Raw genomic sequence first — 115,343 nt, forward strand, 5'->3', positions numbered from 1 at the left:
GTGCCGCGTACTGTGGGGTCAAACCACATTTGGAGGCAACGTTGACCACCAGCACGACACGCCCCTTGAAAGGCGCCAGAGGTAGCTCCTGACCATCCAGGGCTGTCAATTTAAGGTCGTGAAAAGCACTCATGACGAACTCCAAATTCCCGTGTTCTACTCGAAACAGCCACTTGGCGAAGTCACCAAGGACAGCCGCGGACTAAAAAGGCGCCCTCGGGCGCCTCTCCAGTTCTCTGAGCTTAGCGCAGAAAATCAGTGGTGATGGCCACCTTCGCCATGGACGTGACCATGAGCGATTTCTTCCTGGCTGGCATCACGGATGTCGATGATCTTGACCTGGAAATTCAGGCGCTGACCGGCCAACGGGTGGTTGCCGTCGACAGTGACTTCGTCGCCGTCCAGATCACGGATGGTAACAATCTGCATTTGACCATCTGGAGCGGAGGCGTGGAACTGCATGCCCACTTCCAGTTCGTCGACACCTTCGAACATGCTGCGGCTCAGGGTGCTGACCAGTTCGGCAGCGTATTCGCCGTAGGCATCTTCAGGTTCAACGGCCACTTTCAGCTCGTCGCCGACTGCTTTGCCTTCCAGAGCCTTTTCCAGGCCCGGAATGATGTTACCTGCGCCTTGCAGGTAAACCAGCGGCGCGCCGCCGGCGGAGCTGTCGATGACCTCACCAGCGTCGTTGGTCAGGGTATAGTCGATGGAGACAGCCTTATTGGCGGCGATCAGCATGGGGCGAGACCTTTTGCATAAGAATGAAGAAAGACCAAGTTTAGCGAAGCAATCGCCCGAAAGCGAACACAACCCGGACAGACGGATGGCGGCGAAAGGTTCGACGGTCACAGGTTTTCATCAGGATGACGACGGACATTGGGTTGCCGAGCTTTCCTGCGGCCACACTCAACACTTGCGTCACCAGCCGCCGTGGCAATCACGTGCCTGGGTCCTGGACCCCGCGCAACGTATTGAAAAAATAGGCCAGCCCTTTGATTGTGGTTGGTGCGCACAAGGCTCGGTTAGCGATAACCTTGGCGACTGAATTTCGGTAGATCGTCAGCCATAGATGATCGCCTTTGCCATGCTCCCTCAGAGAATTCGCATGCAAACTTTTTTTATCGCACCCACCGATTTTGGTGTGGGTCTGACCTCCATCAGCCTCGGGCTGGTGCGCACCCTTGAGCGCGCCGGCCTCAAGGTCGGCTTTTTCAAACCGATTGCCCAGCCCCACCCCGGCGACACCGGGCCTGAACGGTCCACCGAACTGGTGGCGCGCACTCACGGCTTGAAGCCGCCTCAACCGCTGGGCCTGGCCCACGTCGAGCGTATGCTGGGCGACGGTCAACTGGATGAGTTGCTCGAAGAAATCATCACCCTTTATCAGCAAGCGGCCATTGGCAAGGATGTGCTGGTCGTCGAAGGCATGGTGCCGACCCGCAGCGCCAGTTATGCCGCGCGGGTCAATCTGCACCTGGCCAAGAGCCTCGATGCCGACGTGATTCTGGTTTCCGCGCCGGAAAGCGAAGCCCTGACCGAACTCTCCGGCCGCGTGGAGTTGCAGGCGCAATTGTTTGGCGGCCCGAAAGACCCGAAAGTCCTCGGCGTGATCCTCAACAAGGTCAAGACCGACGAGAGCATGGAGGCCTTTGCCTCGCGCCTCAAAGAACACTCGCCGTTGCTGCGCAGCGGCGATTTTCGCCTGCTCGGCTGCATCCCGTTCCAGCCGGAACTGAACGCGCCGCGCACCCGCGACGTCGCCGACCTGATGGGTGCGCAAATCCTCAATGCCGGCGATTACGAAACCCGGCGCATGACCAAAATCATTATCTGCGCGCGCACCATGCGCAACACCGTGGAGCTGCTCAAGCCCGGCGTGCTGGTGGTGACGCCTGGCGATCGTGACGACATTATCCTCGCGGTCAGTCTCGCAGCGATGAATGGCGTGCCCTTGGCCGGCCTGTTGTTGACCAGCGACACCCTGCCCGACCCACGCATCATGGACCTGTGCCGTGGCGCGTTGCAGGCTGGTCTGCCGGTGCTGTCGGTGAGCACGGGCTCTTACGAAACCGCCAACCAGTTAAACGGCTTGAACAAGGAAATCCCGATCGACGACCGCGAGCGCGCGGAAATCATTACCGATTTCGTCGCCAGCCACCTCGACGCCAACTGGCTGCACCAGCGTTGCGGCACGCCACGGGAAATGCGCCTGTCGCCCGCGGTGTTCCGTTATCAATTGATCCAGCGCGCCCAGGCCGCCAACAAACGTATCGTCTTGCCCGAAGGCAGCGAGCCGCTGACCGTGCAAGCGGCGGCGATCTGTCAGGCGCGCGGCATTGCCCGTTGTGTGTTGCTGGCCAAACCGGAAGACGTCGAGGCTGTGGCTCGCGCACAAGGCATCGAGCTGCCGCCGGGACTTGAGATTCTCGACCCGGACCTGATCCGCGAACGCTACGTCGAGCCGATGGTTGCGCTGCGCAAAAGCAAAAGCCTCAACGCGCCGATGGCCGAGCAGCAACTGGAAGACACCGTAGTGATCGGCACCATGATGCTAGCGCTGGATGAGGTCGATGGCCTGGTGTCCGGGGTTATTCACTCCACCGCCAACACCATCCGCCCGGCCCTGCAGCTGATTAAAACGGCGCCTGGCTGCACATTGGTGTCGTCAGTGTTCTTCATGCTGTTTCCCGAAGAAGTGCTGGTCTACGGCGACTGCGTGATGAACCCGCACCCGAGCGCCAGCGAGCTGGCCGAGATTGCCTTGCAAAGCGCCGACTCGGCGGCAGCGTTCGGCATCACTCCGCGCGTGGCGATGATCAGCTACTCCAGCGGTGAATCGGCCAGCGGTGAAGAAGTCGAGAAAGTTCGCGAAGCCACGTTGCTCGCCCACGAGCAACAAAACTCGCTGCTGATCGACGGTCCATTGCAATACGACGCCGCCGCCAACGAAACCGTGGCACGGCAGCTGGCACCAAACAGCCAGGTTGCCGGTCGCGCCACGGTGTTCGTGTTCCCGGACCTGAACACCGGCAACACCACCCACAAAGCCGTGCAACGCAGCGCCGACTGCGTCAGCCTGGGGCCGATGCTACAAGGCCTGCGCAAACCGGTGAACGATCTGCCGCGCGGCGCGCAAGTCGACGACATCGTCTACACCATCGCGTTGACCGCGATTCAAGCTGCCAACCGACCTTTGGATCTTTAAATGCTGGATTTTCTACCTGCACCCGTGCGCGGCGTGATTGCCTCGCTGCTGTTGGCTCTGAACACGATTCTGCTTTGCTCGTTCCTGTTCCTCGTGGCGATTTTCAAAGTGCTGCCGTTTGCCCTCACCCAGCGGTTCACCCGCTGGCTGATGAGCCATACCCATGAAGCCTGGATCAGCAACAACAAAGCCTGGATGAACCTGGTCTGCCGCACCCGCTGGCACCTCAGCGGCCTGCAAGGCCTGGACTATCAGCACTCGTACCTGATCACCAGCAACCACCAGAGCTGGGTCGACATCATGGTCCTGCAATACGTGCTCAACCGGCGCATCCAGCCGCTGAAGTTCTTTCTCAAACAAGAGCTGATCTGGGTGCCGGTGATTGGCCTGGCCTGGTGGACCCTGGGCTTTCCGTTCATGAAGCGCTACTCCAAGGCCTACCTGGAAAAGCACCCGGAGAAGAAAGGCAAAGACCTGGAAACCACCCGCAAGACCTGCGACAAGTTCCGCAGCAACCCGGTGGGGATTTTCAATTTCGTCGAAGGCACGCGCTTCACCGAGGGCAAGCATGCGCAGCAGAAATCGCCGTTCAAATACCTGCTAAAACCCAAGGCCGGCGGCATTGCGTTTGTGCTGGATGCGATGGGTGAGCAACTGGAATCGATCGTCAACGTGACGATTCACTATCCGGGCGGGCGTCCGGGGTATTGGGATTTGCTCTGCGGGAATGTGAAGGATGTGGTGGTGCGCTTTCAGGAATTGAAGATCCCGCCGCAATTCATCGGCAAGAACTACGACCAGGACGGGGAGTATCGGTTGCAGTTTCAGGGCTGGATCAACCAGCTGTGGGATGACAAAGATGCGTTGCTCAAGCAGATGCACCGCGAGTATCCCGCCAAACACTGATCCCCTGTGGGAGCCAGCCTGCTGGCGATAGCGGGCTCCCATTCAGCAAATTTATTGCCTGAATCACCGCAATCGCTAGCAGGCTAGCTCCCACAGTTGACCGAGTTGACCCACAAAAAAACCCGCCGATGATCACTCATCGGCGGGTTTTTTATGAACGGCTAACGCTTAGATCGCGCCGCGTTTACGCAGCAGATCCAGCACTTGCTTGACGCTTTCTTCTACCGACAGCGACTGGGTGTCGACCACGAGGTCGGCGTCCAGCGGCACGTCGTACGGGAAGGAATCGCCCGGGATGTTGTCCCCGGCTGCCGCGTACAGGCCTTGCGGGTCACGCTCGGCACAGGCCGTTGGTGAGGCCTGGACGTAGACCGTCAGCAGACGCTCCTTGCCGATCAGTTCCCTGGCTTGCTCACGACCTTCGGCACTTGGTGCAACGAACGCGGCCAGCGTCAACAGACCGGCTTCGTTGAACTGACGCGCAACGTGCGCCGCACGACGCCAGTTCTCGGTACGACCGGCGCGATCCTGTGGCAGACCTTTATTCAGGTCGTGACGCAGGTTCTGGCCATCGAGTACGAACACTGCACGGCCCATGTCGAACAGCTTGCGTTCAACCGCGTAGGCCAGGGTGCTTTTGCCCGCGCCCGACAAGCCGCTGAACAACACGGTGGCCGGTTGCTGGCCGAAGCGCTGGGCGCGTTCTTCGGTGGCGACGTGGGCCAGTTTGCCGTGGTGCGTGCTGCTGCCATGCGTCAACGGCTGGGCGATGATCATGCCGGCCGCGACAGTGCCATTGGTCAAGCGATCGATAACGATGAACGAACCGGTGGTGCGGTTGCTTGCGTAACCGTCCAGGGCGATGGCGGCGTCGAGGCTGACCTTGACCCGGCCGATCTCGTTCAGGTTCAGCGAACTGGCCGGACCTTCTTCCAACGTGTTCACGTCAACGCGATTGACGATGCTGGTGATCGAACCCGGCACGTAGGACGTGGCGCGCTTGATGTCGTATTTCTTGCCCGGCAGCATCGGCTCTTCAGCCATCCACACCAGCATGGCATCGAACGCGTCAGTCACTTGCGGCAGGTTGTCGGCGTGCACCAGCAAGTCGCCGCGAGAGATGTCGATCTCGTCTTCCATGGTCAGCGTTACCGCCTGACCCGGGCCTGCGTGCTCCAGTTCACCTTCGAAGGTGACGATGGATTTCACGCGGCTGCTCTTGCCCGACGGCAGCACAACGACTTCGTCGCCCTTGTGCACGATGCCGCTGGCCAGGGTGCCGGCGAAACCACGGAAGTTCAGGTTCGGACGGTTGACGTACTGCACCGGGAAACGCAGGTCGGTGTAGTTGCGGTCGTTGGCGATCTCGACGGTCTCGAGAATTTCCATCAGCGACTGGCCGGTGTACCACGGCGAGCGCTCGGACTTGTTCACCACGTTGTCGCCCTTGAGCGCCGACATCGGCACGAAGGCCATGGTGGTCGGCTTGAAGGCAATGCCATCGGCGAACTTCAGGTAATCGGCCTTGATCGACTCGAAGACGGTTTCGTCGAAGCCATTGAGGTCCATCTTGTTGATGGCGACCACGATGTGCTTGATGCCCAGCAACGAGGCAATGAAGCTGTGGCGACGGGTCTGGGTCTGCACGCCGTAACGGGCGTCGACCAGGATGATCGCCAGGTCACAGGTGGACGCACCAGTGGCCATGTTGCGGGTGTACTGCTCATGGCCAGGGGTGTCGGCGATGATGAATTTGCGCTTGGCGGTGGAAAAGTAGCGGTAAGCAACATCGATGGTGATGCCCTGCTCACGCTCGGCCTGCAGGCCGTCGACCAGCAACGCCAGGTCGATGTCTTCGCCGGTGGTGCCGACTTTTTTCGAGTCGCGGGTGATGGCTTCCAGGTGATCTTCGTAGATCATCTTGGAGTCGTGCAGCAGGCGCCCGATCAGGGTGCTCTTGCCGTCGTCGACGTTGCCACAGGTCAGAAAGCGCAGCATTTCCTTGCGTTCGTGCTGGCCCAGGTAGGCGAGGATGTCCTCGCTGATCAAATCAGATACGTGCGACATGACAACCCCTTAGAAATAACCCTGACGTTTCTTTTCTTCCATCGAGCCTGCGCCATCGTGATCGATGACCCGGCCCTGGCGTTCGGAAGTTCGCGTCAGGAGCATTTCCTGAATGATGTCGGTCAGGCTGGTGGCCTCGGACTCGACCGCACCGGTCAGCGGGTAGTCGCCGAGCGTACGGAAGCGGACCTTCTTCTTGACGATGCGCGCCTTGTCTTCATCGCTCAGGTGATTGAGCAGGCGTTCGTCGTCGATCATGATCCAGGTGCCATTCATCTCGATGACGTCGCGCTCGGCGGCGAAATACAGCGGCACGATCGGGATGCCTTCGAGATAGATGTACTGCCAGATGTCCAGTTCGGTCCAGTTCGACAACGGGAACACACGAATGGATTCGCCCTTGTTGACGTTGCCGTTGTAGACGTTCCAAAGCTCCGGGCGCTGGTTTTTCGGGTCCCAGCGGTGCTTGGTGTCGCGGAAGGAATACACGCGCTCTTTGGCACGGGATTTCTCTTCGTCGCGGCGCGCGCCACCGAAGGCGGCGTCGAAGCCGTACTTGTCGAGAGCCTGCTTGAGGCCTTCGGTTTTCATGATATCGGTGTGCTTGGCGCTGCCGTGGGTCAGCGGGTTGATGCCCTGCGCGACGCCATCGGGGTTGACGTGCACCAGCAGGTCAAGGCCGAGCTCTTCGACCATGCGGTCGCGGAACGCGTACATCTCCTTGAACTTCCACCGGGTATCGACATGCATCACCGGGAACGGCAGTTTGCCCGGGAAGAATGCCTTGCGCGCAAGGTGCAGCATCACGGCGGAATCTTTACCGACGGAGTACAGCATCACCGGGTTATCGAACTCGGCGGCGACCTCGCGGATGATGTGGATGCTTTCGGCCTCCAGCTGTTTCAGATGCGTCAGTTTGTCGACCATGGCTACTCACGAAAACGATCTTATGGACGGCCAGCGGGCCGTGTTCGAGCGGGGAATCCTAGCACAGCGACCTCTTCTAATCAGGCCGCCGACTAGATCGAAAGGGTATATGAATATACCTGCCTGTTCGGGCGCGACCGGGATCTCGTAGGAGCGAGGCTCGCCCGCGAAGACGTGTTGAAATCAGATCGGATTCGGGCAATCGATGAAGATGTGCTCCAGCGCAAAGCGTCGCGCCAGGTATTCACCCAAGGCCTGAACGCCGTAGCGCTCGGTCGCATGGTGGCCGGCGGCGATGAAGCTGATGTCGTTCTCCCGGGCGCTGTGGAAAGTTTGCTCGGACGCTTCACCACTGAGGTACAGATCAACGCCGGCCAACACCGCCTGATCGATGTAACCCTGACCACCACCTGTGCACCAGCCAACCCGACGGATCATCTCGCTGCCTTCAATCAACAGCGGCTCGCGACCCATGACTTCCTGCACACGGCGGGCGAAATCCCGGGGCGTCACCGGTTCGCTCAACGAGCCGACCAGGCCGACGACTTTGAGGTTGTCCGGATCCAGCGGACCTTCGACCGTGATGTCGAGCTGACGCGCCAGTTGCACGTTGTTGCCGACGTCCGGGTGCAGGTCCAGTGGCAAGTGATAGGACAACAGGCTGATGTCGTGCTTGAGCAGGGTTTTCAACCGACGCTGCTTCATCCCGGTGATGCACGGGTTCTCGCCTTTCCAGAAATAGCCGTGATGCACCAGCACCAGATCGGCGTGTGCTTCGACGGCCGCATCCAGCAATGCCTGGCTGGCGGTGACGCCACTGACAATGCGCATCACTTGCGGCCGGCCTTCGACCTGCAACCCGTTGGGGCAGTAATCGGCGATCCTGGCACTGTTAAGGTAACGGTCGGCTTCTTCGACCAGGGTGCTCAGAGCGACGGCCATAAAAGACTCCTAAATATCCCGTTCAGAGGCGCGCTACGCCTCGTATAATGCGCGACATTATGGGCGGTCTCATACCGCCTGCAACCTTTCAGGACGTGCTTAATGCTCAAGGCGCTGCGTTTTTTCGGCTGGCCGCTGTTGGCCGGCGTGCTTATCGCTCTGTTGATAATTCAGCGTTACCCGCAGTGGGTCGGGCTTCCAAGCCTCGACGTCAACTTGCAGCAAGCCCCGCAAACCACCATGACACAACAGGGGCCGGTGTCCTATGCCGATGCCGTGACCATCGCCGCGCCATCGGTGGTCAACCTGTACACCACCAAAGTCATCAACAAACCCAACCATCCGCTGTTCGAGGATCCGCAGTTCCGTCGTTTCTTCGGTGACAATTCGCCCAAGCAGAAGCGCATGGAGTCGAGCCTCGGTTCAGGCGTGATCATGAGCCCGGAAGGTTACCTGCTGACCAACAACCACGTGACCAGCGGCGCCGACCAGATCGTGGTCGCGCTCAAGGATGGCCGTGAAACCCTGGCCCGAGTGATCGGCAGCGACCCGGAAACCGACCTCGCGGTCCTGAAAATCGATCTGAAGAATCTGCCGTCGATCACCGTCGGCCGCTCCGACAACATCCGCATCGGCGATGTGGCCCTGGCCATCGGCAACCCGTTTGGCGTCGGCCAGACCGTGACCATGGGCATCATCAGCGCCACCGGGCGTAATCAGCTGGGCCTGAACAACTACGAAGACTTCATCCAGACCGACGCGGCGATCAACCCCGGCAACTCCGGGGGTGCGCTGGTCGACGCCAACGGCAACCTGACGGGTATCAACACGGCGATTTTTTCCAAGTCCGGTGGCTCCCAAGGCATTGGTTTTGCGATCCCGATCAAACTGGCCATGGAAGTGATGAAGTCGATCATCGAGCACGGGCAGGTGATTCGCGGCTGGCTGGGTATCGAAGTGCAGCCTTTGAGTCAGGAACTGGCGGAGTCGTTTGGTCTGTCGGGACGCCCGGGCATCGTGGTGGCGGGGGTTTTCCGTGACGGTCCGGCGCAGAAAGCCGGCCTGCAATTGGGCGACGTGATCCTCAGCATCGACGGCGAACCGGCCGGCGATGGCCGCCGCTCGATGAACCAGGTCGCGCGGATCAAGCCGACTGACAAAGTCACGATCCAGGTGATGCGCAATGGCAAAGAGCTGAATCTCACCGCTGAAATCGGTTTGCGCCCGCCACCGGCGCCGGTCAAAGAGAAAGAAGAAGAGTAACCAGCCAACACAAAACCACTGTGGGAGTGAGCTTGCTCGCGATGAGGCCATAACATTCAGTATCTATGTTGAATGTAAGATCGCCATCGCGAGCAAGCTCGCTCCCACAGGGTCGAGTTGTTTAGAGGTCGCCGAGACCGTCGATCAGTGCCTGGTTCTGCTCAGGCGTGCCAATCGAAATCCGCAGGAACTGGGCAATCCGCTCCTGCTTGAAGTGCCGAACGATGACTCCCTGCTCACGCAGCTTCGCTGCCACGCCAGCTGCGTCGTGCTTGGGATGACGCGCGAAAATGAAGTTCGCCGCCGACGGCAGCACCTCAAAGCCCTTCCCTTCCAATTGCGTAACAACCCACTGACGATTCTCGATGACCAACCGGCAGGTCTTGTCGAAGTACTCGCGATCATCAAAAGCGGCGGCCGCTCCGACATTCGCCAGGCGATCCAGCGGATAAGAGTTGAAGCTGTTCTTGATCCGCTCCAGCGCCTCGATCAGGTCCGGATGCCCCACCGCCAGGCCAACCCGCAGTCCGGCCAGCGAACGGGACTTGGACAAGGTCTGAGTCACCAACAGGTTCGGATAACGGTCCACCAGGCTGATCGCCGTCTCGCCGCCAAAATCGATGTAAGCCTCATCCACCACCACGACTGAATCCGGGCTGGCCTTAAGGATTTGCTCGACTGCGTCCAGCGCCAGCAGGCAACCGGTTGGTGCATTCGGGTTGGGGAAAATGATCCCGCCGTTCGGCTTGGCATAGTCCGCCGGGTTGATCCGGAACTGCTCGTCCAATGGCACCGCGTCGAACTTGATGCCGTACAAGCCGCAGTAAACCGGATAGAAGCTGTAGCTGATGTCCGGGAACAACAGCGGTTTATCGTGCTGCAGCAAGCCGTGGAAAACGTGCGCCAGGACTTCATCGGAACCGTTGCCGAGGAACACCTGATTGCTTTGCACGCCGTAATACCGGGCAACAGCTTGCTTGAGCACATCGCTGTTCGGGTCCGGGTACAAACGCAGGTTGTCATTGAGTTCGGTCTGCATCGCCGCCAAGGCTTTGGGCGATGGACCGTACGGGTTTTCGTTGGTGTTGAGCTTGACCAGCTTCGTCAGCTTCGGCTGCTCGCCCGGTACGTAAGGCACCAGATCCTTGACGAACGGGCTCCAGAATTTACTCATCTCAGTTGTCCTTTTGTTCGTCAACGATGCGGTATTCGGCGCTGCGCGCGTGAGCGGTCAGCGATTCGCCACGGGCCAGCACCGAAGCGGTCTTGCCCAGTTCGGATGCGCCCTGCTCGGAGCAGAAGATGATCGACGAGCGCTTCTGGAAGTCGTAAACGCCCAGCGGCGAGGAGAACCGCGCGGTGCCGGAGGTCGGCAGCACGTGGTTGGGACCTGCGCAGTAATCGCCCAAGGCTTCAGACGTGTGACGCCCCATGAAAATCGCGCCCGCGTGACGGATCTGCGGCAACCAGGCCTGCGGATCGGCGACCGACAATTCCAGGTGCTCCGGCGCAATACGGTTGGCCACTTCGATGGCTTGCTCCATGTCGCGAACCTTGATCAACGCCCCACGGCCATTGATCGAGGTTTCGATGATCTCGGCACGCTCCATGGTTGGCAGCAGTTTGGCGATGCTGTCGGCGACTTTGTCGAGGAACTCGGCGTCCGGGCTGACCAGAATCGCCTGGGCGTCTTCGTCGTGCTCGGCCTGGGAGAACAGGTCCATGGCGATCCAGTCCGGATCAGTGTGACCGTCGCACACTACAAGGATTTCCGAAGGGCCGGCGATCATGTCGATACCGACCTGGCCGAACACGTGGCGTTTGGCGGTGGCGACATAGATGTTGCCCGGACCGACGACTTTGTCGACTTTCGGCACGCTTTCGGTGCCGTAGGCCAGCGCGGCAACCGCTTGCGCGCCGCCGATGGTGAACACACGGTCGACGCCGGCGATGCAGGCCGCCGCCAGTACCAGTTCGTTGATTTCACCGCGCGGGGTCGGCACCACCATGACCACTTCGGTCACGCCGGCCACTTTGGCCGGAATCGCGTTCATCAGCACGGAAGACGGGTACGACGCCTTGCCGCCCGGCACGTACAGGCCGGCACGGTCCAGTGGCGTAACCTTCTGGCCCAGCACCGTGCCGTCGGCTTCGGTGTAGGTCCAGGATTCCTGCTTTTGTTTTTCGTGGTAGCTGCGTACGCGGGCAGCGGCTTTTTCCAGGGCTTCGCGCTGGGGCACGGTAATCCGTGTCAGCGCCAGTTCCAGACGCTCGCGCGGCAAGATCAGGTCAGCCATGGAGGCAACGTCAAGGCCGTCGAACTGCCGGGTAAAGTCCACCAGCGCCGCATCGCCACGCTCGCGCACCGCTTTGATGATATCCAGCACGCGCTGATTGACCGAGTCGTCAGACACACTTTCCCAGCTCAGCAGATGATCCAGATGATGTGCGAAATCCGGGTCAGCAGCGTTGAGTCGGCGAATTGCAGTCGGTGCGGTCATAGCGAGAGCCTCATAGGATTGGCAAAAACTCAGGCGCCCGAAGCTACCATCGATCCGCTTGGGCACCTGAGAATTCTGGCTATGAGGCGGATAGACGGGCGCGACTTAACGTCGCGCAGGTGAATCAGCCGCGGTGTCGAGACTCCACTGCCTTGCGCAGGGTGTCGATCAACGCCTGGATACGGGCGTGTTGCATCTTCATCGAAGCTTTGTTGACGATCAGCCGGGAGCTGATGTCCGCAATGAAATCCTGCGGCTCAAGGCCGTTGGCCCGAAGCGTGTTGCCGGTGTCGACCACGTCGATGATCTTGTCGGCCAGACCGATCAGCGGCGCCAGTTCCATCGAGCCGTAGAGCTTGATGATATCGACCTGACGGCCCTGTTCGGCGTAGTAACGCTTGGCAACGTTGACGAACTTGGTCGCCACCCGCAGACGGCCCTTGGGCTCGACATCACCGACACGGCCGGCAGTCATAAGCTTGCAGAGGGCAATTCGCAGGTCCAGAGGCTCGTACAAACCCTGGCCGCCATATTCCATCAGCACATCTTTACCGGCGACGCCCAGGTCCGCGGCACCGTGCTCGACATACGTCGGCACATCGGTGGCACGCACGATCAGCAGGCGCACATCGGCCTGAGTCGTGGGAATGATCAGCTTGCGGCTCTTGTCCGGATTCTCGGTCGGCACGATGCCCGCTTCAGCCAGAAGCGGCAGGGTGTCGTCAAGGATGCGGCCCTTGGACAGTGCGATGGTCAACATGGGAAACGTCAGTCCTTATCAGGCTACTGATGCCCGGTCGCAAATGGCGCCGGACACACTTCGAGGGCTTTCTCAATAATGAAAAGACACCCTCGACTTGAAACGAAACCAACGGGCGCGTCCTTGCGCCCTGCAGCAGAAACTAGCCCGGTACGCGGCGAATCTTGGCGCCGAGCATTTGCAGTTTCTCTTCGATGCACTCGTAACCACGGTCGATGTGGTAGATGCGGTCGATCAGGGTGTCACCTTCGGCGATCAGGGCCGAGATCACCAGGCTGGCCGATGCACGCAGGTCGGTGGCCATTACTGGCGCGCCTTTCAGCTTCTCGGTACCGGTAACGATGGCAGTGTTGCCTTCGACCTGGATCTTGGCGCCCATACGATGCAGTTCGTACACGTGCATGAAGCGGTTTTCGAAGATCGTCTCGATCACGGCACCAGTGCCTTCGGCAATGGCGTTGAGGGAGATGAACTGCGCCTGCATGTCGGTCGGGAACGCCGGGTATGGAGCGGTACGCACGTTGACAGCCTTTGGCCGCTTGCCGTGCATGTTCAGCTCGATCCAGTCTTCGCCGCAGGTGATTTCAGCACCCGATTCGCGGAGTTTTTCCAGAACAGCTTCAAGGATCGTCGGATCGGTATCCTTGACCTTCACACGACCGCCGGTCACAGCGGCCGCCACCAGGTAGGTGCCGGTTTCGATACGGTCAGGCATCACTTTGTAAGTGGTCGGGTGCAGACGCTCGACGCCATCGATGGTGATGGTGTCGGTGCCGGCGCCAGTGATCTTGGCACCCATGGCGATCAGGAAGTTCGCCAGATCGATGACTTCAGGTTCGCGAGCGGCGTTCTGCAACACGCTGCGGCCCTTGGCCAGAGCGGCCGCCATCATGATGTTTTCGGTGCCGGTCACGCTCACGGTATCGAAGAAGAAGTGCGCGCCGCGCAAGCCGCCTTCAGGTGCCTTGGCCTTGATGTAGCCGCCTTCGACGTCGATCACCGCGCCCATCGCTTCAAGACCGCGGATGTGCAGGTCAACCGGACGCGAACCGATGGCGCAACCGCCAGGCAGCGCGACTTCAGCTTCACCGAAACGCGCAACCATCGGGCCCAGCACCAGGATCGACGCGCGCATGGTTTTCACCAGCTCGTACGGAGCGATCAGGGTCTTGATGGTGCGCGGGTCGATTTCGACGCTGAGCTTCTCGTCGATCACCGGCTCGATGCCCATACGACCGAACAGCTCGATCATGGTGGTGATGTCGTGCAGGTGCGGCAGGTTGGCCACAGTCACCGGGCCATCGCACAGCAGCGTGGCAGCCAGGATCGGCAGGGCAGAGTTCTTTGCCCCGGAGATGCGGATTTCGCCATCAAGACGAACGCCACCGGTAATAATCAATTTATCCATAAGAATCTCGACGCCCTTGGGCTCAGGTGCGCTCGGCCCAGGCCGCGCTGCTGAAAAATTTCATAGTAACCGCATGGATGCTGCCATCGGTGATCCATGGGTTCAAATGGGCATAGATCTGCTGCTGACGCTTCACCGGGCTCAACGCCGCCAGTTCATCGCTAATCACGTTCAGCTGAAAGTTGCAGCCTTCGCCTTCAACTTCTACCTGCACTGATAAAAAAGTCTCGGACAGCTTTCCTTCAAGAAAGCTCTTCACTTCGGTGGCCTGCATGCTCAACCTCAATCGGCGCCCTGTGCGCGCGGGTCGGACATCATACAAAAAAGCCCCGCGCCTGCGAACCCCGCGAAGCAGGACTCTGACGGGGGGCTTCTTTATAGATGTGGATTAGGGATGCGCCAACAGCTCGGTCAATTCGCTGACCTGAGCAATTTCGCGCATGTCTTCAGGCATCCCGCGGATGCTCAGCGTCTTGCCCGCCGCCTCTGCATCGCGCATGAAGCACAGCAGCAGGGACAAGCCCACGCTGCTGGACTTCAATACCGCCGAACAATCGACCACCAGGGTGCCGGCCTTGCTGGCCTTGATCAGCGCCTCCCCCTGCTTGCGCAGGCCGGGGCCGGTCCGGTAATCCAGCATCCCGCTAAGCCGCAGCTCGCCGGTGTCGCTCATGCGAATGGCCGACACACTCATTGGGCAGGCTTCTCGGTGGCGTCGGCGGTTTTTTCCTTGGCCTTGGCGACTTCCCCGGCCCAACCATTGATGGTCTTGTCCAGGTCGTTGCCATTGCGCTGCATCGCATCCGCGAATTGATCGCGGAACAGCTTGCCGATGTTGATGCCGTTGATGATCACGTTACGCAGCTTCCACTCGCCATTGATCTTCTCGAGTGTGTACGACACGGGATAGATCGCCCCGTTGTTGCCTTTTACGGTCATGCCAACGCTGGTGCGATCGCCCGACTCATCCTTGGCAGGATCGACGGTGATGCCCTGGTTGTTGTATTCGAGCAGGGCATTGCCATAGAACTGGAACAGGCCCCGCTTGAAGTTTTCTTCAAAGGTCTTCATCTGCGCAGGCGTGGCTTTGCGCGAGTACTTGACCGTCATGATGCTTTTGGAGATGCCCTCGGCATCCACCACAGGTCCGACGATGGTGTTCAACGCCGTGTAGAAATCCTGCGGATCCTTTTTGTATTTCTCTTTGTTGGCCGACAGGTCGGCCAGCATCCGGTTCGTGGTGTCCTGAACCAGTTCGTGCGCGGAAGGCGCTGCCACGGCGTTAGCCATCAACGGCAGGGCCGCCAGTATTACCAACAGGCCACGTCGCAAGGTAGAGATCATTCAAAAGCTCCTCATTTGGCGTCTTTGCTAACGGTATTGAGCAAGAATTTACCGATCAGGTCCTCGAGTACCAGCGACGACTGGGTGTCGTGAATGATCCCACCGTCCTTGAGCAAGGCGGATTCGCCGCCCACGCTGATACCGATGTATTTTTCGCCCAGCAGACCAGCAGTCAGGATAGATGCAGTGGAGTCAGTCGGCAGATTATCTACACGCTTTTCCACTTGCATGGTCACCCGACCGGTGAAACTGTCGCGATCCAGATCGATAGCCGTGACCTTACCGATGGTCACACCGGCCATGGTCACTTTAGCTCTGACCGTCAAACCGGCGATATTGTCGAAGTATGCATAAAGTTTATAGGTGTCTGTAGTCGCGCTCGGGGACAGGCCACTCACCCGCAACGCCAGCAACAGCAAAGCCAGGATGCCAGCCAGCAAGAAAAGGCCGACACCGATTTCCAGGGTGCGGTTTTGCATCAGAAATCTCCAAACATCAAGGCGGTCAGAATAAAGTCCAGGCCGAGTACAGCCAAAGAGGCATACACCACGGTCTTGGTAGTGGCACGACTGATCCCCTCGGAAGTGGGCTCGCAGTCATAGCCTTGGAATACGGCAATCCAGGTCACGACAAAGGCAAAGACGATGCTTTTGATGATGCCGTTGAGCACATCGTCAGTGAACGTCACGCTGTTTTGCATGTTGGACCAGTAGGAACCCTCATAGACACCCAGCCAGTCGACTGCCACCCAGGAACCGCCCCAGATACCCACCACGCTGAAAATCATCGCCAGCACAGGCAGGGAAATGAAGCCGGCCCACAGGCGCGGGGCAACGATGTATTTGAGCGGGTCGACACCAATCATTTCCAGACTGGACAACTGTTCGGTGGATTTCATGTTGCCGATTTCGGCAGTCAACGCGGAACCGGCGCGACCGGCGAACAACAATGCCGTGACCACGGGGCCCAGCTCACGCAACAGCGTCAGCGCAACCATCTGGCCGACCGCCTGCTCGGAACCATAACTGGACAAGATGTTGAAGCCTTGCAGCGCCAGCACCATGCCGATGAATACCCCGGAGACCACGATGATCACCAGGGACATCACGCCCACCGAATGCAATTGCTTGATCAGCAGGCTAAAACCGCCGCCGATGCCACCGCGGCCGAGCAAGGCATGAAACAGGAAAATCGCCGAACGGCCGAACACCGCCAGTGCATCTATGGCGGAATGGCCGAAACGGCGCACGCGTTCTATCAGTGAAATCTTGCGCATCAACGCTTCCCCAGAAGATCTGCGCGGTAATCCGTCGCTGGAAAGTGGTATGCGACCGGACCGTCGGGATCACCTGTCATGAATTGACGAATTCGCGGCTCCTGCGAGTTCATCAACTCCTCGGGAGTGCCCTGCCCCAATACTTGCCCGTCACCCACGACATAAATGTAATCGGCGATGCTCGCGGTCTCGGCCAGATCGTGAGACACCACGATACTGGTGATGCCCAACGCATCGTTGAGCAAGCGGATCAGGCGCACCAGCACGCCCATGGCGATAGGGTCCTGGCCGACAAAAGGCTCGTCATACATGAGGATCTGCGGATCGAGGGCAATCGCCCGCGCCAGCGCGACACGACGCTTCATGCCGCCGGACAACTCGTCAGGCATCAGGTCGATTGCGCCACGCAAGCCTACGGCCTGCAATTTGAGCAGGACGATGTCGCGAATCATTTCTTCCGGCAGCTCGGTGTGGACGCGCAGCGGAAAGGCGACGTTCTCGAATACATCGAGGTCAGTGAACAGCGCGCCGCTCTGAAACAGCACGCCCATGTGTTTACGCGCATCGAACAAATCGCTGCGCGACAGCTTTGGCAGGTTCTGGCCGTTGACCCAGACTTCGCCCTTGGTGGGCCGCAACTGTGCGCCCATCAAGCGCAACAGCGTGGTCTTGCCACACCCGGAAGGCCCCATGATGCCGGTGACCTTGCCGCGCGGGATACGGATATCGACGTTATTGAAAATGCTGCGCGCACCGCGCTTGAAGGTCAGTCCCTTCAGCTCGACCGCGTAGGCGTTATCGGCACTCATCTAAACTCCTTGCGATGCAGCCTCTCACTCGGACGCCTGGCTCTCTGACGAAAGCACATACCTCCCCGGGCAGGCCGAACTGGCGGCGAACTATATCACTGCAATGGGCAAGCGCCCAAGGCCCAAGCCGGGGCATGTTCAGCAAGATGACAGGCAAAAAACCTTCTTCGTCGGGTATTTGGTAACCGGGAACGACAAAGCATGACGAACTAGCGTGAGGGTTTCGATCATTACCGCTATAATCGCCGCCTTTTCATCAGGCTATACGATTTCTGACATGAGCCAATCCAGCGACCTGATTCAATCCGCCCAACGCACCATCCGCCTCGAACTGGAAGCCGTAGAAGGCTTGCTGCCCCATATCGACGCAGATTTCGTACGCGCTTGCGAGATGATTCTGGCCAGCAAAGGCCGCGTGGTCGTGGTCGGCATGGGCAAATCGGGACATATCGGCAACAAGATTGCCGCCACACTGGCCAGCACCGGCACCACGGCCTTTTTCGTGCACCCGGCCGAAGCCAGCCATGGCGACATGGGCATGATTACCCGCGACGACATCATCCTGGCCCTGTCGAACTCCGGCTCCACCAATGAAATCGTGACCCTGTTGCCGTTGATCAAACGCCTGGGCATCAAATTGATCAGCCTCACCGGCAATCCAGATTCGCCGCTGGCCAAGGCTGCCGAGGTCAACCTCAACGTTCACGTCGAGCACGAAGCCTGCCCGCTGAATCTGGCACCGACCTCTTCAACCACCGCTGCACTGGTCATGGGCGATGCCCTGGCCGTCGCACTGCTGGAAGCCCGCGGCTTTACCGCTGAAGATTTCGCCTTTTCCCACCCGGGCGGCGCACTGGGCAGACGCCTGCTGCTGAAAGTCGAAAACGTCATGCACGCCGGACAAGAGCTGCCGCAGGTTCAGCGCGGCACCCTGCTCAAGGACGCGCTGATGGAAATGACCCGCAAGGGCCTGGGCATGACCGTGATCCTGGAAGCCGATGGCAAACTCGCCGGTATCTTCACCGACGGTGATTTGCGTCGCACCCTGGACCGCAGTATCGACATCCACAGCGCCACCATCGATCAGGTCATGACCGCACACGGCAAAACCGCCCGCGCCGAAATGCTTGCGGCCGAAGCCCTGAAAATCATGGAAGACCACAAGATCAACGCGCTGGTCGTGGTCGACAGCGACGACCGCCCGGTCGGAGCCTTGAACATGCACGACTTGTTGCGTGCAGGAGTAATGTAATGAGCACCGACCTGCTGCAACGCGGCAAACAGATCAAACTCGCGGTGTTCGACGTCGACGGCGTGCTGACCGACGGACGGTTGTACTTCCTTGAAGACGGTAGCGAATTCAAGACGTTCAACACCCTCGACGGCCAAGGCATCAAGATGTTGATGGCAGCCGGCGTGCAGACCGCTATCATCAGCGGTCGCAAGACCCCGGTGGTCGAACGTCGGGCGAAGAACCTCGGCATTCCACACCTTTATCAGGGGCGCGAAGACAAACTGGTGGTGCTGGACGAGCTTCTGGCCGAACTCAACCTAAGCTATGAACAAGTCGCCTATTTGGGTGACGACTTGCCAGACCTGCCGGTGATTCGCCGCGTTGGCCTGGGCATGGCGGTGGCCAATGCCGCCAGCTTCGTACGTGAAAACGCCCATGGCATTACCCTGGCCCGTGGTGGCGAGGGTGCCGCTCGTGAATTCTGCGAATTGATCCTGCTCGCCCAGGGCCGCCTTGATGCGGCCAACGCCGCGTACCTGTGAGCCCATTATGTTGAGCAAAAAGATTCGTAACATCCTGTTGTTCAGTTGCATCGCGGCGCTGTTCGCCGCGGTCGGCTACTGGAACATCAGCCCGGAACGCTTCCTCGATAAACCCGTAGCCAAGGTCGACGAAAGCGCCATTGACTATTACGCCACCAACGCCCACAGCGTGCAGTACCTGCCGGACGGCAAATTGCAGTACGAAATGACGTCCGACAAGGTTGAACACCTGAAAGCGACCGAGGTGACGTTGCTGACCAATCCCGACCTGAACATGTTTCGCGGCACCCAGTTCCCGTGGCACGTCCAGAGCGAGCGCGGAGAAGTCAATCCCGACGGCACTCAGGTCGAACTGATTGATTCGGTGCGCATCACGCGTTTCGACGAGAAAAACCGCAAAACCCTGATTACCACCACCCGTATGACTGTGTTCCCCAAGGAGCAATATGCGCAGACCGATCAACCCGTTAGAATCGACGGCGCTGGCGGTGTATCGACAGGCAACGGAATGAAAGCGTACTTGAAAGAAAGCAGGATACACCTGCTATCGAACGTAAGAGGACAGTATGAGGCTCGTTAAAACTCTCCCTATTTTGCTCAGTCTGGGCGCAGCACTGGGAAGCGTGAGCGCCTGGGCTCTGCCGAACGATCAAGAGCAGCCTATCCGCATTCAGGCCGACGATGCCCAACTGGACGACAAGAATGGCGTTGCCACCTATAAAGGTGACGTGATCATCACTCAGGGCTCGATGATCGTTAAAGGCAACACCGTGACCATCACCCGCACGCCGACCGGCGACATTGACGTGGTGACCTCGGTGGGCAACCTTGCCTACTTCGAACAATTGCAGACTGCTGGCGATACCAAGCCTGTTCAGGGCTGGGGCATCACCATCCAGTACCACGCTGCGCAAAACCGCATCGTCCTGATCGACAAGGCAAAAGTCATCGACAAGGACAACAACATCACTCAAGGCGAGAAAATCGTCTACGACACCGTCAAAAAGCTTGCGAGCGCCGGTCGCGCCACAGGCAACAAGGTCACCGAAGCGCGCCCACGCATCGACATGGTGATCCAGCCCAAGCCGAAAAACGACGCGAAAAAGGCTCCATAATGGCAACTCTGAAAGCTCAGCATCTGGCCAAGAGCTACAAGAGCCGCCAGGTCGTGCGTGACGTCAGCCTGTCGATCGACAGCGGTCAGATCGTCGGCCTGCTGGGTCCTAACGGCGCTGGCAAGACCACCTGCTTCTATATGATTGTCGGCCTGGTGCAGGCCGATCAGGGTCGCGTACTGATTGATGATCTGGATGTCAGCCACCAGCCAATGCACGGTCGTGCAAAGGCCGGCATTGGCTATCTTCCGCAAGAAGCGTCGATTTTTCGCAAACTCTCGGTGGCCGACAACATCATGGCCATCCTCGAGACCCGCAAGGAGCTCGACAAAGACGGTCGTCGCAAGGAACTGGAAAGCCTGCTGCAGGAATTCCATATCAGCCACATCCGTGACAACCTCGGCATGAGCCTGTCGGGTGGTGAGCGCCGCCGCGTGGAAATCGCACGCGCCCTGGCCACCAACCCGAAATTCATCCTGCTCGACGAACCGTTCGCCGGCGTGGACCCGATTTCGGTAGGCGACATCAAACAGATCATCTACCACCTCAAGGCCAAAGGCATTGGCGTGCTGATCACTGACCACAACGTCCGTGAGACCCTGGATATCTGCGAAACCGCCTACATCGTCAACGATGGACAGCTCATTGCCGAAGGCGACGCCGCCACCATCCTGGCCAATGACCTGGTGAAAGAAGTTTATCTGGGCCATGAGTTCCGCCTGTAAGCACTCAGGTGTCTGGCTGGTCGCCCAAGCGCCTGTCTCGATAAAAAATCAACATTTTTTTATTGTTACGGCGCTCTAGGCAAACGCTGCAGTTTCGGGCATATAATTTGCTTATGTTTGGCGCTCCGGCGCCCTGTAGTGGATGGCGCATGTGCGCCGGCGAATAAGGTGTTTAGCCCCTGCCATGAAACCATCGCTAGTCTTGAGAATGGGCCAGCAGCTGACGATGACACCGCAGCTGCAACAGGCCATCCGCCTGCTCCAATTGTCGACCCTGGACCTGCAACAGGAAATCCAGGAGGCCCTGGAGTCCAATCCGATGCTCGAACGCCAGGAAGAAGGCGACGACTTCGATAACGCCGACCCCTTGGCCGACAAAGCCGAACAACAACCCAACGCCGATGTTTCAGAGCCCTCCTACCAGGAAACCGCCCCGACGGTGGACAACCTCGAGGAAGGTGACTGGAATGAGCGCATCCCCAACGAGCTGCCCGTCGATACGGCATGGGAAGACGTTTACCAGACCAGCGCCAGCAGCCTGCCAAGCAGCGATGACGACGAGTGGGATTTCACTACGCGTACATCGGCCGGTGAAAGCCTGCAAAGCCATTTGCTGTGGCAGCTGAACCTGGCACCGATGTCCGACACCGATCGCTTGATTGCCGTGACTCTGATCGATTGCATCAACAATCAGGGCTACCTGGACGAAACCCTCGAGGAAATTCTCGAAGCCTTCGATCCGGAACTGGACATCGAACTGGACGAGATCGAAGCCGTCCTGCATCGCATCCAGCAGTTCGAACCGGCCGGTATCGGCGCCCGCAACCTGGGTGAATGCCTGCTGCTGCAACTGCGCCAGCTGCCAACCAAGACACCTTGGCTGGCGGAAGCCAAGCGCCTGGTCACCGACTACATCGATCTGCTCGGTAGCCGCGACTACAGCCAGCTGATGCGCCGCATGAAGCTAAAGGAAGATGAACTGCGCCAAGTGATCGAACTGGTGCAGAGCCTCAATCCGCGCCCTGGTTCACAAATCGAGTCCAGCGAAGCCGAATATGTCGTCCCTGACGTGATCGTACGCAAGGACAACGAACGCTGGCTGGTCGAGCTGAATCAGGAATCGGTGCCACGGCTGCGGGTCAACGCCCAATATGCCGGTTTCGTGCGTCGCGCCGACACCAGCGCCGACAACACTTTCATGCGCAATCAGTTGCAGGAAGCACGCTGGTTCATCAAGAGCCTGCAAAGCCGCAACGAAACACTGATGAAAGTGGCTACCCAGATCGTCGAGCATCAACGCGGCTTCCTGGAGTACGGCGACGAAGCGATGAAACCGCTGGTCCTGCACGACATCGCCGAAGCAGTGGGCATGCATGAGTCAACCATTTCACGGGTGACCACACAGAAATTCATGCATACCCCTCGGGGCATATATGAACTGAAATACTTTTTTTCCAGCCACGTCAGCACCTCCGAAGGCGGCGAATGCTCGTCCACGGCGATACGCGCGATCATCAAAAAACTGGTTGCGGCGGAAAATCAGAAAAAGCCGTTGAGTGACAGCAAGATCGCTGGTTTACTGGAGGCACAAGGCATTCAGGTGGCTCGCCGCACCGTCGCCAAGTACCGCGAATCCCTGGGAATCGCGCCTTCGAGCGAACGCAAGCGGTTGATGTAGAGCCACGCCACAGCGTTCCAGTGGTAGATCATCTGGTCTACCGCTTTATGCACTGGCAACGAAGGAGAAGCTGTATGCAAGTCAACATCAGTGGACACCAACTGGAAGTGACCGAACCTCTTCGCACCTACATCGGCGAAAAACTCGAACGATTAGAGAGGCATTTCGACAAGATCACCAACGTGCAGGTCACGATGACTGTCGAAAAGCTTAAGCAGAAAATCGAAGCCACGCTGCATATTCCCGGGAATGAAGTGGTCGCCAACGCGGAACATACCGATATGTACGCGGCGATCGACGCACTCACCGACAAGCTCGATAAACAACTCAAAAAGCATAAGGAAAAGACCCAAAGCCTGCTCCAGGGCGCTACCGGTCGTTAACACTCCCAACCCATGATCCGACTTGAAAACATCCTGACCCCCGGCCGTTCTCTCGTGAACGTGCCGGGCGGCAGTAAAAAGAAAGCCCTTGAGCAAATTGCCACCCTGATTGCCCGGGAAGTGCCGGATCTGGAGATGCAAGATGTCTTCGAGGCTTTGATTGCCCGTGAAAAACTCGGTTCGACCGGTTTTGGCAACGGCATCGCCATCCCCCACTGTCGCATCAAGGGCTGCAATTCACCCATCAGCGCCCTGATACACCTTGAAGCCCCCATCGATTTCGACGCCATCGACGGCGCCCCGGTTGACCTGCTGTTTGTACTGCTGGTCCCGCAGGCCGCTACCGATGCGCACCTGGAGCTACTGCGCCAGATCGCCAGCATGCTCGATCGCAAGGAAGTGCGTGAAAAACTGCGCAGCGCCCCGAGTAATGAAGCCTTGTATCAGGTCGTCCTGAGCGAGCAAAACGGTCATTAATCATGCGTTTGATCATTGTCAGTGGCCGCTCCGGCTCAGGTAAAAGTACCGCACTCGATGTTCTCGAGGACAACGGCTACTACTGCATCGACAACCTGCCCGCGGGCTTGCTGCCAGAACTCGCCGAGCGCGCGCTGATTCATACCGAGCTCGCACAACCGCTGGTCGCGGTATCCATAGATGCCCGCAACCTGCCCAGTCATCTGTCGCGATTTCCGGAACTACTGGAAGAAGTGCGCAGCCGGCACATCAAATGCGATGTGCTGTACCTGGACGCCGACGAAGAAACGCTGCTCAAACGGTTCTCGGAAACCCGTCGTCGCCACCCGCTCAGCAACCCCCACCGCTCCTTGGCAGAGGCGATTCAGGACGAAACCAGTTTGCTGGGGCCGATTGCCGACCTGGCCGACCTCAAAGTCAACACCACCAACCTGAACCTGTATCAGCTGCGCGACACCATCAAATTGCGCTTGCTGAACCAGCCGGACAGCGGCACTGCGTTCCTGGTGGAGTCGTTCGGGTTCAAGCGAGGCATGCCGGTCGACGCAGACCTGGTGTTCGACGTGCGCTGCCTGCCCAACCCTTACTGGAAGCCTGAGTTGCGCGAACTGTCCGGGCTTGATCAACCGGTGGCCGAGTACCTGGCGGCGCAACCGGACGTCGAAGAGATGTTTCAGGACATTTCCTCCTACCTGCTAAAATGGCTGCCGCGCTTCGCTGCGAGCAACCGTGCTTATGTCACCATTGCCATTGGCTGCACCGGCGGGCATCACCGCTCCGTCTACCTGACCGAACGTCTGGGCCAGGCTCTGCAACAATCCCTGAAGAACGTCCAGGTCCGCCACCGCGACCTCAGCTAAAGGATTCACATCGCGATGCCTGCTCTGGAAATCGAAATCATCAACAAGCTGGGCCTGCATGCCCGCGCTTCGGCAAAATTCGTTGGCGTTGCTGGTCAGTTCCCATGCCAAATCAAAGCCGGACGTACGCCTGAATCGATGGTTGACGGCAAAAGCATCATGGCCATGATGATGCTAGCTGCCGGCAAGGGCACGAAGATCCACCTGAAAACTGAAGGCGAGCAAGAACAGGAAGCGCTGGATGCCCTAGTGAAGTTGATCAACAACTACTTCGACGAAGGCGAATAACCGCCCCCTTTATGTCGCAGTTCGCTCCCACGGGGGGGGGGCGGTGCAAGACGCAAAAAAAAGGCGCGCCACCCAATCGGGTGGCGCGCCTTTTTATTGCCCAGCGATAAGCGTTAGCTACCGGCCACGGTCATCCGCTCAATCAACACCGAGCCTGTACGAATGTTGCTGCGCAGCTCAAGGTCATTACCGACCGCGACGATCTGCTTGAACATGTCGCGCATGTTGCCGGCAATGGTCACTTCCTGGACCGCGAACTGGATTTCGCCGTTCTCAACCCAATAACCGGCCGCGCCACGGGAATAATCGCCCGTGACCATGTTCAGGCCCTGACCCATCAACTCGGTTACCAGCAAGCCGCGCCCCATGCGGCGCAGCAACGCTGCCTGATCTTCATCGCCATGCGTCACGAACAGGTTGTGTACGCCGCCTGCGTTGGCGGTACTTGGCATACCCAGCTTACGGCCGGAATAGGTGCCAAGGATGTACGACACCAACTCGCCCTTTTCGACGAACGGCTTGGCGTAGGTCGCCAGGCCATCACCGTCGAATGCCGAACTGCCCATGGCGCGCATCAAATGCGGACGTTCATCAATGGTCAGCCATTCCGGGAACAGCTTCTGCCCCAAAGTGCCTTCAAGGAACGACGATTTGCGATACAGGCTGCCACCGGAAATCGCCGACAGGAAGCTGCCGAACAAGCCACCGGCCAGCTCAGCCGAAAACAACACCGGCACCCCGCAAGTCGGCACCGGACGCGCGCCCAGGCGGCTCGCGGCGCGTTGTGCGGCGCGCTGGCCAATGCTCTCCGGACTGGCCAGCAAATTGCCCTGACGGTTCACGTCATACCAGTAATCGCGCTGCATCTGTCCGTCGGCCTCGGCGATCATGACGCAACTCAGGCTGTGACGAGTCGACGCGTAGCCGCCGATAAATCCGTGGCTGTTGCCGTAAACACGGCAGCCTTGATGGGTGCTGAGGGTCGTGCCATCGGCATTCTTGATCCGGCTGTCGGCCGCAAACGCCGCCGCTTCACAGGTCAGCGCCTGCTCGATGGCCTGCTCTGGGGTAATGTCCCATTGGTGGAACAGGTCGAAATCCGGCAGATCCCTGGCCATCAGCGCGGCATCAGCCAGGCCAGACGCTTCGTCTTCCGAGGTGTGCTTGGCGATGGCCAACGCCGCAGCGACGGTTTCGCGAATGGCTTCCGGGCCACTGGCCGATGTACTGGCCGAACCTTTGCGCTGGCCGACGTACAAGGTGATGCCGAAGCCCTGATCGCGGTTGAATTCGACGGTTTCGACTTCGCGCTGACGCACCGAAGTGGACAGGCCCTGCTCCAGCGACACCGCCACTTCACAGGCACTGGCACCTTGGCGCTTGGCTTCAGCGATGATCTGCTCGACTTGTTCTTGCAGTGCCGGCAACGCTTGTGGGCCGACGCTTTCAACTGCACTCATGCTGTTCTCCACTCAAATTCTGCTTTCGGCTAGGGCCTTCGAGCGACCGGGCCGGACAAGCGGCCCCCGACTGGTTATCATGGCGGCGTTTCTTTGCGGACGGCCACCATGGTTGATTCTTACGACGACTCCCTCGATACGGGAGAAAAAAGCAAATCCCAGGTCAAACGCGAGCTTCATGCTCTGGTTGACCTCGGCGAGCGCCTTACAACGCTCAAGCCTGACTTGCTGGCAAAACTGCCGCTGACCGACGCTATGCGCCGGGCACTGGCCGATGCGCCCAAGCACACCGCGAATATCGCGCGTAAACGGCACCTTATGTTCATCGGCAAACTGATGCGCGATCAGGACACTGACGCCATTCTGAGCTTGCTCGATCAACTCGATGCCTCCACCCGGCAGTACAACGAACGTTTCCATGGCCTGGAACGCTGGCGCGATCGCTTGATCGCGGGCGACGATGCAGTCCTGGAGAAGTTCGTGCTCGACTACCCGGAGGCTGATCGTCAGCAGTTGCGCTCCCTGATCCGTCAGGCCCAGCACGAACTGGCGACCAACAAGCCACCGGCATCGAGCCGTAAAATCTTCAAGTACATCCGTGAGCTGGACGAGACTCAACGCGGCCTGCGTTGATGCTCGAATCGGGTGAGTCGCCAAGCGGCTCACCCGAAGCTCCATCCTGTTTACGATCCTGTGCCACCCACAGTGATCGCATCGATTTTCAGCGTTGGCTGGCCGACACCCACCGGCACCGACTGCCCATCCTTGCCGCACGTCCCCACACCACTGTCCAGCGCCAGATCATTGCCGACCATCGACACCTTGCTCATCGCTTCCGGGCCGTTGCCGATCAACGTCGCGCCTTTGACCGGGGCGGTAATCTTGCCGTCTTCGATCAGGTACGCCTCGCTGGTGGAGAACACGAACTTGCCGCTGGTGATGTCTACCTGACCGCCGCCGAGGTTGGCGCAGTAGATGCCGCGCTTTACCGAGGCAATGATTTCCGCCGGGTCGCTTTCGCCCGCCAGCATGTAGGTGTTGGTCATGCGTGGCATCGGCAAGTGCGCGTAGGATTCACGGCGACCGTTACCGGTGCGGGCAACGCCCATCAGGCGCGCGTTGAGCTTGTCCTGCATGTAGCCCTTGAGTACGCCGTTCTCGATCAGCGTGGTGCACTCGGTCGGGGTACCCTCATCGTCGACACTCAGGGAGCCGCGACGGCCCGCCAACGTACCGTCATCGACGATGGTGCAGAGCTTGGACGCGACCATCTCGCCCATGCGCCCGCTGTAGGCGGAACTGCCCTTGCGGTTGAAGTCGCCTTCCAGGCCGTGACCGACCGCTTCGTGCAGCAGCACGCCGGACCAGCCCGAACCCAGCACCACCGGCAACGTACCGGCCGGTGCCGGAATCGCTTCTAGGTTGACCAGGGCCTGACGCAAGGCTTCACGGGCGTAACCCATGGCGCGGTCATCACTCAGGAAATAACGGTAATCGGTTCGACCGCCACCGCCATGGCCACCGCGCTCGCGGCGACCGTTCTGCTCGACGATCACGCTGACGTTAAAGCGCACCAACGGCCGTACATCCGCCGCCAGACTGCCATCCGTCGAGGCCACGAGGATTCGCTCCCAGACCCCGGCCATGCTCACGGTCACTTGCTGAATACGTGGGTCGAGGGCGCGCGTCGCGACGTCGATGCGTTTAAGCAACTCGACTTTCTCGGCGCGCGTCATCACTTCCAAAGGATTGTCCGGCCCGTATAACTGGGCGACATCTGCCGTGGTGAACGCTTGCACCGTGCCATTTTGCCCTGCGCGCGAGATCGAGCGCGCAGCACGTGCCGCCGCGCCCAGGGCTTCCAGCGTGATCGCATTGCTGTAGGCAAAACCGGTTTTTTCACCCGATTGCGCACGAACGCCAACGCCCTGATCGAGGTTGAAGCTGCCTTCCTTGACGATTCCGTCTTCCAGCGCCCAGGACTCGGAAATCTGTCCCTGGAAATACAGGTCGGCGGCATCGATGCCCGGGCCGGCCAGATCGCCGAGTACACCCTGCAGACTTTCGATGGTTACGCCACCAGGCGCCAGGAGGTGTTCACTGACTGAGGACAACAACTCGCTCATATGCTTTACGCCTTAAATTCATCGTTCTGAGGCAGGTCGCTGGGCGCCCTGCGAGAAAAAGCGCCGGTGACTGGACACCGGCATCCGCGCCCTGATGGACGCCTGTTCGCTGCTATCGCGTTCGGCCAGCAGCACGGCCTCGCCTTGATCCTGTTGCGCCAGCACGCGGCCCCACGGGTCAATGATCGCGGCATGGCCAAAGGTTTCTCGCGGCCCCGGATGCGTCCCACCCTGAGCGGCTGCGAGTAGGTAACATTGAGTCTCGATGGCCCGCGCGCGAATCAGCACATCCCAATGCGCCGCACCGGTCACCGCCGTAAAAGCCGATGGCGCGGTAATCAGCTGAGCACCGCCAGCCCGTAATTCGCTATACAACTCCGGGAAACGCAGGTCATAACACACCGTCAGGCCAACCCGGCCGACCGGCGTATCGGCTAACACAACGCCACTGCCATGAGCATAGTCATCGGACTCGCGATAGCGCCCGCGATTGTCCGCAACGTCCACATCGAACAGGTGCAGCTTGTCGTAACGCGCCACTGTCTCGCCCTGGTCGTTCACCAACAGCGAGCAGGCATGCACCTTGGCCGTCGGTTGATCCATCGGCGGCAACGGCAATGTGCCGGCCACTATCCATAATTTGAGGTCGCGGGCGGTCTGTTTCAACCACGGCAGGATCGGGCCTTCACCCAAGGCCTCGGCGCGACCGATATCGGCAATGTCGCGACGGCCCATGGCGGCGAAGTTTTCTGGCAGCACCGCAAGCTGCGCACCACCGGCTGCCGCCTGCTCGAGCAGATGACGGGCCCGGGCAAGATTGGCCAGCACATCGCTCTGGCTGACCATTTGAATCACCGCAAAAGACATGGCGCGCTCCTGGGTCGCTTTTTATAAAGACTGCTTGCCATGCTACTCCATAGCCTTTGGCAGTGCCTTTTCAAAAAAGAACTCAAAAAGGTTTGTCGTAGGTGATTTTCGGCTCTTTCCACGGACCTTTGACCGTGTATTTCACGCTGGCGAAACGTGCCACGCGGTCTCCGATCAACTTGTCGATCAAGAACAGCGCGCCGCCAACCGCCGGTGCGCCGACGATCAACGCGGCAATCGGCAAGTTGTTGGTCACCGGCAACGTCACCAGCAACTTGGCATCGATCTGGTCACCGACCAGATTCAGCGTGCCGTTGAGCTCAACATTGCTCGAAGGTCCGGTCATCTGGATGGGCTCCTTGGTCACGTAGACGCCGTTGGTCGCGACCAGCAGGCCTTTGACGCGGTCATAACTCAGGCCTTTTCCAAACAAGTCGGAGAAGTCCAGGCGCAGACGGCGACCGATGGAGTTGAAGTTGAGCAGGCCGAAAACCCGCAGGGCCTGGGCACCGCCCTCGACTTCAACGAACTGGCCTTTGCTCAGCGATGCATCCAGGGTGCCGGAGAAACGCTTGCTCGCCAGCCAGGCCGGGGAGCCCGGCCAGCGACCGTCGACGTCCATATGAAACTCTTCGCTGGTGACGCTCGGCGCAAAGCCCCAGCCTTTGAGTACATCGGCGAGATTCTTGCCGCCGATTCGTCCCTTGAACCAACTGCTGGAACTCCCCGGTATGCCTTCCCAGCCGCCATTGCCCTGCAACAGAATGCCCTTGAGCCCCAGGTCCAGGGTATTGAGCGCGATGCCCCTGGCAGTCGGACGGACTTTTAAATACCAGGCACCGACCAGGTCTTGCCCCTGGAACAGCTGATTGATGGTGATATCCAGTGCAGGAATTTTCGTCGGGTCTACGGAGGCCAGCGGATCCGGCGAATTTTCGTCGGCCAGCACTTTAGGATCCGGTGCCGGCAAGCGCACGGTCAGCAGATTGATCGCAATCGGCGCGCCTTGCGCATCCGGGATACTCGCGCTGCCCTTGACCTGCTGACTGTCGAGCTGCAGGGCCCACGCGGCGGATTTGCGGTTCAACTGCACCGACGCCTGATCGAGCGTGGTGCCGACGCCGCTCAGCTTGCCGACCTTGAAGTCCGCGCTGCTGAGCAGCTGCTTGGCACTGCCGCCCGGATCCTGGCCGGCGTACTTGTCCGCCAGATCTTTCCAGGGACCGACATCCAGTTCCGACAGCACGCCACGCACCCGAAGGCCTTTCGCGCCGGGCAGCACGGCAGCGCCGCCGCCGAGGAACAACTCACCGCGACCATCGGCAAAATTGCCGGGCGGCGCGGCGAATGTGAAGTTTGCCAACTCGCCATAGTTGACCCAATAGCGCCGCTCCTGTCCCTGCAGGGTCATGCGGAACGTGGTGTCGCGTCCGACATCGGCAGTCATGCCGAACGGGGCCGGCAAATCGATTGCCACGCCTTTGAGACTGGAATTGACCATCAATTGGCTGTCAGGCCCATCGAGGTTCAGTTGCAACTGATACGGGATCAAACCGGACACCGGCAGCGGTTGGGTCACGTTCAACCAATCCGTGAGCTTCTTGACCTCTACCTGACCAGACGCGCTGACACGGGTCTTGATATTACCCGGGCTGCCATCGGCAAAAATCTGCGCGGTGACCGGCCTGTCGAAGGCCCGAGCAGTAATGTTTTGTCCGCTCACCCCCTTGGCGCTGTCAAAACGGAAATCGCCTTTGAGTTGAGTCAACTCAAGCACAGGCTCGGCCAGTTTCAGACGGGACTTGGCTGTCTTGAAGTCGACGAGAATTTTCGGCTGTTCGCCTTTTACCAAGGGAATGTCCAGTTTCAACTTGCCTTGCAGATCGCCCTCGCCTTCCCATCCAGCAAAGGTGTCCGCCGTGCCGATCGGCGCTTCCTGAAGAATCTTCAAGCCATCGCCCAATCCGCCGGCGAACCCGCCGTCGAGGAACAGGTGAACGCTTTGACCGGCCGGCACATGGGGAATATTGACGTAGATGTCGCTGACCTGGGTGTTGAGCAACTGGCCCTTGCTGGCCAGGATCCGCACACCGCTGTCTTCGACAAACACATCACCGCTCACCTTGCTGACATGTGGCCAACCTGGCTGAAACGCCAGTTCGGCGTCATGCACCTTGAAGAACAGGCTGATGCTGCGGGCAGCGTCCTCGGCGCCATGGTTCAGCGAGCCTTGATACTGGAAGAAACCCTGGTCTACCGCACCTTTGAGAATCGCAGTGCGCAGCCATTCGTCGAGTGCCGGGCTGAGCATGCTTGGCAGGTATTTGGCGGTGTAACGACCGTCGCCATCCACCAGGCCAACCCGCAGGTCCATGTAGTCTTCCTGGGTATGGTCGAAATGCAGGCGGATCAGGAAGTCACCGGCAATCTTGCCCTCTTCGCCCAGCACCTTGAGGTACGGCGCGATCAGGGTGAAGCCTTCTTTGTCGAGCTTCCAGGTCAGCCGGGCATTGGCCTGGATGTATTGCCATGGCTTGGCAAAGATCGGGTCCAGGTGCAGGACAAAGTCCTTGCTGTCCATCCGCAGTTCACCCTGACCAAGGTCACCACTGATGCTACCGCTGACATTTCGCGCCGCCGGTGCACCGTGATAGGCGTCGAAGCCGACCTGCTCGAGGTTGGCGGCAAAGCTGAACTTGCTGTCGTCGGTGGCATTGGGCCGCAGATCGATCAGCACGTTGCGTAGACTGCCGGTGACCTTGAGTCGCTCGATGGCGGTGGCAACACCTTCCGGCAGCGGCCCCAAGGCATTCATCAGCGGTGTGAGCGGTGTGAGATCGAGGCGGTCGGCTTGCAAGTGCCAGACTTCGTCAGCCGTATCGGTCGCGATGCTCTGGCGCAGTTGCAGATGCGATTCCCAGCGGCTCGCGCCAAGGTTCATGGCCAGGGAGTCCAAAGTCACCAGCATGCCTTCGGAACTGCGCTGGAAATAGCCGTTGAGCGCCAGGTTGTTGATCTGGATCGGTTTACGTTCGGCGTAAGCGCCCTTGAGCTGTGGCGCGTTCAAGCGAATGGCAGCGCTTTGCAGCTCGCCCTTGCCCCAGGTCACCCAGAGTTCGCCACCGGCCTTGATCTCGGAGAAATTCCATTGCCGGGTCAGGCTCGCGGGCAGCCATTTCGACCAGTCGCTTTGCGGCAGGCTCAGGTACGCCTCGGCTTCGCCATCCTTCCATTCGCTGGCGCGAATACGGGTGCGCACACTCATGGCCAACGGTTGGCCATCGGGCAGGGTCAAACGGGCATCGAGTCGCTGGCGGGACACGCCGGTTTTCAGGTTCAGGCCCACGTAGGTCAATGTCAGTGGCGGCTGATCCAGTGGCTGCAAGGTCACCTGGCTGTCGATCACCGACAACTGCGCAACCATTTGCATGCGATTGAGCAACTGCTCCGGGTCGAGCGGCTGGTCCTGTTGCACCGGCAAACCTTCCAGCGCCCACTGCCCGTCCTGGCCTTCCTTGAGGCTGATCTTCAGGCCATTGAGTTCCAGATGAGCGATGCGCACTTCGCGCGCTAGCAAGCTTTCCCAAACGTCAGGCACCGCCCGCACCTGGTCCAGACGCAGGGCATTGGAGCCCTCGCCAACCGTGACGTCGTGCGCCAGGAGGATCGGCGCGAAACCGCTCCAGTTGCCCTCCAGCTTACCGATCTGCAACGGCATGCCCAGGGCGGCGCTGGCTTTGGTTTCGACGTCGGCACGATATTCGGCCACCAGAGGCGTCAACTCGCGGCCGAGGCTGACGTATAACGCCATCAACACCAATACCAACGCGCACAGGCCAAGACCCCAGCGGGTCAGTGCGGCCAAAATGCGTGTCAGACGTTCCATGTCAGTTGGCTCCCATGGCAAAAATACTGCAAAAAGCTGAGGCCAGCCGATTTAGTGAGGTTGAAACAAAACGATTCAGAGCAGCACCACGTCGTATTGTTCCTGGGAATACATGGTTTCCACCTGAAACCGGATGGTCCGCCCGATAAAGCCTTCCAGTTCGGCGACATTGCCCGACTCCTCGTCGAGCAAACGATCGACGACTTTCTGGTTCGCCAATACACGATAGCCTTCCGCTTGATAGGCGCGTGCCTCGCGGAGGATTTCGCGAAAAATTTCATAGCAGACCGTTTCCGGCGTCTTCAATTTGCCGCGTCCCTGACAGCTGCTGCAGGGTTCACAGAGCACTTGTTCGAGACTTTCGCGGGTGCGCTTGCGGGTCATCTGCACCAGGCCCAACTCGGTGATGCCGATGATGTTGGTCTTGGCGTGATCGCGCTCAAGTTGCTTCTCGAGGGTACGCAAGACCTGGCGCTGGTGCTCTTCGTCTTCCATGTCGATGAAGTCGATGATGATGATTCCGCCCAGATTGCGCAGGCGCAGCTGGCGAGCGATGGCGGTCGCGGCTTCGAGGTTGGTCTTGAAAATGGTTTCTTCGAGGTTGCGATGCCCGACGAATGCGCCCGTGTTGACGTCGATGGTGCTCATGGCTTCGGCCGGATCGACCACCAGATAACCGCCGGACTTGAGCGGCACTTTGCGCTCGAGGGCTTTCTGGATTTCGTCTTCGACGCCGTACAGGTCGAAGATCGGCCGCTCGCCCGGGTAATGCTCCAGACGATCAGCGATTTCCGGCATCAGTTCGGCGACGAACTGCGTGGTTTTCTGGAAGGTTTCCCGGGAATCGATACGGATCTTCTCGATCTTCGGGCTCACCAGGTCACGCAAGGTGCGCAGCGCCAGGCCGAGGTCTTCGTAGATCACACTCGGTGCGCTGATGGTCTTGATCTGTTCGTTGATCTGATCCCAGAGACGGCGCAGGTAACGAATGTCCATCAGGATTTCATCGGCACCCGCCCCTTCGGCGGCAGTGCGCAGAATGAAACCGCCCGCCTCCTTGATGCCCTCTTTGTCCACGCAATCGGTGACCACTTGCTTGAGGCGTTCGCGTTCCGCTTCGTCCTCGATCTTCAGGGAAATGCCGACGTGGGCCGTGCGCGGCATGTACACCAGATAGCGCGATGGAATCGATAACTGAGTGGTCAGGCGCGCGCCTTTGGAACCGATCGGGTCCTTGGTGACTTGCACCACCAGGCTCTGACCTTCATGGACCAACGCGCTGATGCTTTCTACCGCCGGCCCTTCACGCAAGGAAATTTCCGAGGCATGAATGAACGCGGCCCGGTCCAGACCGATATCGACGAACGCGGCCTGCATGCCCGGCAACACCCGCACGACCTTGCCTTTATAGATATTGCCGACGATTCCACGCTTTTGCGTGCGCTCGACGTGGACCTCTTGCAGAACACCGTTTTCGACCACCGCCACGCGCGATTCCATCGGCGTGATGTTGATCAGGATCTCTTCACTCATGGCAGGGTCTCGTTCAGGCATGTTCACGATAATGGCCGCATCTTGTCAGAACGACGCTCAGCGCGCGTTAAGGGTTTGCCAACAGGGTATGCCGAAATGGCCCAGCAGCTCGCAGGTTTCGCACAGCGGCAACCCGACCACAGCCGAGTAGCTGCCATTGAGCCCGGCGACAAACACCGCGCCCAGTCCTTGAATCCCATAGCCGCCAGCCTTGTCACGGGGTTCGCCGCTGGCCCAGTAGGCCGCGGCTTCTTCACGACTGATGTCGCGAAAGCGCACCAGGCTGCGCACAACCCGAGACTCACAGCGTTCGCCGTCGAGCACCGCAATGGCGGTCAATACTTGGTGTTCCTGACCGGCCAACAACATAAGCATGGCGCACGCATCGGCTTCGTCCACCGGTTTGCCAAGAATTTTCCCGTTGAGCACCACGGCGGTATCGGCACCCAACACGCAAGAATCTTCACCTGACGCGAGCGTGCCGCGCCCGGCTTCGGCCTTGCCACGCGCGAGGCGTTCGACATAAGCCGACGGGGATTCATGCTTCAAAGGGGTTTCATCGATGTCCGCACTGATGGCGGAAAACGGCACGCCGATCTGCGTGAGCAGCTCACGCCGACGTGGCGAGCCTGAGGCGAGGTATAACTTCATCAAGACATCTCCCTTGTCTACCGCCAATACGGGCCAATGCCTGACCGAATCAAGTGATTTTGTAGCGTCGACGCAACCCGCGCAAACCGTAGCTGACCCAAGGCCAGAGCAAGGCACTGACCAGTGCCGGCAAGACAAGCGCCAGTGTCGGCTGGCGGTTGCCGGTCAAGGCGCTCAACCACAGCTGAACAAGCTGGGCGAGGCCGAAGATCACCAGGATCACCAGGCTCTGTTGCCACATCGGGAACATGCGCAGGCGCTGTTGCAGCGACAGCACCAGAAAGGTGATCAGTGTCAGGATCAATGCGTTCTGGCCCAGCAGTGTGCCGTAGAGCACGTCTTCAGCCAGACCCAGGCACCACGCGGTGACCATGCCGACTTTTTGCGGCATGGTCAGCGCCCAGAATGCCAGCAGCAAGGCCAGCCACAAGGGACGCAGGATTTCCATGAACTGTGGCAGCGGCGAAACGCTGAGCAACATGCCGATGGCAAAGGTCAGCCAAACGATCCAGCCGTTTCGCGATGCAGTCGTACCGACCATTATTCTCGTCCCCCAGTGGAGGCTGGCGCGGAGACAGGCGGCTTGGCAGCAGGCTTCACGGCAGCGGGTTGAGTCGCAGGCGGCTTGGTGGCCGCCGGCTGCGTGGCGGGAGGCTTGGCGGCCGAATGCCGTGTGGTCGTGGGCTTGGCCGGGGTTGCCGCAACCGGTGCTGGTGCCGCTGCCGGAACAGCCGGAGCAGCCACGGGCGCAGCTGCCGGCGTCGGGACCAGGGCAGGCTTCGAAACGGTCGCCGGGAAGATCGGGCCGCCGCCGTGCTGATCAAGGGCTTCCTGAGCCTGGGCGGCTTCATTGGCGCGCTCTTCAGCGGTACGACCGTCGCTGAACACCAGCAGCAGGTAACGGCTGCGGTTCAGGGCGGCGGTCGGCACGGCACGCACGATGGCAAAGGGCTGGCCGGAATCGTGGATCACTTCCTTGACCGTTGCCACCGGGTAACCGGCCGGGAAACGCTGGCCCAAACCTGAGCTGACCAGCAGATCGCCTTCCTTGATGTCCGCCGTATCGGCCACGTGGCGAAGTTCGAGGCGTTCCGGGTTACCGGTGCCGCTGGCAATTGCGCGCAGCCCGTTGCGGTTTACCTGCACCGGAATACTGTGGGTCGTGTCGGTCAGCAGCAGCACGCGAGAGGTGTACGGCATCAGTTCAACCACCTGCCCCATCAGGCCGCGGGCATCGAGCACCGGCTGACCGAGGATCACACCGTCGCGCTCACCTTTATTGATGATGATGCGATGGGTGAAGGGATTGGGGTCCATGCCGATCAACTCGGCCACTTCGACCTTCTCGTTGACCAGCGCGGAGGAATTGAGCAACTCGCGCAGCCGAACGTTCTGCTCGGTGAGGGCCGCCAGCTTTTGCATGCGCCCCTGCAACAACAGGTTTTCGGTCTTGAGTTTTTCGTTTTCGGCGACGAGTTCGGTACGGCTGCCAAATTGGCTGGCCACACCCTGCCATAGCCGCTGCGGCAGGTCGGTGATCCAGTAAGACTGCATCAGCACCAGCGACATTTGGCTACGCACTGGCTTGAGCAGTGTGAATCGGGCATCGACCACCATCAGGGCGACCGAAAGCACGACCAGCACTAATACGCGCACGCCCAGTGAGGGGCCCTTGGTGAAAAGCGGTTTAATAAGCCGCTCCTCCCAGGCAAATTTTTTCTTTATTCATACGGCATCAAACCGGCCTGGATGCAGAGTGACAGAAGATAAACGCCAACAGGCAGCACTGCAAAGTGCCGCCTGCGCGCTCAACAGCATAGATGCGATCCGGCGACTTACTCGCTGGAAAGCAGGTCCATGGTGTGCTTGTCCATCATCTCCAACGCACGACCACCGCCGCGAGCCACACAGGTCAGCGGGTCTTCGGCGACGATCACCGGCAGACCTGTTTCCTGGGCCAGCAACTTGTCGAGGTCACGCAGCAAGGCGCCACCACCGGTCAGTACCAGGCCACGCTCGGCGATATCGGAAGCCAGCTCCGGAGGCGATTGCTCCAGGGCACTTTTGACCGCCTGAACGATGGTCGCCAGAGACTCTTGCAGAGCTTCCAGCACTTCATTGGAGTTCAGGGTGAAGGCGCGTGGAACGCCTTCGGCCAGGTTACGGCCGCGAACGTCGACTTCACGCACTTCGCCGCCCGGGTAGGCTGTACCGATTTCCTGCTTGATACGCTCGGCAGTGGATTCACCGATCAGGCTGCCGTAGTTACGGCGCACGTAGGTGATGATCGCTTCGTCGAAGCGGTCGCCGCCAACCCGTACGGATTCGGCGTAAACCACACCGTTCAGGGAGATCAGTGCGATTTCAGTGGTACCACCACCGATATCGACGACCATCGAACCGCGCGCTTCTTCAACCGGCAGGCCGGCACCGATCGCAGCGGCCATCGGCTCTTCGATCAGGAACACTTCACGCGCACCGGCACCAAGGGCCGATTCACGGATGGCACGACGCTCAACCTGGGTGGATTTGCACGGAACGCAGATCAGCACACGAGGGCTTGGCTGCAGAAAGCTGTTTTCGTGAACCTTGTTGATAAAATATTGCAGCATCTTTTCGCAGACGCTGAAGTCGGCAATCACGCCATCCTTCATCGGACGAATGGCAGCAATGTTGCCCGGCGTTCGGCCGAGCATGCGCTTGGCTTCGGTGCCGACAGCGACGACACTTTTCTGGTTACCGTGTGTCCGAATAGCCACAACCGATGGCTCATTCAGGACGATACCGCGCTCGCGCACGTAAATAAGGGTGTTGGCAGTGCCCAGGTCAATGGAAAGATCGCTGGAAAACATGCCACGCAGTTTCTTGAACATGGGAAAGGGACCCTAGGCAACGCGTGGGTAAAAAAGTGCGGCAAACTCTAACAACGACAGGGATTTTGGGCAAGGCGCCAATATGTTAAATTGGCCGCTTTTCTGTGCACCAACCCCCACAATCGCGGCCTTATGACCGTAGAAATGCGGTAGTGTTCCGACAATCTAACACACGGACGACGTCCGTTCTGTTTTCCACTGGAGATTCCCATGGCGCTTGAACGCTCCGACGTGGAAAAAATCGCTCATCTGGCCTGCCTTGGCCTTAATGATGCCGATCTTCCACATATTACTTCGGCCCTGAATAGCATTCTCGGGCTGGTCGACGAAATGCAGGCGGTCAATACCGACGGTATCGAGCCGCTCGCCCACCCACTGGAAGCCAGCCAGCGCCTGCGTGCAGACGTCGTGACCGAGACCAATCATCGCGAGGCCTACCAGTCCATCGCACCAGCGGTCGAAAACGGCCTGTACCTGGTTCCGAAAGTCATCGACTAAAGGGAAAGAGCCTGCAATGCATCAAATGACTCTGGCCGAGATCGCCCGCGGTCTCGCCGATAAAAAGTTTTCTTCCGAAGAGCTGACCAAAAACCTGCTGGCGCGTATCGCCCAGCTCGATCCTCAGCTCAACAGCTTCATCACGCTCACCGAAGACCTGGCGCTCCAGCAGGCGAAAGCCGCTGACGCACGCCGTGCCAACGGTGAGACCGGCGCCCTGCTCGGTGCGCCGATCGCGCACAAAGACCTGTTCTGCACCCAGGGCATCCGCACCAGCTGCGGCTCGAAGATGCTCGACAACTTCAAGGCGCCGTACGACGCCACTGTCGTCGCCAAGCTGGCCGCTGCCGGGGCCGTGACCCTGGGCAAGACCAACATGGACGAATTCGCCATGGGTTCGGCCAACGAGTCGAGCTACTACGGCCCGGTGAAAAACCCGTGGAACCTGGAACACGTTCCGGGCGGTTCGTCCGGCGGTTCGGCGGCGGCGGTTGCCGCGCGCCTGCTGCCAGCGGCCACCGGCACCGATACCGGCGGCTCGATCCGCCAGCCCGCAGCACTGACCAACCTAACCGGCCTGAAACCGACGTACGGTCGCGTTTCGCGCTGGGGCATGATCGCTTACGCCTCCAGCCTCGATCAGGGCGGCCCTCTGGCCCGTACCGCCGAAGACTGCGCGATCCTGTTGCAAGGCATGGCCGGTTTCGACCCGCAGGATTCCACCAGCATCGACGAGCCCGTGCCTGATTACAGCGCCAGCCTCAACGGTTCGCTGCAAGGCCTGCGCATCGGCGTGCCGAAGGAGTATTTCGGCGCCGGTCTCGATCCACGCATCGCCGACCTGGTCATGGCCAGTGTCGAAGCACTGAAAAAACTCGGTGCCGTGATCAAGGAAATCAGCCTGCCGAACATGCAGCACGCGATTCCCGCGTACTACGTGATCGCTCCGGCAGAAGCGTCTTCCAACCTGTCGCGTTTCGACGGTGTGCGCTTCGGCCATCGCTGCGAAAACCCGAAAGACCTGATCGACCTGTACAAACGCTCTCGCGGCGAAGGGTTCGGCCCGGAAGTGCAGCGCCGGATCATGGTCGGCGCCTACGCGCTGTCGGCCGGTTACTACGACGCCTACTACCTCAAGGCACAGAAAATTCGTCGCCTGATCAAGAACGACTTCATGGCCGCCTTCAATGAGGTCGACATCATCCTCGGCCCAACCACACCGAACCCGGCCTGGAAGCTTGGCGCCAAGAACAGCGACCCGGTCGCTGCGTACCTGGAAGACGTCTACACCATTACCGCCAACCTCGCCGGCCTGCCGGGCTTGTCCATGCCCGCCGGTTTTGTCGATGGCCTGCCGGTCGGCGTGCAATTGCTCGCCCCGTATTTCCAGGAAGGTCGCCTGTTGAACGTTGCCCATCAGTATCAGTTGAACACTGACTGGCACACCCGCACCCCAACCGGCTTCTGAGGAGAAACACATGCAATGGGAAGTCGTGATCGGGCTGGAGATTCATACCCAGCTCACCACCCGGTCGAAAATCTTTTCCGGTAGCTCCACCACTTTCGGTTCCGAGCCGAATACCCAGGCCAGCCTGGTAGACCTTGGCATGCCCGGCGTTCTGCCGGTGCTGAACCAGGAAGCGGTGCGCATGGCGGTGATGTTCGGCCTGGCTATCGATGCCGAAATCGGCCAGCACAACGTGTTCGCCCGTAAAAACTATTTCTACCCGGACCTGCCCAAGGGCTACCAGATCAGCCAGATGGAGCTGCCGATCGTCGGCAAGGGCCACCTGGACATCGCCATGGAAGACGGCACGATCAAACGTGTCGGCGTTACCCGTGCACACTTGGAAGAAGACGCTGGTAAAAGCCTGCACGAAGAATTCAACGGTGCCACCGGCATCGACCTGAACCGTGCCGGCACGCCGCTGCTGGAAATCGTTTCCGAGCCGGACATGCGCAGCGCCAAGGAAGCCGTGGCTTACGTCAAGACGATCCACGCGCTGGTGCGTTATCTGGGCATCTGCGACGGCAACATGGCCGAAGGCTCGCTGCGTTGCGACTGCAACGTGTCGATCCGTCCAAAAGGCCACGTTGAGTTCGGCACCCGCTGCGAGATCAAGAACGTCAACTCGTTCCGCTTCATCGAGAAGGCGATCAACAGTGAAGTTCGCCGTCAGATCGAGCTGATCGAAGATGGCGGCAAAGTGATCCAGCAGACCCGCCTGTACGATCCGAACAAGGACGAGACCCGTCCGATGCGCAGCAAGGAGGAAGCCAACGACTACCGTTACTTCCCCGATCCGGACCTGCTGCCCGTGGTCATCGAAGACTCGTTCCTCAATGAGGTTCGCGCCACCCTGCCGGAATTGCCACCGCAGAAACGCGAGCGCTTCCAGGCGCAGTTCGGCCTGTCGGTCTATGACGCCAGCGTCCTGGCCACCAGCCGCGAGCAAGCCGATTACTTCGAAAAAGTCGTGGGCATCAGCGGCGACGCCAAGCTGGCGGCGAACTGGGTCATGGTTGAGCTGGGCAGCCTGCTGAACAAGCAAGGCGTGGAAATCGACCAGTCACCGGTCTCGGCCGAGCAACTGGGCGGCATGCTGCTGCGCATCAAGGACAACACCATCTCCGGCAAAATCGCCAAAGTAGTGTTTGAAGCGATGGCCAACGGCGAAGGCAGCGCGGACGAGATCATCGACAAGCGTGGCTTGAAGCAAGTGACCGACAGCGGCGCGATCTCGGCGGTGCTGGACGAAATGCTCGCGGCCAACGCCGAGCAGGTCGAGCAATACCGTGCGGCAGACGAAGCCAAGCGCGGCAAGATGTTCGGCTTCTTCGTCGGCCAGGCCATGAAAGCCTCCAAAGGCAAGGCCAACCCGCAACAGGTCAACGAACTGCTCAAAAGCAAGCTCGAAGGCTGATGAAAATGGAGCCAGCCCTCAAATCTGGCTCCACTCCTTGTGGGAGCCAGCCTGCTGGCGATAGCGGTCTGACATTCAACATATCCGTGTCTGACACTCCGCAATCGCCAGCAGGCTGGCTCCCACATTTGTTTTCGGGAAACCTTCAATGAAGCGTCTGCTCAGCCTTTGCGCCCTGCTCTCCCTGCTGGCCGGTTGCGCCAGCAACGACATCATCGATCCGCACGGCTATGACAAGACCGGCGTGGCTTCGTATTACGGCGCCAAACATCAAGGTAAACGCACCGCCAGTGGTGAGCGTTTCAACAAGAACTCCCTGACCGCCGCCCATCGCCAGTTGCCGTTCGGCACGCGGGTGAAGGTCACCAATCTGAATAACGACAAATCCTGCGTCGTCCGCATCAACGATCGCGGGCCGCATGCCCGTGGGCGTCTGATCGACGTGTCACATGCTGCGGCCGAGCGGTTGGGCATGCTCGGCAGTGGTACCGCGCGCGTTCGCGTGCAAGCCCTCGACGATTAACAGCCGGAGCCCAAAACCATTTTCGGACTTGACGACGTACCCCTGATCAGCGTGATTGAATTGTTCGTTGGCCTGCTGCTGCTGATCGCGGGTGCCGAACTGATGGTGCGCGGCGCTGTGCGCCTGGCGGCGCGCCTGCAGGTGCGGTCGCTGATTATCGGGCTGACCATCGTCGCCCTCGGCAGCAGCGCCCCGCAGATGGCGGTTAGCCTGCAAGCCACCCTGGCGCAAAACGCCGACATCGCCGTCGGCAGCGTGATTGGCAGCTGCATCTTCAACATCCTGGTCACCCTGGGCCTTTCGGCGCTGATCATTCCGCTACGGGTTTCGCGGCAGCTGGTGCGCCTGGATATCCCGCTGATGATCGGCGCCAGCCTGCTGGTGTTCGCACTGGCCTGGAACAAAGAGCTGGATCGTGTGGACGGCTTGATTCTATTGGCTGCGCTGGTGTTGTACCTGGGCTTGTTGCTGCGCCAGTCGCGGCATTCGACTCGCCCGCCCTCCCACGACGAAACACTGAAGGCACCGTGGGTCAGCAGCGTGCTGATGATCGTCGCAGGACTGGCCATGCTGGTGTATGCCGCTCACTTGTTGCTGGGTGCCGCCGTGGCGGTCGCCACCGACCTGGGGCTGTCGGAACGAATCATCGGCCTGACCATTGTCGCCGTCAGCACTTCACTGCCGGAGCTGGCCACCTCATTGATCGCCGCGTTGCGCGGTCAGCGCGATATCGCCGTGGGCAACGTCATCGGCAGCAATCTGTTCAACCTTCTGGGCGTGCTTGGCCTGACGGCGCTTGTCGCGCCTTCGCCGCTGTCTGTTTCGCCCAACGCCCTGGATTTTGACTTGCCGGTGATGCTCGGCGTCGCGGTGCTGTGCCTGCCGCTGTTTTACACCGGCTACCGGGTGACCCGCGCCGAAGGCTTGCTGTTTCTGGGGCTGTACCTCGCTTACGGCTTGCACGTGGTGTCATTCACCACCGGCATGCCGCTGGCCGGCAAACTTGAACACCTGATGCTGTTTTTCGTCCTGCCGGCGCTGGTGGCGTATCTGCTGTTTACGTCGCTGCGCGCCTGGCGTCGCCAACACCACAAGAGGGAAATGCCGTGACCGACAATAAAAAACCTGGCGTTGAAGTCCGCCGCCAAGTGATGGGTGACGCCTTCGTCGACCGCGCTCTGGGCAATGCCACCGAGTTCTCCCAGCCGCTGCAGGATTTCGTCAATGAACACGCCTGGGGCAGCGTGTGGAATCGCGAAGGCCTGCCGCTGAAAACCCGCAGCCTGATCACCCTCGCCGCACTGACCGCGTTGAAGTGCCCGCAGGAATTGAAAGGTCACGTGCGCGGCGCGTTGAACAACGGTTGCACCGTGGAAGAAATTCGCGAGGCGCTGCTGCATTGCGCGGTGTATGCCGGTGTGCCGGCGGCGATCGATGCGTTTCGCGCGGCGCAGGAAGTGATCGACACTTACCAAAAGCCGGAGTGAGTCATCGGCATTTGTGGTGAATGATCTGCCGCCATCGCGAGCAAGCTCGCTCCCACACTAGGCCGAGTCGTACACAAATTTTGTGTCCACTGGAGATCCCCTGTGGGAGCGGGCTTGCCCGCGAAGAGGCCCCCAAAAAAAACCAAAGATTCCGAAGCTAGATCCAACCTCCCCACTGCAATAAAAAGATCCCGACGTTGGTGGTAATCGCCGCCATCAACGTCGTAATGACGATGATCGCCGCCGCCAGTTCATGATTGCCATTGGCCTGACGGGCCATGACAAAACTGGCCGCTGCAGTCGGGCTGCCGAAATACAGAAACAGAATCCCCAACTCCGCTCCGCGAAAACCCCATAACCACGCTCCCAGCGTCGCCAGCACCGGCAGGCCGATCATCTTCACCAGGCTTGAGCTGAGCGCCATCGTGCCGCTCTTGCGCATCGCTGCCAGCGACAACGTGCCGCCGATGCAGATCAGCGCCAACGGCAAGGTGGTTTGCGCCAGGTACTGACCGGAGGTTTCCAGCCACCCCGGCAAGCCGATCTTGAAATAAGCAAATGGCGCCGCCGCAAACACGCTGATGATCAGCGGATTGACCATCACGCTTTTGAAGATGCTCCACGGATCGGACTTGATCACCGGGCTGTAGACCGCGAGCACGATGGTTGAGAGCGTGTTGTAAAACAGGATCACCAGCGCTGCGAGAATCGCCCCGAGGGAAATGCCGTAATCGCCGTACATGCTGGCCGCCAGTGCGAGGCCGATGACACCGTTATTGCCGCGAAACGCGCCCTGGGTGTAGATCCCCCGGTCTTCACGCGGGCACTTCCAGATTGCCCAGCCCCAGGCAATGGCGAAACACACCAGGGTGGCGAGCGCGAAGTAGATCAGCAGCGCCGGTTGCAGCGCGGCGTGCAGGTCGGCATGCAGGATGCCCAGAAACAGCAACGCCGGCATGGTGACGTTGAACACCAAGGCCGACGCAGTGTGGATGAAGTTGTCGTTGATCCAGTTGATGCGCTTGAGCAGCACACCCAGAAACAGCATGGCAAACACCGGCGCGGTGATGTTCAGGGTTTCGAGGAAGATAGCCAGCATGCCGGGAGAACCTTGGGTGGGCGTCGTTAGGGGGCTAATGATAAGCCACCAAGTCCTCTGGCGTCTGTTAGACCGCTATCGCGAGCAGGCTCGCTCCCACATTTGTTCAGTGCCGAACACAAAATCTGTGTACGGCGAAAATCCAGTGTGGGAGCGGGCTTGCCCGCGATGCAGGCGACTCGGTCTTACGTGATCGGCGCAGGGTTAAACAAGGTGATGTCGTTATGCAGCTTGTGCTGCTCGGCCCACGTCTGTTTTTTCCCGCTCGCCACGTCCAGGTAGTAGTGGAACAACTCCCAGCCGAGGTCTTCAATCGAAGCCCGTCCGGTGGCAATCCTCCCGGCATCGATGTCGATCAGGTCCGGCCAGCGCTGCGCCAGTTCCGTGCGCGTCGAGACCTTCACCACCGGCGCCATCGCCAGGCCATACGGCGTGCCGCGCCCGGTGGTGAATACATGCAGGTTCATCCCGGCCGCCAGTTGCAACGTCCCGCAGACAAAATCACTGGCCGGGGTCGCGCAGAAAATCAGCCCTTTGCGCTTGAAGCGTTCGCCAGGGCCCAGCACGCCGTTGATCGCGCTGCTGCCGGATTTGACGATCGAGCCCAAGGACTTTTCGACAATGTTCGACAACCCGCCCTTCTTGTTCCCCGGCGTGGTGTTGGCGCTGCGATCCGCTTCGCCCTTGGCCAGGTACCGGTCGTACCAGTCCATTTCCCGCACCAGCTCCTCGGCGACTTCCTTGGTTTCGGCGCGGGACGTCAGCAGGTAAATCGCGTCACGCACTTCGGTGACTTCGGAAAACATCACCGTCGCACCGGCCCGCAATAGCAAATCCGAGGCATAGCCCAACGCCGGGTTGGCAGTGATGCCGGAAAAGGCATCGCTGCCGCCGCACTGCATGCCCAGAATCAGCTCGGACGCCGGCACGGTTTCCCGGCGACGCTGATCGAGTTTCTTCAAACGGACCTCGGCCAACGCCATGATCTGCTCAATCATCTCGGTGAAACCGTGACTGGAATCCTGCAAGCGATACAACCACGGATCGCTCAGGTCCACCGAGCTGTCGTTCTCGTGCATCACCTGCCCGGCCTGCAATTTCTCGCAACCAAGGCTGATGACCAAGGCTTCGCCACCCAGGTTCGGGTTGCGCGCCAGGTTGCGCACGGTACGGATCGGGATGTAGGCGTCGGTGGCGGTGATGGCCACGCCGCAACCGTAACTGTGGGTCAGCGCCACCACGTCATCGACGTTCGGGTAGTGGGGCAGCAACTCTTCCTTGATGCGCTTGACCGCATGGTCGAGCACGCCGGTCACACACTGAACCGTGGTGGTGATCCCCAGAATGTTGCGCGTGCCGACGGTGCCGTCGGCATTGCGATAACCCTCGAACGTAAAACCTTCCAGCGGTGCCTGCGCGGCCGGCACATCGGTGGACAGCGGCAGGCTGTCCAGCGGCGGCGCGGTGGGCATGCGCAGTTGATCTTCCTTGACCCAGCTGCCGCGTGGAATCGGCTGCAACGCGTAGCCGATGGTCTGGCCGTAACGAATGACCTGGCCACCCTCGGGAATATCTTCCAGGGTGACTTTGTGGCTCTGCGGCACGAAGTCCACCGTCACCAGGCCATCGGGAAATTCAGTGCCGGCCGGCACGCCCTGGTCATTGACCACGATCACGACATTGTCCCGCTCGTGCAGGCGGATGTAGCGCGGCGAGTCGGAATGTTCAATCAACTGCATGACGCCGCTCCTCAGGAATGCGCTTGAGATAATTTGTTGTTGGTTTCAGGGCCGTTGACTGGCGGCTCCTTGAGCACCACACGTTTGATCGGACCGACGATCACCAGGTAGCTGAACACTGCGACCAGTGCGTTGCAACCGACAAACACCAAGGCCCATTTGAACGAACCGGTGGAGCTGATGATGTAGCCAATCACGATTGGCGTGGTGATGGACGCGATGTTGCCGAACATGTTGAACAGGCCGCCACTCAAACCGGCGATCTGTTTTGGCGAGGTGTCGGACACCACCGCCCAGCCCAATGCGCCAACGCCTTTACCGAAGAACGCCAGGGCCATGAAGCCGACCACCATCCATTCGATGTCCACATAGTTGCAGGCCACGATGCTGCTGGAAACCAGCAAACCGGCAATGATCGGCGCCTTGCGGGCGAAAGTCAGGGAATGGCCCTTGCGCAGGAGGTAGTCGGAAATCACCCCGCCGAGCACGCCACCGATGAAGCCGCAGATCGCTGGCAACGAAGCGATGAAACCCGCCTTGAGAATGGTCATGCCGCGTTCCTGAACCAGGTATACCGGGAACCAGGTCAGGAAGAAGTAGGTGATGCCGTTGATGCAGTATTGGCCCAGGTAAACGCCGAGCATCATGCGGTTGGTCAGCAACTGGCGGATGTAGTCCCACTTCGGCCCGTCGGTTTTCTTGCCTTTGCCTTTGTCCTGGTCCATGTCGACCATACCGCCGTTGTCGGCGATGTGCTTGAACTCGGCTTCGTTGATCATCGGGTGCTGACGCGGGCTGTGGATCACTTTCAGCCAGATCAGCGAGAACACGATGCCGATGCCGCCCATCACCACAAACACGTGCTGCCAGCCGAAGCTGTAGACGATCCAGCCCATCAGCGGTGCGAACAGCACGGTGGCAAAGTATTGCGCCGAGTTGAAGATCGCCGACGCCGTGCCGCGTTCAGCGGTCGGAAACCAGGCCGCCACGATGCGCGCGTTACCGGGGAAGGATGGCGCTTCGGCCAGGCCCACCAGGAAGCGCAGCATGAACAGCGCAACGATTGCCGTGGACATGCCGAACTCACCGACATAACCCTGCAGCACGGTGAACAGCGACCAGGTGAAGATGCTCAGTGCGTAGACTTTTTTCGAACCGAATCGGTCCAGCAGCCAGCCACCGGGAATTTGCCCGGCCACGTAGGCCCAACCGAATGCAGAGAAAATATAACCGAGAGTGACCGCGTCGATGCCGAGGTCTTTTTGCAGGCTGGAGCCCGCGATGGCGATAGTGGCCCGGTCGGCGTAGTTGATCGTGGTCACCAGGAAAAGCATGAGCAGAATCAAATAGCGGACGTGGGTCGGCTTGGTCGCTTGCATGTAGATGTACTCCCACTGATTATTTTTATGCGGGTAATAACGATTTCTTTTTGTGGGAGCTGGCCTGCCAGCGATGCGGACACCTCGGCGTGTCAGTCACACCGCGGTGATGCCATCGCTGGCAGGCCAGCTCCCACAGGTATTGCGGTGGATCAGGAACCGATGTAGGCAGTTTTTACGACCGTGTAGAACTCTTGCGCGTAGCGACCTTGCTCGCGGGAACCATAGGATGAACCTTTACGCCCACCGAATGGAACGTGGTAATCCACGCCCGCCGTCGGCAGGTTGACCATCACCATCCCGGCCTGGGAGTGACGTTTGAAGTGGTTGGCGTACTTCAGCGATGTCGTGGCGATACCCGCCGACAGACCGAATTCGGTGTCGTTGGCCATGGCCAGTGCCGCGTCGTAATCCGCCACGCGAACCACGTTGGCCACCGGGCCGAAGATTTCTTCGCGGCTGATGCGCATCGCGGCTTCGCTGTCGGCAAACAGCGTTGGCGCGAGGTAATAGCCTTCGGTGTCACAGGTCACCAGACCGCCGCCGCTGACCAGACGTGCACCTTCGGACTGGCCAATGTCGATGTACTTCATGTCCTGTTCAAGCTGAGCCTGGGAAACCACCGGACCGATGTCGGTGCCGGTTTTCAGGGCGTGGCCGACCTTGATCGACTTCATGCGTTCGGCCATGGCTTCGACGAATTTGTCGTGGATGCCGGCGGTGACGATGAAACGACTCGAAGCCGTGCAGCGCTGACCGGTGGAGTAGAACGCACTCTGCACCGACAGCTCGACCGCTTGCTTGAGATCGGCGTCGTCGAGAATGATCTGCGGGTTCTTGCCACCCATTTCCAGCTGAACCTTGGCCTGGCGCGAGACGCAACTGACCGCGATCTGACGACCCACACCGACCGAACCGGTGAAGCTGATGCCGTCGACTTTCGGGCTCTGCACCAGCGCATCGCCAACCACTCGACCGCTGCCCATCACCAGGTTGAACACGCCGGCCGGGAAGCCTGCGCGGGAAATGATTTCGGCCAGCGCCCAGGCGCAACCTGGCACCAGATCGGCCGGTTTGAGCACGACGCAGTTGCCGTAGGCCAGGGCCGGGGCGATTTTCCACGCAGGGATCGCAATCGGGAAGTTCCACGGCGTGATCAGACCGACCACACCCAGCGCTTCGCGGGTGACTTCAACGTTGACGCCCGGGCGCACCGACGGCAGGTAATCACCGGACAGACGCAGGCACTCACCGGCGAAGAACTTGAAGATGTTACCGGCGCGGGTCACTTCACCAATGGCTTCGGGCAGGGTCTTGCCCTCTTCCCGGGCCAGCAAGGTGCCGAGCTCTTCGCGACGGGCGAGGATTTCAGTGCCGACTTTATCCAGCGAGTCATGGCGAGCCTGAATCCCCGAAGTCGACCAGGCCGGGAACGCGGCGCGAGCGGCGTCGATGGCCGCGTGGACCTGGGCCAGATCGGCCTTGGCGTAGTTGCCGATGGTGTCGGTCAGTTCGGACGGGTTGATGTTGGCGCAGTAATCGCTGCCTGCCACCCATTCACCGTTGATGTAGTTATCAAAACGCTTTGAATCTGCCACGAGATGTTCTCCTCACGCAAAAGGCCGCTGATCACTCAGCGGCCTTGTTTAATCGGGTGTGTTATTGCGCACCTTGCTTGTCGATCAACGCGGCGAGCATTTCGTACTCTTCGCCGGTCAGGTCGGTCAGCGGCGCACGCACTGGGCCTGCGTCATAGCCGGCAATTTTTGCCCCGGCCTTGACGATGCTTACCGCGTAGCCGGCTTTGCGGTTACGGATGTCCAGGTAAGGCAGGAAGAAGTCGTCGATGATCTTGCCGACAGTGGCGTGATCTTCGCGGGCAATGGCGTGGTAGAAATCCATCGCGGTTTTCGGGATGAAGTTGAACACCGCCGACGAGTAAACCGGCACGCCCAGGGCCTTGTAGGCCGCTGCGTACACTTCGGCGGTCGGCAAACCACCCAGGTAGCTGAAGCGATCACCGAGGCGGCGACGGATCGACACCATCAACTCGATATCGCCCAGGCCATCTTTGTATCCGATCAGGTTCGGGCAGCGCTCAGCCAGACGCTCCAGCAACGGTGCGGTCAGGCGGCAGACGTTGCGGTTGTAAACCACCACACCGATTTTTACCGATTTGCACACGGCTTCAACGTGGGCGGCGACGCCGTCCTGGCTGGCTTCGGTCAGGTAGTGCGGCAGCAGCAACAGGCCTTTGGCGCCCAGACGCTCGGCTTCCTGTGCGTATTCGATGGCTTGACGGGTCGAACCACCTACACCGGCCAGAATCGGCACGCTGGTTTCGCAGGTGTCGACGGCAGTCTTGATGATTTCCGAATATTCGCTGGCCGCCAGAGAGAAGAACTCACCGGTGCCGCCCGCGGCGAACAACGCCGTGGCGCCGTATGGGGCCAGCCATTCGAGACGCTTGATGTAGCCAGCGCGATGGAAATCACCCTGGGCATTGAAATCGGTGACCGGGAAAGACAGCAGACCGGAAGAGAGGATGGACTTCAGTTCTTGTGGATTCATTATTCGAACACCCTGGGTAGCGACGTATGTTTGTGTGAGAAACCGTTCAGCTTTCGCCGAGTTGTAGGTCATCGTACAACTTAAATAATAACCGTCAACTGCATTTCATCGCGAACCTCACATTTTGAGTCGGAAAGGTATTTTCTTGACGTAGGAAATTTCTCTTCTATGATTCGGATGACTGTATATGCATACAGTTAATTCGATTTGTACCGACGACATATCAAGGAGCTAGAAATGTCAGGTCTGCACACACAACCGCAGGAAAACCCCAAGCAGGTCATCGTGAACCTGGATGACCTTTTTACCGAACAGGGCGTCGCCATCGTCGATGGCGATTCGCTGGTATTGCATCTCGGTGAACACAACGACGTACCTTTGCCGGGCGGCAAAGCGCCAAAAAACAAGCCGCAGCTGAGGTTCGAAGGCGGCGAACACACGGCCATCGGCGACAGCACCCTGCTGCGTTTCATCAAAGACGCGCCTGCTGTCCCCGCGTCTCAGGTTGAACTGCACTTACCGAACGGATTGGCGCTGACCTATGGCCAGATCGTTGCGCTGAGCGCTGATTTTTACGGCATCCCCGATCAACCCGTCAGCGAAGGCGCCAGTGCTGCCGAGCGTATCCAGCGATTCAACAACGCGTTCAACTCGCTGGCCGTGTTGCCGGCGTCCAATGCCGAGGCCAAGTTGATTCTCGGCGTCATGCAAAAGGAAATCGCTGCCGTTAAACAGGCCATCAAGGACGGTAAACAACCTCATGAGGCGTATGACGCCCTCGGTGATACGTTGTCCGAAGAGTGGAACAGAATCACTGGCGGCGGCAGTGTTGTCTCGGCGCTGTTTCCGCTGGGGCGCTACCTGAAACTGGCCGCCAACAACGCCGACCACTTTGGCGAATGGGCGCTACTGGCCTACGTCGCCGGGCATGCGGCAGCCCTGCAACACGCGGTAAAAGCGCACAACAGCGGCGATGAAAAGCAGCTGGAACTGGCCTACGCGATGAACGCGTTCGCCGATCACTACCTGACCGACCTGTTTTCCGCCGGTCACTTGCGCGTGCCCCGCAAGCAGCTGGCAGCGGTGGTCACACCGAGTGACCTGGGCTCATTGATTACCCGCTTCATGCACGACGAAGACAGCAAGTTCGGCCTCAATGTGCGTAACGCCAACGGTGCGCAATGGCGCGCCTATGGCGACAAACGCTACTTCGACGACCTCTCCAGCGCCAATCGCGCCCAGGTGAACCAGGCGGTTCAGGTGTCGGCGGATGAAGTGTTTGCGGCGTATCTGAGCGGCATTGCGCCGTCGCCCGGCAGTTTCGGCGCGTTGAAGAATCTGCCGGATTTGCAGGCAGTGTTGAACCTGGCGGGCAATTTTTCACCGCTGTTCAGGATGGACGGCAACAAGGTGTTGCGACGCAAGGACGTCAACAACTTGAACGACACCGCCACCGTCGATGACTGGTGGGGCTGGAGCACTTACTTGCTGCTCAAGGACTACAAACCAACGGGCAACGTGGCCTGATAAGGAGATCAATGATGACGATTAAATTGAAACTGGAGTTGGCTTCGGGGCAATCGATGAAGGGCGCCCCTCTGGAATTGCTGGCCAAGGGAGTGGCGATTGCACGGGGTGTGGTTGATGAGTGTGGGAGTGTGGCGTTTGATGCCAGGCCTGGGACGGCGCAATTGGCAGTGCGGGTGGATCGGTCGACTTTGAACGCGGGCTGAGGTTACTGCTTTTAGGCTGACGCCCTCATCGCGAGCAAGCTCGCTCCCACAATAGATTTTCGATGAACACAGAACTTGTGGGCATCCAGGATCAATGTGGGAGCGAGCTTGCTCGCGATGGCGTCCTGTCAGGCAGGCAATTACCCGCGCTGTGCCTCTGCCTCTTCATGCGCATGGCGCAGTCGTTCGCGGCTGTTGGTCAGGTGCAAACGCATCGCCGCCCGCGCGGCATCCGAATCCTGGCGCGCAATGGCGTCGTAAATCTCTTCGTGCTCACGGCTCAGGCGATTCATGTAGTGCTGCTGGTCATCATGGGCCAGCCGCGCGGAGTTGAGCCGGGTGCGCGGAATAATGCTGGTGCCCAGGTGGGTCATGATGTCGGTGAAGTAGCGATTGCCGGTCGACAGGGCGATTTGCAGGTGAAACTGGAAATCCGACGCCACGGCATCGCTGGCATGGGAGACGCTTTCGTTCAATGCATCCAGAGCCGCTCGCATCAATGCCAACTGCTCGGGCGTGCGACGTTGTGCGGCAAGGCCGGCGGATTCCACTTCCAGGCTGATCCGCAGCTCCAGAATAGCCAGTACGTCACGCAGCGTGACGACCGTGGCCGGGTCGATACGGAAACCGCTCGGGCTCGGCGTGTCGAGCACGAAGGTGCCGATGCCGTGGCGGGTTTCCACCTGGCCTGCGGCCTGCAAGCGGGAAATCGCCTCGCGAACCACGGTGCGGCTGACGCCATGGGCATCCATGATTGCCGACTCGGTGGGCAATTTGTCGCCACGTTTGAGGTGGCCGTCGCGGATCTGCTCGGACAGCACCGTCACCAATTCCTGTGCGAGGCTGCGGCGCTTGCGAGGGAGGCGGGGTGCGTCGATCGGGTTTTCCATGGTGAACGTCTTTCTCGAAAAATTCGGCTGAAACCGCATCATAGCTCAACACGGTTGTACGATCACCGTCAGCATCCACTATCCCCTGTGGGAGCGAGCTTGCTCGCGATGGCGGAGTGTCAGACACCTTTAATGTTGGATGTCATGCCGTCATCGCGAGCAAGCTCGCTCCCACAGGGATTTGTGGTGCTTATGCGGTCACGGTCTGGTCTACCAGATGCCCGCTTTCAATGTGCACATGCCGTGGGTGGAAACGCTTCAGACTGCTGCGATGGCCGACGCTGACGATGCTCAGCCCCGGAATCTCATCGATCAAGGCTTGATACAACGACCCTTCATCCTCTTCGTCCATCGCCGAGGTCGCTTCGTCCATGTACAGCCACTTCGGTGCAAACAACAGTGCGCGGGCAAAAGCCAACCGCTGCTGCTCGCCCGGCGACAACATGCGCTGCCAGTGATTGGCTTCGTCCAGACGCGCAACGAGGTGCGGCAGACGGCAGGTTTCCAGCACATGCACGTAACGTTCATGCGGGTACGTATCGCCGGCCTGTGGATAACTCAGCGCTTCGCGGAGCGTACCAATGGGCAGATAAGGTTTTTGCGGCAAGAACAGATAACGCGAGGTCGGCAGACGAATACTGCCGTGACCGGCAGGCCACAGATGCCCCATCGCTCGCAGCAAGGTCGATTTGCCGCTGCCGGAACGCCCGCTGAGCATCACGCGCTCGCCCTCCTCCACTGTCATCTCGGCGTTGGTCAGCAGGTGACGTCCGTCGGCAAGATCAAGACCGAGGTTGTGCACGCGCAGTGCCGTACCCGCATTCTGCACGTCGATGGCTGGCGCCCGCTCTTCATTGTCAGTCATGGCCTGGCGGAAACTCAGCAGACGATCACAGGTGGCGCGCCACTCGGCGAGGTCCTGGTACGCACTGATGAACCAGCTGAAGTTCTCCTGCACATTGCCGAACGCGGAGTTGATTTGCATCAGCTCACCGAGCTCGATCTTGCCGGCAAAGTAACGCGGCGCCGCGACCATGAACGGGAAGATGATTGCGATCTGAGCATAACCGGACGTGAAGAACGTCAGGCGCTTGGACACTTTCATGATGTCCCAGAAATTGTGCCAGACCAGACCGAAGCGACTGCTCAGGCGACGGTTCTCGTTGGGCTCGCCGTTGTACAACGCGATGCTTTCGGCATTCTCGCGGACCCGCACCATGGAGAAACGCAAGTCGGCTTCGAAACGTTGTTGGTTGTTGTTGAGGCCGATCAAACGACGACCGATCACATGCGTCAGCCAGCTGCCGACGGCGGCGTACACCAGTGCGCACCAAAACATGTAGCCGGGGATCGTGAAGCCAAATACTTCGATGCTGCCCGACACGCCCCACAAAATGATCGAAAACGACACCAGGCTGACGATGTTCCGTATCAGCCCAAGGCCCAGGCCCAAGGTGTTGGTGGTGAATTTATTGAGGTCTTCGGAAATCCGCTGGTCCGGGTTATCGGTGTAGCCACCCTGCTCCAGCTGGTAGTAATTCTTGCTGCCCAGCCAACGGGCGAAGTGTTTTTCGGTGAGCCAGGCTCGCCAGCGAATGGTCAGCATCTGGGTCAGATAAAGCCGGTACACCGCGCCGAGGATCGCCACCGCCGCAATGCCGCAGAAATACAGAATCAGCTGCCAGAAGGCCGCTTCGTCCTTCTTTTGCAGGGCGTTATAGAAGTCTTTGTACCAACTGTTGATCCACACCGAAATCGCCACGCTGAACAGCGACAGCGCAATCACGGCGATCAGCAGCGTCCAGGCCTTGCCCTTCTCTTCGCTGCGCCAGTAAGGCGTGGTCATCGCCCAGACTTTGCGAAAAAACTGCCCGCGCACAGCATCGTTGACCGCGGAATATTCAGCGTTCTCATTCATGGATAAGGCTCAATAAAGAAAAGAACACACACGAACCGATCATAGATGATCGGTTCGGGTTACTGCGAGGGCTGGCGATAACCGTTCAGCGCTCGTTCAGCGACGGACCGGGCGCTTCTGCAGTTTGCGCTGCAGCGTGCGGCGGTGCATGCCCAGGGCGCGGGCAGTGGCGGAGATGTTGCCTTCGTGCTCGGTCAACACGCGCTGGATGTGTTCCCACTGCAGGCGGTCCACCGACATCGGGTTTTCCGGCACCAGGGTGTCGAGGTCGGCATGCTCGGAGAGCAGCGCAGCCAGCACGTCATCGGCGTCTGCCGGTTTGCACAGGTAATTGCAGGCGCCACGCTTGATCGCCTCGACGGCGGTGGCGATGCTGGAGTATCCGGTGAGGATCACCACGCGCATTTCCGGGTCGAGTTCGAGCAGTTTGGGCAGCAGCACCAGACCCGAGTCGCCGTCCATTTTCAGGTCCAGCGCGGCGTAATCAGGGATGTCGGCCTGGGCAATGGTCAGGCCTTCTTCGGCGGAACCGGCGGTGCTGACGCGAAAACCACGGCGGGCCATGGCGCGGGCCATTACGCGGGTGAAGGTTGCATCGTCGTCCACCAGCAGCAAATGCGGCAGTTCTTCGCCTTCAACTTGGATCTCGTCACTCATGTTCGTCTCCTCGGGCGACACGGGGCAGGCGCAGCTCGGTGAGCGTGCCGCCTTCCTCATGACTGTAGAGTTTCACTGAGCCGCCTGCGCGTGTCACGCTGGCCTTGCTCAAAAACAGGCCCAGGCCGAAACCTTTGCCCTTGGTGGTAAAAAACGGTTTGCCGATCTGTTCGGCGATGGCCAGCGGCACACCGGCGCCGTGGTCGCGAATGCTGATGGTCAAGTCTTCGGCATTCCAGTCCAGCGTCACTTGCAGCCCTTCGGGGCACGCATCGGCGGCGTTGTTGAGCAAATTCAGCAGGGCTTGCGTCAGGTCTGGCGGCGGCGCCATGCGCGGCACGGTCCCTTGGCCCAGGCGCTGGAAACGGTAGCTGGCTTCCGGGCGCATCAGGTGCCAGCGGTTCAGCGCCTCATCGAGCCAGTCAGTGACGTCCTGCATTTCCACCGCCAGGCGGCGATTGGCTTCCGCCGCTCGAACCAACTGCTGCAAGGTCTCCTTGCACAACTTGACCTGGTCCTGCAGCACGCTCAAATCGTCCTGCAGCAGCGGGTCTGGATGGTCCTGACGCATTTCCTTAAGCAGCACGCTCATGGTCGCCAGCGGCGTGCCCAATTCATGCGCGGCGCCCGCAGCCTGGGTCGCAACGGCCAGCAGCTGTTGGTCGCGCAGGCCTTCTTCACGACGAATGGCGCGCAGCTCTTCCTGACGTCGCAACTCCTCGGCCATCCGCGCAGCAAAGAAGGTGATCACGGCGGCGGCGAGGGCAAAACTCAGCCACATGCCGTAGATCTGCAGGTTTTCCCGGGCGATAGGGAAGGTTTCCAGCGGATAGAACCGCGCCAGCAGCAAGGTATAAAGCGCCAGGGCGATACCGGACAGCACCACCGAATAGCGCCACGGCAACGTCACGGCGGCGATGGTCAGCGGCACCAGGTAATAAGAGACGAACGGGTTGGTGGAGCCACCGGAGAAATACAGCAAGGCGCTGTGGATAAACAGATCGCAGGCCAGTTGCAGGGCATATTCGAGCTCGGTCACCGGCCACGAAGTACGCAGGCGAACCGCCGTGAATGTGCACAACAGCATCGAGCAGCCGAGGGTCATCGCCAGTTGCACCCATGGCAACGGCAGCAGATCGAACCAGTAGGCCAAACCCACGGAGCCGGCTTGAGCGGCGAGCACCAAAGTGCGGATGATCGTCAGCCGCCAGAGGTTCTGGCGAGTCGCGGAAGTGATTTGTACGGGGGCGAGCATGAGCTCTCCTGATGAGCGCTCCAGGCGGATCGCACGGAGTATAACCAAGCACGGGGGCTGGCAGGCAAAAGTGCGGCAAACAGCCACATGGCACAAAGGGGTGTGGCGTCTATAAGGCAGCCATCGCGGGCAAGCCCGCTCCCACAGGTTCACTGTTGTATTTGTGGGAGCGGCCTTACCCGCGATGGGTCGTAAAGCGGCCACCTGCCTTTCATCTGTATAGAAGTTGTAACTGTGCGAACCGGACCATTACCGCTAGAGTCTGATGGTTTCACGCAGGCTCGGACTTTAACCCCTGCGCATCGCCCAAGGAGTTTTCATGCACAGTTTCCGCCGCAGCGCCGCCCTTCTTGCCCTCAGTGCCGGCACCGTTGCCAGCCTCCCGGCCCTGGCCGCCGACGAGCTTCATTACAACCAGATTTCCCTGCGCGCCGAAGTCAGTCAGGAAGTGCCCCGCGACCTGATGATCGTGACGCTCTACACGGAAGAACAAAACACCGACCCGGCCAAACTCGCCGCCGACGTCAGCACCACCATGAACAAGGCGCTGGCCCAGGCCAAAGAGGTCAAGGAAATCACCCTGCGCCAGGGCAGCCGCAACAGCTACCCGATCTACGACACCAAGGGCCAGAAAATCACCGGCTGGCGTGAACGCGCCGAACTGCGGCTGGAAAGCTCAGACTTTGCCGCCCTGTCCAAGCTGACCGGCGAACTGCTGACCGACCTGAAAATGGGCGGCATGGACTTCGCCATCGCCACACCAACACGCAAAGCCAGCGAAGACGCGCTGCTCAAAGACGCCGTCACCGCCTTCAAGGCCCGCGCCCAACTGGCGACTGACGCACTGGGCGGCAAGAGCTACAAAATCGTCAATCTGAACCTCAACAGCAACGGCTATCCACAGCCCTACATGCGCGGCCCGATGATGATGAAAGCGGCGAGCATGGACAGCGCACCGGTGACGCCAGAAGTTGAGGCAGGCACCAGTCAGGTCAGCATGACCGCGGATGGCGCGATTGAAGTGTTGATGCCTTGATTGGCTGATCCGTCTAGAAAAACGGCGATCATTGAAGTGATCGCCGTTTTTTTTTGCCTGCCAAAAGCCCGGAGAAACCAGCAAGTGCTGTTGAGTCCTACGCCATCGATGAACGATAACGTGGTCTCTGATCAGCCCTGCGGATCGACGTTATCCAGCGCCCTATTCACCGCCAACTCCGCGAGCATGATGATCTGCTGAATCGCCAACACCGTATTGCGCTGCGGACCGATCAGGTTTGTGGCGAAATCGCTGGCCATGACACTCGCGGAAGCCAGGGACTCGCAGGCTTGAGCTAATAGGCTTTCGGTATCCATGTTCGGAGCGACCAGGAACATGGTGCTGGGGCGCCGGGGGGTTGCCATGTATTGATTCGGGGGATCGAGGTAGTAGTCGAGGGCGCGTTTTATGGCTTCGCGGTCTTTGAGTAACGTCTCGGAGCGCAAATCTTCAGCTTCGGGTGTGGTGGGTGGATCGGGGATTAGCTTATCCATGGAAAAACTCCTACTTGAAATGGGAGCCATCCAATGTCGTTTCCACACGACAAATAGGTGGCGGCTGCACGCAGGGTGGAAATACCGGTTAGTAGGACCCGGCCAGACCGAAGCCTGCCCACGCACAGCCGCCATGACGCAGTTTGCAGACGAACGAAGACGTCGGCAACGAATACGATGGTTCAGCTATGCGGCTACTAAGAGATCCAGGTTTCCACGCCTGGTCGCTGAAACTGCAGCGACAGCCAGAGATTAGACATACCGCTTCCTACCCGGCAACCTGAAAAATGCGTGGGAAAGCTCTGTGTTTCTTACACATCGTTCAACACAAAAATGGAACGCGGAGCGTCCCTGGCTGCATTCCCACGCGGAGCGTAGGGAACGATCAATGGGCAGCAGGAAGAGATTGGTCGGCTGGCAGGCCAGCTCCCACAGTGGACCGGGTACACCTGAAAGAGACTGGTCGGCTGTCAGGCCGCCATCGCGGGCAAGCCCGCTCCCACAGGGTTCGATGCACACCTGCAAGAGAATGGTCGGCTGTCAGGCCGCCATCGCTGGCAAGCCAGCTCCCACAGGGTTCGGTGTACATCAGCAAGAGATTGGTCGGCTGTCAGGCCGCCATCGCGGGCAAGCCCGCTCCCACAGGGTTCGGTGTACATCTGCAGGAGATTGGTCGGCTGGCGGACCACCATCGCCGGCAGGCCAGCTCCCACAATGGACCGGTGTCCACCGCCCGCTCCTCACCACTCAACAGGCCGAGCGGTAGCTCGCCTGCAGCTTTTGATCTTGATCTGGCTTTTGATCTGCCCGCCCCGTCGGCAGGCTGAGTGGAGGCGTTCATCTGGGGGGTAGGCGCGCAGCGCCGTGCGGCGGAGCCGCACACATCGAGAGGAGGTCGTCGCGAAGCAGACCGGAGGCGATGCCCCCAGATGAATGCCGGAACGAAGGAACACCGAGCCCCAGCGAGGGGCCGAACGTCGGGGCAAAGCCTTTTGGTTCCTTTTTGGCGTTTGAAAAAGGGACTCGCCGTAAGGGCGAAACCGCCAGCCGCCGTTACCGCAGCAACGGATATGTACACAAAACCACCACAATCAACAAAGGTTGCACCCGCCGGTACTACCTGAACACCCAAGCCCCAGGCCCGAAACCCAACACCCGATGTCCACTGACCAACAGTAACAAAACAATCTGCCCGCACAGACACAACAACCCCTTAAACAACAATCACCTACCCACCAAACAAGAACTCAATCTCATTCCCCCCCACGATCCCCATATCCCCCCCTCAATGACGGGTATAAATAAGTAACACCGCGCCCCAATCGAGTGCGCAAAACGTCCAGATCGCCCCGCACAAGTGCATCGGACGCACCGAAAAAACCCTGCGCAAACGGTCAAATGAACATGAATTTATACATATGCGACATTAAGGTACGTTCGTGCCACTGTTTAATGCCTGTGGTCGCTCAGGATCTTGCAATGGGTATGGCCCCTGCATAAGTATCCGCAGGCACGACTCACGAGGTCGTCCTCTAATTCCAAAAATGACAACAAATCATGAGGCCAACATGCTTAAACACGCGGTCATTCCGTTTTTAGTCGGCGCAAGCTTGTTAGCTAGCGCACCATTCGCCCAAGCAGCGACTAACCTGGTGTTCTGCTCCGAAGGGAGCCCGGCCGGTTTCGATCCAGGTCAGTACACCACCGGAACCGACTTCGACGCCTCTGCAGAAACCATGTTCAACCGTTTGACCCAGTTCGAACGTGGCGGTACCGCTGTCATTCCTGGTCTGGCGACCAGCTGGGACATTTCCCCGGACGGCCTGACGTACACCTTCCACCTGCGTCAAGGCGTCAAGTTCCACACCACCCCGTACTTCAAGCCCACTCGTGAGTTCAACGCCGACGACGTGCTGTTCACCTTTAATCGCATGATTAACAAGGATGACCCGTTCCGTAAGGCGTACCCGACCGAATTCCCGTACTTCACCGACATGGGGATGGATACCAACATCACCAAGATCGATAAAGTCGACGACAAAACTGTCAAGTTCACCCTGAAAGAAGTTGATGCTGCGTTCATCCAGAACATGGCCATGAGCTTCGCTTCCGTGCAATCCGCCGAGTACGCTGCCCAGCTGCTCAAGGAAGGCAAAGCCGCCGATATCAACCAGAAGCCGGTCGGCACCGGTCCGTTCGTGTTCAAGAGCTACCAGAAAGACTCCAACATCCGCTACACCGGGAACAAGGACTACTGGAAGCCTGACGACGTCAAGATCGACAACCTGATCTTCGCCATCACCACCGACCCGTCGGTGCGTATCCAGAAGCTGAAGAAGAACGAGTGCCAGATCACTCTGTTCCCCCGCCCAGCCGACCTGAAGGCGCTGCAAGAAGACAAGACTCTGAAAGTGCCTAACCAGGCTGGTTTCAACCTGGGTTACATCGCCTACAACGTGATGGACAAGATCAAGGGCAGCGATCAGCCAAACCCGATGGCCCAACTGAAAGTGCGTCAGGCACTGGACATGGCCGTCAACAAGCAGCAGATCATCGACTCCGTTTACCAGGGTGCTGGTCAACTGGCCGTCAACGCCATGCCGCCAACCCAATGGTCCTACGACACCACCATCAAGGACGCGCCGTACAACCCTGAGAAAGCCAAAGAGCTGCTCAAGGAAGCCGGCATCAAGGAAGGCACCGAGATCAACCTGTGGGCGATGCCAGTACAGCGTCCGTACAACCCGAACGCCAAGCTGATGGCTGAAATGCTGCAATCCGACTGGGCCAAGATCGGTATCAAGGCCAAGATCGTGACCTACGAGTGGGGCGAGTACATCAAGCGCTCCAAAGGCGGCGAAAACGGCGCGATGCTGATTGGCTGGAGCGGCGACAACGGTGACCCGGACAACTGGCTGAACGTGCTGTTCGGCTGTGATTCACTGCAAGGCAACAACTTCTCCAAGTGGTGCGACAAGAAGTTCGACGGCATCGTTAAAGAAGCCAAGCGTACAACCGACCAGGCCAAGCGCACCGAACTGTACAAACAGGCGCAACACGTCCTCAAAGATGCTGTGCCAATGACACCTATCGCTCACTCGACGGTGTTCCAACCCATGCGCGACAACGTGCAGGACTTCAAGATCAGCCCGTTCGGCTTGAACTCCTTCTACGGCGTCAGCGTCAGCAAGTAAGGTTTTGCAGCGGCGACGTTTTTAACGTCGCCGCTGCTTTATCTGCCGAGAAAGCAGGAATCCGCCTACGTCCAAATCCGCTGCGTCGTACAGCAGAGGTTCAGGACGCGTCGCCTTTTCCCACGAGTCTTTCGGACTCTACGCATTTACTGCCGGACCCACGGTACATACCGTCGGGATCCGACCAGTTCATGTGTGGACTCTCGGTTCTTGCTGCACATGATGGTTTGAGATCAATGATGCCTCCACGTCCCAGGACGGGACGGCGGCTCATTGTCAAAACACTAAACAAGAGGGAGCGTCATGCGCCATACCTTGGTTTTATCCGCATTGCTGGGCACCGGCCTGTTGGCCGCCACTTCCATCAGCCAGGCCGCCAACAACAGCCTGGTGTTCTGCTCCGAAGGCAGCCCTGCTGGCTTCGATACCGCGCAGTACACGCCCTCGACGGATAACGATGCCGCCGAGCCGCTGTACAACCGATTGGCAGAGTTTGAAAAAGGCGCCACCAACGTCGTGCCAGGCCTGGCAACGAGCTGGGATATTTCCGAGGACGGCCTCAAGTACACCTTTCACCTGCGCGAAGGGGTGAAGTTCCACACCACCCAATACTTCACGCCAACCCGTGATTTCAACGCCGATGACGTGCTGTTCACGTTCAATCGCATGCTGGATCCACAGCAACCTTTCCGTAAGGCTTATCCGACAGAGTTCCCGTACTTCAACGGGATGAGCCTGAACAAGAACATCGCCAAGGTCGAGAAGACCGGGCCGCTGACCGTGGTCATGACGCTCAACAGCGTCGACGCCGCGTTCATCCAGAACATCGCCATGAGCTTCGCCGCCATTCTTTCCGCCGAATACGCCGACAAGCTGCTGGCCGAAGGCAAGCCTAGCGACATCAATCAGAAGCCCATCGGCACCGGCCCGTTCGCCTTCAAGAGCTACCAGAAAGACTCCAACATTCGCTACACCGGTAACAAGCAGTACTGGGACCCGAGCAGGGTCAAGCTCGACAACCTGATTTTCGCGATCAACACCGACGCCTCGGTGCGCGTGCAGAAGCTCAAGGCCAACGAGTGCCAGATCACCCTGAGCCCGCGCCCCGCCGACGTGGCCGCACTGAAGAACGACCCGAAACTCAAGCTCATCGAGAAGCCCGGCTTCAACCTTGGCTACATCGCCTACAACGTCCGCCACAAACCCTTCGACCAGCTCGAAGTGCGCCAGGCACTGGACATGGCCGTGAACAAACAAAGCATTCTCAACGCCGTGTACCAGGGCGCCGGCCAACTGGCGGTCAACGCCATGCCGCCGACCCAATGGTCTTACGACGACACGATCAAAGACGTTGCCTACAACCCGGAGAAAGCCAAGGAACTGCTCAGGGCTGCCGGCGTGAAGGAAGGCACCGAAATCACCCTGTGGGCGATGCCGGTTCAGCGCCCTTACAACCCCAACGCCAAGTTAATGGCCGAGATGCTCCAGGCTGACTGGGCGAAAATCGGCCTCAAGGTCAAGATCGTCAGCTATGAATGGGGCGAGTACATCAAGCGCACCAAGAATGGCGAGCACGACATCAGCCTGATCGGCTGGACCGGCGACAATGGGGACCCGGACAACTGGTTGGGCACGCTTTACAGCTGCGACGCCATTGGCGGCAACAACTACTCGATGTGGTGTGACCCCACTTACGACAAGTTCATCAAGCAGGCCAAGGTCGTCACCGACCGTGACCAGCGCACAGAGCTCTACAAACAGGCGCAGCACTATCTCAAGCAACAAGTGCCGATCACGCCTATTGCCCATTCGACGGTCAACCAACCGTTGAGCGCCAAAATCGAAGGATTCAAGGTGAGTCCTTTCGGTCGCAACGTGTTCTCGGGTGTCAGTATCGACCAATAACCGATTAGCCAGAAACGCTGGGGGCGCTTTGCGCCCTCAAGCAAGCGTATTGCCGTAATTCGCCAATCCGGCCTACAGCAAACGTTTGCCATGCCTTGAATGAGTTCTAAACCAAATAGCCGGATCACCCAAAAAGACCGGCATTAAAAAAAGAAAGTAAGGAGCTTCACCCATGAAACTGAGCAGCACCGCGTTATTGGCCCTGGCCATCAGCAGCGTAACCGCCACGGCTTACGCAGAAACCCAAAGCCAGGAATTCACCCCGGTTACGGTCAACACCAAAAGTGCTCAAGCCGATGCAACCGGTTTTGTCGAAGGCAGCACGGTGACTGGCAGCACGCGTAACTGGTACGCCAACGAACAACTGAAACGTGGTGGCAAGTTCACTTACCGCAAAGACGGTGTAGCGACCCCGACTGATCGTCGTATCAACTGGGTCCAGGGCACCATCGTCAAATACAACTCCGGCTTCACCGAAGGCACCGTGGGTTTCAGCACTGAAGTGGCGGCCTACAACGCTGTCGCGCTGGAACGTGACCGCGAGAACCTGGCGTCCAACAATGGCGGCGCACCGGGCTCTCGTCCAGGCGCGGGCAACAACCGTACCCTGACCAAAGAAGGCGGCGACGCCCAAGGTCAATGGAGCAAAATCGGCCTGGCCAACATCAAGGCCCGTGTCTCCAATACCACCCTGACCGCCGGCCGCATGAACTTCAGCAGCCCGCAGGTCGACGTCATCGGCAACCGTCCGCTGCCTTCGAGCTTCGAAGGTGTGGCGATCCACAGCGAAGAGCTGAACAACCTGGCTTTCGACCTCGGGACCTTTGACCGCGTTTCGCCGCGTACCGAAGAAAGCCTGAGCAAGTTCCGCTCCGAATACCAAAACATTACTGCTGAAACCGATCACGTTAATACGGCAGGCCTCACCTATACCCCTTTCGCCAGCCTGACCACCAGCCTGTGGGCGACCCAGGCAGAAGATTACTGGAACCAGTACTACTTCGGCGCCAGCCACGTGTTGGGTGACAGTTCGGTACTGAGCCTGACCACCGGCCTGAACTACTACAAAACCGTCGACCAAGGTAAAAAGCTGCTGGGCGAAATCGACAACCAAGCCGGCTCCCTGTCGTTCGGCCTGACTCACCAGGCTCACAGCCTGACTTTCTCGTACCAGGAAATTAACGGTAACGAGTACTTCGACTACCTGCACGAAACCAACGGCATCTACCTGGCCAACTCCCTGCTGTCGGACTTCAACGGCCCGAACGAGAAATCCTTCCAGATCGCCTACGGCCTGAACATGGCTGAATACGGCGTTCCAGGCCTGAAGTTCAACATTTACCAGGCTCGCGGCTGGGGCATCGACGGTACTCACTACACCGGTACTGCGTACGACGTTAAGAACATGGACGGCGAAACCCACTACGAATACGGCATCGGTTCTACGTACGCCATTCAGAGCGGCCCACTCAAAGCCACCACTGTTCGCGCGACCTATACCGCACACCGTGCCAGCCAAAACCAGGGTGATGGCAGCATCAACGAGTTCCGTCTCGTGACCACCATCCCGTTCAACATTCTGTAATGCACCTGCCGAACGGCTGATTCAGTGATGAATTGGCCGTTCGGCTTTTGTCCTTTAACCGATTGCAGAGGGTTCTTGATGAAAATGCTTCCCCTACGTGCGGCCATCGCCGCCGCGTTGCTGAGTGTCGCTGTTGGCGTCTCGGCCAAACCCCTGGTGGTCTGCACCGAAGCCAGTCCGGAAGGCTTCGATATGGTCCAGTACACGACTGCAGTCACCGCCGATGCGGTGGCCGAGACCATCTTCAATCGTCTGGCGGACTTCAAGCCCGGCACCACTGAAGTGATTCCGGCACTGGCCGACTCCTGGGACATCAGCGAGGACGGTCTGAGCTACACGTTCCACCTGCGCAAAGGCGTCAAGTTCCACACCACCGATTACTTCAAGCCGACCCGCGACATGAATGCCGACGATGTGGTCTGGAGTTTCCAGCGTCAGCTGGACCCGAATCACCCATGGCACAAACTGTCGAGCGTGGGCTTCCCGTACTTTGAAAGCATGGGCTTCAAGGAACTGCTCAAAAGCGTCGAGAAAGTGGACGACAACACCGTCAAGTTCACGCTGACCCGTCGTGAAGCGCCATTCCTGGCCGACATCGCCATGGCCTTCTCCTCGATCTACTCCGCCGAGTACGCCGACCAGTTGTTCAAGGCCAACAAGACCGGCGACCTGAACAACAAGCCCGTCGGCACCGGCCCGTTCGTGTTCCAGCGCTACAACAAAGACGCCCAGGTTCGCTTCAAGGCCAACCCGGACTACTTCCGTGGCAAGCCGCCAGCCGAAGCGTTGATCCTGGCGATCGCCACCGACAACAACGTGCGCCTGCAAAAGCTCAAGGCCAACGAGTGCCAGGTCGCGCTGTATCCGAAACCGGATGACATCCCGAGCATCAAGAAAGACGAAAAACTGAAAGTCGATGAAATGAACGCGATGACCGTTTCCTACATCGCCATGAACACCACGCACAAGTACATGAGTGACGTGCGCGTGCGTAAAGCCATCGACATCGCCTTCGACAAGGCCGCTTATGTCAATGCGCTGTTCGGCAAAGGCAACGCCACGGTCGCGGTCAACCCGTACCCGGACACGTTGTTGGGCTACAACCACGACCTGAAGAACCCGCCTCGTGACCTGGACAAGGCTCGCGCCTTGCTCAAGGAAGCCGGCGTACCGGAAGGCACCACGTTCACCCTGTTCACCCGTAACGGTGGTGGCCCGACCAACCCTAACCCGATGCTCGGCGCACAAATGATGCAGGCCGACCTGGCCAAGGTCGGGATCAAGATCGATATTCGCGTCATGGAATGGGGCGAAATGCTCAAGCGCGCCAAAAACGGCGAGCACGACATGGTTTCCGCCGGATGGGCGGGCGATAACGGCGACCCGGATAACTTCCTGACGCCTATGCTCAGTTGCGAAGCCGCCAAGAACGGCGAAAACTACGCACGCTGGTGCAATGACAAATTCCAGACGCTGATTGATCAGGCAAGGGCTAAAGTGAACCCGACGGAACGTGCAGCGCTCTACGAACAGGCCCAGGTGGTTTTCAACCAGGACCAGCCATGGATCAGCATGGCGCATACCCGTATGTTCACCGCAATGCGCAACAACGTAGAGGGCTATCACATTAGCCCCCTCACCACTAATAACTTCGCCACCACCCAGGTGAAGTAGATAAGAAACTACCGGCATTCCTGACCCAGGAATGCCGGGCACGCCTAACCGGCTGATGAGGTAGCACACAAGATGTTTAGTTTTATTGCCCGCCGATTGGGGTTATTGATCCCCACGTTCTTCGGCATCACCTTGCTGACTTTCGCGTTGATTCGCATGATTCCTGGCGACCCCGTGGAAGTAATGATGGGCGAACGTCGAGTCGACCCCGAAATGCATGCTCAGGCAATGGAACGCCTAGGTCTGAACAAACCGCTGTATGCCCAGTACATGGATTACATCGGAAAACTGGCCCACGGCGATCTCGGCGAGTCCCTGCGGACCCGTGAAAGCGTCTGGACCGAGTTCACCTCTCTCTTCCCCGCGACCCTGGAACTGTCCATGGCCGCCCTGTTATTCGCCGGCGTCCTGGGCCTGTTGGCCGGGGTGATCGCGGCACTCAAGCGAGGATCCCTGTTCGACCATGGGGTGATGGGCATCTCCCTCGCGGGATATTCGATGCCGATCTTCTGGTGGGGCCTGATCCTGATCATGTTCTTCTCGGTGTCCCTGGGCTGGACCCCGGTGTCCGGGCGGATCGACCTGCTCTACGACATCGAGCCGCGTACCGGCTTCATGCTCATCGACACGTTGCTGGCCGATGACGTCGGTGCCTTCTTCGATGCCCTGCACCACCTGATCTTGCCGGCCATCGTGCTCGGCACCATCCCGCTGGCCGTTATCGCGCGGATGACCCGCTCTTCGATGCTCGAAGTGCTGCGCGAAGACTACATCCGTACTGCCCGTGCCAAAGGCCTGTCGCCAGCGCGCGTGGTGTTCGTGCATGGCCTGCGCAACGCGCTGATCCCGGTACTCACCGTGGTCGGCCTGCAAGTCGGCACATTGCTGGCCGGTGCGGTCCTGACCGAAACCATTTTCTCGTGGCCCGGCATCGGCAAATGGCTGATCGAAGCCATTGGCGCACGGGACTACCCAGTCGTGCAGAACGGCATCCTGTTAATCGCCTGCCTGGTGATTCTGGTCAACTTCGTGGTGGACATCCTCTACGGCTTTGCCAACCCACGCATCCGTCATCAGCGCTGAGATCATCATGACCATGACCACTCCAATTCCAACGGTAGCAGTCGATCAAAGCCTGCTTTATCCGTCCCCGTACAAAGAATTCTGGCAAGCGTTTTCCAAGAACAAAGGCGCCGTAGCCGGCCTGCTGTTCATGCTGCTGGTGATTTTCTGCGCGATCTTCGCGCCTTGGGTTTCCCCGCATAACCCGAGCGAGCAGTACCGCGACTTCCTGCTGACCCCGCCGGCCTGGCTGGAAGGTGGGCAGATCCAGTTCCTGCTCGGCACCGATGAACTGGGTCGCGACCTGCTGTCGCGGCTGATCAACGGTTCGCGCCTGTCCCTGCTGATCGGCTTGTCGTCGGTGGTGATGTCGCTGATTCCGGGCATCCTGCTGGGTCTGTTCGCCGGGTTCTTCCCGCGCGTGCTCGGCCCGACCATCATGCGCCTGATGGACATCATGCTGGCCCTGCCGTCCCTGCTGCTGGCGGTAGCCATTGTCGCCATCCTCGGCCCTGGCCTGATCAACACCATCATCGCCATCGCCGTGGTTTCGTTGCCGTCCTACGTTCGTCTGACCCGCGCCGCGGTGATGGGCGAACTGAACCGCGACTACGTGACCGCCGCGCGCCTGGCCGGTGCCGGTCTGCCACGCCTGATGTTCGTCACCGTGCTGCCTAACTGCATGGCGCCGCTGATCGTTCAGGCCACCTTGAGCTTTTCCTCGGCGATTCTCGACGCCGCCGCACTGGGCTTCCTCGGCCTTGGCGTACAACCGCCAACCCCTGAGTGGGGCACCATGCTGGCTTCGGCTCGCGACTACATCGAACGCGCCTGGTGGGTGGTAAGCCTGCCGGGTCTGACCATTTTGCTCAGCGTGCTGGCAATCAACTTGATGGGCGACGGTCTGCGCGATGCGCTGGACCCGAAACTCAAGAACGCCGCCTGAGGAGATTCAAATGTCACTGTTAGAAATCAAGAATCTCAACGTTCGCTTTGGCGACAAGAACGCCGTTCCGGTTGTCGACGGGCTCGACATTACCGTGGACAAGGGCGAAGTCCTGGCCATCGTGGGCGAGTCGGGTTCGGGTAAATCCGTGACCATGATGGCGCTGATGGGTCTAATCGAGCATCCGGGGATCGTCACTGCCGATGCGCTGAATTTCGACGGCAAGGACATGCTCAAGCTCAGCAACCGTCAGCGTCGGCAAATCGTCGGCAAAGACCTGGCCATGGTCTTCCAGGACCCGATGACCGCGCTGAACCCGAGCTACACCGTCGGTTTCCAGATCGAAGAAGTGCTGCGCCTGCACCTGAAAATGTCCGGCAAGCAAGCCCGCGCACGGGCCATCGAACTGCTGGAAAAAGTTGAAATCCCGGGCGCCGCCAGCCGTATGGATGCTTACCCGCATCAACTGTCCGGCGGCATGAGCCAGCGCGTTGCGATCGCCATGGCGATTGCCGGCGAGCCGAAACTGCTGATCGCCGATGAACCGACCACGGCACTCGACGTGACCATCCAGGCCCAAATCATGGACCTGCTGCTGGCGTTGCAGAAAGAGCAGAACATGGGCCTGGTGCTGATCACTCACGACCTCGCGGTCGTGGCCGAAACCGCTCAGCGCGTGTGCGTGATGTACGCCGGCCAAGCAGTGGAAGTCGGTCAGGTGCCTCAGTTGTTCGACATTCCGGCGCACCCGTACAGCGAAGCGCTGCTCAAGGCGATTCCGGAACACAGCCTGGGCGCCACACGCCTGGCCACGCTGCCGGGTATCGTTCCCGGTCGTTATGACCGTCCGCAGGGTTGCCTGCTGTCACCGCGTTGCCCGTACGTGCAGGAATCCTGCCGTCAGCAACGCCCAACCCTTGACCCGAAAAGCAACAGCCTTGCCCGCTGCTTCTACCCGCTGAATCAGGAGGTGGCGTAATGGCCGTCGTACTTACCGCCCGCGACCTGACCCGTCACTACGAAGTGTCCCGAGGCCTGTTCAAGGGCCATGCGACCGTGCGCGCCCTGAACGGTGTGTCGTTTGAACTCGAAGCCGGCAAGACCCTCGCGGTCGTTGGCGAATCGGGCTGCGGCAAATCCACCCTGGCCCGTGCCCTGACGCTGATCGAGGAGCCGTCCTCCGGTTCCCTGAAAATCGCCGGGCAAGAAGTTACGGGGGCCGACAAGGCTCAACGCAAGCAGCTGCGCAAAGACGTGCAGATGGTGTTCCAGAGCCCATACGCTTCGTTGAACCCACGGCAGAAAGTCGGTGACCAGCTCGGCGAGCCGCTGCTGATCAACACCAACCTCTCCGCCGCCGAGCGTCGCGAGAAAGTGCAGGCGATGATGAAGCAGGTGGGCTTGCGTCCTGAGCACTACCAGCGTTATCCGCACATGTTCTCCGGCGGTCAGCGTCAGCGGATCGCGCTGGCCCGGGCGATGATGTTGCAGCCAAAAGTGTTGGTGGCGGATGAGCCGACATCGGCGCTGGACGTGTCGATCCAGGCCCAGGTGCTGAACCTGTTCATGGATTTGCAGCAAGAGTTCAACACCGCCTACGTGTTCATCTCGCACAACCTGGCGGTGGTGCAACACGTCGCCGATGACGTGATGGTGATGTACCTCGGTCGCCCGGTGGAAATGGGTCCGAAGAACGACATCTATGAGCGCCCTCTGCACCCGTACACCCAGGCGTTGCTGTCGGCCACCCCGACCATTCACCCGGACCCGAACAAGCCGAAAATCAAGATTGTCGGCGAGTTGCCCAACCCGTTGAACCCGCCGTCGGGTTGCGCTTTCCACAAGCGCTGCCCGTACGCGACCGAGCGCTGCAGCACTGAAGAGCCGGCCCTGCGCCTGCTCGACAGCCGCCAGGTTGCGTGCCACTACGCCGAGCAATTCCTCGACGGCGCGGCATAACAAACTGTGGGAGCGAGCCTGCTCGCTCCCACAGGGAAAGATGACCTGTTCAGTAACCCCTTCTGCTTCGATTGCGCATCAATCGGAGCAGAAGGGGTTTTCTTTTGCCCGCGATTTAGCGGCTAGGTCTGACCGTCGTCCGCTTCGTCACTGTCGGGCTCGTCCGTGGTCGAATCGTCATCGCCTTTGCTTCCGCCCTGATCCTGATCACCCGGTTCAGAATCGGATTTGGCAATCATCTGGCCCGTGTGCATCGCCTGCCCGCTGGACGCATGTTCTCCCTGATCCGTGCACTGCGCCCAAGCTGCAGACATGCTTACGGACAGCATCACCAAAACCTTTAGCAACAACACAACGCGTTGAAAAATGCTCATAGCCGAATCCATCCTTTCTTGAGGTAAAGCATGGTTGCCTGTCGGAGCGCTGATTGAAATCTAGTTCTGATCGGCGCAGTTCTCCAGATAGGACGCTAATGAATAGACGGAATGCCGCTGATGGGGAGATTGGTTTTGAATAATCGCTATGGCGAACAGTTATTTCGAATCCTGAAACGATCCCGTGTGGGAGCGAGCTTGCTCGCGATTGCGGTCATCTATTCAACACTACAGGCGACTGAACGGACGCCATCGCGAGCAAGCTCGCTCCCACAAGGGGATTGCTTCAGGCAATAAAAAGCCCCGGTGCTTTCGCAACGGGGCTTTCGGCGTTTCAGCTCAGCGCTTAGTGATGCTCACGCGTCGCACGGAATTTCACATCCGGCCAGCGCTCTTCCATCAGCGCCAGGTTGACCCGTGTCGGCGCCAGGTAGGTCAGGTGACCGCCGCCGTCGATAGCGAGGTTTTCCACCGCCTTGTTGGAGAATTCCTCAAGCTTCTTCTTGTCGCTGCAGTCGATACAGCACCCAACAGCACTACATGAATGGCTCGTTGAAAAACCCTCACGGAACTCTCCTTTTCAATCGGTGGGTTTCATCCTGCATCCCAAAAGCTAGACCCAATACGCGACTCTCGCCAAAAAATGGTCAGTCAGGTTAGTCCAACGCTTACTAAAGCCTTGGACCAAACCGAGTTGACGACTTGGATAGTGCCGCGGCCTTTGATGCTGACTCCGTGATAATCGACTAAAAACCAACACCGTAATGTAATAGTAAAACATTGATTCGACAACGAACTATTTCAATAGGAAATCACTCCAGCATTTATTATTACTAAATTGTTGACTCATCCGCTGGATTGATGAGGCGAAACTATGGAATTTTAATATAAAGCAACAACACTCAAATCCCTAGCGCGCCTAAATTTTTGTTTTTATTGCACTATCCCTACCACACCATCAACAAGCCTATAAATGCAAATTGTCAACTGTCACAAATGACAGTATACCGTTTTAAGAGTGCTTGCTAGATTCGACAACGTATTAACGCCATTTAATAAAAGGAACACCTCATGAGCACCGATATTGAGTACACCCCTCCGAACGCCAAAGTAACCAGCAACGATGTCGATAAAGTAAGAAAGTATGTAAATACTGGATTATCACTTCCCACGACACTAGACAGCATCAACATTGCGTATCACGGTGCCGTTAACGACGATGGCATTAGCGCTGCAGATCTTTTGACCACGTTTGTCAATATCAATAGACATGCCAGTCAGTGGTCAACTCTAGAAACTGACATCATAAAGGTTGCTGTTTCTCTTAAAAGATTTGCAGGCGACCTTAAGGACTATACAGAACCTGCAATTGACGAAATCAAAGAAATGGAGGGCTACAATGATTATGCACTTAAAACCAGTAGCCTGACGGAAGATCAGATCAGTATGTTTCGATCCCCTCTAGACGAGGGAGATACCAATACAAAAAACACGTATGCGACTATCGACGAGTACGTAACCTCAATCATTCAATCCATTCAGAGCAAACAAACTGAAGCAACTAAAATAAAAGACCAATTAGTGGAATTTGACAAAAACCTGAATTCGATTGAAGTAGATGTGGGTCAGAAGACTGCGAAAGCACTCGCATCAAAGACATTGCAAGAACTAAGAGACATCACGGCAAAACTTGTCACCATTAACAATTCGATCAGTGATCTAAGAAAAGAATCAAAATATAGCGTTGGCGAGTGGTTTATGTTTGCCACTATTGCATTTCCAGTGATAGGTGTACCGCTGTGCGCCTCATACTTTGGCAATAGAGACAGTGAATATAGTTCTAAAATCAACGACCTGCACAATGAAGAAAACACGTTATTATCCAGGCAAGCCGAGCTACAAAAAGTAGCCGCAGTACTTAATAACATTCAATCCGCGATGCGTAGCCTTGGCATTTTTACACGCGGCGCCATCGAAGGCTTGATGCAAATTGAGACACTGTGGGGTACAACGCTTAAGGAAGTGATCGCATCGAAAAACATACTGAGCAAAACTAAAGATTTCAGTGAACTTACCATCTTTATTATAAAAATGACCACTGTGCTCAATCGATGGAAAAAGATCAATGATTACATGGCAGATATGACAACCGCCTTTAGCCAAAGAAACTAATTTTGGAGGACGAAAAAATGACCATCGAATTGCCCCCCTGCTGTAAACCTAACATTCTAAAAGCGCGCATCCTGATACGCGAGTACGCGAACATCAAACTGAGCAACGCCTATATTCCAGCGCTAAGTCAAGAGTTCCAAAGCATTAAAATCTCACTCGACGATGCCGATCGAGTTTTTAATGAATCCCTAAGCAACGTATCAAGCATTTTGGATGACAGCGAAATCAGAGACTACTTAAAAGTCCTCAAGAGCAACGTTCAAGAGTCTACTATCATCCCTTTTAAAAAGGAGCTGAAAAAGGCTCTTGAAACACTCAAGTCAGAACTTGAAGCGCTTACCCGCCGAATGAAGGCTGCTTTGGGTAATTTTGAAACAGCTACTATCTCCGACTATTCTGGGGAGCTTTCCACTCTGGAATCTGAGCGCATCAAATTATTAAGCAACCTTCCCAGCGACCAAAAAAAACTAAGCACCCTTCGGGAGCAATATGACGTGCTTGAAAAGGCAATCATCGAGTTCCAGTCAAAAACGTTCATCGATAGAGGTCAGCCAATTTTTGACGAGCTACAAAAAGCAGTCACAGAAGTTGTTGACCAACCCTCTGAAAAGACGAAAACGGCGGTCAAGGCAGGTATGAATATTGCGCAAAGTCTGCTTAACATTGCGAATGAGAACCTTAAGTATAATAACTTGATTGAGGCGCGCGACAAACTGTCCGGTGAAATTAACATCTGGCAGTCACAAATGAACTACGAGCAAAAACAGGTCAATATTATAGATGACAAAAAATCACAACTGATGGCACTTTTTGACATTATCGACCCCCGTAAGCTTTATGTAGTAGAAAGCCAAAAAATTATTGGCACACTTATAAAACTTATAAACCATGTTTTTTTTATAAATAGCGATTTAACTACTACGGAAGGACTGGTTGCCGTGGCAGATAAGCTTCTGGAAAATTACCCTGCGTTCCCGGACCATATTGACTCACTCGCGTATTATTGGTTACGCGACGCGTAATCATGTAAGCAGCCAATACTCTTAACCGCGACAAAAAGTGCATTTCCTGGTGTTTTCAGGGAGTCAGTTGTAAACATGACATAGCTCAACCTACCTATTTGACAAGTCGAATTTTATAACGAGGAACACAACATGGATAGTTCAACAATCAATCTTTTCTTAGAAGAAGAGGCGTCTACCTGCTTAGATACGAAGTGGAGCTATTGGGCGTTAATTGAAAATTCCGAAGGATGGCTGTGCGCACTTCTCGGCTCTGTCAGTTGGTTTGAGGAGTGCTGGCCTCATCTGCCGCACTACTGGTCAGGCGACAGCAAGAAGCTTAAACAATTCGCTCAAGACACCATTACCTATTCAAACACACGCAAATATCTTGGTGCAGAGACTTTAGCCGTACGAAGTAAACTATTAAATATAGCGGAAAATATTCAACTTTTTGGCGACTCAGTCATTAAGGCAATCGATGGCACCTCCGCAGGCACCAACACTCAAAACCTCAGCCAGGCACAGATAGATGACTTTAACTCTTCGTTATTGAGCATTGAAGATTCTGGTTGTGTGCAGAGCTTTTCAAGTCATATGGACGCACTTCGAGAGTCCATTTCCGGCGCTCTGGATGACGTCTCTACATTTCAAAGCAAGGTGTCAAAACTAAAGTTTCTTTTAGCTAACAACGTGCGCCCCAATGTTGAGGGAGCGCTAGCCTTTAGTTACCCGCGCGAAACATCCTCAATAAATGACGCTCGCACAAGAATAGAAGAAGGGAAAAAAAATGGAACATCTATCGAAAAAGCACTCTTTGCAGAACAAATGTTTTTAGACCTGCGAAATGCTCAAGCCAAAGCAAAGCATGAGGAGGTTAGTTCACCTCTGATGTTTGACTACCTACTAATGGCTTTCTTAGAACTTTCTGAATCCATATCTCGCGTGCAGCCAGCCCTGTCAAAATTTGAATTGCTCTGGATAGAAACGAGCAGCTTTATTCTTAATTCAAAAGACAATGTCAACACTATCAAAGACATAAAGATGCTTAAAGTCTTTAGGGTAAGAATGAAAAAAATCATGGAAGACTGGAACAATGTAAAAACAACCCTAGGTGCTCAACCCGTGATTAGGCAGTAAAAAAATACACCTACATTCGCTCGAGCATCTCCCCGCACTTTATGGACCTGAATAATTAAACAACGAGAGTTAAAATGAAAATAAAAGTCAGCACGCTCCCAGGCTACGTAGCAAAACTATCGCATGGCAAATTGGTTGTGTACCAAAACTGGGTGACATTCGATAAAGGCACGACCAAGGTATTCCGAAGTTCACAACCCTACTACAACGACAAGGATGACACGCTTCAAAAATTTGACGCCTCGGCTATTACACTTCTAAAAAACTACGGAATCAAAGGCATTATCAGCCTGAATCAAAAGCTATTAGAGGGCACTAGTGCATCTGAATTAAGCAAGGAAAGTATCACCTATCACCATCTTGAAGTTAAAGACTTTAATACCCCTACAGCCCAAGAGCTCATGCAGGGTTGCAAGGCAATCGATAGTGCCCTGAGCAAAGGGAATGTTTTGGTCTATTGTGGCTTTGGCCAGGGAAGAACAGGGACGATGATGACGGCTTATGAAATATACAAACTTCCCAAAGGAAGTGCGGCCTCCAAGCTAGAAGCCGTTATCGCCGCGTCTACTGCAGAAATCGATGACCAGGAAAAAAGCCTGCGCGCACTCTACAAGCTACAAAACCCGTAGTAAGACAGCCCCGCTTTGAAAATGAGAGTGGCCATCATGACCACTCTCTATTCGCTCCTGCGGCGCTTAGTGATGCTCGCGCGTCGCACGGAATTTCACATCCGGCCAGCGCTCTTCCATCAGCGCCAGGTTGACCCGTGTCGGCGCCAGGTAGGTCAGGTGGCCACCGCCGTCGACCGCCAGGTTTTCCACGGCCTTGACCCGGAATTCCTCAAGCTTCTTTTTATCGTCGCAATCAATCCAGCGCGCGGAATACACGGTGATCGGCTCGTAGGAGCACTCGACCTTGTATTCCTCTTTCAAGCGGCTGGCGACCACATCGAACTGCAGCACACCAACGGCGCCGAGGATGATGTCGTTGCTGCGCTCGGGGAAGAACACCTGGGTCGCGCCCTCTTCCGCCAATTGCTGCAAGCCCTGGCGCAGTTGCTTGGATTTGAGCGGGTCACGCAGACGCACACGACGGAACAGTTCCGGGGCGAAGTGCGGGATGCCGGTGAAACCCAGGACTTCGCCTTCGGTGAAGGTGTCGCCGATCTGGATGGTGCCGTGGTTGTGCAAACCGATGATGTCGCCGGCAAACGCCTCTTCCAGCTGCTCACGCTCGGAGGAGAAGAAGGTCAGCGCATCGCCGATCCGCACGTCCTTGCCGGTGCGCACGTGGCGCATCTTCATGCCCTTTTCGTACTTGCCGGAGCAGATACGCATGAAGGCGATACGGTCGCGGTGTTTGGGGTCCATGTTCGCCTGGATCTTGAACACGAAGCCGGCGAATTTCTCTTCGACTGGCTCAACGGTGCGCTCGTTGGCGACACGGGCCAACGGTTTCGGCGCCCAGTCGACCACGGCGTCGAGCACGTGATCGACACCGAAGTTGCCCAAGGCCGTACCGAAGAACACCGGGGTCAGTTGGCCGTCGAGGAACTCCTGCTGGTTGAACTCGTGGCAGGCGCCCTGTACCAGTTCCAGCTGATCGACGAAACGATCGTACTCGTCGCCCAAATGCGCGCGAGCTTCATCGGAATCCAGCTTCTCGATGATTTTCACATCGGTGCGCTCGTGGCCGTGACCGGCGGTGTACACGATGATGTAGTCGTCGGCGAGGTGATACACGCCCTTGAAGTCGCGGTAGCAACCGATCGGCCAGGTGATCGGCGCAGCCTTGATCTTCAGGACCGCTTCGATCTCGTCGAGCAGCTCGATCGGGTCGCGGATATCGCGGTCGAGTTTGTTGATGAAGCTGACGATCGGCGTGTCACGCAGACGGCAAACGTCCATCAGCGCGATGGTCCGTGGCTCTACACCCTTACCGCCGTCGAGAACCATCAAGGCCGAGTCCACCGCCGTCAGTGTGCGGTAGGTATCTTCGGAGAAGTCTTCGTGGCCCGGGGTGTCGAGCAGGTTGATCATGTGGTCGCGATACGGGAACTGCATGACCGACGTGGTAATGGAAATACCCCGTTGTTTTTCCATTTCCATCCAGTCGGAGGTGGCATGGCGGTCGGACTTGCGAGACTTCACCGTGCCCGCAATCGCAATCGCCTTGCCCATCAGCAAGAGCTTCTCGGTGATGGTGGTTTTACCGGCATCGGGGTGGGAAATAATGGCGAAAGTGCGGCGTTTCGCGACTTCGGCGGCCTGTTTGGTCATGGGAAATCGCCTGGCAGGTGATTCAAAAAAGGGCGGCGAGTATAGCGCAAACCGGCATCGACGGACCACCGTTCGCCCTGTCGCCAATGGCGATTGACGGCTCCCTGAAGGATCAACGGTGGCTAAATGCTGCTAAATATGGAACCTTTTAAAAGGTGGAGGCGTCCACTCCCCTGTTACAGCACTCGTAGCAGGGTTTGAAAAATCTGCAAGTTAGCCTGACGAGGCTGCGCTTATGGCTCGATTCATGTCCCTTTGCGGACATAGAACGCGCTGCTTCTCGCGAACGCTTATGACCGGCAGCCAGCAATGGCATTGCCATAAAGGACTGCGTTCGCCGACCAAGAAAAAAAGGAGTCCGCCTGTGGCTATTCGCTATGGCAAGGGGCTTATTGGAGGTGCGGTTGTCGTCGCTCTCCTGGCCCTGCTGGTCCACTGGATTGGCATCAATACGATCGAACATTACCGCGACGATTTGTTGTTTTACCTGCAAGCTCATCTGATTCTCGTCCTTGTCTCCATGCTGGCCGCCCTTGTCGTGGGCATACCCGCCGGTATCTTCCTAAGCCGCCCGACCATGGTCGACCGTGCTGAACGCTTCATGCAGATCTTCAACATCGGCAACACTGTGCCGCCTCTCGCCGTACTCGCCATCGCCCTGGGGATTCTGGGCATCGGCAGCGGTCCCGCGATCTTCGCCCTGTTCCTCGCCTCGCTGTTGCCGATCGTGCGCAACACCTATGAAGGCCTGAAAAACGTCCAGGGTTCACTCAAAGAAGCGGCGGTCGGTATCGGCATGACACCGACTCAGGTGCTGTGGCGGGTCGAATTACCCAACGCCGTACCGATCATCATTGGTGGCGTGCGCGTGGCCCTGGCGATCAACGTCGGGACGGCACCGCTGGCGTTCCTGATTGGCGCCAACAGCCTGGGCAGCCTGATTTTCCCTGGCATCGCCCTGAACAATCAGCCGCAACTGCTGCTCGGCGCGGCCTGCACCGCCTTGCTGGCCTTGCTGCTCGACGGCCTGGTGACACTCGCCAGCCGCCTCTGGCTCGAACGCGGCCTACGCCCGTCTTAAGCCTCGGCAAAGGAATAATCATGAAACGACTGACCTTTATATTGGGCTGCGCCCTGCTGTTCGCAGGAATCGCCCAAGCCGCTGAAAAACCGGTAATCCGCATCGGCGCCCGGGTGTTCACCGAACAGACCTTGCTGGCTGAAATCACCTCTCAATACCTGCGTACCAAGGGTTATGACACTCAAGTCACCGGCGGTCTGGGCAGCAACCTGGCCCGCAGCGCCCACGAAAGTGGTCAGCTGGATCTGATGTGGGAATACACCGGCGTCTCGCTGGTGGCGTACAACCACATCACGGACAAGCTCGACAGCGCCCAGTCCTACGCCAAGGTGAAAGAACTCGACGCGAAAAAAGGCCTGGTCTGGCTCACTCCGTCGAAGTTCAGCAACACCTACGCCCTGGCGCTGCCGGAAAAAACCGCGAAGGCTTATCCGCAGATCAACACCATCAGCGAGCTGAACACGGTGTTGCAGGCTGAGGCGAAGTCAGATCACCTGGTGGCGCTCGACACCGAGTTTGCCAACCGTTCCGACGGACTGGACGGCATGGTCGAGCTCTACGGCATGAACCTGACCCGCAAGAACATCCGCCAGATGGACGCCGGGCTGGTTTACACCGCGTTGCGCAATAGCCAGGTGTTTGCCGGTCTGGTCTACACCACCGATGGTCGTTTGAACGCCTTCAAGCTCAAGCTGCTCGAAGACGACAAGCACTATTTCCCGGATTACACCGCCGCGCCCGTGGTGCGTCAGGACTACCTCGACGCCCATCCGCAACTGGCGCAAGAGATCAAGCCGCTGGCTGAACTGTTCGACGACGCCACCATGCGCCAGCTCAACGCGCGGGTCGATGTCGATCACGAAAGCCCTTCATCCGTTGCCGCAGATTTCCTGCGCCAGCACCCTATCAACTGAGGAGGAAAAGCCATGGAATTTTTGAACGCCTTTTCCCATCTCGACTGGCCGCTGGTGCTGCACCTGACCTGGCAGCACATCACTCTGGTCGGCATTGCGGTGACGCTGGCGATCCTCGTTGGCGTGCCGCTCGGCGTCCTGATGACGCGCTTCCCTACCCTCGCCGGTCCGCTGCAAGCCAGCGCCACGGTGTTGCTGACGGTGCCGTCGATTGCCTTGTTCGGCCTGCTGCTGCCGTTCTACTCAAAGTTCGGCCAGGGCCTGGGCCCGATGCCGGCGATCACCGCGGTGTTTCTGTATTCGCTGCTGCCGATCATGCGTAACACCTACCTGGCGCTGACCGGCGTCGACCCTGGTATTCGCGAAGCCGCCCGCGGCATCGGCATGACCTTCGGCCAGCGCCTGCGCATGGTCGAACTGCCCATCGCGGTGCCGGTGATCCTCGCTGGCGTGCGCACCGCCGTGGTCATGAACATTGGTGTCATGACCATCGCTGCGACCATCGGCGCCGGTGGCCTCGGTGTACTCATTCTCGCTTCAATCAGCCGCAGCGACATGTCGATGCTGATCGTCGGCGCCGTGCTGGTCAGTCTCCTGGCCATCTTCGCCGACCTGCTTCTGCAATGGCTGCAACGCACGCTGACTCCAAAAGGACTGCTCAAATGATCGAACTTCAAAACCTCAGCAAGACCTTCCAAAGCAACGGCAAAGACGTAAAAGCCGTGGACTCGGTAAGCCTGACCGTCAATGAAGGCGAAATCTGTGTGTTCCTCGGGCCATCGGGCTGCGGCAAAAGCACCACGCTGAAGATGATCAACCGCCTGATCAAGCCGACCTCCGGCAAGATCCTGATCAACGGCGAAGACACCACCGATCTCGACGCGGTGACCCTGCGCCGCAACATCGGTTATGTGATCCAGCAGATCGGTCTGTTCCCGAACATGACCATCGAGGAAAACATCACCATCGTTCCTCGCCTTCTCGGCTGGGACAAACAGAAATGCCACGACCGCGCCCGCGAGTTGATGAGCATGATCAAGCTGGAACCCAAGCAGTACCTGAATCGCTATCCGCGTGAGTTGTCGGGTGGCCAGCAGCAGCGAATCGGCGTGATTCGTGCGCTGGCGGCCGACGCCCCGTTGTTGTTGATGGACGAACCGTTTGGCGCGGTCGACCCAATCAACCGCGAGATGATCCAGAACGAGTTCTTCGAGATGCAACGGGCGCTGAACAAGACGGTGATCATGGTCAGCCACGACATCGATGAAGCGATCAAGCTGGGCGACAAGATTGCGATCTTCCGCGCCGGCAAGCTGTTGCAGATCGATCACCCGGACACCCTGCTCGCGCACCCGGCGGATGACTTTGTCAGCAACTTCGTCGGCCAGGACAGCACCCTCAAGCGCCTGTTGCTGGTGAAAGCCGAAGACGCGGCGGACAATGCTCCGTCGGTCAGCCCGCAAACACCTGTGGCCGAGGCCCTGGAGTTGATGGACGAACTGGACCGTCGCTACGTGGTGGTCACCGACGGTGAGAACAAGGCGCTCGGTTATGTACGACGTCGCGACCTGCACCGTCAGACCGGGACGTGTGCGCAATACTTGCGCGAGTTCAATGCCACGGCGGCGTTCGACGAACATTTGCGCATCCTGCTGTCGCGCATGTACGAGTTCAACCGCTCGTGGTTGCCGGTGATGGATGCCGAGCGGGTGTTCCTTGGTGAAGTGACGCAAGAATCGATTGCCGAGTATCTGAGCTCCGGTAAGTCCCGTGGCGGCAAGACCAGCATTGTTTCGCCGGCCGAAGTTGCCGAACAGGCTGCAATGGTCTGACCTCCCGCACTGATCGTCCCCCTCTTTGAGACGCAGAGCGTCTCTTGATGCATTCCCACGCAGAGCGTGGGAACGATCATTTGGGGGAACATCACACTGTCATGCAGGTCGGTTACATCAGTAACTGTCGAGGACCGCACGACGGAAGCGTGCAAAAACGCGACATTTTTAGTTGATCTCAAGCCCCTCACGCCCTAAAGTTCGCGCCGAACGTCCATGCTGGAAACGATCCATCCGGCTCAAGTACTGACGACGAGACAGCAAGGCCAAGGGAAGCACCGCTCCCCATGGCCTTTTTGCTTTCGGCGACATGCCTTGGGAAGTAGGCGAACCAAAGTGGGGATACGGAGGACGTTCATTTGCACCCATTGTTAATTTCAGTTTGCCAGTAGGAGTTCCCAGCATGTCGATCAACGTCGAAGACTATTTCGCGCGCGATACCTTCAACAAAATGAAGGCGTTCGCCGACAAACAAGAAACCCCGTTCGTGGTAATCGACACCGCGATGATCAGCCAGGCCTATGACGACCTGCGCGCCGGTTTCGATTTCGCCAAGGTCTACTACGCGGTCAAGGCCAACCCGGCCGTCGAAATCATCGACCTGCTCAAAGAGAAAGGCTCGAACTTCGACATCGCTTCGATCTATGAGCTCGACAAAGTGATGAACCAGGGCGTTGGCCCGGATCGCATCAGCTACGGCAACACCATCAAGAAATCCAAGGACATCCGCTACTTCTACGACAAGGGCGTGCGTCTGTATGCCACCGACTCCGAAGCCGACCTGCGCAACATCGCCAAGGCTGCTCCGGGTTCGAAAGTCTACGTGCGTATCCTCACCGAAGGCTCGACCACCGCTGACTGGCCTCTGTCGCGCAAATTCGGCTGCCAGACCGACATGGCCATGGACCTGCTGATCCTCGCTCGCGACCTGGGCCTGGTGCCTTACGGCATCTCGTTCCACGTCGGCTCGCAACAGCGCGACATCAGCGTCTGGGACGCGGCAATCGCCAAGGTCAAAGTGATCTTCGAGCGCCTGAAAGAAGAAGACGGCATCCACCTGAAGCTGATCAACATGGGTGGCGGCTTCCCGGCCAACTACATCACCCGCACCAACAGCCTGGAAACCTACGCAGAAGAAATCATCCGTTTCCTCAAGGAAGACTTCGGTGACGACTTGCCGGAAATCATTCTGGAACCAGGCCGTTCGTTGATCGCCAACGCTGGCATCCTGGTCAGTGAAGTGGTGCTGGTCGCTCGTAAATCCCGTACCGCGGTAGAGCGATGGGTATACACGGACGTGGGCAAGTTCTCCGGCCTGATCGAAACCATGGACGAAGCCATCAAGTTCCCGATCTGGACCGAGAAGAAAGGCGAGATGGAAGAAGTGGTCATCGCCGGCCCGACCTGCGACAGCGCCGACATCATGTACGAAAACTACAAGTACGGTTTGCCGCTGAACCTGGCGATTGGTGATCGTTTGTACTGGTTGTCGACCGGTGCCTATACCACCAGCTACAGCGCGGTTGAATTCAATGGCTTTCCGCCGTTGAAGTCGTTTTACGTGTAAGCGCAAAACACAGAAATCAAAAAGCCCATGACGTGTCATGGGCTTTTTTATGCCTGAATGATCGTTCCCACGCTTTGCGTGGGAATGCAGCCCAGGACGCTCCGCGTCCAGTCAAAGCCGAACGCAGAGCGTCCGTTGAGGCATTCCCACGCAGAGCGTGGGAACGATCTTTGACGTGTCATGGGCTTTTTTGTGTCTGCGTTACAGCGGTGTCAGTTGCCGCTCAAGTTCGATAACACGTTGGGCATATTCGGGTGCCAGCGTGCGAAATTGTGGATTCTCTGCGTTTGCCAGGCTCTTGCTCGCAACTCGCAGGAAATTCAGATTTCCACCAGCCAATGCGTTACGCAACCAGATCAACGCCTCTTCGACACTCCCCGCCTCGGCCAGCACTGCGGCATAACTGAATTGCCCGCGGAAATCTCCGCCAACCGCCGAACGTCGATACCAGTCGCGAGCGCCCGTTAGATCCCTCGGACAAACCCGTCCTTCTTCCAGATACCGCCCCAACAGGTTCATCGACTTCGCATGGCCCAGTTCGGCGGCGAGGCGATAAAGATGCAGCGCTTGCGCCTGATCCTCCATCACCCCGCGCCCGGTCGCCAGCAGGTTGGCATAGTTGTACATCGCCCAATCAAGACCGGCTTCGGCGGCGATTCGATAATGCCCCGCCGCAACCGATGCATCAGCAGCACAACCCCAGCCATGTTCATGACAACGACCGAGCATGTTGCGCGCCATCAAGTGCCCGCGTTGAGCGGCAATCTCGAACCAGCGCAGTGCCAGCGGTTGATCCTGCGCAATGCCCTGCCCGTCCAGCAGGATCTGTCCGAGCAGCGCCTGAGCTTCGAGCACGTTTTCACCGGCGGCAATCAGAATCGCCTGGGCTGCGCGAGCGGGGCTTTCGTCGAGCATGGCCTTGAGTGAATCACCGTCGAGGACTTCTTCGCGGCGCAATTGGAAACTCATACGTCGACCCAGCGGCGCAACAAGTTGTGGTAAGTGCCGGTGAGGCGAATCAGTGAAGGATGATCAGGCATGTCCTGCGTCAATTGCTGGATCGCGCCATCCATCTCGAACAGCAAGGCGCGCTGGCTGTCTTCTCGCACCAGGCTTTGGGTCCAGAAGAAAGAGGCGTAGCGGGTGCCGCGTGTCACGGCATTGACCTTGTGCAGGCTGGTGCCCGGATACAGGACCATGTCACCGGCCGGCAACTTCACGCGCTGGGTGCCGAAGGTGTCCTGGATTTCCAGTTCACCACCGTCGTAATCCTCAGGTTCACTGAAGAACAACGTCGCCGAAAGGTCAGTGCGCACGCGCTCGATGCTGTTTTTCGGCTGGCGCACGGCGTTGTCGATATGGAAGTCGAAACTGCCACCGGCCGTGTAACAGTTCAGCAATGGAGGGAAGACTTTGTGCGGTAACGCGGCGGACATGAATAGCGGATTCTTCCACAGCCGCTCAAGCAGCGCCGCGCCCACCTCCTTGGCCAGTGGATGGCCTTCGGGCAGCTGCAGATTGTGCTTGGCTTTGGCCGACTGGTAACCGGCGGTGATTTTACCGTCGGCCCAGTCCGCCTGCTCCAGCGCCTCGCGGATGCGCTGCACTTCTTCTTTCGCGAACACGCCGGGAATGTGCAGCAGCATGGGGTGGCACCTGAGAACAAAGAGGCGTCAATGGTATTGATTCTTATTGCCCGTGTAAAACCCCATCACGAACGAGCTCGTAAAAACCGTAGGGTCAAAGTGTAAAGAATGTAAATTCGGCGCGAATAATAACGTTTCGCAATTGATACAAATACTTGTTTACCCTATATTCCGCGGCCTCAAATCCTTGGGAGGGGAATTCACATGTCACGCCAACAATCAAAATTACCGGTCAGTTCACCACGTTTGCTCGCGTCTGCAATTGGCGTGGCGATCACTGCCAGCTCTGCCGGCCATATGGTCTTCGCGGCTGAAAAAACCAACGAAAAAGCACCGGGCAATTCGATTTCCCTTGGCGCCACCGCTATCACTGGCGAAGCCCAGGATGCGACTTCCTACAACGTCGAAAAAGCTTCCTCGCCCAAGTACACCGCACCGTTGGTAGACACGCCACGTTCGGTCACCGTTATCCCGCAACAAGTCCTCAAGGACACCGGCGCGCTCAATATGCAGGACGCGCTGCGCACCGTTCCTGGCATCACCTTTGGTGCCGGTGAAGGCGGCAACCCACAAGGCGACCGTCCGTTCATTCGTGGTTTCGACGCCCAGGGCGATACTTATCTGGATGGCGTGCGCGACACCGGCTCGCAAAGCCGCGAGATTTTCGCGGTCGAGTCGATCGAAGTCAGCAAAGGCCCGAACTCGGCCATTGGCGGCCGTGGCGCGGCGGGTGGCAGCATCAACCTGGTGAGCAAGAAGGCGCACCTGGGCGACTCGCTGGACGGTGGATTTACCTGGGGTTCGGACCAGACCCAGCGTTACACCCTGGACGGTAACTACCAGTTCACCGATACCGCCGCTGGCCGTCTGAACCTGATGAGCCACGAAAGCAACGTCGCCGGCCGTGACAGCGTCGATTACGACCGCTGGGGCGTCGCGCCGTCGTTGGCGTTCGGTCTGGGCACCGACACCCGGGTTAACCTCGATTACTACCATCTGGAAAGCAACGACACGCCAGACTCGGGCATTCCGTACACCATTCCTGTCGCAGGCTCGACCGCCCGTACCAAGTCGAACCCGGATAAACCCAACGACGGCGGCAACAGCAGCAACTTCTACGGCTTGAACGATCGCGATTTCCGCAAGGGCCGCACCGACACGGCGACCTTCGCCATCGAGCACGACCTGAACGACGCGCTGACCGTCAAAAACACCTTGCGCCACGGCACCAGCATGCAGGACTACATCCTGACCCAGCCGGACGACAGCAAGGGCAACGTCAACAACGGCAGCGTCTGGCGTCGGGCCAACACCCGCGTCAGCAACACCGAGACCACCACTAACCAGACAGATCTGTTCGGTGACGTCTACATCGCCGGGTTCAAGAACAGCTTCGCCACCGGTATCGAGTTGAGCCACGAGGAAAGCCGCAAGTCCTCGTACAACGTCAACACCGACACCACGCCGGCAACGGCGGCTGTGACCACCAACTGCAATCCAGCAATCATCGGCGCACGGAGCGGCTACAACTGCACCTCGCTGTCCAATCCGGCCCCGAACGATCCATGGAACGGTGCCATCTCGCGCAACTACGCCGGGACCGACACCAAGGCCAACACCTACGCGCTGTATGCGTTCGACACCCTGGAGCTGTCCAAGCAATGGCTGGTGAACATGGGGCTGCGTTACGACCATTTCGACACCGACTACAAAACCTTCAACGCCTCCAGCGTGACCACGTCCAAGGGCGATGACACCAGCGAGTTCGTGACTGGCCAGTTCGGCGTGGTCTACAAGCCCGCCGAAAACGGCAGCATCTATGCGTCCTACGCCACCTCCGCCACGCCACCGGGCAACACCCTTGGCGAAGGTCAGGAAGGCAACCCGCTGGGTGGCACGCCAGACCGCAACGGCAACTTGCTGAAAAGCGACATGGAGCCGGAAACCACCAAGAACTACGAAATCGGCACCAAGTGGGATCTGTTGAACGATCGTCTGTCGCTGACCGCCGATATCTTCCGCACCGAGAAAGACAACGCCCGCGTTCAAGTCGACACCACGTCCTTTGAAAACGCCGGCAAAACCCGCGTCCAGGGGGTCGAACTCTCGGCCAGCGGCAAGATCACCGACAAATGGCAAGTGTTCGCCGGTTACGCCTACATGGACAGCGAGCAAGTCGATGGCGGCCCACTGGGCGCGGCCAACGATGGCAACGAACTGCCAAACACGCCGAAAAACAGCGCCAGCCTGTGGACCACCTATCAGGTCACGCCGAAGCTGACCGTCGGCGGCGGCGCGTTCTACGTCGACGATGTATTCGGCAGCGTGGCCAACACCACCATGGTTGATTCCTACGTTCGTTACGACGCGATGGTGGCCTACAAGCTGAGCAAAAACGTCGACCTGCAACTGAACGTGCAGAACCTGACCGACGAAACCTACTACGACAAAGCCTTCTCGACCCACTTCGCCAATCAGGCGGCGGGCCGTACCGCGTTGCTGAGCACCAACTTCCACTTCTAAAAAATGTGGGAGCGAGCCTGCTCGCGATGAGGGCGCCACATTCAACATTTGTGTTGGCTGACCCACCGCATTCGCGAGCAGGCTCGCTCCCACAAGGAGTGGCTGGCAATTAAAGGTCAGGCCCCGTTCATCTATATGACCGGGGCTTTTGTACGTAAAAAAGAATGCTTCTCGACCACCCACGGCATAATGCGCGCCGTGATGACAATTTTCGAACGAACAAGGCGAGCGATGTGTTGAAGAAAACCCTGTTCCAGTTGCACTGGTTTTTCGGCATCAGCGCCGGGCTGGTCCTGGCCCTGATGGGCATCACCGGGGCGACGGTATCGTTTCAGGATGAAATCCTGAGCGTGCTGAACCCTTCTGTGTTGCAGGTCGAGAAGCAGGTGGCAGGCGTGCTGCCCCCTGTCGAACTGGTCGAGCGCATCGAAGCCGCTTCCGGTAAAAAAGTCTCCATGCTCAGTGTCGAGACCGACAGCGGCGCCGCGGCCAAGGTGTTCTTCACGCCACCGCTCGGCGAACGTCGTGGCGAGATGCGTTATTTCGACCCGTACACCGCCGAGTTCATGGGCGATGCCACCGGGCAAGACTTCTTCGGCTTCATGCTGCAACTTCACCGCTTTCTCGCCATGGGCGATACCGGTCGGCAAATCACCGGCGCGTGCACGCTGATCCTGGTGTTCTTCTGCCTCTCGGGTCTGTACCTGCGCTGGCCACGCCAGTGGAAAAACTGGCGCGCATGGCTAACTCTCGACTGGAAGAAAAAGGGCCGTAGCTTCAACTGGGACCTGCACTCAGTGGCCGGTACGTGGTGCCTGGTGTTTTACCTGTTGGCGGCGCTGACCGGATTGTCGTGGTCCTATGAGTGGTACAACAAAGGCCTGACCCGACTGCTTTCCGATGCCCCGCAAAACGAGCGCATGCGCGGCGGGCGTGGCCCTGCACCAAGCGGCCCGGCACCGACCGCCGATTACGCGTTGATGTGGAGCAGCATCTACAGCGCTGCCGGTCCGGCACTCAGTGCCTATAACATCCGCATGCCGCCAGTGGCCGGGCAACCCGCCACTGTGTTCTATCTGTTGAAGACCTCGCCGCACAATCGCGCGTTGAACCAGATAACCCTTGATCCGGCCTCTGGCGTGGTCAAACGGATTGAGCGTTACAGCGACAAGAGCCTCAAGGCACAACTGCTGACCAGCATTTACGCGCTGCACGTGGGCAGCTATTTCGGCATTGTCGGGCGGATCATCCTGACCATCAGCGCGCTGACCATGCCGTTGTTTTTCATCACCGGCTGGTTGCTGTACCTCGACCGTCGGCGCAAGAAAAAACAGATCAACGATGCCCGCAAAGGCTTCGCGCAAACGGGCAGCAACACGCCAGCCTGGTTGATCGGCTTCGCCAGCCAAAGCGGGTTTGCCGAACAACTGGCGTGGCAGACCGCAGGACAGTTGCAGGCGGCAGGCGTGCCGGTGAAAGTTCAGCCGCTGGCGAAAGTCAGCGAACAGGATTTGCGTGAGTCCAGCAACGCATTGTTCGTGGTCAGCACCTTCGGCGACGGCGAAGCACCGGACAGTGCCCGCGGTTTCGAACGCAAAGTGCTGGGCCGGGCGCCGAGCCTGGAGAGCCTGAACTACGCGGTACTGGGCCTGGGTGATCGTCAGTATCAACACTTCTGCGGCTTCGCCCGACGCCTGCATACCTGGCTAGGCGAGCACGGCGGCAAGACCTTGTTCGCGCCAGTGGAAGTCGACAGTGGCGATCCGTATGCCCTGCGTCACTGGCAACAACAGCTGGGTCTGCTGACCGGACAAACACCGGCCGACACCTGGCAGGCGCCGAGCTACGACAACTGGACCCTGACCCGCCGCGAATTGATGAACCCGGACAGCAGCGGCTCGCCGGTGTACTTGCTGGGCCTTGCAGCCCCGACCAGCAGCAGCTGGCTGGCCGGTGACCTGGTGGAAGTGCTGCCACGCAATAGTTCATGGGCGATCGAGCACTTCCTTGATGGCCTGGGCATCGAAGGCCGGGCCACGGTGACCTACGATGGCCTGACACAACCCCTGGAGCAGGCCCTGGCAAGGCGCCAATTGCCCGAGAACCGAACGCATCTGGTCGGCCTGCACGCCCAGGCGCTGTTGGACGCCCTGGTGCCATTGGCCATGCGCGAATACTCCATTGCCTCGATAGCGGCGGACGGCGTGCTGGAACTGATCGTGCGTCAGGAAGTGCATCCGGACGGCAGCCTGGGCGTCGCTTCCGGCTGGCTGACCGAGCATGCGCCAGTGGGCAGCACCGTCAGTATGCGGGTGCGACGTAACAGCGGTTTCCATTTGCCTACCGAGCCGGTGCCTATGATTTTGCTGGGCAACGGCACCGGTCTCGCGGGACTGCGCAGCTTGTTGAAAGCGCGGATTGCCGATGGACAACAACGCCATTGGCTGTTGTTTGGCGAGCGCAACCGCGAACACGATTACCTGTGTCGCGACGAACTCGAAGAGTGGCTGATCTCGGGGGACATCGAGCGACTGGACCTGGCATTTTCGCGGGATCAGGCCGAAAAGATCTACGTGCAGGATCGACTGCGCGAGTCCACCGAAACGTTGAAGCAATGGCTGGCTGAAGGTGCTGTGATCTACATCTGTGGCAGCCTGCAAGGCATGGCTTCAGGGGTGGATCACGTGCTCAACGAAACGCTCGGCATTGAAGAAGTCGACCGACTGATCGAGCAAGGCCGATATCGGCGTGACGTGTACTGACCCAACGCTACACCTGTGGGAGCGAGCCTGCTCGCGATGACGGCTTAACATTCAACAAATACAGTGACTGTTACACCGCCATCGCGAGCAGGCTCACTCCCACAGGAATCTGCGTCTGCTCGCGACTTTTTTCAGACTGGCTGCAACTTCTGCTCAAACACCCCAACCCCATCCAGATCCCGCAACACCACACTCATCTCCCCCGTCTGCCCGTCGATATTCACCTCGCCAAAAAACTGAAACCCGGCAAACGGCGAAGTGTTCTGCGCGGGCGGGGCTTTCTCGAAGATCACCTCGGGGCCAAAGGTTTTATCCAGCGGATTGGGGCCGAAACTCCCCGCATTCAACGGCCCGGCGACAAACTCCCAGAACGGTTCGAAGTCCTGAAAAGCAGCACGTTCCGGGTGGTAATGATGCGCGGCGCAGTAATGCACATCCGCCGTCAGGAACACGAAATTGCGCACCTGTTGCGCCCGCAAGAAACCCAACAACTCGGCGATTTCCAGTTCACGTCCCTGAGCCTGGCCGGGATCGCCGTTGGCCACCGCTTCCCAGCGCGCCACTCCGGGGCTGACTTCACCGTCCGGTACGCCGAGGCCAATCGGCATGTCGGCGGCAATCACTTTCCACTGAGCGGTGGAGCCTTTCAACGAAGCCTTCAACCAGTCCAGTTGCTCGCGACCGAGAAAGGGTTTTTCGCCGCCAAGGTTGTCGTCATTGGCCCCTCGATAACTGCGCATGTCCAGCACGAACACATCCAGCAACGGCCCATAACCGAGCTTGCGATAAATCCGTCCACCACCGTCGGCGCTCTGCAGGCGCATCGGTGCATATTCCAGCCAGGCTTGCCGCGCGCGGCCCACCAGGCTGTGGATATCTTTACTTTGGTAACGCCCGTCAAGTTGCTTGCCCGGCGACCAGTTATTCACCACTTCGTGGTCGTCCCACTGCCAGATCTGTGGGACCTCGGCGTTGAAGCGACGAATGTTCTCGTCCATCAGGTTGTAGCGGTAATTGCCGCGATATTCATCGAGGGTTTCGGCGACTTTGCTCTTGGCTTCGCTGGTGATGTTGCGCCACACGCGGCCGCTTTCCGTGGTCAGTTGCGCCGGCACCGGGCCGTCGGCGTAGATGGTGTCGCCGCTGTGGATAAAGAAGTCCGGCAGGCGCAGGCGCATGGCTTCGTAGATGCGCATGCCGCCAATGTCAGGGTTGATGCCGAAGCCTTGGCCTACGGTGTCGCCGCTCCAGACAAAACGGATAGCGCGACGGGCTTGCGGCACGCTGCGCAAGTGGCCGAACCAGGGTTCGCTGGCGGCGCCACTCTGGGCATCTTCGAAGGACACTCGATAGAAAATCGCCTGGTCGGCGGGCAAGCCGGTGAGCTCCACGCGAGCGGTGAAATCGCTGCGCGCATCGGCCACTGGCGAGACGAGTCGGCGGGGGTTGCCGAACAGGCTGCGTGTGTCCCATTCCACCACCATCCGCGCCGGGCGGTCGCAGCGACTCCAGATCATCGCCCGATCGCCCAGCAAGTCACCGGACTGCACGCCGTCGGTAAGTTGCGGACGATCCTTGACTGACGCGATCACTGCTGGCGCCAGACCAGGAAGCAACAGACCGGCGCCGACAGCCTGGATGACACGGCGGCGACCGAGGTCGAATTCGCTCATGGTGTTCTCCCTGAAAAGGAAAACTTAAACACGCGCGCGTGACGCCCGTGTGAAACGCGATCCTGTGGGAGCGAGCCTGCTCGCGATAGCGGTGTAACAGTCACAATTTCTGCTGGATGTTAAATCGTCATCGCGAGCAGGCTCGCTCCCACAGGGTTTTGTGTCAGGCGTTGACGGGCTCTATTGCCAGCTCGACAACTTCCGGCCGTTTGAGCAGCGCATACGCCACCGCCGTCAGCAGACTGCCAGCCACAATCGCCAGCAAATACAGCAGCGCATGGTTGATCGCATTCGGGATCGCCAACACAAACAAGCCACCGTGCGGCGCCATCAGTTTGCAGCCGAAATACATCGACAACGCACCGGTCAGCGCACCACCGGCAATGCTCGCCGGAATCACCCGCAGCGGGTCCTTGGCGGCAAACGGAATCGCGCCTTCGGAGATAAAGCACAGCCCCAGGACCAGCGCGGCCTTACCCGCCTCGCGCTCGGTCTGGGCGAATTTGCGACGCGCAATGAGCGTGGCGATGCCCAGGCCAATCGGCGGCACCATACCGGCGGCCATCGTCGCGGCCATCGGCGCATAACTCTGCGATGCCAGGAGCCCGACCGAGAACGCGTAAGCCGCCTTGTTGATCGGCCCGCCCAGGTCGACGCACATCATGCCGCCCAGCAACACACCGAGCAGAATCGCGTTGGTGGTGCCCATGCTGTCGAGGAAGTGCGTGAGCCCCAGGAGCATGCCCGCCACCGGTTTTCCCACCACGTAGATCATCACAAGGCCAGTGAACAGGCTTGCCAGCAACGGGATGATCAGGATCGGCTTCAGTGCCTCAAGACTTTGCGGCAAACGTGCATATCGATTGATCGCCTGCGCCGCGTAACCGGCGATGAAACCGGCAATGATCCCGCCGATAAATCCGGCGCCCAAGGTGCTCGCCAGCAAACCGCCAATCATCCCCGGCGCCAGGCCCGGGCGGTCGGCGATCGAGTAGGCGATGTAACCCGCCAGCAGCGGCACCATCAGCTTGAACGCGGTCTCGCCGCCGATCTGCATCAGCGCCGCCGCCAACGTGCCCGGCTCCTTGAACGCGGTGATGCCGAACACGAAGGACAAGGCGATCATCAAGCCGCCCGCCACCACCATCGGCAACATGAACGACACACCGGTCAGCAAGTGTTTGTAGACGCCGGACTTCTCCTGCTTGGCCGGGCCTTGGGCGCCGCTCGCAGCAGTTTCCTGTTTGCCTTCGGCCAGGGCTTTTTTCAGTGTCGCTTCAGCTTGCTTGAGAGCAATACCAGTGCCGCAACGATAAATCTTCTTGCCAGCGAAACGCTCGGTGGCGACTTCGATGTCGCACGCCAACAACACCACATCGGCATCGGCAATCGCGGCGGCGCTCAATGGATTGCGCGCACCGACCGAGCCCTGGGTTTCGATTTGCAACTCGTAGCCCAGGCGTTTGGCCGCTTGCTGCAAGGCTTCGGCGGCCATGAACGTGTGCGCGACGCCGGTCGGGCAGGCCGTGATCGCCACCAGTCGCGGCGCGTTTTGCACGACAGCAACCGACTCGGCGACGGCTTCGGTAGCGATGTAAACCTGAGCCTCCTCTGCACCTCGGCGCAGCACCGCTTCGACATCCTGCAAGGCCTGTGCAGGCGTGCTCTGGAAGACGCGCTTGCCGACGAATCGAGACATGTCGACCGGGGCGCTGGTGACCAGCAACACCCACTCGGCGCCCTCGATCGTGGCCGCCGACAATTGGCGTTCCGGGTGCGCCGCATCGTTGACTTCAACGCAGGTGCTCCAGCCCTGACGCTGAGCCGCTGCATCGAGCAAACGGGCGCACAGCACACTGGTGACCATGCCGTTCGGACAGGCCGTAACAATGGCTAACTTCATGTCAAACCCTCTTATTGTTCTGTCAGGGGGCGCACGCGCACACCCTGTTCGAGCTGCGCCAATTGCGCGGCGTCGTTGATGCCGAAACCGATCTGGGTGACCGCCATCGCGGCAATCGCCGTGGCCGTGCGCAGGGTCTGTTCAGGCGTATCGGCGCTGAGCAAACCGTGAAGCATGCCGGCCAACAACGAATCGCCCGCGCCCACCGTACTGGCGACGCTGACCTTGGGCGGCGTGGCGTGCATCGCCGAACCAACACTGAACCAGTTCACCCCGTCGGCACCGTGGGAGATCACCACATGCTCGATGCCTTGAGCGTGCAAACGGCTCGCCGCTTCGGCTTGGGCGGTGATCGAAACCACCTCGCAACCCAGCACCTCGGCCAGCTCTTCGGCGTTTGGCTTGATCAGCCAGGGACCGGCCTTGAGCGCGGCACGCAAGGCTTCGCCGCTGGTGTCGAGGGCGACTTTCAAGCCAAGGTTTTTCAACCGTGAAATCAACGCCTGCAGCCACGCGGGACTGATGCCTTGAGGCAGGCTGCCGGCGACGACAACGGCCTCATGGCCCGGCGCAATCTGCTCGAGTCGATCGAGCAAAGCTTGTTGCGCGGCGTCATCCACCATCGGCCCCGGACCGTTGATATCGGTGATGCGCCCATCGCTTTCTGCCAGTTTGATGTTGCTGCGCGTCTCGCCGGGAACGCGAATAAACGCGTCGACAAAACCACGTTTGGCGAACAGGGTTTCGAACGCTTGCAGGTTGTCTTCACCGAGGAAACCGCTGACGGTGAGCTGATGCCCAAGGTCCGCCAGCACTTGCGCCACGTTCACGCCTTTGCCGGCGGCGTGGGTGTGCATCTCGTCGCTGCGATTGACTTGACCTGCTGCCAGCAGCGGTAACTGGACGGTGAGGTCCAGCGCCGGATTAAGGGTCAGGGTTAGAATCTTGGCCATTACAGGGCCTCCACTAATGCGCGCACTTCATTCGCGCTGCCCACGGCCAAGGCCTGCTGGGCGAGAATTCGGGTCTGGGCCAGGCTGAGCTCGCGCACGCGCGCCTTGACCTCGGCGATGCTGCGGCCCGACACGCTGAGTTCGTCCACACCCAGGCCGACCAGCACCGGCACCGCCAGCGGATCAGCCGCCAACTCGCCACACACGCCGACCCATTTGCCATGGGCATGGGCGGCGCGCACGGTGATGTCGATCAGTTGCAGCACCGCCGGGTGCAACCCGTCAGCCTGGGCCGACAAAGTTGGATGACCACGGTCGATGGCCAGGGTGTATTGGGTCAGGTCATTGGTGCCGACGCTGAAGAAGTCGACTTCTTTGGCCAGCACCGGCGCCAGCAACGCTGCCGACGGCACTTCGATCATGATCCCCAATTGCAGGTCTGCAACCGGGATTTCCAGACGCAGGCGTTCGGTCATGTCCCGAGCCTGGCGCCACTCATCGACGCTGCCGACCATCGGGAACATGATCCGCAGCGGACGGTTGTCGGCGGCACGCAACAAGGCGCGCAATTGCGCTTCCATGATCTGCGGTCGCTGCAAGGTCAGGCGAATGCCACGCACGCCGAGGAACGGGTTTTCTTCTTTGGCGATCGGCCAATACGGCAGCGGTTTGTCGCCACCGACATCAAGGGTGCGCACCACCAGCGGACGACCGGCCAGGCCATCGAGGACGCGACGGTATTCGACTTCCTGAGTGGCTTCGTCCGGCGCTTGCGAGTGGGCCATGAAAATCAGTTCGGTGCGCAGCAAGCCGATGCCTTCGGCACCCTGCTCCACCGCGCTGGTGACGCCTGCGCTCTCGCCGATGTTGGCGAACACTTCGACCGCGTGGCCATCGGTGGTCAACGCCGGTTGATGGCGTTGTTCGGCGGCGGCCTTGAGACGTTGTTCGCGGGTGTCACGCTCTTGCGTGGCACGCTGCAAGGTCGCTGCGTCGGCATCGACATGCAAGCGACCGCGCTGGCCATCAATCAGCAACGGCGTGCCCGGCGCCAGCAGCAACACCGCCGCACCTGCACCGACCAGCGCCGGAATACCCAGCGCCCGGGCAACGATCGCACTGTGCGCGGTGGCGCCGCCACGGGCGGTGAGAATGCCGGCCACGCGCAGCGGATCGAGACGCGCCACGTCGGACGGGCCGACTTCATCCATCACCAGAATGTACGGCTGGTCGGGCTCGCTCGGGGTTTCGATGCCACTGAGTTGCGCCAGCACACGACGGCCGATGTCGCGCAAGTCCGCCGCGCGTTCGGCGAGCAGCGCGTCCTGCAAGGATTCCTGTTGTTTGGCCGCCGCTTCAATCACCGCCATCCACGCCGCTTCGGCGCTTTCGCCTTGCTTGAGACGGGTGTCGACTTCATCGGTCAGTTCCGGATCGTCGAGCATTTCCTGGTGGGTGATGAAAATCTCGCGAATGGCCTTCGATTTGCTGCGCTCGATCAGCCCTTCGATGTCGCGACGCACGTCGGCCAGCGCCTGTTTGAGGCGCTCGCGCTCGATGGCGGCAGACTCACCGCGCAGCGGGTATTCGATGGTTTGCAGCACTTGGATATGTGCCGGGCCGATGGCGATCCCCGGCGCAGCGGCGATAGCCTGAATCAGACTGCCGGATTTCGGTGCGAGCAGCACTTCGGCGACATCGGCGAAGACTTCACGCTGCTGACTGACCGCCGGCAAAGGCTCGATTTCTTCTCCCAGGCCTTCTTCGATGGCCGCCAACAGGGCCGGCAACGCGTCGGCGGCGATGCTCGGTTCGGCGACGAATTCCAGCACCTGTCCACGGCGGGCGCCAAGGCTGAGCAGCTTGCTCAGGCTCTTCACCGACACGGCGCTGTCCTGACCCTCGACGATGCGTACACGGATTTCACCGTCGAAGCTTTTCGCCAGTTGCGCAAGGATCTTCGCCGGGCGGGCATGCAAGCCATGGGCGTTGGCCAGGGCGATACGAGCGCTTGGCCAATCCGCCGGCAACTCACCGCCCAGGACTTCAAGCACCGCACGGCTGCTGGTGGCGCGGCCCAATTCGTGGCCGCGACCTTCGATCAGCAACGCACACAGGCGTTCGAGCAGGGCTTGATGCGCCTCGCCGAGGCTGGCCAGGCAAAACAGGCCGCTGAGCGGCTGGCCGAGGTAACGCATCGGCTTGTCCGGGGTGACGAAGGCCAGGCCGGGGCGCTTCACGGTTTGTTCGCTGTGCAACCACCACAAACCATCGCCCAGGGGCAGCGCTTCGACTTGTTGCAAGACGGCGGAGAATCCGCTGCTCACACAATCCGCCTGACGCAGCAAACGCGCACCGCGCCAGACCAGTTCTTCGAAGTCATCGGCGGAAACACCGAGGCCAATCATCTGTGCATCCAGCGCCAGTTCCTGCGGCGCGCCTTGCAACAGTTTCAGCAAGGCTTCGGCGGTGCTGGCGCGACGCAGGGCCTGACCCAGATCGGTCTCGCCGAGGGCGCGTGTCAGCAGTTGCAGCAAACGCAGGTGTTCGTCGGACTTGGCCGCAATACCAATCGCCAGGTAAACAATCTGGCCATCGCCCCAGTCCACCCCCTCGGGGAACTGCATGAGGCGCACGCCAGTGGAAAAAACCTGATCGCGGGTATCCGGGGTACCGTGGGGGATGGCAATACCTTGACCGAGAAAGGTCGAGCCCTGGGTTTCACGCGCCTGCAAACCCGCGAGATAACCCTCGGCAACCAAACCATCGGCAACCAGATGTTGGGCCAGCAAGTGCAACGCTGCGGACTTATCCACAGCCGATTGGCCTATGGATATCTGCTCTATGGTGAGCTCGAGCATGCTTTCTCCTTTTTGGCGCCTGTAGGCGCCAGGTATTGTTTTGAATGATTCAGCTTAGGCGCTTGGTCATAACTTTTGGCGGTTTCGCGGCAGAACCGTCCAAATGCACCTATAACGTAGAAAATACGCTTGCTGAATCGTTTAATCTAGAATGATTGGCACGTTACTCGATAATGTCCCATCCTTGAAGTCCAACTTGTCGGATACGTTGCGACAATGGTCACCTGTCCGAATCGGGTAGGATTGTCGAAAATGTCGGGCGAAAAACAAGGAAACCCCCGAGTTGAAACTCAGTGATATCGCACAATTGGCCGGTGTGTCCGTTACCACCGCCAGTTACGTCATCAATGGCAAGGCCGAACAGCAACGCATCAGCAGCGCCACTGTCGAGCGCGTGCGTGCCGTCGTTGAACAACATGGTTTTACACCTAATCCCCAGGCGGCCGGGCTGCGCAGTCGGCACACCCGCACTTTGGGCTTCATTCTGCCGGATCTGGAAAACCCCAGTTACGCACGAATTGCCAAATTGCTCGAGCAAGGCGCCCGGGCTCGCGGCTATCAGTTGCTGATCGCCAGTTCGGACGATGCGCCGGACAGCGAGCGCCAATTGCTCAAACTGTTCCGCGCGCGACGCTGCGATGCGCTGATCGTTGCCAGCTGTCTGCCGGCCGGTGACGACAGCTACCGTCAGCTGCAAGCCAAAGGCATTCCGATCATTGCCATCGACCGGGTGATGGAACCCGAGCATTTCTGTTCAGTGATCAGCGATGACCGCGAGGCCAGCCTGCAATTGACCCGTAGTCTGCTCGACCCGCTGCCCAAGCAAATTGCGTTGATTGGCGCGCGTCCCGAGCTGAGCATCAGTCAGGAGCGTGCTGCGGGGTTCAAAGAGGCGTTGGCCGGGTTCAAGGGCGAAGTGCTGATTGAACACGGCGAGTCGTTCAGCCGTGAATGCGGCAAACAGTTGATGGAAGAATTGCTCCAGCGCCTGGGGCATTTGCCGGATGCGCTGGTGACCACCTCCTACGTGCTGCTTCAAGGCGTGTTCGATGCCTTGCACGATTTCCCGCTCAAGACCCGCCCGCTGCGCCTGGGCACCTTCGGCGACACGCAGCTGCTGGACTTCCTGCCACTGCCGGTCAACGCCATGGCCCAGCAGCACCAACTGATCGCCGACAAAGCGCTGGCGCTGGCGCTGGCTGCCATCGAGCAGTCCGATTACCAACCCGGCGTGCAGGCGATTGCGCGGACCTTCAAGCAACGTATTCGCCAGGACTGAACCGTGGAGCTGATCGACAGCCACACTCATCTGGATTTTCCGGACTTCGACGAAGACCGCGCGGCGCTGCTGACCGAAAGTCGCGCCCTCGGGGTGCGGCGGATGGTGGTGCTGGGGGTGTTCCAGGGTAACTGGCAGCGGGTTTGGGATCTGGTGCAAAGCGATCCTGACCTGTATGCGGCATTCGGCTTGCACCCGGTGTATCTGGACGATCATCGCCCTGAAGATTTAGCGGCGCTCGGTGATTGGCTGACCCGACTCGCCGGCCATCGGCAATTGTGCGCCGTGGGCGAGATCGGCCTGGATTACTTCATCGAAACCCTGGATCGCGGGCGCCAGCAGGCGTTGTTCGAAGCGCAGTTGCAACTGGCGGCGGACTTCAATCTTCCGGCGCTGATTCATGTGCGACGCAGCCATGCGGCAGTGGTTGCCACGCTCAAGCGGTTCAAGCTCAAACGCGCAGGGATCATTCACGCGTTCGCCGGTAGCAAGGAAGAAGCCCGCGAATACATCAAGCTGGGGTTCAAACTCGGCCTCGGTGGCGCGGCCACCTGGCCTCAAGCGTTGCGCATGCACCGCGTGCTCGCCGATTTGCCGCTGGATTCAGTGGTTCTGGAGACCGATTCACCGGACATGGCGCCTGTGATGTTTCCCGGTCAACGCAACTCCCCCGCGCACCTGCCGGCAATCTGCTCGGCACTGGCGCACATCATGGCGATCAGTCCCGAACAATTGGCCGAGACGAGCACGGCCAATGCCTGTGCGCTGTTCAACTGGTGATCAGTCGGCGTGAGCCTTGGCGGCTTCCAGAATCAGCGTCATGTGTTGCTTGTGCCGAGCGAATTGCACGACACCGAAATAGATCAGAATCGCAATCAGCGAAAAATTCAGCTGTTCGATCACGCTGATTATCCTGATCCATTCCATCACCAATGCCACCAGCAATGCCGTGCACACGGTCACCAGCGTGCTTGCCCGCAACATGGCCAGGGAGTCGACGGACTTCAAGCGTTTGATCTGATGCGGGTCGCTCAATTTCAACGCTTTATGGCAGTGGGCACAGGCGAACGATTCGTTGATCGCGATAGCGTTGAGCTGCCAGGGTTCGAGCAAAAGCGTGGTTTCGCAGTGGGCGCAACGCCCCTGGATTCCAATTGTTGCAGATGACATCACCGAGCCTCCTCAGGGCGGGTCAGAGTGGTTGATCTTCCTTCATTGAAGACTAAAAAAAGAGAACTTGCAGGAAATCAGGAAGTTGCCGACCTAATTAGGGAAAAAATACTACAGACGCAACACAAAAAAGGTGGGAGCGAGCCAGCTCCCACCGTTGAAGTTCGGCGCGCAATCACACCCGGAACGCGCTGATCAATTGCTTGAGCTCCACCACCTGAGCCGACAACGCGCGACTGGCATCCTCCGTCTGGTGCGCGCCTTCAGCGGTGCGCTCACCGGCCCGATTGATCTCGACGATGTTCTGGTCAATATCATGGGCAACAGCAGTCTGCTGCTCTACCGCCGCCGCGATCTGCTGGTTCTGGTCGACGATCATGCCGACAGCGCCAAGAATGTTTTCCAGCGCCTGCTGGACTTTTTCCGACTGTCCGACGGTGCCATCGGCCATTTGGTGGCTGATGCCCATCGCTTTCACGGCAGCGCCGACACCGCTGTGCAGCTTGGCGATCATCTGCTCGATTTCCTCGGTCGATTGCTGCGTTCGCTTGGCCAGGGTCCGCACCTCATCGGCCACCACCGCAAAACCACGGCCCTGCTCGCCGGCGCGTGCGGCTTCGATGGCGGCATTGAGGGCCAGAAGGTTGGTCTGTTCGGCAATGCTCTTGATCACTTCCAGTACACGGCTGATGGACTGGCTGTCGCTGGCCAATTGATTGACCACCCGCACCGATTGGTCAATCTCGCTGGCCAGCTGCGCGATGCTGCCCTGTTGGGACTCGACCAGCCCTCGACCACTGATAGTCTCGTCGTTGACGCTGTGGGCACTGCTGACCGCCGCGGCGGCGCTGCGCGCCACCTCAAGCGAGGTCGCCGACATCTGGTTCATGGCGGTGGCAACCTGCTCGATCTGCAAGCGCTGCCCCGCCACGGCCTGGTTGCTACGAGCCGAGACACTTTCGACCTGCCCGGCCTGGCGCTCGACCTCATTGACGGTTTGCCCCACGCGCTCGATCAGGTCGTGGATTTTCTTCACCGTGCCGTTGAACACCTCGCCCAATTCGCCGAGTTCATCGCGGCTTTCTGCGCGGAACGTGACAGTCATATCGCCCGCCGCCACTTTGTCCAACGTCGCCCCAAGCCGTTTGAGGGTGGTGCGGGTCGACGCGTAGAAGCCGCCGTACAGGTAAAAAATCAGCACAAACACCACCGTCAACGCCACGGCCTGCATAACCATGTGGGTGCGGTTCTGCTCCAGTCGCTGCTGCAACTGAGTGCCGAGAAATTTCAGGGTGGCTTCATTGAGTTGGTAGGTCTTGTCCATCAGGCCTGTGACCTGATCGTAAAAGCCCTGCCATGGCGCATCGAGCGTATCGGCCATCACCACCTGCTCTTCGAACAGCTCACTGGCCTTTTTCAGCGACGCCTTACTGCTATCGGCCAGGGCCGCCAGGGTTTCGCGCGCCGACTTGCTGGAGCCCATGGCGTCCTGCAACTTCAAACCGTATTCGCCCTGGAGCTTTTCGATCTGCGCCAGCAACTCATCGAATCGCGTGCTCGACGACGAATTGAGAAAGCCCTGCCCCAGCGAATAGGAACCCATCGCGCGGCCATCGCCCAAGATCTGGGTAACGGGTGGGGTGACGTTGGTAATGAGTTCGCTCAGTTGCCGCATGTCGCTCTGAGTGTCGCGGCTCAGGCCGGCCTGACTGGCGATGATCTGACTGAAAATCTGCGCGCTGCCCAGCAACTTTCCGATCATTCCGCTTTTGCTTTGCAGGGAATTTTCCGCTTGCTGGGCCTTGAACGCGGCAATCATTTCGTCGCGCTTGGCATCGAAAATCGCAATCTGCTCCACATCGGTGGTCATCGCCGTCATACCCTGCAAACGGTTCAGCACGCTTTGCCCAAGGGTGTTGATCTGTGATTCGACGTTACCGGCCTTGCCGGACTGGCCGAGGGTGACATTGATCTGCACCAAGTTGTTCAGCGTTTCCAGGTCCCGTCGCAGAGTCAGGCTGCTGCCCAGTAGATCGAGGCTCTGCAATTCCACCTGGGTGCCCTGGAATTCACGATAGGAATCGCGCACCAGATAGAAGTTGGTCACCAGCATCGGCACGAGGAATAGCACACTGATCAGGCTGAACTTCATACCGAAGCTCAGGCGATTCATCAGCGCGACGGCGGGATAGAGCAAGCTCTTCACTGGAAGTCTCCCTTTGAATTCTTATTTTTATTGGCAGGCGCAGTCCTACGGCAGATAGCCACTATTGAGCGCTGTGCTTGTATAGCTCAAATCGGAGAGAGGTTTTGTAACTTAAGGTTAACGAGGGGCGGGCGTGCCCGTAGCCGCTGACGCAGTTTGCGCCAACGATTACGGGTATCGGTGTGTCAGGGAAGGACGGTCCACAGCGCAAAACCGGCGTACCAGAGCACCGCCGCACGCAGCAGCAACTCCCAGATCCGGTCCAGGCTGTTGATGCCGTCCGGTCCGACGACTGGTGCAGGGATTTCACCGGCAACCAGTCCGACTTTTTCGATCAACTGGGCAGCGCTGATGTTCCAGTTCAGCAGTTCGTGCAACATCACCCGGCTGACGGCCACAAAGTTTCCAACCAGTGCGAAACTGGCCGCCAGAAGGCGCACAGGCACCCAATCAAACGCGTGACGCAACTGGCTGGCGCGCTCGACCACGGCCGGGTTCTGCCCGTGCTCTTCGGCCAACGCCAACAGTCGGTAGCTGAGGGCGGCAACCGGTCCCAGTACGAAGTACCAAAAGATCACGGCGAAAAAGCTTTGATAAGCCTCCCACAGCAAATGGCCCTGGACCCGTTCGAGCAGTTGCTCGCCGCTGTCGGCGCAAATATCCAGGTCGCGTTTCGCCACATGGGCTGCCGCTTGCAGGTCTTCCCGGCGCCAGGCATCGCGAAACGGCCCGAGACCGGCCAGCAAATCGCCACGCCCCAGACTGTAAATTACCACCAGCAGGTGCACCGGCAATGCCAGCAACCCGTAAGCCACCGGATCCAGCACCACCAACAACAAACCCAGCAGCGCCACGGGCAGCAACACCAGCACCATCAGGATCAGCCATGGCCGATCAATCAGTCGCGGGCTGACTTCAAGCTTGTTCAGTTCATGTATCCAGCCGCCATCACGTTGAACCCGATGGCGCAGGGCCGAGAACTTCTCAATCCAGACGGCCAGCAGCAGCACAAGAAAACTCATTGTTGTTCCTCTTTTGCCAGGGCGGCGCGATAGCGTGCCCAGTCGAACGCAGGTCCCGGATCCGTTTTGCGGCCCGGTGCGATGTCGCTATGGCCACAGATGCGCTGTGCAGTGATGGCCGGGAAAGTGCTTTGCAGCTGGCGGGTCAGCGCCGTCAACGCTTGATACTGAGCATCGCTGAACGGCAGATCATCCGTGCCTTCGAGTTCAATCCCCAGGGAAAAATCATTACAGGTTTCCCGTCCCTCGAAAATCGATACACCGGCGTGCCAGGCGCGCTCAAGACAGGAGACAAACTGAGTGACAGTGCCGTCACGTTCAATCAGAAAGTGCGCAGACACCCGCAGGTCGGCAATCCCTTCAAAGTATGGGTGCTCCGTGACATCCAGGCGATTCTGGAAAAATTCCTGCACCTTGCCAGTGAGAAACTGCGCAGGCGGCAGGCTGATGTTGTGGATCACCAGCAGGGAAATTTCGCCCGTGGGGCGCGCATTGAAATTGGGCGAGGGGCACAAGCGCACGCCCTGACACCAACCACTCGCGGGGTCCAACTGCATACAGGTTCCTTCAACGACGACTGTGTGGCCCCCAGTATGCCGCGATAGACCCTTGGGGCGCGATCACTTGGCGCGATTGAGGCGCCGCAGATTGCCAAGCACCGACTCCAGCGCCCGGTCGAACAGTAAGGTGTCGTCCAGCGCCCGGACTGCGCCGCGGCGAAATTCAAGGGCCAGGCCGATGCGACTATGCTCCAGCACCTTCATCCCGGTGCGATCGACGAAAATATATTTTGCAGTGGCTTCGATAATCGCTGCCAGCTTGCAACGCAGGGTGTTTTCGTCGTCCTCCTGAAACTCGACCCAGGCGCCCAAACGCAATTGATCGACCTGAAGCAAGCCAGGATCGTCCGCCGGCAAGCGCACCGACACGCTATCGACCGGTCCCTCGTCAGCGCTGCGCAGTACGATTTCTTCCAGCACCTGGACCATCACCGGCGCCTCGATGGGCTGTTCGACAGCGTGTCCTGGAATTTCAAACAACTGAAGATGCAAGGCTTCCAATTCACTGAAAAACTCACTGGTGGCGAACGGATCGAATGCCGAGGCGCTCAGCCCGTCGCGCAGAGACTTAAGCAATCCCGGCACCAGTGCCAACAAACGCATACCCGCACCAGGGTCGGCATGACGCTGCACGCTCCAGATCAATTGCTCCATGGTCTGCACATCAGCGTGCCACTCCGTGGAGTGCTCACCGTGCTTGAGGCAGGTCAACAACAGCACTTTGTTCCAGGCTTGCTGGACGAAGGCCACCACTGCCTGGGGCAGCGCTTTGCCCAATAACGCCTGATTGAGCGCCTGCTCGACATGCTGGCGCGCCAATTCAGTCTTGGCGCGGCCTTCTTCAGCGTCACGGGTGCGCTGCTCCAGCAACTCACTGCGTCGGCGCTCGTCGCTGGTAAAGGCGAGAAAATCGGCCAGCAGTTCGGAAAAAATAGCTGGGTCGTCGACAAAATCGCTCAACAGGCGCTGCACGACCTGCTCGATGCGCAGGTACAGGCTGTCTCGCTCATGGTCATCGCACTCCCCCCAGCCCATGGCGGCTGCGGCGATTTCGTTGAGCAGACGCCGAGCCGGATGACTGGTACGGCTGAAGAAGCTTTTGTCGAGCACCGCGACTTTGAGCATCGGGATTTGCAGACGGCCAATCAACACCTTGAGGGTATCCGGCAGGTTGCGGTCATCGAGGATGCATTCAAAGAGCATGGCGATCAGATTGATCACGTCCTCGTCGGCACCGTCGACCACGCGCGACTTGCCACTCTTGACGCTGACACGGGTCAGCAGTTGTTCGAGCTGGTTACGCAAATCGAAATCGTCCTGCAGCGTCACCGCCGGCACGTATTGCTGCAAGTGCGAGAGCAGGCGCAACAGGTCGTGGGTGGAAATGGGTTGTGTCTGGGCACTGGCCTCCAGGGTCGGCGCCACGCTGCCGCGTACGTGCAGCAGCAACTCCTGCAGCGCGGTGAAGACTTCCTGCACGCCCTCGTCGAGTAGCGTGTTGCCTGGATGCTCGGTGGCCTGCGCCGGCTCGGCATAGGCACTGGCCGTCGCATGATCGGTGTAACGACGCATGGGGGCGGGCTTGAGGTCTGGCAAAACACCGGTCGAAATGAGCAACTGATTCGCTTCGGCATACAGCTGATCAGCGCTGCTGAGCACATAACGGTCGAACAGCTTGAGGATGATCAGCTTGACCTTGATCTCCACCCCGAGGTTGCGCCCGGCCTGCAAGAAATACTCACAGAGCATCGCCGGCCCCAACGGGTTGTGCTCATCGTCCAGGTCTTTGTCCAAGAGCGCACCGAGCCGGGCCGTCAGTTGGTCGAGGGCGAAACCGTCGCGGTTCAGCACTTTGCCGACCATGGCCTCCACCGCGATGCTGCGCTCGAGATCGTCACTGGGTAATGCATCGGAGTCGAGCGCCAATGCCTGAGGCAAGGCCGACCGGCTGCTGTCGTACTGAGAGAGGCTGACAAATGCCGAAAAGAATTGCTCGAGAAAACCGCGTTCAATGCTTTTTCGCTTGAGTCGCAAGTCGCGCATGGCTTCGAAAAAGAGGTTCTGTTCAACATCGCTGCGCGCCCGATCGGCCATTTCGAATAGCGTATCGTCAGCGTTATCGAACAGCGCCTGTAAACCATGCCGTAGCTGTTGAGTGGCCTTGTCGCGAACCTGAAGCAGAATCACAGGCAGGCGGGCGAGTGGCGATTGTGTCGCCTGATCGGTAGCCGCCTTGCGCAAAGGCACTACATTCCCGTCGTTGTGCATCCAGGCCTCCAGAAGCGGTGATTCTTCGAATAGTCGAGAATCCAAGATTTACGTCAAAGCCATGACGTCAAAAGCAAGGCGGATTATCTGCAAAAGGTGTCCGATGTACCAGCAGACTCTGTGCCTGCCATTGAATTAGACGCTTCTGGAAGACGCCGCCGTTGTGCCGATGACTCAAATGAATCGACCAAATGCAGGTTTGCAAGCGACGAGACGCCTCTGATGCCTTGGGTTGCTTCGCGCCATAGCCCTATAATCGGACCACTTTGTTTGTGGAGCCCGTTATGCCGAATCTACGTCTCGCCGACTTGACCGCCGAAATCGAAGCCAACGTGCGCCGTGCGTTGCTCGAAGACATCGGCAGCGGCGACATCACCGCGCAACTGATCCCCGCCGAACGCCTGGCCAAAGCGACCATCATCACCCGCGACGCCGCTGTCATCGCCGGCACGGCCTGGGTCGATGCGGTTTTCCGGCAACTGGACCCTCGGGTTGCGGTGCACTGGCAGGTGCGTGACGGCGAACGGGTCAAACCCAATCAAGCGCTGTTTCATCTGGAAGGCCCGGCACGTTCGCTGCTGTCCGGCGAACGCTGTGCACTGAACTTCCTGCAATTGCTTTCGGGCGTGGCCACGCGCGCGCAGTACCTGGCGGATTTCGTTGCCCAGACTCAGGTGAAGTTGCTCGATACCCGCAAAACCCTGCCTGGCCTGCGCCTGGCGCAAAAGTACGCCGTGACCTGCGGCGGCTGCCACAATCACCGCATCGGCCTCTACGACGCCTTCCTGATCAAGGAAAACCATATCGCTGCCAGTGGTGGCATTCCCGAGGCCATCAACGCCGCCCACAAGATCGCCCCGGGCAAGCCGGTCGAGATTGAAGTGGAAAGCCTGGAAGAATTGAAAGAAGCCCTGGCCGCAGGTGCTGACATCATCATGCTTGACGAGCTGAGCCTGGATGACATGCGCGAGGCAGTGCGCCTGAACGGCGGCAAGGCGAAACTGGAGGCCAGCGGCGGTATCAACGAAAGCACGTTGCTGCCGATTGCCGAGACCGGAGTGGATTACATTTCGATCGGCGCGATGACCAAGGATGTGAAGGCTGTCGATCTGTCGATGCGTTTAAGCCTCTGAGCACACCAGGCTGAATGAAAAACGCCAGCCCCATGAGGCTGGCGTTTTTGTCAGACCACCAGATTGTTCATCTCGCAGTACTCTTCCCATTCGACGCCCAAGACCTCGGCCGCCTCTTTGTGCAGTACAAGGCGCGCAGCCTCGAACTCTTCCGGGGTCGAGGTGTACTTGAGCGTCAGCTCCCACGGCTGCAAGCCCTGGGATTCCGCCTCATCCTCGAACGCCCACTGGATCTGGTCTTTCTGATCGTCGGCTGGCAGGTCCTTGATCTCTTCGGCTAGCTGGGGCGATTCCAGCAAGTACTTTTTCAGTGCTTCTTCGTGTCTGGCTTCTTGGGTCAATTCTTTAACGTTCATGTCGTTCTCGCTGATCTGGGGAATGGAAGATGGATCTGGATCATCAAGGATCTCTCTGACGCAAAAAACCGTTTGAAGCCCGGTTTGTCTGGCCTTCAGAACCATTCGGGGATCATCTGAAAACTGCAAGGTGGTACGTGTGCAGGGTCCGAATATAGGACGTTTGTTCGACGATTTATACGGACTTTTACATCAAATCAACAAAAAAACCGTCGAGCAGACTTTCTGTGAATTTTTCCGTACTACCCAGGAACAACATTCAAAAGGCAAAGTCATAGCGATGTGCCATCTAGGCACTTCACAAGGAACCTGGTGATGCGTAATTTTCCAAAGCTTGCGTCTACTCTGTCTGCAACCGGCATGGCCGCCCTTCTTCTTGGCAGCCTGGCACTGCCCGTTACAGCTCAGGCCGATCTGGAATACAAATCCGACAGCGCTTCTTCTTCCGACAAATTCCTCGCCTACCACAACTATTACGGCACCTACGTGATGGCCAAATCCAACGTCAGTGCGGATGACGTGGAAGGTCTGCAACGCGTCGTCAAAACCAATACGGCTGATATGGAAGCGCTGAAAAAAACCGTCAGTGATCAAGCGCGACTCATTGAAGAACTCAAGCGCAACAACGGATCGAGCTCCAACACCAACGCCAGCGAAGTGGACAAACTCAAGCGCACGGTCAGCGAGCAGAACACCGGGCTGGTAAACCTCGCCAAAGCAGTGGACGAACTCAAACGCAATAGCGGGTCCAGCTCCAACGCCAACACCAGCGAAGTGGACAAACTCAAGCGCACCGTGAGCGATCAGGACAACAACCTGAAAAAGCTTGCCAGCCAGATGGACGATCTCAAACGCAGCGGCAGCTCGAACTCCAGTTCAAGTTCCAGCTCCAGCTCCAGCGAAGTCAGCGACCTCAAGCGCACGGTCAACGAACAGCAAAACGATTTGAAAAGGCTAGCCAGCCAGGTGGAAGACCTCAAGCGCAGCGCCGGATCGAGTTCCAGTTCAAGCTCCAGTGACCTGTCCAGTCTGAAGCGAGACGTCAGCGCCCAGAACAGTCAGATGGATCAGCTCAAACGGACCGTGGATGATCTGAGCAGAAAGGTGAAATAAAAGGGGATGGTGCCCGAGACAGGAATCGAACCTGCGACCTTCGCGTTACGAGTGCGCTGCTCTACCGGCTGAGCTACACGGGCGGTGGGCTAAACCTAGCACCGGGTTTAAGCCTCAGCAACTTCATGCGCTGTTTCACAGACAAAAAAATGCCCCGCAGCTTTCACTGCGGGGCATTTTTTATAACGTTGAAGCGGTCAGACCTGGGGGTTGATTAAACGCCCGATGCCTTGGCTGCTGCTACGTCTTTGATGGACAGCTTGATACGGCCGCGGTTGTCCACGTCCAGTACCAGTACTTCCACTTCCTGGCCTTCTTTCAGAATGTCGGTCACTTTCTCTACGCGAGCGTCGCTCAGCATGGAGATGTGAACCAGACCGTCCTTGCCCGGCAGGATGTTGACGAATGCGCCGAAGTCGACGATGCGCTCAACCTTACCCACGTAGATCTTGCCGATTTCAGCTTCTGCGGTGATGCCCAGAACGCGCTGACGTGCAGCTTCAGCCGCTTCTTTGGTTTCGCCGAAGATCTTGATCGAGCCGTCGTCTTCGATGTCGATCGAAGCCTTGGTCTCTTCACAGATCGCACGAATGGTCGCGCCGCCTTTACCGATAACATCACGGATTTTGTCGGTGTCGATTTTCATCGCGATCATGGTCGGAGCGTTTTCCGACAGTTCGGTACGCGACTGGCCAATGATCTGGTTCATCTGACCGAGGATGTTCAGGCGCGCTTCCAGGGCTTGGCCCAGAGCGATCTCCATGATTTCTTCGGTGATGCCTTTGATCTTGATGTCCATCTGCAGCGCGGTAACACCTTTGGCGGTACCCGCTACTTTGAAGTCCATGTCGCCCAGGTGGTCTTCGTCACCCAGGATGTCGGTCAGGATGGCGAACTTCTCGCCTTCTTTAACCAGACCCATGGCGATACCGGCAACCGGTGCCTTCATCGGAACACCAGCGTCCATCAGGGCCAGGGAAGCGCCGCAGACCGAAGCCATGGAGCTCGAACCGTTGGACTCGGTGATTTCCGACACAACACGGATGGTGTACGGGAACACGTCAGCAGCAGGCAGCATGGCTGCAATGGAACGACGGGCCAGACGGCCGTGACCGATTTCGCGACGACCAGCGCCACCCATGCGACCACACTCACCTACCGAGAACGGAGGGAAGTTGTAGTGCAGCATGAACGGGTCTTTTTTCTCGCCTTCCAGGGTGTCCAGCAGTTGTGCGTCACGGGCGGTACCCAGTGTTGCAACAACCAGAGCCTGGGTTTCGCCACGGGTGAACAGTGCCGAACCGTGGGTCTTTGGCAGAACACCGACTTCGATGTTCAGCGGACGTACGGTCTTGGTGTCGCGGCCGTCGATACGTGGCTTGCCGTTTACGATGTTTTCGCGAACGGTGCGGTATTCGATTTCGCCGAAAGCCGCTTTGACTTCGCTGGAAGAAGGCTGGCCTTCTTCACCGGACAGCTTGGCAACAACCTGGTCTTTCAGCTCACCCAGGCGAGCGTAACGGTCGGCCTTGATGGTGATGGTGTAAGCCTGGGAAATCGCGTCGCCGAACTCGGCACGGATGGCGCCCAGCAGAGCGGTGGCTTCTGGCTGTGGAGTCCAGGTCCAGGTTGGCTTGGCCGCTTCGGCAGCCAGTTCTTTAACGGCGTTGATCACAACCTGGAACTCGTCGTGAGCAAACAGTACCGCGCCCAGCATCTGGTCTTCGGTCAGCTCTTTGGCTTCCGATTCAACCATCAACACGGCTTCCGAAGTGCCGGCAACGACCATGTCCAGGCTCGAAGCTTTCTGTTGTTCGTAAGTCGGGTTCAGCAGATAGCCGGTGCTTTCGTGGAACGCAACGCGTGCACAGCCGATAGGGCCATCGAAAGGAATGCCGGAGATGGCCAGGGCAGCCGAGGTACCGATCATCGCAGCGATGTCCGGATCGGTTTTCTTGCTGGTGGAAACGACGGTGCAGACAACCTGCACTTCGTTCATGAAGCCTTCTGGGAACAGCGGACGGATCGGACGGTCGATCAGTCGGGAAGTCAGGGTTTCTTTCTCGGAAGGACGGCCTTCGCGCTTGAAGAAACCGCCAGGGATCTTACCGGCAGCGTAAGTTTTTTCCTGGTAGTGAACGGACAGAGGGAAGAAGCCCTTGCCTGGATCAGCTTGTTTGGCACCGACTACGGTCACCAATACGCTGACGTCGTCGTCAACGGTGACCAATACTGCGCCGGAGGCCTGACGGGCGATACGGCCAGTCTCGAGGGTAACGGTCGACTGACCGAACTGGAATTTTTTGATTACCGGGTTCACGGTGTCCTACCTTCTTTTGTGGCTCTTGGGGAACTTGTCTTCTTGCGAAATTCTTGGGCAATGTCGGGAATCGGCCCAACGCCTGTCCAGGGTAAAACGTGTGTCCAGATAAAACTTGAGGCTGGGAGCCTGCCATGCGCCAGCGGGAAACCCGCTGACGCACGACAGACAACCAACCTCTAGCGCAATCGCTTATTAGCGACGCAGACCCAGGCGACCGATCAGAGCCTGATAACGACCCAGATCCTTGCCTTTCAGGTAGTCCAGCAGCTTACGACGCTGGTTAACCATGCGGATCAGACCACGACGGGAGTGGTGATCTTTACCGTTGGCCTTGAAGTGACCTTGCAGCTTGTTGATGTTGTGGGTCAGCAGTGCAACTTGCACTTCTGGCGAACCAGTGTCACCAACAGCTTGCTGGTAGTCAGCTACGATTTGAGCTTTTTCTTGAACGTCGAGAGCCATGAGGCAATCCTTTTATCAGGAAACTGTTTCAAAGAAACAGCTTCAACAGGCCAGGGACAAATCCCTGTATCTATAAATGAGTAGTGACCGTGCCTGTTAACAGCCACACTCGCCGGCCTGCTGTTACACAGGCCGGTTCCGGTCATTCTGACCGAATCAGTCGACGAGGCGCGATGCGCCCGTCTTCGCTCACTTCACCGATACCGATGAAGCGACCATTGTGATCCTGTACCCGTACCATGCCGAACTTCGGTGCATCGGGGGCACGTACCGGTTGGCCGTTGAGCCAGTAGAACGTGCTGTGCTCCGAGAACTGCAATAGTGGCCAATCCAGCAGGCCGCTGTCCGATGGCATCAGGAAGCGGTCGACCGCTTCGTTGCCGCCTTCGGCGTGTACGGCTTCCAACTCTTCAAGCGTGACCGTCTGCGCCAGCGTGAAAGGCCCGGCCTGGGTACGTCGCAATTCAGCTACGTAAGCGCCACAACCGAGTTGCTCACCGATATCCTCCACCAGGGTGCGAATATAGGTGCCTTTGCTGCAATCCACCGCAAGCCGCGCAGTATCACCCTCAAAGGCCAGCAATTCCAAGCGCGCAATAGTAACAGAACGCGGTTCGCGCTCCACTACTTCGCCCGCACGGGCCAACTTGTACAACGGCTGGCCATCACGCTTGAGTGCCGAGTACATCGGCGGTATCTGACTGATTTGCCCACGAAATTTCGGCAGTACGGCTTCGACATCGGCGCGACCAACGGTCACCGGACGCTCCTGCAAAACTTCACCCTCGGCATCCGCCGTGGTGGTGGTCTTGCCCAGTTGCGCCAGGGTTTCGTAACCCTTGTCCGAATCGAGCAGGTATTGCGAAAACTTGGTGGCCTCTCCGAAGCACAGCGGCAACACGCCGGTGGCCAGCGGATCGAGACTGCCGGTATGTCCGGCCTTCTCGGCGTTCAGCAACCAGCGAACCTTCTGCAACGCGGCGTTGGAGGTAAACCCCAGCGGCTTGTCGAGCAGAATGATGCCGCTGACATTACGACGGATACGTTTGACCTGAGCCACCGATTACTCCTTGGTGTCTTCGGCTTCAGCCGCAACCGGGTGCTGATTATCTTCAGCCACCGCACGCTCGATCAGGGCCGACAGGTGCGCACCACGCACGACGCTTTCGTCGTAGTGGAAGTGCAACTGAGGAACGCTGCGCAACTTCATTTCGCGGGCCAACTGCATGCGCAGGAAACCGGCGGCGGAGTTGAGCACCTTGATGCTTTGCGCGATGTCTTCGGCGTTGTCCTGCCCCATCACAGTGATGAAGATCTTGGCGTGACCGACGTCACGGCTGACTTCAACAGCGGTAATGGTGACCAGTCCGACGCGCGGGTCTTTGACTTCACGACGGATCAGCTGAGCCAGCTCACGCTGCATCTGATCGCCGATACGTTGGGTACGGCTGTATTCTTTTGCCATGTCTTGTTACCTGTTACTGCCCCACGGCGAAACCCGAAGGGTCTGAAAGCGGCAAACGCCCGGCCTGACAAAAGCCAGACCGGGCGTTGCGTTTAGAGTCCTGACGCTGTGCCGCGCATCTGCATGCAGCGGCTCATCGTGGCCCTTGAAGTGCGCGAGTTAGAGGCTGCGAGCAACCTGAACCTTCTCGAAGACTTCGATCTTGTCACCGACTTTGACGTCGTTGTAGCTCTTCACGCCGATACCGCATTCCATGCCGGCACGTACTTCGGAAGCGTCATCCTTGAAGCGGCGCAGGGATTCCAGCTCGCCTTCGAAGATAACGATGTCTTCACGCAGTACACGGATTGGACGGTTACGGTGAACAACACCTTCGATAACCATGCAACCGGCGATCGCACCGAACTTCGGCGAACGGAACACGTCACGCACTTCAGCGATACCCAGGATGTTCTCGCGAACATCGCTGCCCAGCATACCGGTGAGGGCTTTCTTGACGTCTTCGATGATGTCGTAGATCACGTTGTAGTAACGCATATCCAGACCTTCCTGCTCGACGATCTTGCGAGCGCCAGCATCGGCACGCACGTTGAAGCCAAACAGTACAGCGTTGGAGGCCAGTGCCAGGTTGGCGTCGGATTCGGTGATACCACCGACACCGCCACCGACAACACGCACTTGCACTTCGTCGTTACCCAGGCCGTTCAAGGCACCGTTCAACGCTTCCAGCGAACCACGGACGTCGGATTTGAGGACGATGTTGAGCGTCTTCTTCTCTGCCTGACCCATGTTTTCGAAGATGTTTTCCAGCTTGCCGGCGTGAGCGCGAGCCAGTTTGACTTCGCGGAACTTGCCTTGACGGAACAGAGCCACTTCACGGGCTTTCTTCTCGTCCGACAGCACGCTCATCTCGTCGCCAGCGTCCGGGGTACCGTCCAGGCCGAGGATCTCGACAGGGATGGAAGGACCGGCTTCCTTGATTGGCTTGCCGTTCTCGTCGAGCATGGCACGTACACGGCCATAGTTCGAACCGACCAGCACCATGTCGCCTTGGCGCAGGGTACCGTCTTGAACCAGAACGGTTGCAACCGGGCCACGACCTTTGTCGAGACGCGATTCGACCACGACACCACGGCCAGGAGCCGAAGGCGTTGCTTTCAGTTCAAGAACTTCAGCTTGCAGCAGAACAGCTTCGAGCAACTCGTCCACGCCGGTACCGACTTTCGCCGAAACCGATACGAACGGGGTGTCGCCGCCCCACTCTTCCGAAGTCACACCGTGAACCGACAGTTCGCTACGAATGCGATCGAGATCAGCGCCCGGCTTGTCGATTTTGTTCACTGCAACAACCAGTGGAACACCGGCAGCCTTGGCGTGCTGGACCGCTTCAATGGTCTGCGGCATTACGCCGTCGTCCGCTGCAACGACCAGGATCACGATGTCAGTCGCCTTGGCACCACGGGCACGCATTGCGGTAAACGCGGCGTGACCAGGGGTGTCGAGGAAGGTGACCATGCCGCGTTCGGTTTCAACGTGGTACGCACCGATGTGCTGGGTGATACCGCCGGCTTCGCCAGCAGCTACTTTGGCACGACGGATATAGTCGAGCAGCGACGTCTTACCGTGGTCAACGTGGCCCATTACGGTCACGACTGGCGCACGGGAGAATGTCTCACCTTCAAACTTCAGGGACTCGGCCAGGGAATCTTCCAGGGCGGTGTCGCTGACCAGGGTCACTTTGTGGCCCAGTTCTTCGGCTACCAGTTGAGCAGTTTCCTGATCAAGCACCTGGTTGATGGTCGCTGGAGTACCCAGTTTGAACATGAACTTGATGATTTCAGCAGCCTTGACCGACATCTGATTGGCGAGATCGCCAACAGTGATGGTCTCGCCGATCTGCACATCACGCACGACAGGGCCGGTTGGGCTCTGGAAACCGTGGGCGTTGCGCTTTTTCAGCTTGGCCTTGCCGCGACCACCACGACGGAAGCCATCGCTTTCTTCGTCGGTGGTACGTGGGGCAACACGCGGAGCAGGCGCTTTTTCCTTGACCGAAGCACGATGCGGAGCGTTTTTGCGCTCACCATCGCCACTGCCACGACGATTGTTATCGTCGGCCCGTGGTTTGTCCGGACGGCGCTGTTCGTTCTGCTTGTTGCGAACGTCGGCAGACGGCGCTGGAGCAGCCGCCACAACCGGTGCGCTTTCACGTACTGGTTCGGCAACTGCAGCAGGTGCTGCAACAGCGTCATTAGTAGCGGATTGCGCAGCAGCAGGCTGGCGACGCGCTTCTTCTTCGGTGCGACGCTTGGCTTCTTCTTCAGCCTTCTGACGAGCAGCATTTTCTACTGCGCGACGTTCTTCCAGTTCGCGTTTGCGCTCGGCTTCGATTTCTTCCGGGCTGCGCTGTACGAAAACTTTCTTTTTACGCACTTCAACACTGATGCTTTTGCTGCCAGCAACACGCAGGGTGCTGGTGGTTTTACGCTGCAGTGTAATCTTGCGTGGTTCTTCCACTTTCGCCTTGTGGCTGCTTTTCAAGTGAGTCAGCAAAGATTGCTTCTCACTGTCAGTCACATGTTCTTCGGCGGCGGTGTGCGGCAGACCTGCCTCACGCATCTGCTGCAACAGGCGCTCTACCGGTGTTTTGACCTCATCGGCCAGTTGT

General features: G+C 58.8%; 100 protein-coding genes, 1 tRNA gene and 2 pseudogenes (2 of these 103 cut by a window edge). 47 read left to right on the plus strand and 56 right to left on the minus strand.

Annotation, left to right across the window (positions count from 1 at the left end; genetic code table 11):
- Both ACM6I0_RS30480 and ACM6I0_RS30485 read right to left on the minus strand, forming a co-directional pair.
- Nucleotides 1–133, minus strand: the 5' end (the start) of a protein-coding gene (locus ACM6I0_RS30480; protein WP_208669973.1) for a glutathione peroxidase. The gene continues 350 nt to the left of window position 1, outside the view; 133 of the gene's 483 nt are visible here — the first part of the coding sequence; its start codon is at nt 131–133; the stop codon falls past the left edge of the window.
- A gap of 122 nt (nt 134–255) precedes the next feature.
- Complete coding sequence (locus ACM6I0_RS30485; RefSeq protein WP_208669974.1) at nt 256–741, minus strand: FKBP-type peptidyl-prolyl cis-trans isomerase; 486 nt, start codon at nt 739–741, stop codon at nt 256–258.
- On the opposite strand from ACM6I0_RS30485, the gene ACM6I0_RS30490 reads away from it, so the two are divergent.
- Genes ACM6I0_RS30490 through ACM6I0_RS30500 form a run of 3 tightly spaced genes read left to right on the plus strand, consistent with a single transcriptional unit; the run spans nt 710 to nt 4,114 of the window.
- Entirely contained in the window at nt 710–1,048 is a 339-nt protein-coding gene (locus tag ACM6I0_RS30490) for a DUF3565 domain-containing protein (RefSeq protein WP_285430869.1), read from the plus strand. The genes ACM6I0_RS30485 and ACM6I0_RS30490 overlap by 32 nt on opposite strands.
- 60 nt (nt 1,049–1,108) lie before the next feature.
- Nucleotides 1,109–3,208: a phosphate acetyltransferase gene (gene pta, locus ACM6I0_RS30495; protein WP_285430868.1), complete on the plus strand. Its 2,100-nt coding sequence runs from the start codon at nt 1,109–1,111 to the stop codon at nt 3,206–3,208.
- On the plus strand, nt 3,209–4,114 hold the full coding sequence (locus tag ACM6I0_RS30500; RefSeq protein WP_414924018.1) for an acyltransferase: 906 nt from the start codon (nt 3,209–3,211) through the stop codon (nt 4,112–4,114).
- 168 nt (nt 4,115–4,282) lie between these two features.
- On the opposite strand, the gene cysN is transcribed toward ACM6I0_RS30500, so the two are convergent.
- The 3 genes from cysN to ACM6I0_RS30515 form a co-directional block, all read right to left on the minus strand.
- On the minus strand, nt 4,283–6,181 hold the full coding sequence (gene cysN, locus ACM6I0_RS30505) for a sulfate adenylyltransferase subunit CysN (protein WP_414924019.1): 1,899 nt from the start codon (nt 6,179–6,181) through the stop codon (nt 4,283–4,285).
- A 9-nt stretch (nt 6,182–6,190) separates the two neighbouring features.
- Nucleotides 6,191–7,108, minus strand: a complete 918-nt coding sequence (gene cysD / locus ACM6I0_RS30510; RefSeq protein ID WP_010463281.1) for a sulfate adenylyltransferase subunit CysD — start codon at nt 7,106–7,108, stop codon at nt 6,191–6,193.
- A 183-nt stretch (nt 7,109–7,291) separates the two neighbouring features.
- Complete coding sequence (locus tag ACM6I0_RS30515; RefSeq protein WP_285430863.1) at nt 7,292–8,050, minus strand: Nif3-like dinuclear metal center hexameric protein; 759 nt, start codon at nt 8,048–8,050, stop codon at nt 7,292–7,294.
- Between the two features lie 102 nt (nt 8,051–8,152).
- Between ACM6I0_RS30515 and algW the strand changes: the two genes are divergently transcribed.
- Complete coding sequence (gene algW, locus ACM6I0_RS30520) at nt 8,153–9,313, plus strand: Do family serine endopeptidase AlgW (RefSeq protein WP_285430861.1); 1,161 nt, start codon at nt 8,153–8,155, stop codon at nt 9,311–9,313.
- 121 nt (nt 9,314–9,434) lie between these two features.
- On the opposite strand, the gene hisC is transcribed toward algW, so the two are convergent.
- From hisC to ACM6I0_RS30570, 10 genes are all read right to left on the minus strand, one after another.
- Entirely contained in the window at nt 9,435–10,487 is a 1,053-nt protein-coding gene (hisC, locus tag ACM6I0_RS30525) for a histidinol-phosphate transaminase (protein WP_414924020.1), read from the minus strand.
- 1 nt (nt 10,488) lies between these two features.
- Nucleotides 10,489–11,814, minus strand: a complete 1,326-nt coding sequence (gene hisD, locus ACM6I0_RS30530; protein WP_414924021.1) for a histidinol dehydrogenase — start codon at nt 11,812–11,814, stop codon at nt 10,489–10,491.
- Nucleotides 11,815–11,938: 124 nt separating this feature from the next.
- A complete protein-coding gene (hisG, locus tag ACM6I0_RS30535) occupies nt 11,939–12,574 on the minus strand; it encodes an ATP phosphoribosyltransferase (protein WP_007901570.1) in 636 nt (211 codons plus the stop codon).
- 142 nt (nt 12,575–12,716) lie between these two features.
- Nucleotides 12,717–13,982, minus strand: a complete 1,266-nt coding sequence (murA, locus tag ACM6I0_RS30540) for a UDP-N-acetylglucosamine 1-carboxyvinyltransferase (RefSeq protein WP_090175445.1) — start codon at nt 13,980–13,982, stop codon at nt 12,717–12,719.
- 22 nt (nt 13,983–14,004) lie between these two features.
- The gene (locus ACM6I0_RS30545; RefSeq protein WP_201195781.1) at nt 14,005–14,256 is read right to left on the minus strand and encodes a BolA family protein; all 252 of its coding nucleotides are present in this window, start codon (nt 14,254–14,256) and stop codon (nt 14,005–14,007) included.
- Between the two features lie 114 nt (nt 14,257–14,370).
- Nucleotides 14,371–14,676 (minus strand): lipid asymmetry maintenance protein MlaB, encoded by a 306-nt coding sequence (locus ACM6I0_RS30550; protein WP_285430855.1) that lies wholly within the window; start codon nt 14,674–14,676, stop codon nt 14,371–14,373.
- Complete coding sequence (locus tag ACM6I0_RS30555) at nt 14,673–15,326, minus strand: phospholipid-binding protein MlaC (protein WP_285430853.1); 654 nt, start codon at nt 15,324–15,326, stop codon at nt 14,673–14,675. Before ACM6I0_RS30555 ends, ACM6I0_RS30550 begins: the two co-directional genes overlap by 4 nt.
- A gap of 11 nt (nt 15,327–15,337) precedes the next feature.
- Entirely contained in the window at nt 15,338–15,805 is a 468-nt protein-coding gene (gene mlaD / locus ACM6I0_RS30560) for an outer membrane lipid asymmetry maintenance protein MlaD (protein WP_222589793.1), read from the minus strand.
- A complete protein-coding gene (gene mlaE / locus ACM6I0_RS30565; RefSeq protein ID WP_285430852.1) occupies nt 15,805–16,602 on the minus strand; it encodes a lipid asymmetry maintenance ABC transporter permease subunit MlaE in 798 nt (265 codons plus the stop codon). Before mlaE ends, mlaD begins: the two co-directional genes overlap by 1 nt.
- A complete protein-coding gene (locus tag ACM6I0_RS30570; RefSeq protein WP_017336546.1) occupies nt 16,602–17,411 on the minus strand; it encodes an ATP-binding cassette domain-containing protein in 810 nt (269 codons plus the stop codon). Before ACM6I0_RS30570 ends, mlaE begins: the two co-directional genes overlap by 1 nt.
- A 277-nt stretch (nt 17,412–17,688) precedes the next feature.
- Here ACM6I0_RS30570 and ACM6I0_RS30575 point away from each other — a divergent pair, with 277 nt between their 5' ends.
- The 10 genes from ACM6I0_RS30575 to ACM6I0_RS30620 all read left to right on the plus strand — a co-directional run bounded on the left by ACM6I0_RS30575 (nt 17,689) and on the right by ACM6I0_RS30620 (nt 24,713).
- On the plus strand, nt 17,689–18,663 hold the full coding sequence (locus tag ACM6I0_RS30575) for a KpsF/GutQ family sugar-phosphate isomerase (protein WP_414924022.1): 975 nt from the start codon (nt 17,689–17,691) through the stop codon (nt 18,661–18,663).
- Nucleotides 18,663–19,187, plus strand: a complete 525-nt coding sequence (locus ACM6I0_RS30580; protein ID WP_285430849.1) for a KdsC family phosphatase — start codon at nt 18,663–18,665, stop codon at nt 19,185–19,187. Before ACM6I0_RS30575 ends, ACM6I0_RS30580 begins: the two co-directional genes overlap by 1 nt.
- Nucleotides 19,188–19,194: 7 nt before the next feature.
- Nucleotides 19,195–19,767 carry an LPS export ABC transporter periplasmic protein LptC gene (gene lptC / locus ACM6I0_RS30585; protein WP_208669982.1) on the plus strand — a complete coding sequence of 191 codons (573 nt, stop codon included), beginning with the start codon at nt 19,195–19,197 and terminating at the stop codon, nt 19,765–19,767.
- Nucleotides 19,754–20,302: a lipopolysaccharide transport periplasmic protein LptA gene (gene lptA, locus ACM6I0_RS30590; protein ID WP_285430847.1), complete on the plus strand. Its 549-nt coding sequence runs from the start codon at nt 19,754–19,756 to the stop codon at nt 20,300–20,302. The genes lptC and lptA overlap by 14 nt, the downstream gene beginning before the upstream one ends.
- Nucleotides 20,302–21,027 (plus strand): LPS export ABC transporter ATP-binding protein, encoded by a 726-nt coding sequence (gene lptB, locus ACM6I0_RS30595; RefSeq protein ID WP_285430845.1) that lies wholly within the window; start codon nt 20,302–20,304, stop codon nt 21,025–21,027. The genes lptA and lptB overlap by 1 nt, the downstream gene beginning before the upstream one ends.
- Before the next feature lie 184 nt (nt 21,028–21,211).
- A complete protein-coding gene (locus tag ACM6I0_RS30600; RefSeq protein WP_414924023.1) occupies nt 21,212–22,705 on the plus strand; it encodes an RNA polymerase factor sigma-54 in 1,494 nt (497 codons plus the stop codon).
- A 74-nt stretch (nt 22,706–22,779) separates the two neighbouring features.
- Nucleotides 22,780–23,088, plus strand: coding sequence for a ribosome hibernation-promoting factor, HPF/YfiA family (gene hpf / locus ACM6I0_RS30605; protein WP_007941242.1), 309 nt, complete (start codon nt 22,780–22,782; stop codon nt 23,086–23,088).
- 12 nt (nt 23,089–23,100) lie between these two features.
- The gene (gene ptsN, locus ACM6I0_RS30610; protein WP_259155234.1) at nt 23,101–23,565 is read left to right on the plus strand and encodes a PTS IIA-like nitrogen regulatory protein PtsN; all 465 of its coding nucleotides are present in this window, start codon (nt 23,101–23,103) and stop codon (nt 23,563–23,565) included.
- A 2-nt stretch (nt 23,566–23,567) separates the two neighbouring features.
- Nucleotides 23,568–24,425, plus strand: coding sequence for an RNase adapter RapZ (gene rapZ, locus ACM6I0_RS30615; RefSeq protein WP_414924024.1), 858 nt, complete (start codon nt 23,568–23,570; stop codon nt 24,423–24,425).
- A 15-nt stretch (nt 24,426–24,440) separates the two neighbouring features.
- Complete coding sequence (locus ACM6I0_RS30620; RefSeq protein ID WP_414924025.1) at nt 24,441–24,713, plus strand: HPr family phosphocarrier protein; 273 nt, start codon at nt 24,441–24,443, stop codon at nt 24,711–24,713.
- Nucleotides 24,714–24,826: 113 nt separating this feature from the next.
- On the opposite strand, the gene pmbA is transcribed toward ACM6I0_RS30620, so the two are convergent.
- Nucleotides 24,827–26,173 (minus strand): metalloprotease PmbA, encoded by a 1,347-nt coding sequence (pmbA, locus tag ACM6I0_RS30625; protein WP_414924026.1) that lies wholly within the window; start codon nt 26,171–26,173, stop codon nt 24,827–24,829.
- A gap of 108 nt (nt 26,174–26,281) precedes the next feature.
- Between pmbA and yjgA the strand changes: the two genes are divergently transcribed.
- Complete coding sequence (yjgA, locus tag ACM6I0_RS30630; RefSeq protein ID WP_090175492.1) at nt 26,282–26,806, plus strand: ribosome biogenesis factor YjgA; 525 nt, start codon at nt 26,282–26,284, stop codon at nt 26,804–26,806.
- A gap of 50 nt (nt 26,807–26,856) precedes the next feature.
- On the opposite strand, the gene tldD is transcribed toward yjgA, so the two are convergent.
- The 8 genes from tldD to mreB form a co-directional block, all read right to left on the minus strand.
- Nucleotides 26,857–28,299, minus strand: a complete 1,443-nt coding sequence (tldD, locus tag ACM6I0_RS30635; protein WP_222589786.1) for a metalloprotease TldD — start codon at nt 28,297–28,299, stop codon at nt 26,857–26,859.
- A gap of 18 nt (nt 28,300–28,317) precedes the next feature.
- Nucleotides 28,318–29,166: a carbon-nitrogen hydrolase family protein gene (locus tag ACM6I0_RS30640; RefSeq protein WP_414924027.1), complete on the minus strand. Its 849-nt coding sequence runs from the start codon at nt 29,164–29,166 to the stop codon at nt 28,318–28,320.
- Nucleotides 29,167–29,248: 82 nt separating this feature from the next.
- On the minus strand, nt 29,249–33,052 hold the full coding sequence (locus ACM6I0_RS30645; RefSeq protein ID WP_414924028.1) for a YhdP family protein: 3,804 nt from the start codon (nt 33,050–33,052) through the stop codon (nt 29,249–29,251).
- Nucleotides 33,053–33,127: 75 nt separating this feature from the next.
- On the minus strand, nt 33,128–34,585 hold the full coding sequence (gene rng / locus ACM6I0_RS30650) for a ribonuclease G (protein ID WP_090175503.1): 1,458 nt from the start codon (nt 34,583–34,585) through the stop codon (nt 33,128–33,130).
- A 57-nt stretch (nt 34,586–34,642) separates the two neighbouring features.
- Complete coding sequence (locus ACM6I0_RS30655) at nt 34,643–35,239, minus strand: Maf family protein (protein ID WP_414924029.1); 597 nt, start codon at nt 35,237–35,239, stop codon at nt 34,643–34,645.
- A 46-nt stretch (nt 35,240–35,285) separates the two neighbouring features.
- Complete coding sequence (mreD, locus tag ACM6I0_RS30660) at nt 35,286–35,777, minus strand: rod shape-determining protein MreD (protein ID WP_090175508.1); 492 nt, start codon at nt 35,775–35,777, stop codon at nt 35,286–35,288.
- Nucleotides 35,777–36,928, minus strand: coding sequence for a rod shape-determining protein MreC (mreC, locus tag ACM6I0_RS30665; RefSeq protein ID WP_414924098.1), 1,152 nt, complete (start codon nt 36,926–36,928; stop codon nt 35,777–35,779). The genes mreD and mreC overlap by 1 nt, the downstream gene beginning before the upstream one ends.
- 143 nt (nt 36,929–37,071) lie before the next feature.
- Nucleotides 37,072–38,109 carry a rod shape-determining protein MreB gene (mreB, locus tag ACM6I0_RS30670; protein WP_002555108.1) on the minus strand — a complete coding sequence of 346 codons (1,038 nt, stop codon included), beginning with the start codon at nt 38,107–38,109 and terminating at the stop codon, nt 37,072–37,074.
- A gap of 210 nt (nt 38,110–38,319) precedes the next feature.
- Here mreB and gatC point away from each other — a divergent pair, with 210 nt between their 5' ends.
- From gatC to ACM6I0_RS30700, 6 genes are all read left to right on the plus strand, one after another.
- A complete protein-coding gene (gene gatC, locus ACM6I0_RS30675) occupies nt 38,320–38,607 on the plus strand; it encodes an Asp-tRNA(Asn)/Glu-tRNA(Gln) amidotransferase subunit GatC (RefSeq protein ID WP_007901429.1) in 288 nt (95 codons plus the stop codon).
- 16 nt (nt 38,608–38,623) lie between these two features.
- On the plus strand, nt 38,624–40,075 hold the full coding sequence (gatA, locus tag ACM6I0_RS30680) for an Asp-tRNA(Asn)/Glu-tRNA(Gln) amidotransferase subunit GatA (protein WP_414924030.1): 1,452 nt from the start codon (nt 38,624–38,626) through the stop codon (nt 40,073–40,075).
- A 10-nt stretch (nt 40,076–40,085) separates the two neighbouring features.
- Nucleotides 40,086–41,531: an Asp-tRNA(Asn)/Glu-tRNA(Gln) amidotransferase subunit GatB gene (gene gatB / locus ACM6I0_RS30685; protein ID WP_414924031.1), complete on the plus strand. Its 1,446-nt coding sequence runs from the start codon at nt 40,086–40,088 to the stop codon at nt 41,529–41,531.
- 148 nt (nt 41,532–41,679) lie between these two features.
- The gene (locus ACM6I0_RS30690) at nt 41,680–42,054 is read left to right on the plus strand and encodes a septal ring lytic transglycosylase RlpA family protein (RefSeq protein WP_285430824.1); all 375 of its coding nucleotides are present in this window, start codon (nt 41,680–41,682) and stop codon (nt 42,052–42,054) included.
- A 51-nt stretch (nt 42,055–42,105) separates the two neighbouring features.
- Nucleotides 42,106–43,164: a calcium/sodium antiporter gene (locus ACM6I0_RS30695; RefSeq protein WP_414924032.1), complete on the plus strand. Its 1,059-nt coding sequence runs from the start codon at nt 42,106–42,108 to the stop codon at nt 43,162–43,164.
- A 41-nt stretch (nt 43,165–43,205) separates the two neighbouring features.
- On the plus strand, nt 43,206–43,541 hold the full coding sequence (locus ACM6I0_RS30700; RefSeq protein ID WP_414924099.1) for a carboxymuconolactone decarboxylase family protein: 336 nt from the start codon (nt 43,206–43,208) through the stop codon (nt 43,539–43,541).
- Nucleotides 43,542–43,698: 157 nt separating this feature from the next.
- Here ACM6I0_RS30700 and ACM6I0_RS30705 read toward each other — a convergent pair whose 3' ends face one another.
- The 5 genes from ACM6I0_RS30705 to kdgD all read right to left on the minus strand — a co-directional run bounded on the left by ACM6I0_RS30705 (nt 43,699) and on the right by kdgD (nt 50,329).
- Nucleotides 43,699–44,640, minus strand: coding sequence for an AEC family transporter (locus tag ACM6I0_RS30705; RefSeq protein ID WP_285430822.1), 942 nt, complete (start codon nt 44,638–44,640; stop codon nt 43,699–43,701).
- Nucleotides 44,641–44,825: 185 nt separating this feature from the next.
- Entirely contained in the window at nt 44,826–46,379 is a 1,554-nt protein-coding gene (gene garD, locus ACM6I0_RS30710; RefSeq protein ID WP_285430820.1) for a galactarate dehydratase, read from the minus strand.
- An 11-nt stretch (nt 46,380–46,390) separates the two neighbouring features.
- Nucleotides 46,391–47,758 (minus strand): MFS transporter, encoded by a 1,368-nt coding sequence (locus ACM6I0_RS30715; RefSeq protein WP_259155310.1) that lies wholly within the window; start codon nt 47,756–47,758, stop codon nt 46,391–46,393.
- A gap of 152 nt (nt 47,759–47,910) precedes the next feature.
- Nucleotides 47,911–49,356, minus strand: coding sequence for an aldehyde dehydrogenase family protein (locus ACM6I0_RS30720; protein WP_414924033.1), 1,446 nt, complete (start codon nt 49,354–49,356; stop codon nt 47,911–47,913).
- Between the two features lie 61 nt (nt 49,357–49,417).
- A complete protein-coding gene (gene kdgD, locus ACM6I0_RS30725) occupies nt 49,418–50,329 on the minus strand; it encodes a 5-dehydro-4-deoxyglucarate dehydratase (protein ID WP_109627960.1) in 912 nt (303 codons plus the stop codon).
- A 237-nt stretch (nt 50,330–50,566) separates the two neighbouring features.
- On the opposite strand from kdgD, the gene ACM6I0_RS30730 reads away from it, so the two are divergent.
- Together ACM6I0_RS30730 and ACM6I0_RS30735 are read left to right on the plus strand one after the other, a co-directional pair.
- Nucleotides 50,567–51,856: a phospholipase gene (locus ACM6I0_RS30730; RefSeq protein ID WP_414924034.1), complete on the plus strand. Its 1,290-nt coding sequence runs from the start codon at nt 50,567–50,569 to the stop codon at nt 51,854–51,856.
- Between the two features lie 14 nt (nt 51,857–51,870).
- Nucleotides 51,871–52,062 (plus strand): hypothetical protein, encoded by a 192-nt coding sequence (locus tag ACM6I0_RS30735; protein ID WP_414924035.1) that lies wholly within the window; start codon nt 51,871–51,873, stop codon nt 52,060–52,062.
- A 140-nt stretch (nt 52,063–52,202) separates the two neighbouring features.
- On the opposite strand, the gene ACM6I0_RS30740 is transcribed toward ACM6I0_RS30735, so the two are convergent.
- The 4 genes from ACM6I0_RS30740 to ACM6I0_RS30755 all read right to left on the minus strand — a co-directional run bounded on the left by ACM6I0_RS30740 (nt 52,203) and on the right by ACM6I0_RS30755 (nt 56,782).
- Nucleotides 52,203–52,952: a FadR/GntR family transcriptional regulator gene (locus tag ACM6I0_RS30740; protein ID WP_222589771.1), complete on the minus strand. Its 750-nt coding sequence runs from the start codon at nt 52,950–52,952 to the stop codon at nt 52,203–52,205.
- 190 nt (nt 52,953–53,142) lie between these two features.
- The gene (locus ACM6I0_RS30745) at nt 53,143–54,870 is read right to left on the minus strand and encodes an ABC transporter ATP-binding protein/permease (RefSeq protein WP_414924036.1); all 1,728 of its coding nucleotides are present in this window, start codon (nt 54,868–54,870) and stop codon (nt 53,143–53,145) included.
- Nucleotides 54,871–54,966: 96 nt separating this feature from the next.
- Nucleotides 54,967–55,527, minus strand: a complete 561-nt coding sequence (locus ACM6I0_RS30750) for a response regulator transcription factor (protein ID WP_007901386.1) — start codon at nt 55,525–55,527, stop codon at nt 54,967–54,969.
- A complete protein-coding gene (locus ACM6I0_RS30755; protein ID WP_414924037.1) occupies nt 55,520–56,782 on the minus strand; it encodes an ATP-binding protein in 1,263 nt (420 codons plus the stop codon). Before ACM6I0_RS30755 ends, ACM6I0_RS30750 begins: the two co-directional genes overlap by 8 nt.
- 319 nt (nt 56,783–57,101) lie before the next feature.
- On the opposite strand from ACM6I0_RS30755, the gene ACM6I0_RS30760 reads away from it, so the two are divergent.
- Nucleotides 57,102–57,818 (plus strand): SIMPL domain-containing protein, encoded by a 717-nt coding sequence (locus ACM6I0_RS30760; RefSeq protein ID WP_090175552.1) that lies wholly within the window; start codon nt 57,102–57,104, stop codon nt 57,816–57,818.
- A 131-nt stretch (nt 57,819–57,949) separates the two neighbouring features.
- Here the strand turns inward: ACM6I0_RS30760 and ACM6I0_RS30765 are convergent, their stop codons facing one another.
- On the minus strand, nt 57,950–58,312 hold the full coding sequence (locus ACM6I0_RS30765) for a DUF6124 family protein (RefSeq protein ID WP_414924038.1): 363 nt from the start codon (nt 58,310–58,312) through the stop codon (nt 57,950–57,952).
- A 1,568-nt stretch (nt 58,313–59,880) separates the two neighbouring features.
- On the opposite strand from ACM6I0_RS30765, the gene ACM6I0_RS30770 reads away from it, so the two are divergent.
- From ACM6I0_RS30770 to ACM6I0_RS30805, 8 genes are all read left to right on the plus strand, one after another.
- Nucleotides 59,881–61,506 carry an ABC transporter substrate-binding protein gene (locus tag ACM6I0_RS30770; RefSeq protein WP_090175557.1) on the plus strand — a complete coding sequence of 542 codons (1,626 nt, stop codon included), beginning with the start codon at nt 59,881–59,883 and terminating at the stop codon, nt 61,504–61,506.
- 303 nt (nt 61,507–61,809) lie between these two features.
- Nucleotides 61,810–63,411 carry an ABC transporter substrate-binding protein gene (locus ACM6I0_RS30775; protein ID WP_414924039.1) on the plus strand — a complete coding sequence of 534 codons (1,602 nt, stop codon included), beginning with the start codon at nt 61,810–61,812 and terminating at the stop codon, nt 63,409–63,411.
- A gap of 172 nt (nt 63,412–63,583) precedes the next feature.
- Nucleotides 63,584–64,996, plus strand: coding sequence for an OprD family porin (locus ACM6I0_RS30780; protein ID WP_414924040.1), 1,413 nt, complete (start codon nt 63,584–63,586; stop codon nt 64,994–64,996).
- Nucleotides 64,997–65,074: 78 nt separating this feature from the next.
- Entirely contained in the window at nt 65,075–66,670 is a 1,596-nt protein-coding gene (locus ACM6I0_RS30785) for an ABC transporter substrate-binding protein (protein ID WP_285430805.1), read from the plus strand.
- A 72-nt stretch (nt 66,671–66,742) separates the two neighbouring features.
- Nucleotides 66,743–67,753 (plus strand): ABC transporter permease subunit, encoded by a 1,011-nt coding sequence (locus tag ACM6I0_RS30790; RefSeq protein ID WP_259155329.1) that lies wholly within the window; start codon nt 66,743–66,745, stop codon nt 67,751–67,753.
- Nucleotides 67,754–67,766: 13 nt separating this feature from the next.
- On the plus strand, nt 67,767–68,678 hold the full coding sequence (locus ACM6I0_RS30795) for an ABC transporter permease subunit (protein ID WP_414924100.1): 912 nt from the start codon (nt 67,767–67,769) through the stop codon (nt 68,676–68,678).
- Between the two features lie 10 nt (nt 68,679–68,688).
- Nucleotides 68,689–69,657, plus strand: coding sequence for an ABC transporter ATP-binding protein (locus tag ACM6I0_RS30800; protein ID WP_090175571.1), 969 nt, complete (start codon nt 68,689–68,691; stop codon nt 69,655–69,657).
- Nucleotides 69,657–70,637: a peptide ABC transporter ATP-binding protein gene (locus ACM6I0_RS30805; protein ID WP_046045819.1), complete on the plus strand. Its 981-nt coding sequence runs from the start codon at nt 69,657–69,659 to the stop codon at nt 70,635–70,637. Before ACM6I0_RS30800 ends, ACM6I0_RS30805 begins: the two co-directional genes overlap by 1 nt.
- A gap of 122 nt (nt 70,638–70,759) precedes the next feature.
- Here the strand turns inward: ACM6I0_RS30805 and ACM6I0_RS30810 are convergent, their stop codons facing one another.
- Both ACM6I0_RS30810 and prfC read right to left on the minus strand, forming a co-directional pair.
- A complete protein-coding gene (locus tag ACM6I0_RS30810; protein ID WP_414924041.1) occupies nt 70,760–71,011 on the minus strand; it encodes a hypothetical protein in 252 nt (83 codons plus the stop codon).
- 346 nt (nt 71,012–71,357) lie between these two features.
- A pseudogene (gene prfC, locus ACM6I0_RS30815) lies at nt 71,358–71,531 on the minus strand (peptide chain release factor 3); the annotation flags it as partial.
- Between the two features lie 551 nt (nt 71,532–72,082).
- Here prfC and ACM6I0_RS30820 point away from each other — a divergent pair.
- From ACM6I0_RS30820 to ACM6I0_RS30835, 4 genes are all read left to right on the plus strand, one after another.
- Nucleotides 72,083–73,183: an alpha-xenorhabdolysin family binary toxin subunit A gene (locus tag ACM6I0_RS30820; protein WP_414924042.1), complete on the plus strand. Its 1,101-nt coding sequence runs from the start codon at nt 72,083–72,085 to the stop codon at nt 73,181–73,183.
- Between the two features lie 17 nt (nt 73,184–73,200).
- Entirely contained in the window at nt 73,201–74,205 is a 1,005-nt protein-coding gene (locus ACM6I0_RS30825; RefSeq protein WP_414924043.1) for an alpha-xenorhabdolysin family binary toxin subunit B, read from the plus strand.
- Nucleotides 74,206–74,337: 132 nt separating this feature from the next.
- A complete protein-coding gene (locus ACM6I0_RS30830) occupies nt 74,338–75,324 on the plus strand; it encodes a hypothetical protein (protein ID WP_414924044.1) in 987 nt (328 codons plus the stop codon).
- Nucleotides 75,325–75,398: 74 nt separating this feature from the next.
- Nucleotides 75,399–75,953, plus strand: coding sequence for a dual specificity protein phosphatase family protein (locus tag ACM6I0_RS30835; protein WP_285430795.1), 555 nt, complete (start codon nt 75,399–75,401; stop codon nt 75,951–75,953).
- Nucleotides 75,954–76,019: 66 nt separating this feature from the next.
- Here the strand turns inward: ACM6I0_RS30835 and ACM6I0_RS30840 are convergent, their stop codons facing one another.
- Complete coding sequence (locus tag ACM6I0_RS30840; protein ID WP_414924045.1) at nt 76,020–77,603, minus strand: peptide chain release factor 3; 1,584 nt, start codon at nt 77,601–77,603, stop codon at nt 76,020–76,022.
- Between the two features lie 364 nt (nt 77,604–77,967).
- Here ACM6I0_RS30840 and ACM6I0_RS30845 point away from each other — a divergent pair, with 364 nt between their 5' ends.
- From ACM6I0_RS30845 to ACM6I0_RS30865, 5 genes are all read left to right on the plus strand, one after another.
- Nucleotides 77,968–78,684, plus strand: coding sequence for an ABC transporter permease (locus tag ACM6I0_RS30845; protein WP_090175580.1), 717 nt, complete (start codon nt 77,968–77,970; stop codon nt 78,682–78,684).
- A gap of 20 nt (nt 78,685–78,704) precedes the next feature.
- On the plus strand, nt 78,705–79,598 hold the full coding sequence (locus ACM6I0_RS30850) for a glycine betaine ABC transporter substrate-binding protein (protein WP_285430793.1): 894 nt from the start codon (nt 78,705–78,707) through the stop codon (nt 79,596–79,598).
- A gap of 12 nt (nt 79,599–79,610) precedes the next feature.
- Nucleotides 79,611–80,264 carry an ABC transporter permease gene (locus tag ACM6I0_RS30855; RefSeq protein ID WP_090175586.1) on the plus strand — a complete coding sequence of 218 codons (654 nt, stop codon included), beginning with the start codon at nt 79,611–79,613 and terminating at the stop codon, nt 80,262–80,264.
- Complete coding sequence (locus ACM6I0_RS30860; RefSeq protein WP_208670009.1) at nt 80,261–81,430, plus strand: betaine/proline/choline family ABC transporter ATP-binding protein; 1,170 nt, start codon at nt 80,261–80,263, stop codon at nt 81,428–81,430. The genes ACM6I0_RS30855 and ACM6I0_RS30860 overlap by 4 nt, the downstream gene beginning before the upstream one ends.
- A 403-nt stretch (nt 81,431–81,833) precedes the next feature.
- The gene (locus ACM6I0_RS30865) at nt 81,834–82,997 is read left to right on the plus strand and encodes a type III PLP-dependent enzyme (RefSeq protein ID WP_285430792.1); all 1,164 of its coding nucleotides are present in this window, start codon (nt 81,834–81,836) and stop codon (nt 82,995–82,997) included.
- Between the two features lie 201 nt (nt 82,998–83,198).
- Here ACM6I0_RS30865 and ACM6I0_RS30870 read toward each other — a convergent pair whose 3' ends face one another.
- The gene (locus ACM6I0_RS30870) at nt 83,199–83,966 is read right to left on the minus strand and encodes a tetratricopeptide repeat protein (RefSeq protein WP_414924046.1); all 768 of its coding nucleotides are present in this window, start codon (nt 83,964–83,966) and stop codon (nt 83,199–83,201) included.
- Entirely contained in the window at nt 83,963–84,643 is a 681-nt protein-coding gene (locus ACM6I0_RS30875) for a Fe2+-dependent dioxygenase (RefSeq protein ID WP_285430788.1), read from the minus strand. Before ACM6I0_RS30875 ends, ACM6I0_RS30870 begins: the two co-directional genes overlap by 4 nt.
- 204 nt (nt 84,644–84,847) lie before the next feature.
- Between ACM6I0_RS30875 and ACM6I0_RS30880 the strand changes: the two genes are divergently transcribed.
- Together ACM6I0_RS30880 and ACM6I0_RS30885 are read left to right on the plus strand one after the other, a co-directional pair.
- Complete coding sequence (locus tag ACM6I0_RS30880; protein WP_414924047.1) at nt 84,848–87,166, plus strand: TonB-dependent receptor; 2,319 nt, start codon at nt 84,848–84,850, stop codon at nt 87,164–87,166.
- A gap of 233 nt (nt 87,167–87,399) precedes the next feature.
- Nucleotides 87,400–89,928 (plus strand): PepSY domain-containing protein, encoded by a 2,529-nt coding sequence (locus ACM6I0_RS30885; RefSeq protein ID WP_414924048.1) that lies wholly within the window; start codon nt 87,400–87,402, stop codon nt 89,926–89,928.
- A 131-nt stretch (nt 89,929–90,059) separates the two neighbouring features.
- Here the strand turns inward: ACM6I0_RS30885 and ACM6I0_RS30890 are convergent, their stop codons facing one another.
- The 4 genes from ACM6I0_RS30890 to ptsP all read right to left on the minus strand — a co-directional run bounded on the left by ACM6I0_RS30890 (nt 90,060) and on the right by ptsP (nt 97,318).
- Nucleotides 90,060–91,601 carry an alkaline phosphatase D family protein gene (locus ACM6I0_RS30890; protein WP_414924049.1) on the minus strand — a complete coding sequence of 514 codons (1,542 nt, stop codon included), beginning with the start codon at nt 91,599–91,601 and terminating at the stop codon, nt 90,060–90,062.
- Between the two features lie 163 nt (nt 91,602–91,764).
- A complete protein-coding gene (locus ACM6I0_RS30895; protein WP_414924050.1) occupies nt 91,765–93,504 on the minus strand; it encodes a PTS fructose-like transporter subunit IIB in 1,740 nt (579 codons plus the stop codon).
- 11 nt (nt 93,505–93,515) lie between these two features.
- Nucleotides 93,516–94,457, minus strand: coding sequence for a 1-phosphofructokinase (gene pfkB, locus ACM6I0_RS30900; RefSeq protein WP_414924051.1), 942 nt, complete (start codon nt 94,455–94,457; stop codon nt 93,516–93,518).
- A complete protein-coding gene (gene ptsP / locus ACM6I0_RS30905; protein WP_414924052.1) occupies nt 94,457–97,318 on the minus strand; it encodes a phosphoenolpyruvate--protein phosphotransferase in 2,862 nt (953 codons plus the stop codon). Before ptsP ends, pfkB begins: the two co-directional genes overlap by 1 nt.
- Before the next feature lie 283 nt (nt 97,319–97,601).
- On the opposite strand from ptsP, the gene cra reads away from it, so the two are divergent.
- Entirely contained in the window at nt 97,602–98,597 is a 996-nt protein-coding gene (cra, locus tag ACM6I0_RS30910; protein WP_222589750.1) for a catabolite repressor/activator, read from the plus strand.
- A 3-nt stretch (nt 98,598–98,600) separates the two neighbouring features.
- Nucleotides 98,601–99,377: a TatD family hydrolase gene (locus tag ACM6I0_RS30915; protein WP_414924053.1), complete on the plus strand. Its 777-nt coding sequence runs from the start codon at nt 98,601–98,603 to the stop codon at nt 99,375–99,377.
- Here the strand turns inward: ACM6I0_RS30915 and ACM6I0_RS30920 are convergent, their stop codons facing one another.
- The 6 genes and pseudogenes from ACM6I0_RS30920 to ACM6I0_RS30945 form a co-directional block, all read right to left on the minus strand.
- Nucleotides 99,378–99,767, minus strand: a complete 390-nt coding sequence (locus ACM6I0_RS30920; RefSeq protein ID WP_414924054.1) for a hypothetical protein — start codon at nt 99,765–99,767, stop codon at nt 99,378–99,380. It lies immediately after the preceding gene.
- Nucleotides 99,768–99,942: 175 nt separating this feature from the next.
- Nucleotides 99,943–100,872, minus strand: a complete 930-nt coding sequence (locus tag ACM6I0_RS30925) for a methyl-accepting chemotaxis protein (RefSeq protein ID WP_414924101.1) — start codon at nt 100,870–100,872, stop codon at nt 99,943–99,945.
- A pseudogene (locus ACM6I0_RS30930) lies at nt 100,849–101,940 on the minus strand (methyl-accepting chemotaxis protein); the annotation flags it as partial. The gene ACM6I0_RS30925 and the pseudogene ACM6I0_RS30930, both read right to left, overlap by 24 nt.
- A 218-nt stretch (nt 101,941–102,158) precedes the next feature.
- A complete protein-coding gene (gene ampE / locus ACM6I0_RS30935) occupies nt 102,159–102,995 on the minus strand; it encodes a regulatory signaling modulator protein AmpE (protein ID WP_414924055.1) in 837 nt (278 codons plus the stop codon).
- Complete coding sequence (gene ampD / locus ACM6I0_RS30940) at nt 102,992–103,552, minus strand: 1,6-anhydro-N-acetylmuramyl-L-alanine amidase AmpD (protein WP_414924056.1); 561 nt, start codon at nt 103,550–103,552, stop codon at nt 102,992–102,994. The genes ampE and ampD overlap by 4 nt, the downstream gene beginning before the upstream one ends.
- A 63-nt stretch (nt 103,553–103,615) precedes the next feature.
- Entirely contained in the window at nt 103,616–105,823 is a 2,208-nt protein-coding gene (locus ACM6I0_RS30945; protein ID WP_414924057.1) for a DUF1631 domain-containing protein, read from the minus strand.
- Nucleotides 105,824–106,107: 284 nt separating this feature from the next.
- Between ACM6I0_RS30945 and nadC the strand changes: the two genes are divergently transcribed.
- On the plus strand, nt 106,108–106,956 hold the full coding sequence (gene nadC / locus ACM6I0_RS30950) for a carboxylating nicotinate-nucleotide diphosphorylase (RefSeq protein WP_285430773.1): 849 nt from the start codon (nt 106,108–106,110) through the stop codon (nt 106,954–106,956).
- Between the two features lie 50 nt (nt 106,957–107,006).
- On the opposite strand, the gene ACM6I0_RS30955 is transcribed toward nadC, so the two are convergent.
- Complete coding sequence (locus tag ACM6I0_RS30955) at nt 107,007–107,312, minus strand: DUF6388 family protein (protein ID WP_285430772.1); 306 nt, start codon at nt 107,310–107,312, stop codon at nt 107,007–107,009.
- A 315-nt stretch (nt 107,313–107,627) separates the two neighbouring features.
- Between ACM6I0_RS30955 and ACM6I0_RS30960 the strand changes: the two genes are divergently transcribed.
- A complete protein-coding gene (locus ACM6I0_RS30960) occupies nt 107,628–108,425 on the plus strand; it encodes a hypothetical protein (RefSeq protein WP_414924058.1) in 798 nt (265 codons plus the stop codon).
- 7 nt (nt 108,426–108,432) lie between these two features.
- Here the strand turns inward: ACM6I0_RS30960 and ACM6I0_RS30965 are convergent.
- From ACM6I0_RS30965 to infB, 6 genes are all read right to left on the minus strand, one after another.
- Nucleotides 108,433–108,508, minus strand: a tRNA-Thr gene (locus tag ACM6I0_RS30965).
- Nucleotides 108,509–108,639: 131 nt separating this feature from the next.
- Nucleotides 108,640–110,745 (minus strand): polyribonucleotide nucleotidyltransferase, encoded by a 2,106-nt coding sequence (gene pnp / locus ACM6I0_RS30970; RefSeq protein WP_046045794.1) that lies wholly within the window; start codon nt 110,743–110,745, stop codon nt 108,640–108,642.
- Between the two features lie 195 nt (nt 110,746–110,940).
- Nucleotides 110,941–111,210: a 30S ribosomal protein S15 gene (gene rpsO / locus ACM6I0_RS30975; RefSeq protein ID WP_003176135.1), complete on the minus strand. Its 270-nt coding sequence runs from the start codon at nt 111,208–111,210 to the stop codon at nt 110,941–110,943.
- A gap of 142 nt (nt 111,211–111,352) precedes the next feature.
- Entirely contained in the window at nt 111,353–112,270 is a 918-nt protein-coding gene (truB, locus tag ACM6I0_RS30980) for a tRNA pseudouridine(55) synthase TruB (RefSeq protein ID WP_208670029.1), read from the minus strand.
- Nucleotides 112,271–112,273: 3 nt separating this feature from the next.
- A complete protein-coding gene (gene rbfA / locus ACM6I0_RS30985) occupies nt 112,274–112,675 on the minus strand; it encodes a 30S ribosome-binding factor RbfA (RefSeq protein ID WP_008149016.1) in 402 nt (133 codons plus the stop codon).
- A 159-nt stretch (nt 112,676–112,834) separates the two neighbouring features.
- Nucleotides 112,835–115,343, minus strand: the 3' portion of a protein-coding gene (infB, locus tag ACM6I0_RS30990) for a translation initiation factor IF-2 (protein WP_285430768.1). The gene runs 20 nt beyond the window's last position; the window shows 2,509 of its 2,529 coding nt (coding positions 21–2,529); its start codon lies off the right edge, out of view; it ends in the stop codon at nt 112,835–112,837.

The organism is Pseudomonas sp. IT-P294 (assembly GCF_949767865.1).
Lineage (GTDB): Bacteria > Pseudomonadota > Gammaproteobacteria > Pseudomonadales > Pseudomonadaceae > Aquipseudomonas.

Coding starts and splice junctions, on each gene's coding strand:
- ACM6I0_RS30750 (WP_007901386.1), bottom strand. CDS start 55,527: ATGAGTGACGAGATCCAAGTTGAAGGCGAAGAACTGCCGCATTTGCTG.
- hpf (WP_007941242.1), top strand. CDS start 22,780: ATGCAAGTCAACATCAGTGGACACCAACTGGAAGTGACCGAACCTCTT.
- mreB (WP_002555108.1), bottom strand. CDS start 38,109: ATGTTCAAGAAACTGCGTGGCATGTTTTCCAGCGATCTTTCCATTGAC.
- ACM6I0_RS30575 (WP_414924022.1), top strand. CDS start 17,689: ATGAGCCAATCCAGCGACCTGATTCAATCCGCCCAACGCACCATCCGC.
- ACM6I0_RS30875 (WP_285430788.1), bottom strand. CDS start 84,643: ATGCTGCTGCACATTCCCGGCGTGTTCGCGAAAGAAGAAGTGCAGCGC.
- ACM6I0_RS30800 (WP_090175571.1), top strand. CDS start 68,689: ATGTCACTGTTAGAAATCAAGAATCTCAACGTTCGCTTTGGCGACAAG.
- garD (WP_285430820.1), bottom strand. CDS start 46,379: ATGCAGTTGATTGAACATTCCGACTCGCCGCGCTACATCCGCCTGCAC.
- ACM6I0_RS30500 (WP_414924018.1), top strand. CDS start 3,209: ATGCTGGATTTTCTACCTGCACCCGTGCGCGGCGTGATTGCCTCGCTG.
- ACM6I0_RS30515 (WP_285430863.1), bottom strand. CDS start 8,050: ATGGCCGTCGCTCTGAGCACCCTGGTCGAAGAAGCCGACCGTTACCTT.
- lptC (WP_208669982.1), top strand. CDS start 19,195: ATGTTGAGCAAAAAGATTCGTAACATCCTGTTGTTCAGTTGCATCGCG.
- ACM6I0_RS30925 (WP_414924101.1), bottom strand. CDS start 100,872: ATGACTGTCACGTTCCGCGCAGAAAGCCGCGATGAACTCGGCGAATTG.
- ACM6I0_RS30855 (WP_090175586.1), top strand. CDS start 79,611: ATGGAATTTTTGAACGCCTTTTCCCATCTCGACTGGCCGCTGGTGCTG.
- ACM6I0_RS30960 (WP_414924058.1), top strand. CDS start 107,628: ATGCGTAATTTTCCAAAGCTTGCGTCTACTCTGTCTGCAACCGGCATG.
- ACM6I0_RS30785 (WP_285430805.1), top strand. CDS start 65,075: ATGAAAATGCTTCCCCTACGTGCGGCCATCGCCGCCGCGTTGCTGAGT.
- ACM6I0_RS30840 (WP_414924045.1), bottom strand. CDS start 77,603: ATGACCAAACAGGCCGCCGAAGTCGCGAAACGCCGCACTTTCGCCATT.
- ACM6I0_RS30860 (WP_208670009.1), top strand. CDS start 80,261: ATGATCGAACTTCAAAACCTCAGCAAGACCTTCCAAAGCAACGGCAAA.
- ACM6I0_RS30795 (WP_414924100.1), top strand. CDS start 67,767: ATGACCACTCCAATTCCAACGGTAGCAGTCGATCAAAGCCTGCTTTAT.
- pfkB (WP_414924051.1), bottom strand. CDS start 94,457: ATGGCCAAGATTCTAACCCTGACCCTTAATCCGGCGCTGGACCTCACC.
- ACM6I0_RS30775 (WP_414924039.1), top strand. CDS start 61,810: ATGCGCCATACCTTGGTTTTATCCGCATTGCTGGGCACCGGCCTGTTG.
- ACM6I0_RS30760 (WP_090175552.1), top strand. CDS start 57,102: ATGCACAGTTTCCGCCGCAGCGCCGCCCTTCTTGCCCTCAGTGCCGGC.
- ptsN (WP_259155234.1), top strand. CDS start 23,101: ATGATCCGACTTGAAAACATCCTGACCCCCGGCCGTTCTCTCGTGAAC.
- ACM6I0_RS30955 (WP_285430772.1), bottom strand. CDS start 107,312: ATGAACGTTAAAGAATTGACCCAAGAAGCCAGACACGAAGAAGCACTG.
- cysD (WP_010463281.1), bottom strand. CDS start 7,108: ATGGTCGACAAACTGACGCATCTGAAACAGCTGGAGGCCGAAAGCATC.
- ACM6I0_RS30705 (WP_285430822.1), bottom strand. CDS start 44,640: ATGCTGGCTATCTTCCTCGAAACCCTGAACATCACCGCGCCGGTGTTT.
- tldD (WP_222589786.1), bottom strand. CDS start 28,299: ATGAGCGAGTTGTTGTCCTCAGTCAGTGAACACCTCCTGGCGCCTGGT.
- pta (WP_285430868.1), top strand. CDS start 1,109: ATGCAAACTTTTTTTATCGCACCCACCGATTTTGGTGTGGGTCTGACC.
- ACM6I0_RS30790 (WP_259155329.1), top strand. CDS start 66,743: ATGTTTAGTTTTATTGCCCGCCGATTGGGGTTATTGATCCCCACGTTC.
- ACM6I0_RS30945 (WP_414924057.1), bottom strand. CDS start 105,823: ATGCACAACGACGGGAATGTAGTGCCTTTGCGCAAGGCGGCTACCGAT.
- algW (WP_285430861.1), top strand. CDS start 8,153: ATGCTCAAGGCGCTGCGTTTTTTCGGCTGGCCGCTGTTGGCCGGCGTG.
- ACM6I0_RS30770 (WP_090175557.1), top strand. CDS start 59,881: ATGCTTAAACACGCGGTCATTCCGTTTTTAGTCGGCGCAAGCTTGTTA.
- rapZ (WP_414924024.1), top strand. CDS start 23,568: ATGCGTTTGATCATTGTCAGTGGCCGCTCCGGCTCAGGTAAAAGTACC.
- ACM6I0_RS30745 (WP_414924036.1), bottom strand. CDS start 54,870: ATGAATGAGAACGCTGAATATTCCGCGGTCAACGATGCTGTGCGCGGG.
- mlaD (WP_222589793.1), bottom strand. CDS start 15,805: ATGCAAAACCGCACCCTGGAAATCGGTGTCGGCCTTTTCTTGCTGGCT.
- ACM6I0_RS30555 (WP_285430853.1), bottom strand. CDS start 15,326: ATGATCTCTACCTTGCGACGTGGCCTGTTGGTAATACTGGCGGCCCTG.
- cysN (WP_414924019.1), bottom strand. CDS start 6,181: ATGTCGCACGTATCTGATTTGATCAGCGAGGACATCCTCGCCTACCTG.
- ACM6I0_RS30820 (WP_414924042.1), top strand. CDS start 72,083: ATGAGCACCGATATTGAGTACACCCCTCCGAACGCCAAAGTAACCAGC.
- ACM6I0_RS30570 (WP_017336546.1), bottom strand. CDS start 17,411: ATGAGTGCCGATAACGCCTACGCGGTCGAGCTGAAGGGACTGACCTTC.
- ACM6I0_RS30805 (WP_046045819.1), top strand. CDS start 69,657: ATGGCCGTCGTACTTACCGCCCGCGACCTGACCCGTCACTACGAAGTG.
- hisD (WP_414924021.1), bottom strand. CDS start 11,814: ATGACCGCACCGACTGCAATTCGCCGACTCAACGCTGCTGACCCGGAT.
- ampE (WP_414924055.1), bottom strand. CDS start 102,995: ATGAGTTTTCTTGTGCTGCTGCTGGCCGTCTGGATTGAGAAGTTCTCG.
- ACM6I0_RS30580 (WP_285430849.1), top strand. CDS start 18,663: ATGAGCACCGACCTGCTGCAACGCGGCAAACAGATCAAACTCGCGGTG.
- hisG (WP_007901570.1), bottom strand. CDS start 12,574: ATGTTGACCATCGCACTGTCCAAGGGCCGCATCCTTGACGACACCCTG.
- ACM6I0_RS30780 (WP_414924040.1), top strand. CDS start 63,584: ATGAAACTGAGCAGCACCGCGTTATTGGCCCTGGCCATCAGCAGCGTA.
- yjgA (WP_090175492.1), top strand. CDS start 26,282: ATGGTTGATTCTTACGACGACTCCCTCGATACGGGAGAAAAAAGCAAA.
- ACM6I0_RS30730 (WP_414924034.1), top strand. CDS start 50,567: ATGTCAGGTCTGCACACACAACCGCAGGAAAACCCCAAGCAGGTCATC.
- ACM6I0_RS30690 (WP_285430824.1), top strand. CDS start 41,680: ATGAAGCGTCTGCTCAGCCTTTGCGCCCTGCTCTCCCTGCTGGCCGGT.
- murA (WP_090175445.1), bottom strand. CDS start 13,982: ATGGATAAATTGATTATTACCGGTGGCGTTCGTCTTGATGGCGAAATC.
- nadC (WP_285430773.1), top strand. CDS start 106,108: ATGCCGAATCTACGTCTCGCCGACTTGACCGCCGAAATCGAAGCCAAC.
- lptB (WP_285430845.1), top strand. CDS start 20,302: ATGGCAACTCTGAAAGCTCAGCATCTGGCCAAGAGCTACAAGAGCCGC.
- rng (WP_090175503.1), bottom strand. CDS start 34,585: ATGAGTGAAGAGATCCTGATCAACATCACGCCGATGGAATCGCGCGTG.
- ACM6I0_RS30825 (WP_414924043.1), top strand. CDS start 73,201: ATGACCATCGAATTGCCCCCCTGCTGTAAACCTAACATTCTAAAAGCG.
- ACM6I0_RS30485 (WP_208669974.1), bottom strand. CDS start 741: ATGCTGATCGCCGCCAATAAGGCTGTCTCCATCGACTATACCCTGACC.
- ACM6I0_RS30735 (WP_414924035.1), top strand. CDS start 51,871: ATGACGATTAAATTGAAACTGGAGTTGGCTTCGGGGCAATCGATGAAG.
- ACM6I0_RS30865 (WP_285430792.1), top strand. CDS start 81,834: ATGTCGATCAACGTCGAAGACTATTTCGCGCGCGATACCTTCAACAAA.
- rbfA (WP_008149016.1), bottom strand. CDS start 112,675: ATGGCAAAAGAATACAGCCGTACCCAACGTATCGGCGATCAGATGCAG.
- ACM6I0_RS30550 (WP_285430855.1), bottom strand. CDS start 14,676: ATGAGTGTGTCGGCCATTCGCATGAGCGACACCGGCGAGCTGCGGCTT.
- ACM6I0_RS30700 (WP_414924099.1), top strand. CDS start 43,206: ATGGGTGACGCCTTCGTCGACCGCGCTCTGGGCAATGCCACCGAGTTC.
- ptsP (WP_414924052.1), bottom strand. CDS start 97,318: ATGCTCGAGCTCACCATAGAGCAGATATCCATAGGCCAATCGGCTGTG.
- ACM6I0_RS30870 (WP_414924046.1), bottom strand. CDS start 83,966: ATGAGTTTCCAATTGCGCCGCGAAGAAGTCCTCGACGGTGATTCACTC.
- rpsO (WP_003176135.1), bottom strand. CDS start 111,210: ATGGCTCTCGACGTTCAAGAAAAAGCTCAAATCGTAGCTGACTACCAG.
- ACM6I0_RS30835 (WP_285430795.1), top strand. CDS start 75,399: ATGAAAATAAAAGTCAGCACGCTCCCAGGCTACGTAGCAAAACTATCG.
- ACM6I0_RS30490 (WP_285430869.1), top strand. CDS start 710: ATGGAGACAGCCTTATTGGCGGCGATCAGCATGGGGCGAGACCTTTTG.
- pmbA (WP_414924026.1), bottom strand. CDS start 26,173: ATGAGTGCAGTTGAAAGCGTCGGCCCACAAGCGTTGCCGGCACTGCAA.
- gatB (WP_414924031.1), top strand. CDS start 40,086: ATGCAATGGGAAGTCGTGATCGGGCTGGAGATTCATACCCAGCTCACC.
- ACM6I0_RS30545 (WP_201195781.1), bottom strand. CDS start 14,256: ATGCAGGCCACCGAAGTGAAGAGCTTTCTTGAAGGAAAGCTGTCCGAG.
- ACM6I0_RS30640 (WP_414924027.1), bottom strand. CDS start 29,166: ATGTCTTTTGCGGTGATTCAAATGGTCAGCCAGAGCGATGTGCTGGCC.
- ACM6I0_RS30880 (WP_414924047.1), top strand. CDS start 84,848: ATGTCACGCCAACAATCAAAATTACCGGTCAGTTCACCACGTTTGCTC.
- gatA (WP_414924030.1), top strand. CDS start 38,624: ATGCATCAAATGACTCTGGCCGAGATCGCCCGCGGTCTCGCCGATAAA.
- mlaE (WP_285430852.1), bottom strand. CDS start 16,602: ATGCGCAAGATTTCACTGATAGAACGCGTGCGCCGTTTCGGCCATTCC.
- ACM6I0_RS30620 (WP_414924025.1), top strand. CDS start 24,441: ATGCCTGCTCTGGAAATCGAAATCATCAACAAGCTGGGCCTGCATGCC.
- ACM6I0_RS30765 (WP_414924038.1), bottom strand. CDS start 58,312: ATGGATAAGCTAATCCCCGATCCACCCACCACACCCGAAGCTGAAGAT.
- ACM6I0_RS30895 (WP_414924050.1), bottom strand. CDS start 93,504: ATGAAGTTAGCCATTGTTACGGCCTGTCCGAACGGCATGGTCACCAGT.
- ACM6I0_RS30890 (WP_414924049.1), bottom strand. CDS start 91,601: ATGAGCGAATTCGACCTCGGTCGCCGCCGTGTCATCCAGGCTGTCGGC.
- ACM6I0_RS30600 (WP_414924023.1), top strand. CDS start 21,212: ATGAAACCATCGCTAGTCTTGAGAATGGGCCAGCAGCTGACGATGACA.
- ACM6I0_RS30715 (WP_259155310.1), bottom strand. CDS start 47,758: ATGCAAGCGACCAAGCCGACCCACGTCCGCTATTTGATTCTGCTCATG.
- ACM6I0_RS30920 (WP_414924054.1), bottom strand. CDS start 99,767: ATGTCATCTGCAACAATTGGAATCCAGGGGCGTTGCGCCCACTGCGAA.
- gatC (WP_007901429.1), top strand. CDS start 38,320: ATGGCGCTTGAACGCTCCGACGTGGAAAAAATCGCTCATCTGGCCTGC.
- ACM6I0_RS30740 (WP_222589771.1), bottom strand. CDS start 52,952: ATGGAAAACCCGATCGACGCACCCCGCCTCCCTCGCAAGCGCCGCAGC.
- kdgD (WP_109627960.1), bottom strand. CDS start 50,329: ATGAATCCACAAGAACTGAAGTCCATCCTCTCTTCCGGTCTGCTGTCT.
- hisC (WP_414924020.1), bottom strand. CDS start 10,487: ATGAGTAAATTCTGGAGCCCGTTCGTCAAGGATCTGGTGCCTTACGTA.
- ampD (WP_414924056.1), bottom strand. CDS start 103,552: ATGCAGTTGGACCCCGCGAGTGGTTGGTGTCAGGGCGTGCGCTTGTGC.
- ACM6I0_RS30830 (WP_414924044.1), top strand. CDS start 74,338: ATGGATAGTTCAACAATCAATCTTTTCTTAGAAGAAGAGGCGTCTACC.
- ACM6I0_RS30850 (WP_285430793.1), top strand. CDS start 78,705: ATGAAACGACTGACCTTTATATTGGGCTGCGCCCTGCTGTTCGCAGGA.
- mreD (WP_090175508.1), bottom strand. CDS start 35,777: ATGGTCGGTACGACTGCATCGCGAAACGGCTGGATCGTTTGGCTGACC.
- lptA (WP_285430847.1), top strand. CDS start 19,754: ATGAGGCTCGTTAAAACTCTCCCTATTTTGCTCAGTCTGGGCGCAGCA.
- ACM6I0_RS30755 (WP_414924037.1), bottom strand. CDS start 56,782: ATGCTCGCCCCCGTACAAATCACTTCCGCGACTCGCCAGAACCTCTGG.
- ACM6I0_RS30645 (WP_414924028.1), bottom strand. CDS start 33,052: ATGGAACGTCTGACACGCATTTTGGCCGCACTGACCCGCTGGGGTCTT.
- ACM6I0_RS30810 (WP_414924041.1), bottom strand. CDS start 71,011: ATGAGCATTTTTCAACGCGTTGTGTTGTTGCTAAAGGTTTTGGTGATG.